At 35.5% G+C, this 115343-nt stretch carries 110 protein-coding genes, 3 tRNA genes and 1 riboswitch (2 of these 114 cut by a window edge); of the genes, 61 read left to right on the plus strand and 52 right to left on the minus strand.

The genetic code is table 11. The features are described from left to right. Positions 1-214, plus strand: partial view of a gliding motility-associated ABC transporter ATP-binding subunit GldA gene (gldA, locus tag ES676_RS01925; RefSeq protein WP_148368356.1) — the end only. The gene continues 680 nt to the left of window position 1, outside the view; the window shows 214 of its 894 coding nt (coding positions 681-894); the start codon falls outside the window, past its left edge; it ends in the stop codon at positions 212-214. 15 nt (positions 215-229) lie between these two features. Here the strand turns inward: gldA and ES676_RS01930 are convergent, their stop codons facing one another. The 3 genes from ES676_RS01930 to ES676_RS01940 form a co-directional block, all read right to left on the minus strand. After that, the gene (locus ES676_RS01930) at positions 230-973 is read right to left on the minus strand and encodes a head GIN domain-containing protein (RefSeq protein WP_148368357.1); all 744 of its coding nucleotides are present in this window, start codon (positions 971-973) and stop codon (positions 230-232) included. A 5-nt stretch (positions 974-978) separates the two neighbouring features. Further along, the gene (locus ES676_RS01935; RefSeq protein WP_148368358.1) at positions 979-2073 is read right to left on the minus strand and encodes an acyloxyacyl hydrolase; all 1095 of its coding nucleotides are present in this window, start codon (positions 2071-2073) and stop codon (positions 979-981) included. Between the two features lie 237 nt (positions 2074-2310). Continuing rightward, positions 2311-4890 carry a phosphoenolpyruvate carboxylase gene (locus tag ES676_RS01940; protein ID WP_148368359.1) on the minus strand — a complete coding sequence of 860 codons (2580 nt, stop codon included), beginning with the start codon at positions 4888-4890 and terminating at the stop codon, positions 2311-2313. A gap of 332 nt (positions 4891-5222) precedes the next feature. On the opposite strand from ES676_RS01940, the gene metK reads away from it, so the two are divergent. Then, positions 5223-6512 (plus strand): methionine adenosyltransferase, encoded by a 1290-nt coding sequence (gene metK / locus ES676_RS01945; RefSeq protein WP_148368360.1) that lies wholly within the window; start codon positions 5223-5225, stop codon positions 6510-6512. Positions 6513-6690: 178 nt separating this feature from the next. On the opposite strand, the gene ES676_RS01950 is transcribed toward metK, so the two are convergent. The 5 genes from ES676_RS01950 to ES676_RS01970 all read right to left on the minus strand — a co-directional run bounded on the left by ES676_RS01950 (position 6691) and on the right by ES676_RS01970 (position 12577). Then, a complete protein-coding gene (locus tag ES676_RS01950) occupies positions 6691-7353 on the minus strand; it encodes a hypothetical protein (protein WP_148368361.1) in 663 nt (220 codons plus the stop codon). Between the two features lie 394 nt (positions 7354-7747). Continuing rightward, positions 7748-7829: transfer RNA gene (locus ES676_RS01955), tRNA-Tyr, on the minus strand. A gap of 125 nt (positions 7830-7954) precedes the next feature. Beyond that, positions 7955-8692: a hypothetical protein gene (locus ES676_RS01960; protein WP_148368362.1), complete on the minus strand. Its 738-nt coding sequence runs from the start codon at positions 8690-8692 to the stop codon at positions 7955-7957. Between the two features lie 232 nt (positions 8693-8924). Then, the gene (locus tag ES676_RS01965; protein WP_148368363.1) at positions 8925-11636 is read right to left on the minus strand and encodes a carboxypeptidase regulatory-like domain-containing protein; all 2712 of its coding nucleotides are present in this window, start codon (positions 11634-11636) and stop codon (positions 8925-8927) included. A 26-nt stretch (positions 11637-11662) separates the two neighbouring features. Further along, positions 11663-12577 carry a GLPGLI family protein gene (locus ES676_RS01970; protein ID WP_148368364.1) on the minus strand — a complete coding sequence of 305 codons (915 nt, stop codon included), beginning with the start codon at positions 12575-12577 and terminating at the stop codon, positions 11663-11665. A 174-nt stretch (positions 12578-12751) separates the two neighbouring features. Here ES676_RS01970 and ES676_RS01975 point away from each other — a divergent pair, with 174 nt between their 5' ends. From ES676_RS01975 to moeB, 11 genes are all read left to right on the plus strand, one after another. Next, entirely contained in the window at positions 12752-13531 is a 780-nt protein-coding gene (locus tag ES676_RS01975) for a hypothetical protein (protein WP_148368365.1), read from the plus strand. A 1-nt stretch (position 13532) separates the two neighbouring features. After that, the gene (locus ES676_RS01980) at positions 13533-14147 is read left to right on the plus strand and encodes a deoxynucleoside kinase (protein ID WP_148368366.1); all 615 of its coding nucleotides are present in this window, start codon (positions 13533-13535) and stop codon (positions 14145-14147) included. Positions 14148-14215: 68 nt separating this feature from the next. Beyond that, the gene (gene ppk1 / locus ES676_RS01985; protein ID WP_148368367.1) at positions 14216-16243 is read left to right on the plus strand and encodes a polyphosphate kinase 1; all 2028 of its coding nucleotides are present in this window, start codon (positions 14216-14218) and stop codon (positions 16241-16243) included. Positions 16244-16310: 67 nt separating this feature from the next. Then, a riboswitch (TPP riboswitch) is annotated at positions 16311-16403 on the plus strand. Between the two features lie 97 nt (positions 16404-16500). Next, positions 16501-16704: a sulfur carrier protein ThiS gene (gene thiS / locus ES676_RS01990; RefSeq protein ID WP_148368368.1), complete on the plus strand. Its 204-nt coding sequence runs from the start codon at positions 16501-16503 to the stop codon at positions 16702-16704. Between the two features lie 49 nt (positions 16705-16753). Then, a complete protein-coding gene (gene thiC / locus ES676_RS01995; RefSeq protein ID WP_148368369.1) occupies positions 16754-18613 on the plus strand; it encodes a phosphomethylpyrimidine synthase ThiC in 1860 nt (619 codons plus the stop codon). Between the two features lie 143 nt (positions 18614-18756). Continuing rightward, positions 18757-19365 (plus strand): thiamine phosphate synthase, encoded by a 609-nt coding sequence (locus tag ES676_RS02000; protein WP_148368370.1) that lies wholly within the window; start codon positions 18757-18759, stop codon positions 19363-19365. Further along, positions 19365-20129 carry a hydroxymethylpyrimidine/phosphomethylpyrimidine kinase gene (locus ES676_RS02005; protein WP_148368371.1) on the plus strand — a complete coding sequence of 255 codons (765 nt, stop codon included), beginning with the start codon at positions 19365-19367 and terminating at the stop codon, positions 20127-20129. The genes ES676_RS02000 and ES676_RS02005 overlap by 1 nt, the downstream gene beginning before the upstream one ends. Then, positions 20122-20781, plus strand: a complete 660-nt coding sequence (gene thiE, locus ES676_RS02010; RefSeq protein WP_148368372.1) for a thiamine phosphate synthase — start codon at positions 20122-20124, stop codon at positions 20779-20781. The genes ES676_RS02005 and thiE overlap by 8 nt, the downstream gene beginning before the upstream one ends. Continuing rightward, positions 20771-21544, plus strand: coding sequence for a thiazole synthase (locus tag ES676_RS02015; RefSeq protein ID WP_148368373.1), 774 nt, complete (start codon positions 20771-20773; stop codon positions 21542-21544). The genes thiE and ES676_RS02015 overlap by 11 nt, the downstream gene beginning before the upstream one ends. After that, positions 21537-22667 carry a 2-iminoacetate synthase ThiH gene (gene thiH, locus ES676_RS02020; protein ID WP_148368374.1) on the plus strand — a complete coding sequence of 377 codons (1131 nt, stop codon included), beginning with the start codon at positions 21537-21539 and terminating at the stop codon, positions 22665-22667. Before ES676_RS02015 ends, thiH begins: the two co-directional genes overlap by 8 nt. A 17-nt stretch (positions 22668-22684) precedes the next feature. After that, positions 22685-23746, plus strand: a complete 1062-nt coding sequence (moeB, locus tag ES676_RS02025) for a molybdopterin-synthase adenylyltransferase MoeB (RefSeq protein WP_148368375.1) — start codon at positions 22685-22687, stop codon at positions 23744-23746. A 7-nt stretch (positions 23747-23753) separates the two neighbouring features. Here moeB and ES676_RS02030 read toward each other — a convergent pair whose 3' ends face one another. From ES676_RS02030 to ES676_RS02055, 6 genes are all read right to left on the minus strand, one after another. After that, positions 23754-24752, minus strand: coding sequence for an App1 family protein (locus tag ES676_RS02030; RefSeq protein ID WP_170234403.1), 999 nt, complete (start codon positions 24750-24752; stop codon positions 23754-23756). A gap of 93 nt (positions 24753-24845) precedes the next feature. Beyond that, positions 24846-27344 (minus strand): sodium-translocating pyrophosphatase, encoded by a 2499-nt coding sequence (locus ES676_RS02035; RefSeq protein ID WP_148368376.1) that lies wholly within the window; start codon positions 27342-27344, stop codon positions 24846-24848. Between the two features lie 159 nt (positions 27345-27503). Continuing rightward, a complete protein-coding gene (locus tag ES676_RS02040) occupies positions 27504-29810 on the minus strand; it encodes a M1 family metallopeptidase (protein WP_148368377.1) in 2307 nt (768 codons plus the stop codon). 66 nt (positions 29811-29876) lie between these two features. Next, positions 29877-30377, minus strand: coding sequence for a DUF6702 family protein (locus ES676_RS02045; RefSeq protein WP_148368378.1), 501 nt, complete (start codon positions 30375-30377; stop codon positions 29877-29879). A 60-nt stretch (positions 30378-30437) separates the two neighbouring features. Continuing rightward, positions 30438-31151, minus strand: coding sequence for a hypothetical protein (locus ES676_RS02050; protein WP_170234404.1), 714 nt, complete (start codon positions 31149-31151; stop codon positions 30438-30440). 69 nt (positions 31152-31220) lie between these two features. After that, on the minus strand, positions 31221-32051 hold the full coding sequence (locus tag ES676_RS02055; protein ID WP_148368380.1) for a carboxypeptidase-like regulatory domain-containing protein: 831 nt from the start codon (positions 32049-32051) through the stop codon (positions 31221-31223). A gap of 107 nt (positions 32052-32158) precedes the next feature. On the opposite strand from ES676_RS02055, the gene pepE reads away from it, so the two are divergent. Then, positions 32159-32866 (plus strand): dipeptidase PepE, encoded by a 708-nt coding sequence (pepE, locus tag ES676_RS02060; protein WP_148368381.1) that lies wholly within the window; start codon positions 32159-32161, stop codon positions 32864-32866. A gap of 29 nt (positions 32867-32895) precedes the next feature. On the opposite strand, the gene ES676_RS02065 is transcribed toward pepE, so the two are convergent. Together ES676_RS02065 and ES676_RS02070 are read right to left on the minus strand one after the other, a co-directional pair. After that, positions 32896-32968, minus strand: a tRNA-Gly gene (locus tag ES676_RS02065). A gap of 50 nt (positions 32969-33018) precedes the next feature. Next, on the minus strand, positions 33019-33444 hold the full coding sequence (locus tag ES676_RS02070) for a GNAT family N-acetyltransferase (protein WP_148368382.1): 426 nt from the start codon (positions 33442-33444) through the stop codon (positions 33019-33021). Positions 33445-33573: 129 nt separating this feature from the next. Between ES676_RS02070 and ES676_RS02075 the strand changes: the two genes are divergently transcribed. Both ES676_RS02075 and ES676_RS02080 read left to right on the plus strand, forming a co-directional pair. Next, entirely contained in the window at positions 33574-34296 is a 723-nt protein-coding gene (locus tag ES676_RS02075; RefSeq protein WP_148368383.1) for a M15 family metallopeptidase, read from the plus strand. 27 nt (positions 34297-34323) lie between these two features. Continuing rightward, a complete protein-coding gene (locus tag ES676_RS02080; protein WP_148368384.1) occupies positions 34324-35097 on the plus strand; it encodes a M48 family metalloprotease in 774 nt (257 codons plus the stop codon). Between the two features lie 127 nt (positions 35098-35224). Here ES676_RS02080 and ES676_RS15225 read toward each other — a convergent pair whose 3' ends face one another. Next, complete coding sequence (locus ES676_RS15225; protein ID WP_170234405.1) at positions 35225-35440, minus strand: ankyrin repeat domain-containing protein; 216 nt, start codon at positions 35438-35440, stop codon at positions 35225-35227. Between ES676_RS15225 and ES676_RS14610 the strand changes: the two genes are divergently transcribed. From ES676_RS14610 to ES676_RS02095, 3 genes are all read left to right on the plus strand, one after another. After that, entirely contained in the window at positions 35424-35573 is a 150-nt protein-coding gene (locus tag ES676_RS14610) for a hypothetical protein (RefSeq protein WP_170234406.1), read from the plus strand. The genes ES676_RS15225 and ES676_RS14610 overlap by 17 nt on opposite strands. Positions 35574-35783: 210 nt before the next feature. Continuing rightward, entirely contained in the window at positions 35784-37301 is a 1518-nt protein-coding gene (gpmI, locus tag ES676_RS02090) for a 2,3-bisphosphoglycerate-independent phosphoglycerate mutase (protein WP_148368385.1), read from the plus strand. Between the two features lie 31 nt (positions 37302-37332). Next, positions 37333-37737 carry a BT0820 family HAD-type phosphatase gene (locus ES676_RS02095; protein ID WP_148368544.1) on the plus strand — a complete coding sequence of 135 codons (405 nt, stop codon included), beginning with the start codon at positions 37333-37335 and terminating at the stop codon, positions 37735-37737. Here ES676_RS02095 and ES676_RS02100 read toward each other — a convergent pair whose 3' ends face one another. After that, a complete protein-coding gene (locus ES676_RS02100; protein WP_148368386.1) occupies positions 37738-39009 on the minus strand; it encodes an acetyl-CoA hydrolase/transferase family protein in 1272 nt (423 codons plus the stop codon). A gap of 124 nt (positions 39010-39133) precedes the next feature. On the opposite strand from ES676_RS02100, the gene map reads away from it, so the two are divergent. Genes map through ES676_RS02115 form a run of 3 tightly spaced genes read left to right on the plus strand, consistent with a single transcriptional unit; the run spans position 39134 to position 41542 of the window. Continuing rightward, complete coding sequence (map, locus tag ES676_RS02105) at positions 39134-39952, plus strand: type I methionyl aminopeptidase (protein ID WP_148368545.1); 819 nt, start codon at positions 39134-39136, stop codon at positions 39950-39952. A gap of 13 nt (positions 39953-39965) precedes the next feature. Next, positions 39966-40754, plus strand: coding sequence for a DUF3050 domain-containing protein (locus tag ES676_RS02110; protein ID WP_148368387.1), 789 nt, complete (start codon positions 39966-39968; stop codon positions 40752-40754). Positions 40755-40765: 11 nt separating this feature from the next. Further along, positions 40766-41542 (plus strand): class I SAM-dependent methyltransferase, encoded by a 777-nt coding sequence (locus ES676_RS02115; RefSeq protein ID WP_148368388.1) that lies wholly within the window; start codon positions 40766-40768, stop codon positions 41540-41542. 259 nt (positions 41543-41801) lie between these two features. On the opposite strand, the gene ES676_RS02120 is transcribed toward ES676_RS02115, so the two are convergent. The 8 genes from ES676_RS02120 to ES676_RS02155 all read right to left on the minus strand — a co-directional run bounded on the left by ES676_RS02120 (position 41802) and on the right by ES676_RS02155 (position 49484). After that, the gene (locus ES676_RS02120; RefSeq protein WP_148368389.1) at positions 41802-42785 is read right to left on the minus strand and encodes an FAD:protein FMN transferase; all 984 of its coding nucleotides are present in this window, start codon (positions 42783-42785) and stop codon (positions 41802-41804) included. Positions 42786-42834: 49 nt separating this feature from the next. Beyond that, entirely contained in the window at positions 42835-43212 is a 378-nt protein-coding gene (locus ES676_RS02125; RefSeq protein ID WP_148368390.1) for a Na(+)-translocating NADH-quinone reductase subunit F, read from the minus strand. A gap of 119 nt (positions 43213-43331) precedes the next feature. Continuing rightward, positions 43332-44639, minus strand: a complete 1308-nt coding sequence (gene nqrF / locus ES676_RS02130) for an NADH:ubiquinone reductase (Na(+)-transporting) subunit F (protein WP_148368391.1) — start codon at positions 44637-44639, stop codon at positions 43332-43334. Positions 44640-44641: 2 nt separating this feature from the next. Next, positions 44642-45370: an NADH:ubiquinone reductase (Na(+)-transporting) subunit E gene (nqrE, locus tag ES676_RS02135; RefSeq protein WP_148368392.1), complete on the minus strand. Its 729-nt coding sequence runs from the start codon at positions 45368-45370 to the stop codon at positions 44642-44644. A 62-nt stretch (positions 45371-45432) separates the two neighbouring features. Continuing rightward, positions 45433-46077, minus strand: a complete 645-nt coding sequence (locus ES676_RS02140; protein ID WP_148368393.1) for an NADH:ubiquinone reductase (Na(+)-transporting) subunit D — start codon at positions 46075-46077, stop codon at positions 45433-45435. Between the two features lies 1 nt (position 46078). After that, positions 46079-46876, minus strand: a complete 798-nt coding sequence (locus ES676_RS02145) for a Na(+)-translocating NADH-quinone reductase subunit C (protein WP_148368394.1) — start codon at positions 46874-46876, stop codon at positions 46079-46081. A 2-nt stretch (positions 46877-46878) separates the two neighbouring features. Continuing rightward, positions 46879-48090 carry an NADH:ubiquinone reductase (Na(+)-transporting) subunit B gene (locus tag ES676_RS02150; RefSeq protein WP_148368395.1) on the minus strand — a complete coding sequence of 404 codons (1212 nt, stop codon included), beginning with the start codon at positions 48088-48090 and terminating at the stop codon, positions 46879-46881. A 38-nt stretch (positions 48091-48128) separates the two neighbouring features. Continuing rightward, the gene (locus ES676_RS02155) at positions 48129-49484 is read right to left on the minus strand and encodes a Na(+)-translocating NADH-quinone reductase subunit A (RefSeq protein ID WP_148368396.1); all 1356 of its coding nucleotides are present in this window, start codon (positions 49482-49484) and stop codon (positions 48129-48131) included. Positions 49485-49672: 188 nt separating this feature from the next. Between ES676_RS02155 and ES676_RS02160 the strand changes: the two genes are divergently transcribed. From ES676_RS02160 to ES676_RS02190, 7 genes are all read left to right on the plus strand, one after another. Then, positions 49673-50920, plus strand: coding sequence for a type IX secretion system plug protein (locus ES676_RS02160; protein WP_148368397.1), 1248 nt, complete (start codon positions 49673-49675; stop codon positions 50918-50920). A gap of 101 nt (positions 50921-51021) precedes the next feature. Further along, positions 51022-51408, plus strand: a complete 387-nt coding sequence (gene apaG, locus ES676_RS02165) for a Co2+/Mg2+ efflux protein ApaG (protein WP_148368398.1) — start codon at positions 51022-51024, stop codon at positions 51406-51408. 336 nt (positions 51409-51744) lie between these two features. Further along, on the plus strand, positions 51745-52251 hold the full coding sequence (locus ES676_RS02170) for a hypothetical protein (protein WP_215731627.1): 507 nt from the start codon (positions 51745-51747) through the stop codon (positions 52249-52251). A gap of 75 nt (positions 52252-52326) precedes the next feature. Continuing rightward, entirely contained in the window at positions 52327-52812 is a 486-nt protein-coding gene (locus ES676_RS02175; protein ID WP_148368400.1) for a hypothetical protein, read from the plus strand. Between the two features lie 26 nt (positions 52813-52838). Next, positions 52839-53048, plus strand: coding sequence for a hypothetical protein (locus tag ES676_RS02180; protein WP_148368401.1), 210 nt, complete (start codon positions 52839-52841; stop codon positions 53046-53048). Between the two features lie 15 nt (positions 53049-53063). Next, positions 53064-53594 (plus strand): DUF6252 family protein, encoded by a 531-nt coding sequence (locus ES676_RS02185; RefSeq protein WP_148368402.1) that lies wholly within the window; start codon positions 53064-53066, stop codon positions 53592-53594. Positions 53595-53848: 254 nt separating this feature from the next. Then, positions 53849-54382, plus strand: coding sequence for a hypothetical protein (locus ES676_RS02190; protein WP_148368403.1), 534 nt, complete (start codon positions 53849-53851; stop codon positions 54380-54382). A gap of 107 nt (positions 54383-54489) precedes the next feature. On the opposite strand, the gene ES676_RS02195 is transcribed toward ES676_RS02190, so the two are convergent. Next, on the minus strand, positions 54490-55191 hold the full coding sequence (locus tag ES676_RS02195; protein WP_148368404.1) for an NRDE family protein: 702 nt from the start codon (positions 55189-55191) through the stop codon (positions 54490-54492). Positions 55192-55338: 147 nt separating this feature from the next. Between ES676_RS02195 and pruA the strand changes: the two genes are divergently transcribed. Beyond that, the gene (pruA, locus tag ES676_RS02200; protein ID WP_148368405.1) at positions 55339-56967 is read left to right on the plus strand and encodes an L-glutamate gamma-semialdehyde dehydrogenase; all 1629 of its coding nucleotides are present in this window, start codon (positions 55339-55341) and stop codon (positions 56965-56967) included. A 94-nt stretch (positions 56968-57061) separates the two neighbouring features. On the opposite strand, the gene rsmG is transcribed toward pruA, so the two are convergent. Continuing rightward, positions 57062-57691 (minus strand): 16S rRNA (guanine(527)-N(7))-methyltransferase RsmG, encoded by a 630-nt coding sequence (gene rsmG / locus ES676_RS02205; RefSeq protein ID WP_148368406.1) that lies wholly within the window; start codon positions 57689-57691, stop codon positions 57062-57064. A gap of 144 nt (positions 57692-57835) precedes the next feature. On the opposite strand from rsmG, the gene ES676_RS02210 reads away from it, so the two are divergent. Together ES676_RS02210 and ES676_RS02215 are read left to right on the plus strand one after the other, a co-directional pair. Continuing rightward, positions 57836-58936: a fatty acid desaturase family protein gene (locus ES676_RS02210; protein WP_148368407.1), complete on the plus strand. Its 1101-nt coding sequence runs from the start codon at positions 57836-57838 to the stop codon at positions 58934-58936. Between the two features lie 12 nt (positions 58937-58948). Continuing rightward, positions 58949-60139 carry a pyridoxal phosphate-dependent aminotransferase gene (locus ES676_RS02215; RefSeq protein WP_148368408.1) on the plus strand — a complete coding sequence of 397 codons (1191 nt, stop codon included), beginning with the start codon at positions 58949-58951 and terminating at the stop codon, positions 60137-60139. A 176-nt stretch (positions 60140-60315) separates the two neighbouring features. Here ES676_RS02215 and ES676_RS02220 read toward each other — a convergent pair whose 3' ends face one another. After that, positions 60316-61821 carry a TrkH family potassium uptake protein gene (locus tag ES676_RS02220; protein WP_148368409.1) on the minus strand — a complete coding sequence of 502 codons (1506 nt, stop codon included), beginning with the start codon at positions 61819-61821 and terminating at the stop codon, positions 60316-60318. Between the two features lie 4 nt (positions 61822-61825). Then, positions 61826-63175, minus strand: a complete 1350-nt coding sequence (gene trkA, locus ES676_RS02225) for a Trk system potassium transporter TrkA (RefSeq protein ID WP_148368410.1) — start codon at positions 63173-63175, stop codon at positions 61826-61828. A 130-nt stretch (positions 63176-63305) separates the two neighbouring features. Here trkA and ubiE point away from each other — a divergent pair, with 130 nt between their 5' ends. Further along, positions 63306-64034 carry a bifunctional demethylmenaquinone methyltransferase/2-methoxy-6-polyprenyl-1,4-benzoquinol methylase UbiE gene (gene ubiE / locus ES676_RS02230; RefSeq protein ID WP_215731628.1) on the plus strand — a complete coding sequence of 243 codons (729 nt, stop codon included), beginning with the start codon at positions 63306-63308 and terminating at the stop codon, positions 64032-64034. Position 64035: 1 nt separating this feature from the next. After that, positions 64036-64761 (plus strand): type IX secretion/gliding motility protein PorT/SprT, encoded by a 726-nt coding sequence (porT, locus tag ES676_RS02235; RefSeq protein ID WP_148368412.1) that lies wholly within the window; start codon positions 64036-64038, stop codon positions 64759-64761. Between the two features lie 168 nt (positions 64762-64929). Here the strand turns inward: porT and ES676_RS02240 are convergent, their stop codons facing one another. Further along, positions 64930-65652 (minus strand): TrmH family RNA methyltransferase, encoded by a 723-nt coding sequence (locus tag ES676_RS02240; protein WP_148368413.1) that lies wholly within the window; start codon positions 65650-65652, stop codon positions 64930-64932. Positions 65653-65730: 78 nt separating this feature from the next. Between ES676_RS02240 and tamL the strand changes: the two genes are divergently transcribed. The 20 genes from tamL to ES676_RS14905 all read left to right on the plus strand — a co-directional run bounded on the left by tamL (position 65731) and on the right by ES676_RS14905 (position 84056). Next, positions 65731-68262 (plus strand): translocation and assembly module lipoprotein TamL, encoded by a 2532-nt coding sequence (gene tamL, locus ES676_RS02245; protein WP_148368414.1) that lies wholly within the window; start codon positions 65731-65733, stop codon positions 68260-68262. Between the two features lie 126 nt (positions 68263-68388). Next, complete coding sequence (gene fbaA / locus ES676_RS02250) at positions 68389-69456, plus strand: class II fructose-bisphosphate aldolase (RefSeq protein ID WP_148368415.1); 1068 nt, start codon at positions 68389-68391, stop codon at positions 69454-69456. A gap of 180 nt (positions 69457-69636) precedes the next feature. Continuing rightward, positions 69637-70494, plus strand: coding sequence for an acetyl-CoA carboxylase, carboxyltransferase subunit beta (gene accD / locus ES676_RS02255; protein ID WP_148368546.1), 858 nt, complete (start codon positions 69637-69639; stop codon positions 70492-70494). Between the two features lie 502 nt (positions 70495-70996). Then, positions 70997-71137, plus strand: a complete 141-nt coding sequence (locus ES676_RS14615) for a hypothetical protein (protein ID WP_170234408.1) — start codon at positions 70997-70999, stop codon at positions 71135-71137. An 80-nt stretch (positions 71138-71217) separates the two neighbouring features. Continuing rightward, positions 71218-71544 (plus strand): hypothetical protein, encoded by a 327-nt coding sequence (locus ES676_RS02260; protein ID WP_148368416.1) that lies wholly within the window; start codon positions 71218-71220, stop codon positions 71542-71544. A gap of 21 nt (positions 71545-71565) precedes the next feature. Further along, positions 71566-71856, plus strand: coding sequence for a carboxypeptidase-like regulatory domain-containing protein (locus tag ES676_RS02265; RefSeq protein ID WP_148368417.1), 291 nt, complete (start codon positions 71566-71568; stop codon positions 71854-71856). Between the two features lie 243 nt (positions 71857-72099). Then, a complete protein-coding gene (locus ES676_RS02270; protein ID WP_148368418.1) occupies positions 72100-73005 on the plus strand; it encodes a hypothetical protein in 906 nt (301 codons plus the stop codon). Positions 73006-73074: 69 nt separating this feature from the next. Next, positions 73075-73470, plus strand: coding sequence for a TonB-dependent receptor (locus ES676_RS02275; RefSeq protein ID WP_148368419.1), 396 nt, complete (start codon positions 73075-73077; stop codon positions 73468-73470). A 108-nt stretch (positions 73471-73578) separates the two neighbouring features. Continuing rightward, the gene (locus ES676_RS02280) at positions 73579-73872 is read left to right on the plus strand and encodes a hypothetical protein (RefSeq protein WP_148368420.1); all 294 of its coding nucleotides are present in this window, start codon (positions 73579-73581) and stop codon (positions 73870-73872) included. Positions 73873-74322: 450 nt separating this feature from the next. Next, positions 74323-74592 (plus strand): 30S ribosomal protein S15, encoded by a 270-nt coding sequence (gene rpsO, locus ES676_RS02285; RefSeq protein ID WP_148368421.1) that lies wholly within the window; start codon positions 74323-74325, stop codon positions 74590-74592. Between the two features lie 170 nt (positions 74593-74762). Beyond that, positions 74763-77012, plus strand: a complete 2250-nt coding sequence (locus ES676_RS02290; protein WP_148368422.1) for a polyribonucleotide nucleotidyltransferase — start codon at positions 74763-74765, stop codon at positions 77010-77012. 456 nt (positions 77013-77468) lie between these two features. Then, positions 77469-78275 (plus strand): pyrroline-5-carboxylate reductase, encoded by an 807-nt coding sequence (proC, locus tag ES676_RS02295; protein WP_148368423.1) that lies wholly within the window; start codon positions 77469-77471, stop codon positions 78273-78275. A 15-nt stretch (positions 78276-78290) separates the two neighbouring features. Continuing rightward, positions 78291-79061 carry a glutamate 5-kinase gene (gene proB, locus ES676_RS02300; protein WP_148368424.1) on the plus strand — a complete coding sequence of 257 codons (771 nt, stop codon included), beginning with the start codon at positions 78291-78293 and terminating at the stop codon, positions 79059-79061. 12 nt (positions 79062-79073) lie between these two features. Beyond that, complete coding sequence (locus tag ES676_RS02305) at positions 79074-80273, plus strand: glutamate-5-semialdehyde dehydrogenase (RefSeq protein WP_148368425.1); 1200 nt, start codon at positions 79074-79076, stop codon at positions 80271-80273. A gap of 151 nt (positions 80274-80424) precedes the next feature. Further along, positions 80425-81288, plus strand: coding sequence for a sigma-70 family RNA polymerase sigma factor (locus ES676_RS02310; RefSeq protein ID WP_055435630.1), 864 nt, complete (start codon positions 80425-80427; stop codon positions 81286-81288). Between the two features lie 250 nt (positions 81289-81538). Beyond that, entirely contained in the window at positions 81539-81958 is a 420-nt protein-coding gene (locus tag ES676_RS02315) for a BLUF domain-containing protein (RefSeq protein ID WP_148368426.1), read from the plus strand. 29 nt (positions 81959-81987) lie between these two features. Then, positions 81988-82650, plus strand: a complete 663-nt coding sequence (rpe, locus tag ES676_RS02320) for a ribulose-phosphate 3-epimerase (protein ID WP_148368427.1) — start codon at positions 81988-81990, stop codon at positions 82648-82650. A gap of 108 nt (positions 82651-82758) precedes the next feature. Then, positions 82759-82932 (plus strand): helix-turn-helix domain-containing protein, encoded by a 174-nt coding sequence (locus ES676_RS14895; protein WP_215731629.1) that lies wholly within the window; start codon positions 82759-82761, stop codon positions 82930-82932. Positions 82933-82968: 36 nt separating this feature from the next. Beyond that, a complete protein-coding gene (locus ES676_RS14900; RefSeq protein WP_215731630.1) occupies positions 82969-83193 on the plus strand; it encodes a hypothetical protein in 225 nt (74 codons plus the stop codon). Between the two features lie 431 nt (positions 83194-83624). Next, positions 83625-84056 carry an integrase core domain-containing protein gene (locus ES676_RS14905; RefSeq protein ID WP_215731631.1) on the plus strand — a complete coding sequence of 144 codons (432 nt, stop codon included), beginning with the start codon at positions 83625-83627 and terminating at the stop codon, positions 84054-84056. Between the two features lie 122 nt (positions 84057-84178). Here ES676_RS14905 and ES676_RS02330 read toward each other — a convergent pair. The 15 genes from ES676_RS02330 to mraZ all read right to left on the minus strand — a co-directional run bounded on the left by ES676_RS02330 (position 84179) and on the right by mraZ (position 100655). Then, positions 84179-84252, minus strand: a tRNA-Arg gene (locus ES676_RS02330). Positions 84253-84272: 20 nt separating this feature from the next. Next, complete coding sequence (locus tag ES676_RS02335) at positions 84273-84722, minus strand: GatB/YqeY domain-containing protein (RefSeq protein ID WP_148368428.1); 450 nt, start codon at positions 84720-84722, stop codon at positions 84273-84275. 179 nt (positions 84723-84901) lie between these two features. Continuing rightward, on the minus strand, positions 84902-86965 hold the full coding sequence (gene ftsZ, locus ES676_RS02340) for a cell division protein FtsZ (RefSeq protein WP_148368429.1): 2064 nt from the start codon (positions 86963-86965) through the stop codon (positions 84902-84904). 72 nt (positions 86966-87037) lie between these two features. Beyond that, complete coding sequence (gene ftsA, locus ES676_RS02345) at positions 87038-88369, minus strand: cell division protein FtsA (RefSeq protein WP_148368430.1); 1332 nt, start codon at positions 88367-88369, stop codon at positions 87038-87040. A 3-nt stretch (positions 88370-88372) separates the two neighbouring features. Then, complete coding sequence (locus tag ES676_RS02350; protein WP_148368431.1) at positions 88373-89092, minus strand: cell division protein FtsQ/DivIB; 720 nt, start codon at positions 89090-89092, stop codon at positions 88373-88375. Further along, positions 89082-90434 (minus strand): UDP-N-acetylmuramate--L-alanine ligase, encoded by a 1353-nt coding sequence (murC, locus tag ES676_RS02355; RefSeq protein WP_148368432.1) that lies wholly within the window; start codon positions 90432-90434, stop codon positions 89082-89084. Before murC ends, ES676_RS02350 begins: the two co-directional genes overlap by 11 nt. 31 nt (positions 90435-90465) lie before the next feature. After that, positions 90466-91581 carry an undecaprenyldiphospho-muramoylpentapeptide beta-N-acetylglucosaminyltransferase gene (murG, locus tag ES676_RS02360; protein WP_148368433.1) on the minus strand — a complete coding sequence of 372 codons (1116 nt, stop codon included), beginning with the start codon at positions 91579-91581 and terminating at the stop codon, positions 90466-90468. A 27-nt stretch (positions 91582-91608) separates the two neighbouring features. Beyond that, a complete protein-coding gene (locus ES676_RS02365) occupies positions 91609-92829 on the minus strand; it encodes an FtsW/RodA/SpoVE family cell cycle protein (RefSeq protein WP_246124423.1) in 1221 nt (406 codons plus the stop codon). 19 nt (positions 92830-92848) lie between these two features. Beyond that, positions 92849-94189, minus strand: a complete 1341-nt coding sequence (gene murD, locus ES676_RS02370; protein ID WP_148368434.1) for a UDP-N-acetylmuramoyl-L-alanine--D-glutamate ligase — start codon at positions 94187-94189, stop codon at positions 92849-92851. A 23-nt stretch (positions 94190-94212) separates the two neighbouring features. Next, entirely contained in the window at positions 94213-95451 is a 1239-nt protein-coding gene (mraY, locus tag ES676_RS02375) for a phospho-N-acetylmuramoyl-pentapeptide-transferase (protein ID WP_148368435.1), read from the minus strand. A gap of 1 nt (position 95452) precedes the next feature. After that, on the minus strand, positions 95453-96916 hold the full coding sequence (locus ES676_RS02380; protein ID WP_148368436.1) for a UDP-N-acetylmuramoyl-L-alanyl-D-glutamate--2,6-diaminopimelate ligase: 1464 nt from the start codon (positions 96914-96916) through the stop codon (positions 95453-95455). After that, the gene (locus ES676_RS02385) at positions 96916-98865 is read right to left on the minus strand and encodes a penicillin-binding protein (RefSeq protein WP_148368548.1); all 1950 of its coding nucleotides are present in this window, start codon (positions 98863-98865) and stop codon (positions 96916-96918) included. Before ES676_RS02385 ends, ES676_RS02380 begins: the two co-directional genes overlap by 1 nt. A 63-nt stretch (positions 98866-98928) precedes the next feature. After that, positions 98929-99246 (minus strand): FtsL-like putative cell division protein, encoded by a 318-nt coding sequence (locus ES676_RS02390; protein WP_148368437.1) that lies wholly within the window; start codon positions 99244-99246, stop codon positions 98929-98931. 49 nt (positions 99247-99295) lie between these two features. Beyond that, complete coding sequence (gene rsmH / locus ES676_RS02395; RefSeq protein WP_148368438.1) at positions 99296-100198, minus strand: 16S rRNA (cytosine(1402)-N(4))-methyltransferase RsmH; 903 nt, start codon at positions 100196-100198, stop codon at positions 99296-99298. Next, on the minus strand, positions 100185-100655 hold the full coding sequence (gene mraZ / locus ES676_RS02400; protein ID WP_148368439.1) for a division/cell wall cluster transcriptional repressor MraZ: 471 nt from the start codon (positions 100653-100655) through the stop codon (positions 100185-100187). Before mraZ ends, rsmH begins: the two co-directional genes overlap by 14 nt. A 295-nt stretch (positions 100656-100950) precedes the next feature. Here mraZ and ES676_RS02405 point away from each other — a divergent pair, with 295 nt between their 5' ends. Both ES676_RS02405 and yihA read left to right on the plus strand, forming a co-directional pair. After that, the gene (locus ES676_RS02405) at positions 100951-101715 is read left to right on the plus strand and encodes an alpha/beta fold hydrolase (protein WP_148368440.1); all 765 of its coding nucleotides are present in this window, start codon (positions 100951-100953) and stop codon (positions 101713-101715) included. Between the two features lie 83 nt (positions 101716-101798). Then, positions 101799-102410: a ribosome biogenesis GTP-binding protein YihA/YsxC gene (gene yihA, locus ES676_RS02410; RefSeq protein ID WP_148368441.1), complete on the plus strand. Its 612-nt coding sequence runs from the start codon at positions 101799-101801 to the stop codon at positions 102408-102410. A 13-nt stretch (positions 102411-102423) separates the two neighbouring features. On the opposite strand, the gene ES676_RS02415 is transcribed toward yihA, so the two are convergent. Further along, positions 102424-103512: an ABC transporter permease gene (locus ES676_RS02415; protein WP_148368442.1), complete on the minus strand. Its 1089-nt coding sequence runs from the start codon at positions 103510-103512 to the stop codon at positions 102424-102426. 7 nt (positions 103513-103519) lie between these two features. Continuing rightward, on the minus strand, positions 103520-105661 hold the full coding sequence (locus tag ES676_RS02420; RefSeq protein ID WP_148368443.1) for a carboxy terminal-processing peptidase: 2142 nt from the start codon (positions 105659-105661) through the stop codon (positions 103520-103522). A 215-nt stretch (positions 105662-105876) separates the two neighbouring features. Between ES676_RS02420 and surE the strand changes: the two genes are divergently transcribed. The 5 genes from surE (at position 105877) to ES676_RS02445 (ending at position 110631) form a co-directional block, all read left to right on the plus strand. Next, positions 105877-106653 (plus strand): 5'/3'-nucleotidase SurE, encoded by a 777-nt coding sequence (gene surE / locus ES676_RS02425; protein WP_148368444.1) that lies wholly within the window; start codon positions 105877-105879, stop codon positions 106651-106653. Further along, the gene (locus ES676_RS02430; protein WP_148368445.1) at positions 106646-106933 is read left to right on the plus strand and encodes a hypothetical protein; all 288 of its coding nucleotides are present in this window, start codon (positions 106646-106648) and stop codon (positions 106931-106933) included. The genes surE and ES676_RS02430 overlap by 8 nt, the downstream gene beginning before the upstream one ends. 10 nt (positions 106934-106943) lie before the next feature. After that, positions 106944-108065 carry a lipid-A-disaccharide synthase gene (gene lpxB / locus ES676_RS02435; RefSeq protein ID WP_148368446.1) on the plus strand — a complete coding sequence of 374 codons (1122 nt, stop codon included), beginning with the start codon at positions 106944-106946 and terminating at the stop codon, positions 108063-108065. Further along, positions 108065-108589, plus strand: coding sequence for a C40 family peptidase (locus ES676_RS02440; protein WP_148368447.1), 525 nt, complete (start codon positions 108065-108067; stop codon positions 108587-108589). Before lpxB ends, ES676_RS02440 begins: the two co-directional genes overlap by 1 nt. Before the next feature lie 77 nt (positions 108590-108666). Further along, positions 108667-110631 carry a ComEC/Rec2 family competence protein gene (locus ES676_RS02445; RefSeq protein ID WP_246130277.1) on the plus strand — a complete coding sequence of 655 codons (1965 nt, stop codon included), beginning with the start codon at positions 108667-108669 and terminating at the stop codon, positions 110629-110631. Positions 110632-110635: 4 nt separating this feature from the next. On the opposite strand, the gene ES676_RS02450 is transcribed toward ES676_RS02445, so the two are convergent. From ES676_RS02450 to ES676_RS02465, 4 genes are all read right to left on the minus strand, one after another. Continuing rightward, positions 110636-111184: a thioredoxin family protein gene (locus ES676_RS02450; RefSeq protein WP_211357871.1), complete on the minus strand. Its 549-nt coding sequence runs from the start codon at positions 111182-111184 to the stop codon at positions 110636-110638. Between the two features lie 87 nt (positions 111185-111271). Next, positions 111272-113056 carry a peptide MFS transporter gene (locus tag ES676_RS02455; RefSeq protein WP_148368449.1) on the minus strand — a complete coding sequence of 595 codons (1785 nt, stop codon included), beginning with the start codon at positions 113054-113056 and terminating at the stop codon, positions 111272-111274. 15 nt (positions 113057-113071) lie between these two features. Continuing rightward, on the minus strand, positions 113072-114460 hold the full coding sequence (locus ES676_RS02460; protein WP_148368450.1) for a peptide MFS transporter: 1389 nt from the start codon (positions 114458-114460) through the stop codon (positions 113072-113074). 58 nt (positions 114461-114518) lie between these two features. Then, on the minus strand, positions 114519-115343 hold the 3' portion of the coding sequence (locus ES676_RS02465; protein WP_148368451.1) for a S9 family peptidase. Its footprint extends 1374 nt past the window's final position; the window shows 825 of its 2199 coding nt (coding positions 1375-2199); the start codon falls outside the window, past its right edge; the stop codon is at positions 114519-114521.

Below are 115343 nucleotides of genomic sequence, written 5' to 3' on the forward strand. Positions count from 1 at the left end.
TGATTACCGCATTGAAACGGCATTCTTACAGCGATTACCAAATGTAAAAACGGTGGTTAACACCTTCGATTTTATTTATGAAATCACCTTTTCGACCCCAGACGATATGCGCTCTCAGGTTTTTGATTTTGCACACGATAACGCCTTAAAAATACTTCAGTTAAATCAGAAAAACACCAGTCTGGAAACCTTATTCAGAGAATTGACAAGCTAAATCGTCTATTCTTTTTTACTCAAAAATAACGCGCCCAGTATATTGCTCATTAATATCGAGTGTAGTTGGCGTGTTTACAGAAATCACATCCCCCGTACTGACTAAATTAGCGGTAAGCGATTGCCGCGGATTCACTGTAATATCATTTGTACCGCGGTGGTAGATTGTTACATTTTCTGCGACTAGAAACCGCCCTTCAAATCGAGAATCTCCCGAAGCATAATTAATATTTAAACTAGTCGATGTGCCGCTTATAAAAGCACTAGACAACCCATTCATTGTAAGCGATAATTGTGTGGTATTTACTTCTAATTCAAAAATACCGCTAGTGTGGTATTCCTCTCTATAATTTTCAGAAATCAATTTTAAAGTATCGTAATTTAAAACGCCGTCACTGCGCACTGGTAACCCTGTACTGCTTCTTATTTCGGTAAGATTTGGTGCTGTAACGGTTATTTTTGTAATACCGTAATCGCGGGTTAAATTACAAGCGTTGTTATTTCTTAATAAGAGTCTTCCGTTTTCGACTTTCACCTCGATATCACTCATTAAATACTCACCCGTTTGCACAGTAACCGAATATTCTGGAGCCTCTTTTACAACCATTTCAATACGCTCAAAAACTGTTATTTCAGAAAAATCTTCAACGATAAAGGATTGTTCTATAAGGTCACCAGAATTCTGAAAACAGTCTGGCGCGTTGTCTCCATTACAACTCACCAAAAAAATTAACGATAGTATAACTGCTATTTTCCTCATTGCTTTTATAATCTTATTCCTATTCCAAATTCAACTCCTTCTGCTTTTGCTCCGTGAGATTTCAAAGTGATTGCGGCATACATTTTATCACCGAAATACCGCTTTAAACCTAATCTGTTATAGACACGCCCCTCAAAATCGTAAGGGTAATACACATAATAACCTAATTGTGTAATAACCGATAGTTTGTTAATAAAGAGCTCGTGTCCTACAAAAACACCCACACGTTTATAATCTTCATCGCCAGAAACATTATCTTCTGGAAATGCGATTGCGTAATAAGTGATTAATTCTTTTAGGAAGGTAGAAAAGAAAATATCGGTTCCGGCGTGAAATGCCGATTTTCGATTAATACGTTTATCGGCATACGCAGAGACTACATAAAAAGGGTACTGCCCCATATTATTGACATCACTCTCATTAATTCCCGCTCTAAAAGCTATGTTATACCGTATTTTCTCCGTGAATTTCTTGTCTTCGGTAGAGGCGATATATTCCGGCTGCTTATCGTAACCAATCATATAATTTGCTCCCACCGTAAACACAAACGAATTGGTAGAATTATTGGGTGCTTTAAAATTTGCATTCGAATAATGAATAATAGAAATACCGGCTTGCACCCCTAATCCGTTAAAAATATTTTGTTTATCGTAATTGAGCATAATATACGTCGAACTCAATAAATCGGAGCCATACGCACTGTTGCGATAGTTCGTTTCTTTGTCGTAAGGATTGGTGGCATACGCCACACCTTGAGCTATTCTAAACTTTAAATTACGTTTTAAAAAGTAAAAATTAAAATGTGCATACAATCCATAAGCCGCACCTAAAAACTCATTCTTTAAATCTTGATACGCTAAAGACACCCCATAATCTGGATAATTATAACGGCTTTCCCAGGCATTTTGCCCAAATGTTTTCTGGTTATAACTTAAAATTAGTCCCGTAGGATGATCGGTGATTAAATGAGCAATGTCTGAATTATGTTCTAAAATAGTACCATAAAACGCGTTCGCATCTATAGTAAACGGGTTTTTATCTACTTGAGAAAAACCATAAAAACAATGCAGTACTAAAAAAACACTTATAAAATACCTCATCTTTTATTTCAATTAGCCTGCAAAAGTAATCGATTTATTAAAATAGTTGAGAAGCATTCGCTATTATATTATCACTCTTCCCCAAAAAGCAATAATAATGCACCGGAATACCCACCACATTTACACAAAAAACGCATTTTTTGTGAAGAAATATTTAGTTGTTTAAGAATATTGAATTTTAACTATTTTTTATTCGTTTACAAGTTTAATTAGTGTTTTCTATCCGCTTTGCTGTTTTTAAGCTGAATTTCGACTTGCATTAATATTTCCGAAGAGCGATCGCATCACAATTTTTTCAAAAACTTGAATTTGGTCTTCATCTCTAACCTCCGCTTTTTCCAATTCTTGAATCTTTTTTAAAGCGTATTGCTGAATGGTTAATAGCGGCAACACAATAGATTCACGAATATTTATTGACGCTTTTCCAATGGGTTCTTCTTGCATCAACTCTGTGAAGTCGGTAAGTTTTAAAATTAGTGCTTTTGATATTTTATATTCTTCATAAATAATGGACCAAAAAGGACCGTAATCTGGGTCTTCAGACATATATTTAGTTAAATCGAAAAATGATTTTGACAACGACATCATACTATTTTCTATCAGCGTTCTAAAGAAATTAGAGGTTTTATATAATTGTTTTACCTTCTCAAATTCTCCGGCATCAACATAACATTTTAAAGCGGTGCCGACACCAAAAAAGCCAGGCACATTTTGCTTTAATTGACTCCAAGACCCCACAAAAGGGATCGCTCTTAAATCCTCAAAAATTAAACGTTCACTCTTTCCGCGTTTCGATGGCCGGCTTCCAATATTTGTTTTAGCATAATATTTTAAAGTGCTCATATGCTCTAAATAAGGAATGAATTTAGGATGATTCTTAAAATTTACATAGGCTTCATAACTCAGTTTTGATAATTTATCCATAACGGCAATATTATCTTGCGTCATACTTAAATCAGTATCACTTAACCTGTTGTAAACCCCAGAACTTATTAGCTGTTCTAAGTTGTATTGCGAAGAATCTAACGTTCCAAAGTTCGAGCTTATCGTTTGTCCTTGAATGGTTAATTGCACTTCTTTATCTTCGATCTTGGGGCCTAAAGAAGCATAAAAATTATGTGTTTTCCCACCGCCACGCGCTGGTGGTCCGCCACGACCATCAAAAAATATAACAGTAATATTGTGTGCTCGAGAAATTGCTGTTAAACGTTCTTTAGCTTTATAAATCGCCCAATTTGCCATTAAATAACCACCATCTTTTGTGCCGTCGCTAAAGCCCAACATAATGGTTTGTTTATTGTCGCGCTGCTCTAAATGCGCACGGTATTCTGGATTTATATATAACTCTTCCATAACTAAATGCGCCTTTTCTAAATCGGTAATGGTTTCGAAAAGCGGCCCAATATCTACCGTTAACGACTCTTGAAACGCCACTAATTTTAGCATTGCAAACACTTGCATAACGTTTAAAGCCGTTTGATTATTACTAATGATATAACGATTTGCAGCACGTTCCCCGTTATTATCTTGAATCGTTTTTATAACTTGAATGGTACGTAACGTTTTTAACGTGTCTTCATCTTTAATAAGCGATACCTCTATTTTACCTTTAACTTTCGATAAGATATTGACTTGCTCTTTCTCTGATAATGACAAGTAATTCTTAGGAAAAATAGAACTTCCACTTTCTATTAATACTGTTACCATTTCGGTAAATACGTTATCGTGAGCGCGACTGTCCTGACGGATATCTAAACTCGAAAAATGAAATCCGAAAAGATGAATTTTATTTAATAAGCTGGTAATGTCAGACACATACAAGCCTTGATGCGTCTCTTCGACACTATATTTAATAGCTCGCAATTCTGACACAAAATACGCTAACGTAAACGCCGATGGTTCATTTAAAATCATACCATACAATTCTGATTCTAAGTTTTGAATACGTTCTTCGACGCCATCAAAAGTTAGTTTCCGCTTTAAAGCACGAACGTCTTTATAATAGTTTCTAATAATAGTTTCTTTAAGTCGGGTAGCTACTTTTAAAGTAATTTCTGGGGTAACAAACGGATTTCCGTCGCGGTCACCTCCCGGCCAGAATCCTATATTTAAAATGTCATTATTAATGTGTTTGCCATCAAAAATATTTTGCTGAATATAATCGTAAATCGATCCGAAGGAATAATAAAACACATTCTCGAGGTACCAAATTAAACTCACGGCCTCATCGTAAGGCGACGGTTTTTCGTGTTTAAAAAAGGGTGTTTTACCCAATTGCGCTAATAATTCTTGAATACGCAACAAGTTATTCTCTTTTATCGCAGCCGTTAAATCGGTAATAATTCCTAAAACCGCCCCCGGATAAAATTGCGTGGGGTGTGCGGTAAGTACTATTCGCACTTTAAAATCCTCCAAATACGCCTGTAGTTTGTCTAATTTCTTTTCTGCAGCAGCCGTTTCTTTCAAACTGCGAAGCGTTCCAATGCCATCCATATTATTAACTACCGGAAACGCGGCATCTTCAATCGCATCAAACAACACCACCTGACGTTCTATATATTGAATAAAACGAAATAACAAATTCACCTGACTTGTGGTATTGCGTTTTCCTTGATAGTTTGAAAAGAAGGTTTCCACAATCGTTGTAGGATTATCGCCTTTTTCAAAACCCCTTTTACACGTATCATAAAACAACGGCAATAAAACACCCGTTTTAGTCACCGCATCAAAAGGTAAGGTCATAAATATGCTATTATAAATTTGATATTTAGAAAGTACATTTTGATTGAATCGCGTTAATTTAGGCTGAACAGACATCGATAGATTTTTTTAAAGAGTTTATTTAAAGTTAGTGAATAAGCACCTAAAAACGCGGTAATACTTTGCAATTCACAAAAATATAATTATGATAGTAATTGAACTACTGAACACCTAATCTGAAATAAAACGCTGTATTCTACACCCATTTAAAGTGTTAACGACTTTTTAACGCCAAGTTTAGACTTGAATTATTTAAATTTTGTACTTTTGAGGTGTTAAATGAAACGAGGAAGGATTTGACTGATTGCAACCTCTTAAAAAAATGCTAAAGGCAGTGTAAGCTTCCTTAGACGTTTTCGTCAAATCTTCTGACAAAAAATAATAGAAAAATGGCATATTTATTTACTTCGGAAAGTGTTTCTGAAGGACACCCAGACAAAGTAGCAGATCAAATTAGTGATGCATTAATAGATAATTTTTTGGCTTTCGACAAGAATTCTAAGGTGGCTTGCGAAACGCTAGTTACGACAGGTCAAGTTGTTTTAGCGGGAGAGGTGAAATCGAACACCTACCTCGATGTACAAAAAATAGCAAGAGATACCATAAATAAAATAGGCTACACGAAAGGTGCTTATATGTTCGACGGTAGTTCTTGTGGTGTATTATCTGCAATACACGAGCAAAGTGAAGATATTAATCGTGGCGTAGATAAAGAAAACAAAGAAGAACAGGGTGCTGGAGACCAAGGAATGATGTTTGGTTACGCAACTACGGAGACCGAAAACTATATGCCTTTGGCTTTAGATTTGTCTCACAAAATACTAATTGAGCTTGCGGCTTTACGTCGTGAAGAAAAGGATATTACGTATTTAAGACCCGATTCTAAAAGTCAAGTAACTATTGAATATAGCGACGATAATATACCACAACGTATTGATTCGATTGTAATTTCTACGCAGCACGACGATTTTGTTAAACCGGCTTCAAAAGCTAAAGAAGATGTTGATGCTGCAGATAATGAAATGCTGGCTAAAATTAGAAAAGATCTTGTTGCTATTTTAATCCCTCGAGTAATTGCGAAATTACCAGAAAATTTAAAACCGTTATTCAACGATACCATTACCTACCACATTAATCCAACAGGGAAATTTGTTATTGGTGGGCCCCATGGCGATACCGGATTAACAGGTCGTAAAATTATTGTGGATACTTACGGTGGAAAAGGGGCTCACGGTGGCGGCGCTTTTTCAGGAAAAGACCCTAGTAAAGTAGATAGAAGTGGCGCTTATGCAACACGACACATTGCTAAAAATTTAGTAGCGGCAGGCGTTTGCGATGAAGTATTAGTGCAAGTATCCTACGCGATTGGGGTTGTAGAACCAATGGGTATTTTTGTAGACACTTACGGTACGTGTCCGTTTAATATGACTGACGGGGAGATCGCTAAGAAAGTAGCTGCTATTTTTGATATGAGACCTTCTGAAATAGAAAAACGCTTAAAACTTCGCAATCCTATATACAGCGAAACAGCCGCTTATGGACATATGGGACGTAAAAATGAAACAATTACAAAAACGTTTGAAGATATTTACGGAAAAGAAATAAAACTAGAAGTAGAATTATTTACGTGGGAAAAATTAGACTATGTAGATACAGTAAAAGCTGCATTCGGTTTATAAAAACCAGTTAGAAAAATTTAAAACCTCCATATTAATTAGTATGGAGGTTTTTTGTTACCGTATCTTAAAGTTTATTCTTGATTAATACAGTTGTTATTTTTAAACTCTATAAGTACAACCAAGACTCTATAAGATGCGTTATATTTTCTAATAATTATTTGCTCTAAAAACTTATAGCTTATTGCACAGACAATGCTTCAATAAACTCTCCAACCATCTCACTAGTGTCTTCTAAACCAAAAGGATATTTAACAAGTTTATATTTGTTGTACACAAAATAGTCATCGTTTGTACTAGGCTCATCATTAGGATAGCAATCTACAGTAGGCTCTATAGAATAAGTGGAGTATATAACATTATTAAAAGGACACATAAATGTAACTGTATAGGTATTACAACCTTGGTTTACATAGTCTTGATATTGAAATTTTTTCTCTAAATATTCCTGGTAATATAGGTCCAAACATGCTTGTTGGATTTCCCATCCTGTAGGGATTTCTGGACCGTAAATATGATATTTCCAACCAATGTGACCTTGTAAAGAAATACCTTGAGGTCCAGGAGGAGTATCACCATCTACATCGGCATTTGCTTCAGTCATTTTATCAATAAAGGCAATCATTTCATCTTTAGTCCCCACAATTACCCCTTTGGTTACTTGAGCTTCAGGATTTCTGGCAGATTCTACAGAGACAATGGGTCCCGTGTGCATTGCAAATAGCTCCTTAATTTCTTCTTGTTTAATGGGCTCCGAATCTTTACTCTTTGGTTCGCAAGAAGTCAATGCTGTAAAAGCAAATAATACGCTTAAAACCCCAAGTGTTTTCATAAATGTTTTCATAATTTTTAAAATTAAAAGTTAAACAATATTTAGTATTTGAGTTTAGATACCACCCTATGCAAAATTGTTACCCTATAAAAATCATTTTTTGTGATTATTTTTCAAAATCGATATATAATACACTCTACATCGGTAATTTAAAAGCGTAACAAATATTTGTATTTGGAGAATTAAATAGTTGCGACCAAACGAAACTTATTTAGTGTAGATATGTATAACGAGGCATTACAAAGCTTTTTAGGTTGTAGTAGTTTACCTTTATTAAGGTAAACCAACACTTAGGGCTTAATACAAAAAATTGTAGTACAAAAATTAATATATTTCTATACGCTATTAAAAGCCAAATTTAGCGCATAAAAAAAGTCTGTAATTGCTTACAGACTTTTAATTAATGTGGGGAGAGCAGGATTCGAACCTGCGAAGACGTAGTCAGCAGATTTACAGTCTGCCCTCGTTGGCCGCTTGAGTATCTCCCCAAAACCGATGGCAAATATATTTAAGTTTTACGTATACTCAAAGACTTTTCGTGTTTTTTTTACGTGAAATAAAATAAAAAACCCTCCAATACTATTGAAGGGTTTAAAACCAGAAGTTTAGATTTTTATAATTTATCTGCTTTTTTAATAATTTTAGGAAGTCTTTTGTCTAAATCCTTCATTAATCGCTCTAAAGCACTTTCGCACATTGGTAATATCTTTGTTGTTTTCATTACCGGAATACCGCCTACCATTACCGAAGTCTTTTTCGACTGTGCAGATTCGTTAATAACGAATACTTTTTTTCCTGTTTTATCGTAAAGAGAAATTCTGGTGAATGCTTTCATTTTTACAGTTGCTGTAGAGCCAATTCCGAAACCTTTAGTTAAATCGAAATGCACTTCTACAAATAGCACACCATCGGCGATATCGCTAAACATTTTCGCTACAGCTTCTTCATTTACTTTACCTAATGCTCCTTCGTAAATATGCTTGTAACCGTCTATAAAAACATAACGTTTTAAAGCTTCGTCGTCCAGTTCGTATTTTGGTACGAATGCTTGGTATACTTCGTTTGCTAACACTTCCTTTTCTGGAACTAAATCGAATGGAAAGTCCTTAGCGTAGTCATTAAAAAACGCATCGTGGTAATTATTTAGCATTGGCGTTAAATCGAAATCTGGATTATCCCTTAACTTAAGCACTTCGGTTAATAATGCTTCTCCCACGCCATTTAATTCTGAAAAGCCAATTATTTTATCTGAGTAAAACCCAACTACGGCTACCTTTTTTTTCTGTGCGTTAAGATTTACTGCACAAAACAGCGTTATAAATGCTGCTACTATGTAATTTTTTAAATTCATTATATTGATTTTTAATTGTTTAACAAGTGTGCGAAGCTACTCTTTTTTTCATTTTATTGATCATTTATTTTTTACTTGGAAAATACATTGGAAAATACAATTAGCACTTGTATTCTATTGTGTATCCCTTTCTACTGTGTTAGCGGTTGAGCGGTCTGTTTGAACTCCTTTTTACTTTTTTGTAAAAAGAGTGAGTAGCGAAAACGCGACCCTTTAGGGTAACACCCAAAAACTACAGACTATAAATAACTCTAAAAGTTACAAATCGCGGTTGTATAAAATACTCTGTTGTACTCACCGAAAAGGCGCTGGTACTCGTGTTATTTTGTGATTTCGTATCTAAAATATTAGTGGCTTTCACTTCGTATTCGAATTTACTATCCTTTGTTTTTCGATACGATAACGAGGCGTTCCAAAACTCGTAATTATTGATAGATTCTTCCTGATTTCTAAAATCGTTGAACGTGTAATCTGTTCTAAACGTGAAGCGTTTTAAAATTAGCGCATCAAAATCTATAGAGGGCGCGTGGGTGTAAAACTTAGAGCGCGTAGCGCCTTGATCGTTATCTTGAAGTGTTAAGCGGTAGCCGATATCGAAATTTGGTGCCGTGCGGTAATTACTGCTAAACCCTACACTGTACGTTTGTGTGTAATTTTCGTTTGTAGATACTTTGCTATTTATAAACTGATTGAATTTTGCGTAATTAAAATTACCGCTTACCGTGGCTTTTAATTTACCAAAAGACCGCTGAAAACGTCCCGTTATAGTAATGCTTTCATCGGCGAAATCGGAGTTAAAAGGGGAGCTCACACTAATAACACTGCCGGGTGCAAAATTAGAAGCACTACGAATACGGTCTATATTTTTTGTGTAGCCTACGTTGGCGAACACATTGGTATAATTAAACATATTGAAGCTGAAATACGTTAAATTAACAGCGTGCGCCAACGCACTTTCTAACTCTGGGTTACCAATACTTAAGGCATTATAATTGTTTAAGACCACACCGCGAGCCAAATCTGTAACGTCTGTAAATTCGGTTTGCATACTATAATTTAAAACTAACTGTTCGCTCTTTTTTAATTGTATTCGCATATTGAAATCGGGCAAAACGCGTGTAAATGTGTTTTTATAATCGGCACCAAATTGTGCGTTTTCAGAACTGTAGGCGTGCGCTGAAAGCCCCGGAGTAAACGTAAATTTACCTGTAATGAATCTATAATGCGCACCTAAGTACACATCGTTAAAGGTGTATTTTGTATCGTTTTCATCGCGCCCGTCGTTTAGTGTTGGCGTCGGGTTAAAGGCGCTACCGTCGTCTAGAAATTGAAACAGATTAGAATTAAAATCTTGCTGACTGTAAATGGTTCCTAACGTAAAATTGATGTTACTTTTTGTATTGAGGACATTCCAATAATCTAATTTCACATCTAACTGATTCGATTTTACGCGCTTTTCTTGAGCAATATCGTAACCCACTTGCATATTATCTAAGCCCAACCCGTTTGCCGTGTCGTTATAATTGGTTTTATCTTCTAAAAAAGCGTTGTAAAAAGGATCTTCGTCTTGCAGTAAATGCTGACCCGAAAAAGCGAAAATATTGTTCTCGTTTGCTGTATAATAGTAGTTTATATTTTGATTGATGCTATACGGTTTCGTGTTTTCCACTTGGTTTATATTACCAATTTCTGAAGACAAGAAATTCTGATTTTGTGTTTCTTTAGACACGCGTCCCAGAATATCGTAATCCAATTGATTATTAGCATTTGGCTTATATTTAGCACTTAATTTCAACATTCCTAAATCGCTACTTTGCTTGGTTGTACTTGCTGTGCTTTCGTTTGGAATATTAAAATCTTCATCTGTATATTGCACAAAATTATTTTCCTGCAACTGTACTCTGGAGTTTGAAAAAATAGCAAAACCGCTAAGATCAAGTGCTTTATTAGGAGACATACTAAAATTAGCGGCCCCAAACTTGGTGTTTATATCTTTGGCTTTATTATTTTGAAGTGCTAAAAACCCAAGGTTATTATTTCCTAAATTAAGGTTGGTACCACTACTTTGACTTGGCATTTTAAAACCACCGGTAAAATTAAAATAATCTCTACGTGAGAATGCCACCTCGCCAATATTATTTAAATCGCCAATAAGATTGATACTATATTCTGGACTGTAGAAAAACAGTTTAGGTTGCAATAAGTACAAACTATTATTTTCTGAATCCCCACCGCCAGCAGTTACAGTACCAAACCAAAAAGCGCCTTTACCTTCTTTTAGCTTTATATTAATAGCAATATTATCTTGATTATTGGTCACGCCGCTTAGCTGCCCAACGCTAGAATAGTTTTTTAAAACCTGTACTTTATCTACGGCATTAGACGGAATATTTTTTGTCGCCAGCTTAGAATCGCCATCGAAAAAATCTTTTCCTTCTACCATTACTTTAGTGACCTTCTTACCTTCTACTTCTATTTCACCATCGGCATTAACTTCAACACCGGGTAATTTTTTAAGAATGTCTTCTAGCTTTCTTTCGGTACCGTTTTTAAAAGAATCGGCATTATAAATAATAGTATCTCCTTTTACAGTGACTGGCATTTCATATACAATTTCAACCTCATCTAACGAAGTATCGGTTTGCAGAATATAATCGAGCTGTATATTATCTTCTTTTACTGCAATTACACGCAGTTCGGTTTTAAAACCGATATAGCTAATTTGAATGCTATAGGTTGTGTTTTTTTCTAAGGATAATTTATATTTTCCGTCGGCATTGGTAATGCCGTAAGCATCCATAATTTTTGTGGTTTGGTTTATAGCCACCACATTGGCTAATTCTAAAGGCGTACCAATACTATCTTTTACGGTACCCTCAAATTTTACTTGTGCAAAAGTTACACTTGTTACCAATAAAAGTAACAGAATTAGGTTTCTTTTCATCGTTTTGTTGCTGTTGTTAGCTCCTATTAGTTTCTGCGTTGTCCACGATTTCTACCACCATACATCTCGCGCATTTCTTCTACCTTTTGCTTTACAATGTCGGTATATTCTTGTTTTGTGACTTCTTTACCTTTAGTCGGTTTTTTAATCTCTTCTTTTTCGCCGGGGTTTAAAACAATTTTAGAACATAAAACAGTTGTACGTCCAGAACTTGCTTCTAAAATTAATCCTGGTAATCCCCAGAATTCTCCCGGACCTTGATTTACTGGTATCTGCATTGTGTACCACACAACAACTTCAATGTCTTCAGGGATTTCGATCTCGTCCATCATATCTTTAGGCGCGTCGTTGCTAGCGGTTTCGGACGAATCTTTTACTTTTTCATCTTGCTCCTCTTTGTCTTCTTTATCTCTATTCTTACGTCTCATATTAGAGAAATCCATTTCATCTACCTTTTTAATAGCCGTCGCTTTCATACACATATACTGACCAATTTGCTTAGTCTCACCCGTCATTTTCCACTCTAATTTTTCGAGTTTGTCTTTTATTAAAAACTGTTTTCCAAAAAACTCTTGATCTTGCAAGAACTCGCCATCCTTTACATTTTTGTATTGTATGCCCGGTGTAAAACTGCCCATCATTCCACCAAAACCCCCACCACTACCAGGAGCTCCTAGCTTCTCTTCTTCTTTATAAGTGGATTCTGTTCTATTAAAAGTTAAAATAAAAGTCTTTTCGAACATACTTTTCATACGCTCCATAATCATCTTTTTACGTTCCGGACTCATTTTCTCTCCTCCCCATTTATCTAGATCTATAGTGGTTTTAGATTGATACGTTGCAACACCCTGAAAGTCTTGTTGCGCCAGCGTTACTGTCGAAGCAAAAATAGCAAGCCAGCAAGCGGTTGTTTTAAATAGTTTTGAGCGTAAGTTGTTCATTTTAAAGTTGATTTAATAGGTTTCTATTCTAAAGTAAGACGACTATAATGCACAAATGTTAAATTTATTTATGTTAAATAAATCTTAAAATTTAGAAATCGCTTTTGGCTTCAATGCGAGACCACTTAAATAAATAATAAATTACAGTTTAGTTTTTGTACTTTTCAAACCGATATGAAACACGCTGTATACATTCTATTTTTGCTTTCCGCGACTTGCTTTGGCCAAGTAACGCTGAGTACTTCATTTGTAAAAAAATCTAAAATTAACGCCGATTATCTGATAGGAATAGATGCTTTTAATGCCTTATATTATACCAAGAATAATGTTTTTATTAAAAATGATGGCGATAAAGAAACCACTTACAGCAACATTCAATTAGGCAATATCACTTCGGCTAACACCTTTAATCCTTTAAAAATAAATTTGTTTTACCAGGCTTTTAATACGGTTATTATATTAGACAATAGATTGGCCGAAGTTTACAAAATTGATTTTAACAGCAATAAAAATTATAAAAACGTCACCCATATTTCGACGGGAAGTGACACGACCATTTGGATTTTCAATCAAGATTTGCAACAGCTAGAAGTATACGATTATAAAACCAACAATACACGCGCCACCACCCAACCTGTGCAGAGCGCTGTCTTAGATTTTACCAGTAATTATAACGCGTGCTGGTTACTTACTGAAAACTTTTTATACAAATACAGCTATTTTGGTAGCTTGATCTACAAAATAAAAAATGAAGGGTTTTTATCTATTTCAGAAAGCGACGAAAATATTATTATAGAAAAAGTCGATAAACTGTTATATTTAACTCAAAAACCTGAAAACAGAGAAGAAATACAGATCCCAAATTTGTTAATAAAACAGTTTTTTCTAACCAACGGAATCCTCTATATTTACGACGGTAAATTTCTTTACCAGTACCAACTAAAAATAAAATAATATGCACGTTGCAATTGCCGGAAATATTGGCGCAGGAAAAACGACGCTCACAACTTTACTAGCAAAACATTACAAATGGGAAGCTCAATTAGAAGACGTTGTAGATAACCCTTATTTGGATGATTTCTATAATCAAATGGAACGCTGGAGTTTTAATTTGCAAGTGTATTTTTTAAATAGCCGTTTCCGACAAATCGCACAAATTAGAGAAAGCGGTAAAGACATTATTCAAGACAGAACCATTTACGAAGACGCACATATTTTCGCTCCCAACTTACACGCTATGGGCCTAATGACAAATCGTGATTTCGAAAATTACAGGTCGCTCTTTAATCTTATGGAAAGCTTTGTTCAGGGTCCAGACTTATTAATCTATTTACGCAGTTCGATTTCTAACTTAGTCTCACAGATCCACAAACGTGGTCGCGATTATGAAAATTCAATTAGTATTGATTATTTAAGCAGACTTAACGAACGCTACGAAGCGTGGATTTCGGGTTACGATAAAGGGAATTTATTAATTATTGACGTTGACAATCTTGATTTTGTAGATAACCCTGAAGATTTAGGTCTTATCCTCAATAAGATTGATGCCCAAATAAACGGATTATTCTAAATAAGTTAACAAAATTCTTACATTATTTTATTTCTAATCTCTTAAATTGCTCATTATTCTATTCATTGATGAGCAAGCTTTACAATTCCAAATATTACCATAGAGATCTGTCGTGGCTAAGATTTAACCACCGCGTTTTACAAGAAATTAGAGATAAAAACAATCCGCTTTACGAGCGCATTAAGTTTTTAGCCATTTTCTCGTCTAATTTAGACGAGTTTTTTAAGGTGCGTGTCTCTGATATTAGACAAGTAAAAGATCTAGAAAAACCGCTCCGTAAAAAACTGGTTACCCAACCTAATAAGGTTTTAGAGGAAATTAAAAAGCAAGTTAACAGTCAACAAAAAGAATTTGGTGATGCTTTTTACAATGAAATTATTCCCGATTTAAAAGCCGAAAACATTCATTTAATAGATTATAACGCGTTTTCTTCCGAACAAAAGAAACAAGCCGAAGACTATTACCAAACCGTTTTAAAAGATAACATTGACACGCAAACGGGAGAAGCAACGCTAAAGGATTCTATATTTGCAAAAAATGAAGCTTCTTATCTCGCGTGTTTAAAAGACGATTCTTTAATTGAAATGGTAGAAATCCCCAGTAAAGAATCTCGTTTTTACGTATTTCCTTCAGATAACGACACCTTTTATATTACGTTTATAGACGATATTTTAAAACACAATCTATTCAAAGAAAATAGCAATATCTATTACGCCTTGAAGTTGTCCCGTGATGCCGAGTTATACATTGAAGACGAATTCTCAGGTAATTTAATGCAGAAAATTAAAGACGCACTTCCTAAAAGAGAAACAGGTCAAGCAACACGTGTACTCATTGACTCTAATGCCCCAAAGAATTTATTGGCGGTATTAAAAAAGACGCTAGACATCTATAATACCGATATTATTCTTGGTGGTGTTTATCATAACTTTAAGGATTTTTTCCGTTTTCCTAACCCTACGAACAAGCAACTATCTAACACGGTTTTAGAACCGTTACCACATAAATTACTTAGCGAATACGACTCGGTATTTAAAGCTATTGATGCTAAAGATCAACTTATACACTATCCATATCAATCGTTCGAACCGGTTATAAAATTATTGGAAGAAGCCGCAGACGATCCAAAAGTAAAAACCATTAAAATGACACTGTATCGCTTAGCCAAAACCTCGCGATTAAATACCGCCATTGCAAAAGCCGCGAAAAACGGTAAAAAGGTTGTCGTTTTTATTGAAGCTAAAGCACGTTTCGATGAAGACAATAATTTAAAATGGGGCAAGATATTTTCAGAAAACGGAGCAAAAGTCATTTATAGCTACCCTGGAATTAAAGTACATTCAAAAATTTTATATATAGAGCGAGAAGTCGAGGGCGAACTTAAAGCTTACAGCTATATTGCCACAGGAAATTTCAACGAAAAAACAGCAAAACTATACACAGATTTCGGGTTGATGACTCAAAATAAAAAAATGTGTAAAGAGCTTAACCGTGTATTCTTAGTGCTCGAAGGTGTTTTAATTGTACCAAAAGCTAAAAGATTATTAATCTCTCCATTTACATCGCGACATATGTTTTCGCGATTAGTAGAAAATGAAATTGCTTTAGTTCATGCAGGAAAAGAGGGGGCTATAATTTTAAAAATGAACAGCCTTCAAGATAAAAAAATGATTCAGCTGCTTTATAAAGCGAGCAATGCTGGTGTAAAAATCCGATTATTAATTCGCGGCATTTGCAGCCTAGTGCCGGGAATAAAAGATCAAAGTGACAATATTACAATCACGAGTATTTTAGACCGCTTTTTAGAGCACGGTCGCGTATATTTATTCGGAAACGATGGTGACGCCAAATTATATATCGGTTCTGCCGATTGGATGACCCGTAACTTATCGCATCGTATAGAAGTTATCGCTCCTGTTTTAGACCCTGATAATTATAGAATTGTAAAAGACGTATTAGATATTCAATTGGCCGACAATGTTAAAGCTAGAATTATAGATCCCGAACAAAAGAATGACTACGTTACAAACAACAACCCATTAGTGCAGTCACAACTAGCCACTTACGCCTATTTCAAAAAAATTAGCGACAATTAAAACTATCAATTCTGCTAGAGTTTACATTTTATAACGCTTTATCAGAGTTAATTTATTACATTTACCACATAGACTTTAGGAGTAACTAGAAATAGTTTGAGAAATAACCTTAGAACCTGATTTGGCTCATACCAACGTAGGGAAAAGTTGATTTAATATGTTCATTTTCTGTGAACGTATTTCACTTTTTGCAATTTTCTTGTGTACTACTATCATACAACTTAGTCTATTCTTTTAACTTAAAGAATTAAGAAACTATGGTAACTATTACAGTAAACGAAAAAAAACATTCCTTTCCACAATCCATCACTTTATTCGAGGTGTTAACCCAACTTGAAATTTCTCAAAACGGAATTGCTATTGCAATAAACAATAACATCATTCAAAAAAGTAAGTGGCCTAAAACAACACTCGCAAATACAGATGCCCTTTTAATCATAAAGGCAACACAAGGCGGTTAATTCCTAAAGCTATTTTTAAAATTTAAAAATCGTAACCTCTTACATCATTATGAAAAAAAAAGACACCGCACCCAAACAAAACGGTATTACAAGACACCCCTTTCCTAGCTCAAAAAAAGTGTATATTGCCGGTAAATTATTTCCTGAAATTAAAGTGGCAATGCGAGAAATTGCACTAAGTGATACGGTAGATTCACTAACAAAAAAACACATTCCAAACGAACCTGTAACTATTTACGATACTTCCGGTCCCTACACAGATCCCAATAAGGACGTTAATGTACATAACGGAATAGAACGTATCCGTGAACAATGGATTTTAGACCGCGGTAACGTTGAGCAATTAAACAGTTTTTCGTCTCAATACTGCAACGAGCGCTTAAACGATAAGAGCTTAGACCACTTGCGTTTCGGACAATTAAAAAATCCAATGCGTGCGAAAAAAGGCGAAAATGTATCGCAAATGCATTATGCAAAAAAAGGGATTATTACTCCAGAAATGGAATATGTTGCCATTCGCGAAAACCAACGTATAGAAGAAATCACACGCTTATCTGTCCAACATCCAGGTCAAGATTTTGGAGCCAGTATTCCTGCGAAAATCACACCAGAATTTGTTAGAGACGAGATCGCTCGCGGCCGCGCAGTTTTACCAAGTAATATAAACCACCCCGAAGCCGAACCTATGATTCTAGGTCGTAACTTCTTAGTTAAAATAAACGCCAATATTGGTAATTCGGCCACAACCTCATCTATTGAAGAAGAGGTAGAAAAAGCCGTTTGGGCATGCCGTTGGGGAGCAGATAATATTATGGATTTGTCTACCGGGCAAAATATTCACGAAACCCGCGAGTGGATTGTGCGCAACTCACCAGTACCCATTGGCACCGTACCTATTTACCAAGCTTTAGAAAAGGTAAATGGCGCTGCCGAAGATTTAACCTGGGAGATTTTCCGCGATACCCTAATTGAGCAAGCAGAGCAAGGCGTCGATTATTTCACCATTCACGCGGGCGTGCGTTTGCGTTACGTACCAATGACAGTAAAACGTATTACCGGTATCGTATCTCGTGGTGGTTCTATTATGGCAAAATGGTGCTTAGCACATCATAAAGAGAGCTTTTTATACACGCATTTTGAAGAGATTTGTGAGATTATGAAAGCCTACGATGTTGCCTTTTCTTTAGGAGACGGTTTACGTCCGGGTTGTATTGCAGACGCTAATGACGAAGCACAGTTTGCCGAGTTAGAAACCTTAGGAGAGCTTACAAAAATTGCCTGGAAACACGATGTGCAAACTTTTATAGAAGGTCCCGGACACGTGCCAATGCATATGATAAAAGCCAATATGGACAAACAATTGGAGGTTTGCGACGAAGCTCCTTTTTACACATTGGGTCCACTAACCACAGATATTGCACCGGGTTACGACCACATTACCTCTGGTATTGGTGCGGCTATGATAGGCTGGTTTGGTTGCGCAATGTTGTGCTACGTCACACCAAAAGAACACTTGGGCTTACCTAACAAAAACGATGTACGCACAGGAGTTGTCACTTATAAATTAGCGGCCCATGCCGCCGATCTTGCAAAAGGACATCCAAGTGCGCAACATAGAGACGATGCACTGAGCAAAGCGCGATTTGAGTTTCGTTGGGAAGACCAATTTAATTTGGCTTTAGACCCCGAATTGGCCCGAGAGTATCACGATGAAACCTTGCCTGCCGATGGGGCAAAAATAGCCCATTTCTGCTCTATGTGCGGACCAAAATTCTGTTCGATGAAAATTTCTCAGGAAGTACGCGATTTTGCTGCCGTTAACGAAATAAGAGGAGACGAAGTGTTTGCCAAAGGAATGGACGAAAAATCTCAAGAATTTAAAGATAACGGATCCAAAGTTTACTTATAAAATAATATGGAAGTTCCTTCGCCTTTTTTAAGAAAAGGCGAAGGCGGGCTTTCCGTTATATCTTTTGCAGAAAAAAGCAAAAGGATGTCACTACAATCCCTAACTTATGCCAAATCTAAAACTATAAAATTTCAACTATAAAAATGATTGTACTTATAGCACCCGAAGAAGATATTACTAACGAAATAGACACGCTTCATCTGTTATTTAAGGCCGGTTTAGAGCATTATCATTTAAGAAAACCCTCTAAAAATATCGATGAACACATCACTTTCTTAAACCTAATAGAACCGCAATATCACAATCGTATTGTCATTCATTTTTTTCACGAGTTAGTAAACACCTTCAATTTAAAAGGTATTCACTTTCAAGAACAAAAAAGAATTGATGTTTTAGAAAATGGAAAAGGTTATTTTAACACCTTACAGATGGTCGGCAAAACAATGAGTAGCTCTTTTCACGATCCTAAGGACGTCGAAGACTGCGAATTTGAATTCGATTATCATTTACTAAGTCCGGTGTTTTCTTCAATCTCAAAAAAAGGATACGAAGGCAAGGGGTTTAATGTTACAGGAATAGATAAATTTATAATTGGTATGGGTGGTATTAATTCAGAAACTATAGAAAAAACGCTGCAGTTAGGTTATAAAGGTGTTGGTGTTTTAGGTGGTGTCTGGAATGCAGAACACCCCCTTGAGGCCTTTTTAGGAATTAAAAACACGCTAGAGCAGCTTCAAAAGCAACGCAAATAATGACTCAAAAACCATACATATTAAGTATTGCCGGTTTCGATCCTTCAAGCGGCGCCGGAATCACTTCAGATATAAAAACGTTTGAAGTCCATAATCTTTACGGTTTATCGGTGTGCACGGCAGTAACCATTCAAAACGATACGACTTTTAAAGATTGCATTTGGATGGATAGCGCGGTTATTATTTCACAAATTGAAATACTTTTCGAACGCTTTACTATTTCCGTAGTAAAAATAGGAATAGTTAAATCCTGGGAGGTTTTACACGACATTACTAAAACTTTAAAACGATTAAACCCAGAAATTAAAATTATTTTAGACCCTATTTTAAAAGCAAGTGCTGGTTATCATTTTCACGATTCATCAAACTTAGAGACCCTTTCAGAAATATTAAACAGCTGTTATTTTATCACACCAAATTACGAAGAAATACACGCTTTATTCCCAGACAAAACGATTGAAGATACTATTTCATACATTTCGGAAAAAACTAATATATATTTAAAAGGCGGTCACCGAAAAGACAAAATAGGTTGGGACGAAGTGTATTATAATAAAATTGTACAACTCAACATTCCGCCAACGGCAACGTCAATACATCAAAAACACGGCAGCGGTTGTGTTTTATCTGCGGCTTTAGCTTCAAATACTGTAAAAAACATGGTATTAGAAGATGCTTGCAAATTAGCAAAACTATACACCGAAGCCTTTTTAAACTCGAATACATCCCTTTTAGGAACCCATAATTACAACTTTAATGATTAGCAAATTACATTATATAACACAAGGAGACACTCCAGAAATTCATTTAGAAAACATACAAAAAGCCTGTTCATCTGGCGCCGATTGGATTCAGTTGCGCTTAAAAGACGTGAACGAAGAGACTTTACTAAAAACAGCATTAAAAGCAAGAGAATTAACGGCGCATTTCCAAACCCGTTTAATAATTAACGACCATTATAAAATTGCGAAGGAAGTAAGAGCAGACGGCGTACATTTAGGAACAAATGACGCTTGCCCAATTGAAGTTCGTGATTACTTAGGCAAATTTTATAGTATTGGCGGTACAGCCAACACGTTAGAAGATTGCGAAAACCTAATAAAAAAAGGAGTAGATTATATCGGTCTTGGGCCGTTTAAATTGACGTCTACAAAAACAAATTTAAGTCCGATTCTAGAAATAGAAGGCTACCAAAATATTTTAAAGACGTTAAAAACAGACACTCCAATTATTGCCATTGGTGGCATTACATTACAAAACGTGGCCGATATAGTAAACACGGGTGTTTATGGTATTGCTGTTTCAGGAGAAATTACCAGAGATTTCAATAACATTAACGCGTTAAATGAAATAATAAATGGCCCGACATTAGAGCAGCGCTACACATTTGACAAAAAGGAAAACGATGAACAATAGTTTAAAAATAGGAGATAAAACCTTTACCTCACGTTTGTTTACAGGCACAGGAAAATTTAGTTCTTCAACTGTAATGAAAGACGCGATAGTAGCCTCAGAAAGTGAGTTGGTTACCGTGGCTTTAAAACGTGTAGATATCGCTAATGAAGATGACGACATTTTATCACATTTAAATCATTCTAGAATTCATTTACTACCAAACACATCGGGTGTTCGCACAGCGAAAGAAGCTGTTTTTGCCGCTCAATTATCGCGTGAAGCTTTAGAAACCAATTGGGTGAAATTAGAAATTCATCCCGATCAAAAATATTTATTACCAGATCCCATAGAAACATTAAAAGCCGCAGAAGAATTGGTAAAGCAAGGTTTTGTAGTTATGCCATATATACACGCAGACCCTGTTTTATGTAAGCGATTAGAAGATGTTGGCGTACAGTGCGTAATGCCATTGGGCGCACCCATAGGCAGTAACAAAGGTTTGAAGACAGTGGATTTTTTAGAAATAATTATCGCTCAAAGTAACGTTCCTGTAATTGTAGATGCTGGTATTGGCGCTCCCTCTCACGCGGCATACGCAATGGAATTAGGCGCAGATGCTGTTTTAGTAAATACCGCAATTGCAGTCTCTAAAAACCCAATAGCTATGGCGAATGCTTTTAGACTTGCGGTAGAAGCTGGTCGTTTAGCATACACTGCCAAATTAGCACCAACAAAACATACCGCCGAAGCAAGTTCTCCTCTCACCTCTTTTTTGAATGCATAGCTTTACATCGCTTTTTAACCGTCAGGATTGGGACACTATAGTCGCCGATATTTACAGCAAAACTAGTGAAGATGTAGAAACGGCTTTACATAATAACAAGCGCACACTAGAAGATTTTAAAGCTTTAATTTCGCCAGCTGCGGCCCCCTATTTAGAGCAAATGGCGCAATTGAGTAGCGCATTAACTAAAAAACGCTTTGGGAATACAATGCAAATGTTTGCCCCAATGTATTTAAGTAACGAGTGCCAAAACATTTGTACCTATTGCGGTTTTAGTGTAACCAATAAAATACCTAGACGCACACTAACCGATGTCGAGATTTTAAAAGAAGCTAATTTCTTAAAAAATAAAGGCTACAATCACATTCTTTTGGTTACTGGAGAAGCTAACAAAACCGTTGGTGTCGATTACATAAATAAGGCGATTAAACTCCTTAATAAAGAGTTTGCAAACATTACCATAGAAGTACAACCATTAGACCAAAATGACTACGAACTATTGTCTAAAAACGGCCTATATGCAGTTTTAGTTTACCAAGAAACTTACCACAAAGAAGAGTATAAAAAACACCACCCTAAAGGCAAAAAATCTAATTTTTATTACCGCTTAGAAACCCCAGATCGCTTAGGAAAAGCAGGAGTTCATAAAATTGGTTTAGGCGCTTTATTTGGTTTAGAAGATTGGAGAGCAGACAGTTTTTACACCGCTTTACATTTACAGTATTTGCAAAAGACCTATTGGCAAACTAAATACTCTATTTCATTTCCTAGATTGCGACCGCACTCTGGAGGTTTGGAACCTAAAGTCATTATGGAAGATGCTGATTTAGCACAGCTAATTTGCGCCTATCGATTGTTAGATGAAGATGTAGAATTGTCGATTTCCACTAGAGAAAGCGAAAAGTTCAGAAATAACATTATCAATTTTGGTATCACTTCTATGAGTGCCGAATCTAAAACAAATCCTGGTGGTTATGTTGTAGAACCAGAATCTTTAGAACAGTTTGAGATCTCTGACGATCGTAGTACAGAAACCATAACTGCGATGTTAAAAGAAAAAGATTTTGAAGTCGTTTGGAAAGACTGGGAAACGTTTTCACTGGCACCAAATAAACATAATTAAGTTAAATTAAATAACAAATGACTTTACAGCACGGCGAAGAACAACAATATAATCGCCATCTTATTTTAGATGAAATAGGCCTTTCTGGTCAAGAAAAAATAAAACAATCTAGCGTTTTAGTCATTGGCGCTGGTGGTTTAGGCTGTCCTATTTTACAATATTTAACAGCCTCTGGCGTTGGAAAAATTGGAATAATAGACGACGATACGATTTCGCAAAGCAACTTACAACGTCAAGTGTTATACACACATAACGACATAGGCAAACACAAAGCTAAAGTAGCCGCAAATAGATTATCGGGATTAAATCCGTATGTGAATTTTGAAGTTTACACGGAAAGACTATCAACTAAAAATGCCTTAACTCTATTTAGTTTATACGATATTATTGTCGACGGAAGCGACAATTTTCCGACACGCTATTTAGTTAACGACGCGGCCGTACTTACTAATAAACCAGTTGTTTTTGGATCTATTTTTAAATTCGAAGGGCAGGTGTCTGTTTTCAATTATCAAAACGGCCCTACATATCGTTGTTTGTTTCCAACGCCTCCAGAACCTAATACAGTTCCAAACTGTTCTGAAATTGGCGTTTTAGGCATTTTACCAGGAATTATTGGCAGTTTACAAGCGAATGAAGTGATTAAAATAATTTGTGGTATTGGCACCGTTTTAACTGAAAAACTCCTCACTTTCAACACGCTTACGATGCAACAGGTTATTGTAAACTATAAAAAGGACAATTCTGTTACAATTAACCATTTACAAGACAATTATAACCTTTTTTGCGGAATAACAGCGAAACCGCTTACTGAAATTACGTTGAAGGAGTTGAATACATTAGAAGACCCCTTTATATTATTAGACGTACGTACGCCTTTAGAACGCGAACATTTTAATATTGGAGGTTTACATATTCCGTTACAGGAATTAGACCGACGATTTAAAGAATTACAGACTGAAAAAGATATTATAGTGTATTGTAAAGCCGGAATGAGAAGCGAAATGGCTATTCATATTTTAAGAGAAAAAGGACTAAAAAACACTCTCATAAATTTAAAAGGCGGCTTGTTTTATTAGCAGAAGCCTACTTAATAAACCCAATAGATCTAGCGTGTGCTATGGCTTGCTTACTAGATTCTACCAAAAGCACTGGTGTGGTTTTATAATTTTCTAAAAGACCTCTAACACGTTCCATTCGCTTATTATGATTTACACTTCTTAAATAAATTGCTTTAATTCTATCGGGATATAATTCTGCAATTTCAATGTAGATATCGGGGTCGTGCTCACCACTATCACCAATTAAAATAAAAGGCAAATTGGGATATGTTTCAAGTAAATTTACAATCTCCTTTTGCTTTTGAGGTTTTTCGTCAATAGTTTTCTTTTTAAATAAACTATCAAAATTCCGCAGTAAAATAGGGCCTTTCGGAAAATCGTTTTGTTTCAAAAAGAGTTTTAGGTATCGGTATAAATTCCACGGACTATGACTCACATAAAAAATAGGATTTGCTTCGTCACCTGAAATCCCACGATGTAGTAAATGATAAAACTCTGGAGCGCCTTCTAAAGGTATACGTGCGAGTGCCGACTTAAAAATACTATTAATTATTAGTCGCCATTTTAAAAAGGACACGACGCCAGTATGCAAAATAGTATCATCGATATCGCTGGCCACACCAAAGTTAGCTTGAGACGAGGGTATTAAAATTTCAGCCGGAAAACTATTCTTGTTTTGTATGTTACGTTTAATATTAACATCGCTATAGCTTACTTGACAAGGCAACCATCCCTCACTATTGGTTAGAGATTCTAAACCAACCAGTTCTGCTTTCACCTTAAAATACCCTTTATTATCGGTGGTTGTTTTTAAGATTTTTCCGTTTGGTAGTTTTATATCTAATGTGGTATTTCGAACCTCATCAACCTCTAAGCGTTTATAAGAATTTATAAGTAGATTAATCCACGTTTTATTTTCGAGGTTTATATTTTCGTCCTCGAGAGCTCTACCTTTTAAATAGAAGTGCGTATTTGTGCCATAACTTTGGAACGCTATAATTTGAAGAGGATCTTTTTTAAACATACTTATCGGTATCGATCGAAACAATGAAGATATCATTTTTCATAAAAAAACCACAGGATATCCTGTGGTTTTTTTCTAAATATTAAATCGTGGTTAGCGTTTGTCTTTTATTTTAATCTTAAAATCCTCTACCTTTTTTAACTGGTTTCTTACTTCATCCTCGGTGCCCGTAAATTCTTGAGTTTCAACTTGCGTTTCACCGTTAATATTACGTTCTATAGTTACAACAGCCTTAACCATATTGTTGGTCTCATTTTTTGTCATTTCTACAGACGTATACGTACTATTTGATGATACATTTCCTGCTGCTTCTTCTTTACTTATAAATTTCACAGTTTCTGTGCCGTCTAAAACGTGCTTTTCCCCATTTTCATCAATCCAGATATTAACTTCTTGTTGTTTTTCAACGGAAACAGAATCCGAATGATCTCCTAAAATAGGTGCAATTACCAATCCGATTAAACACGTTAGTTTAATTAAAATATTCATTGAAGGCCCAGACGTGTCTTTAAACGGATCACCGACAGTATCTCCAGTAACTGCGGCTTTATGAGCATCAGACCCTTTAAAAGTCATAACACCATTGATTTTTACCCCAGCCTCAAATGATTTTTTTGCATTATCCCAAGCACCGCCAGCATTATTTTGAAAAATTGCCCACAACACACCAGATACCGTAACACCTGCCATATACCCGCCAAGCATTTCGGCAATATCTAAAGAGTGCATACCGAACGCCATTGGTACAAACGCAATAACTAAAGGAAAACCAATGGTTAACAAGCCGGGTAACATCATTTCTCTTAAAGACGCTTTGGTAGAAATATCGACACATTTATCGTATTCTGGTTTCCCTGTACCTTCCATAATTCCCGGGATCTCTCTAAACTGTCTACGCACTTCTTGCACCATTTGCATTGCTGCTTTACCTACAGCATTCATTGCTAAAGCAGAAAACACAACCGGAACCATTCCACCTACAAATAGCATTGCTAACACTGGTGCTTTAAAAATATTAATACCGTCGATTCCTGTAAACGTTACGTAAGCCGCGAATAAAGCCAAAGAAGTTAGTGCTGCCGAAGCAATCGCAAATCCTTTTCCGGTAGCAGCTGTTGTATTCCCTACAGAATCTAATATATCTGTGCGTTGGCGAACGATGGGTTCTTGCTCGCTCATTTCGGCAATTCCACCGGCATTATCTGAGATTGGTCCGAAAGCATCTATCGCTAGTTGCATTGCTGTCGTTGCCATCATCGCCGAAGCCGCCAAAGCCACTCCATAAAACCCTGCAAAGGCATACGATGTCCAGATTGCCGCTGCAAATAACAATACTGAAGGAAACGTAGAAATCATACCCGTTGCTAAACCTGCAATAATATTTGTTCCTGCCCCCGTGCTTGATTGTTCAACAATTTTTAAGATTGGTTTTTTACCCAAACCGGTATAATACTCAGTTACTGAAGAAATAACAGCCCCCACAAATAAACCGACTAAAGTGGCATAAAACACCCGCATAGAAGAAATTTCCTTCAAACCTTCTCCAAAATAATTCATCATCATTTTTTCTGGAAGCATCCAATAACACAAACCAAAACAGGCGATCGCTACTAAAATAATCGAAGTCCAATTTCCAATATTTAGGGCACCCATAACCTCAGTTTCTTTAGCGTCATTATTTTTAATTTTCACGAGCATCGTCCCAATAATAGAAATAATAATTCCTACACCTGCAATCGCCATTGGTAGTAAAATAGGACCGATACCTCCAAAAGCATCGTCTATGTTTCCACCCATATCTTTAATTACATAATTCCCTAATACCATTGCGGCCAACACGGTCGCCACGTAAGACCCAAATAAATCGGCACCCATTCCGGCAACATCCCCCACATTATCCCCTACATTATCGGCAATAGTTGCAGGATTTCTAGGATCGTCTTCTGGGATTCCAGCCTCTATTTTACCCACTAAATCGGCACCAACATCGGCTGCTTTAGTATAAATTCCGCCTCCCACACGCGCAAATAAGGCTATGGATTCTGCGCCTAGAGAAAAACCTGCTAGGGTTTCTAAAACAATAGTCATTTTATCGGTTGAGATCCAAACGCCATCCATAAAAAAATAAAAGAAAAAGATAAAGAATGTCGTCAGCCCTAATACAGCTAAACCTGCAACACCAAGTCCCATTACGGTACCACCACCAAAAGATATTTTTAAGGCATTTGGCAAACTAGTTTTTGCGGCTTGCGTTGTTCTTACGTTTGTTTTTGTAGCGATTTTCATTCCCATATTACCAGCGAAAGCCGAAAATATAGCACCAAAGATAAAGGCGACAACTATTAACCAATGTGTCGTATCGACCACTTGAGAAACGATAAATAATAGCACACTAACTATAATTACAAAAACGGTTAGGAGCCTATATTCTGCGCCCAAAAAAGCGAGGGCTCCTTTATAAATGTGATCTGAAATCTCTTTCATTTTACCATCTCCAGCATCTTGTTTTAAAACCCACGTTCGCTTTATCCACATATAAATTAAACCCAAGAATGCCATAGCAATTGGCATATAAATCATCATTGACTCCATATTTTTAGTTGTTTGATTAGTTAATAACCTCACTAATGTAGGAAAATAATGTGATAGTAAAACCAAATAATTAACTAACAATTAAATAACTAAAGAATTTTGCGCATTAAAAAACCCACTCGAAATGAGTGGGTTTTGAAAAACTAAGGACTGTACTATTTAATCTTTTGTCTTGTCTTTAAAAGCATCAAATTCGCTTTGTTGCACTTCTCTTGGCCACGAATTATTTGCTGTATCAACATCTGCAGTTTCTAACTTAGGATCTACAGTTATTTTTACAATTTCTTTTCCTGAAGCAATTACTTTACTCACTTCTTTATCGTTGAGTCTCCATATTTGCGCCGGATATTTTTCAGTTTTACTTGTACCATCGGCATAAGTAAATTCTACAATTACAGGCATTACTAATCCGCCTGGTTTATTAAAGGTAACCTCGTAGAAGTATTTAGGCTGCTCCATTTTAGCTCTTTCTTGTGGCGTGAAGTTATCCATTAAATACTCTTTTAACGATGAGATGTCGTTTTCTAAGTCTCTATTGTTTTTCAAATCATCAGAAAATTCTTCCGTACCTTCTTCAATATAATACACTAAACTTTTAGAATCTATATTATAACGGTCTGCAATTTCAGCACCTTCTTTATTAGGTGTTGCAGACACGTGGAATTTCTTCACTGATTTAATTCCGATATCGACGTAATCTGTCGAGTAAAACCAACCTCTCCAATACCAATCTAAATCGAATGCCGAAGCATCTTCCATTGTACGGAAAAAGTCTTCAGGTGTTGGGTGTTTAAACATCCAACGGTTGGCATACTCTCTAAAAGCATAGTCAAATAACTCTTCACCCATAACAGTTTCTCTAAGAATATTTAAGGCTGTTCCTGGTTTTCCGTAGGCGTTATTACCAAATTGGTATGTATTTAAACCTTTGGTCATAATTGGTGCGATATAATTTTGATCACCACCCATGTAATCTACAATTTTTGCTGCTGGTCCACGACGTGAAGGATACGATGTTTGCCCTTCAGACAGTGCTGTAGGATGCCATTTTCCAAAATCTTGTTCTGCTACATATTGTACGAATGTATTTAAACCCTCGTCCATCCAAGTCCATTGGCGCTCGTCACTGTTAACAATCATTGGGAAAAAGTTATGTCCTACTTCATGAATAATAACACTCATCATCCCAAATTTAGTTCTATCACTATAGTTACCGTCCTTATCTGGACGACCATAATTCCAGCAAATCATTGGGTATTCCATACCTTGTTGTTTTGCGTGTACTGAAATAGCCTTGTGGTAAGGATAATCGAAAGTCATTCTAGAATACGTTTTTAAGGTACTAGCTACTGCTTTTGTAGACCAATCTTCCCATAACGGATTTCCTTCTTTAGCATACAATGACACCGCCATAACGTCTCTATCTCCTAATTTAACGGCCATCATATCCCAGATGTATTTTCTTGATGACGCAAAACCAAAGTCACGCACATTTTCTGCGTATAGTTTCCACGTTTTTGTTTTACTCGATTTACTTTTTTCAGCGCGTTCAGCTTCCGATTGCGTTACAATTACAACAGGCTCGTCGTAAGACTTTTTTGCTTTCTCGTAACGTTTCATCATTTCTTTCGAAAATACTTCTTTTCTATTGGTAAGCTTTCCGGTTCCATCTAAGATATGATCTGCAGGCACTGTAATGTTAACTTCAAAATTCCCAAATGGTAAAGCGAATTCATCACGCCCCCAGAATTGAGAGTTTTGCCATCCTTCGACATCATTATAAACAGCCATTCTTGGATAAAACTGCGCAATTACGTAGGTTCTATTACCATCTTCCGGAAAATACTCGAACCCAGAACGTCCTCCATCTTTAACGTGGTCGTTAATAGTGTACCACCATTTAATATTAAAAGAGAACTTTTCACCTGTCTTTAGAGATTTCGGCACTTCAACACGCATCATTGTTCTATTAATCATGTGCGTTAAAGGTTTCCCGTTAGTATCGGTAACCGATTCAATGTTAAAACCACCGTCGAACGTTTCTGCCAAATGATTTTTAGCAAAACTTGCAGCTTGTTGTACTGGCGCAACCTTACTTGATTCAATTAAAGGCGACTTAGAATCTTTAGCTCTTACGTTTTGATCTAATTGCACCCAAAGATAATTTAAAGTCTCTGGAGAATTATTGGTATAAGTAATCGTTTCTTGACCACTAAGTATTGCTTTGTCATCGTCTAAAACAATGTCCATTTTATAATCGGCTTGCTGCTGATAATAAGCAGGGCCTGGTGCGCCAGAAGCCGCTCTAAACATATTCGGAGTAGAAAACTCCTCGTAGAGTTGTTTAAATTTATTGCTGTTTGTATGCCCCTCTTGAGGTACACGTTGGTCTTGCTGCTCTTGTTGAGCAAAAACACCGATAGTCACAAACATAAATGACAAGAAATAATACTTAATATTACGCATAGTTTGATTTTTTTTTCAAAATAGAATTTGAAATTAACATTTTAAATTATCAAGGCTTAAGGTTTGTTAAAACTTTAACAAACCTTTATCCTTTTGGGGAATGAGAATAAAGGATTTATTTTTTGAATTGATATGTGTTCGTACAATATTTTTTTGATCTGGAAAAATATCAAACAACACCTCGTTTTTAATTTCGAAACTTTTAATATTCTTGACATTACTAATTTCTAAATAACAGTTTACAATATCATCGGTATATTTTTTTCCCAGATATTTAATAGTGACTGGAGAATTGTTAATACTAATTTGAATACGGGACAACACATATTTTTCGATATAATTATCCATTAGCGCATTGTCTATATTATCGTTCAAAACCAATGATGCATCGTAACGTTGGCGTAAAACATTCTCAAAATCATCGATAAAGATTCGCGTAATAATTTGTACCGATTCTTGCTCTTCGAGATAATCGATTTGGGTAACGCTAACGTAATATTTGTGTGCAGCCGTAAACGCCAGTAAAGGTAAAATTAAGAGTAGTGCTATTTTTTTTAGAGTATTCATAGTTAAAAAATTTCAATTACAAATTTAACCATTAGTTTCAAAACGTATTCCCAAAGTCTGTTATTCTTTAAGATTAAGATTTTTTTGATACTCTTTATATTTTTCAATCACAAAATCGAACATTTCAATATTGCCTCCGCCGATATGGTTATTAAAATTTTCATCTTCAGCACAGAAATAGAAAAAATCCATTCTACGTGAAGTCTCTAACGGGTAATCATTAAAGAAAGCGGCTCCCAATTTAGCTATTAATTTTTGCATAGCTTCTGTATTTGCCTCTAGTGCGACTCGTTGTTTAAGCCTTTTTGTTCTTCCAGATAACCCATTTAGTATTGGGTTTATTGGTACAGAAAGCACAAGAATCCCGATAAGCATACCTGGTTTAAAATCTCCAGCTTCCTGCAGTAGTCGTTCGCTCTTTGTTTTTCTTTTTCCTTTATAACCTGGAATACCGACATCGTAAAAATCTATAGGTTTTTTAGCTTTCGAGTTCGCAATATCATCGTATAAGTTGCCAGATAATGTATTTCCTAATTTTACTTCAGCTAATGCATTGACTTCGATTTCTAAATAGAGTACAATACGTTTGTTTTTAAGATGTGTTTCTGTAATTACTAAGGTTACTTTTTTATATTGAATAGAACTGATTTCCAATTGGTCATTTACAGCAACTTCAATGGTAAATTTCCCATTAGCGTCTGTAGTCGTGTTTTGATTTTGTGTGGTATTTATAACGTGAAGACCTTCAATAGCATCACTATCTTCTGAAAACACTTCGCCATCAATAACTAGTTTTTGCCCTTGAGCGTAAATAGTATAAGAATGGAAAACAAGTATGTAACTTTATTCACCTGTCGCTTTTAAAAATAATTCGCTTTGTTTGTGTAAATAAGCGACCCGTTGAAATTCGTTACTATCCGTTAGTAATATTTCAGGGCCATCTTGAGATTCTAAAAAAGAAATGAAATCGGAGACCCTATGTACAGGAATATTATAATTTTCTATATAATAGCTTTTTGGAAAGGCATCTGCCCATTTAGAAATAGGGGTTTCTAGCCTGGGGTCTTTAAAATTACTTGTATCGTGTTTCTTGTTTTTAAATAACAACCCCACTAAAGCTCCCAAAATAGCGATAGCATCAGCTTGGTAGCGTATTTGACCTTGATTTATGGCACTATTTTCAACGGCCGAATACTTATCATCTGGCATATCGAAATTTTCAAAACTACCAAAACTAAATACAATTGGAGTCACTAATTTAACATTAGCTACATCGGTTTCTAAATTACCGGTTAAATCATAGGGTAATAAAATCACCTCCGCTAAACTATTTATTTGTTCCACTAAATATATTTTCAGGCTTTTTGACGCGATGACCGCCGCGGTTATTTTAGTTTTAAACGGTTTTAATTGCAGGGCAGAGACTTGAATTTCGTCGTTTAAACCCACACTAATTTTAAATTCACCATCGGCATTGGTAATAACCCCTGTATTCGTCGACGCGTTAAAAATAGTAACATTTTCTAAATCATCGACATCGACATATATATTACCCAAAACCTGGACACGTTCTGGTTCTTGCGCATAAAAGGTAGTAACACAACATAAAAATGCTGTAAAAAGTAAAAAGCGCTTCATTTGGAATGGTTTAGTAACGTAAATAAAGGTTTTCATATCTAAATATAAATTTAAAACACTTTTAAACTTTTGTTAAATATATGCTTTGCCTAAATTTACAATAATTTCTTAATACAAATCAATCTTTAACGCTATTAACATCTATGAAACATTTAATTATTGCGAGTACGTCTACCGTGTTTGGTGGCGCACCTTTAGATTACATTTTAGACGCCCTCACAGAGTTATATAAAAATACAGATACTATATTATTTATTCCGTATGCAAGGCCTGGCGGCATATCTCACGAAGAATACACTAATAACATACAACTAGTATTCAATAAAATAAACAAAAAAGTAGTTGGCATTCACGAATTTGAATCGCCAACAGAAGCGCTTCAAGAAGCAAAAGGCATTTACGTTGGTGGAGGAAACACCTTTGTTTTAGTTAGTCAATTATATAAAAGCAACTGTATAAACACCCTAAAGGAGGTCGTTTTAAAGGGAACGCCGTATTTAGGCACAAGTGCGGGAAGCAATATTTGCGGTTTAACAATGAGCACGACAAACGATATGCCTATTGTGTACCCGCCAAGTTTTAAAACATTGGGTTTTGTGCCCTTCAATATAAATCCGCATTATTTAGACCCTATCGGCGGCAATACACATATGGGTGAAACCCGCGAAACGCGAATTAAAGAATTTCATCATTACAATACGCCCCCTGTTGTGGGATTAAGAGAAGGAAGTTGGATTGAAATAAAAGGAGACACTATGCTTTTAAAAGGCCCCTTAAAAGCGATTATTTTTGAATACAAAAAAACTCCGTTTGAAATTGAAACCGGAACATCTTTAAAAGACATAAAATAAAAAAGCCTCATCGTGAGATGAGGCTTTAGAGCGAGAGACCGGGTTCGAACCGGCGACATTCAGCTTGGAAGGCTGACGCTCTACCAACTGAGCTACTCTCGCGTTTCCGAGTGCAAAGATACTTAAACATTTCAGTTATTAACAAGTAATTTTTAAAATTTCTTTAAAAAATGATATCCGAGTATTTCATAGCCTTGATTGTAGTAAAATTTGTGCGATGGGTAATTTTGAACGTAAGTATTTAGCTCTGAAGCTTTGCACCCTTTAGATTGCGCATAATTATCGACCCATTTCATTACTATTTTACCTATACCTTGACCCTGAAATTTTTCACAAATATAAATGTGGTCTATCTCAACAGATTTCCCTACATAATGACGCGTCATAAACCATAAACCACAGATTCCTATTAGTTTATCGTCTTTATAAACACCCAAACACTCGTAATTCTGAGTTACCATTTCTAAAAGTCGCTCTTGTAAAACAGCCTCAGAATTTGCATTATTAGACAATTTCTGCAGAAAAGGGATGATTATAAAAATATCGTTGGCGGGTATTATTTTAAATGAAATAGACATAGTCACGTTTTTTCCTCAAAAGTAATTAATTTTGAATTGTAGACATATTTTTTACGCTGAAGTCTAACTAGACTATTTTAAGCGTAAGTATTGACATAAAATCACTTCTTAAATTGATATTTTTAAACAATGAAAAAACTAAAACATCTCTTATGCATTCTTTTATTAATAATGGCATTTACTCCTAAAGAAAGTAACGGCCAACACACTATTTCAGATGAAGAGTTAATAGGAAAAGGAACTCCTACCCTATTTGGAAACGGTTATTCTATTAGAGAAGAAGCATACCAAGCCTTTTTAAAACTTAAAGCGGAAGCTTTAAAAGAAGGCATTACAATTTCGGCTGTTTCTAGCTACCGCAATTTTAATCATCAAAAACGTATTTGGAATAGAAAATATAACACCTTTATTTCTCAAGGACTTTCACCTAAAGAAAGTATTGCTAAAATTATCGAATACTCAACTATTCCAGGCACTTCGCGACACCATTGGGGTACCGATATCGATATTTACGATACCAGCGTAGCAAGACCTGCGCGCATTTTGCAACCCAAAAATTATCACGGCAATGGGGTTTACTGCAAACTTAAAGACTGGATGGATAGCAACGCTGAACGCTATGGCTTTTATTTAGTTTACACCGACCTCTACCAACGAAAAGGCTTTAAATACGAGCCATGGCATTATAGCTACAAACCCCTTTCTAAACCTTATTTAGAGGCCTATGGTAAGCTTGATATTTCAAAATTATTAAAATCTGAAGGGCTTTTAGGAAGCGATTATTTTGATGAACCCTTTATAAAAAAGTACCTCTCGGAAAATATTTTAGATATAAATCCAGAACTTTTGTAAATTTAAACGTCAAAAAAGTAATGTATTATGAGAAGAGGCGGATTAAAAGGTAGAATAATAATTGGAGTCGTAATTGCTGCTTTTGCGTTGTTCCAATATTTGAGCAGACAAGAAACAAATCCTTATACAGGAAAAAAACAAGCAATTTCTATGACGGTAGATCAAGAAATAGCAATGGGTTTGGCGAGTCGCGAACAAATGGCGCAACAGTACGGTGGTCTATACCCAAACGAAGAAATGCAAGCACTGGTAGATGAAGTAGGCAGGAAATTAGTGAATAACAGTATTGCGCAAGAAACACCTTACCAGTACGAATTTCATTTACTCGCCGATAATTCTACGATTAATGCTTTTGCTTTACCGGGCGGTCAAATTTTTATTACCTACGCTTTATATTCACAATTAGAAACCGAAGACCAATTGGCAGGGGTTTTAGGTCACGAAATTGGTCACGTGTTAGGGAAACACTCTGCAGAACGCATTGCAAACTCAGACCTTTGGCAAGGCCTATCGTCGGCCGGGAGTTCTGTTGGCAATGAAATTGGCGGACTAATCGCTCAAGGTGGAAACGGCATATTACTTAAAAACGGACGTGGCGACGAATTAGAAAGTGACGATTTAGGGGTGCGTTTTATGATGAAAGCGGGTTATAACCCGGAGGAAATGATTAAAGTTATGGCCATTTTAAAAGCGGCTGGAGGTTCAAATAGGGTTCCTGAGTTTCAAAGTTCGCACCCAGATCCAGATAACCGCGTCGAAAATATTAGAGCATCGATAGAAAAATATAGGAATAATAATTAATTTCTTAGTAACTTTCTACTACCAAATGGTAAGATAACTGCATAAAAAAAACTAAAATAATTATTGTTAATTATAATCGTTTAACGCGTCGTTAAGCACCGTTTTCACGGCATCTGCTCCGTGCATATTAGCATACTCTCGCCGTATACCCCTTGCTTGATTCTGTATTTAACGCCGCTCCTTTTTCAATAAAACGTTTTGAAATTTCAACTCTATTGTATTTAGCAGCGTACATTACCGGCGTCATTCCATCCCCTTTTTTGATTGATATATTCCCTCTAACTAATAATTTAACAACTGTTTCTACGTCGCCTTTTACAATAAATATGCAAAAAGAATTCACGTTAAAAACAGTTTCTATGTTGTTATTATTTACAACAAGTGCGATGGATTTTGCAGTAACGGTAACGAAAGAGAAAACGAATACAATTGCGGAAATGAGGATTGATATTTTTATAATAAATGATTTTGATTGATGATTAATGTATTTATTGATATATTATAAAGTCAACACTCTTGTAAATCTGTTACAGTAAGCATAAATCTCTTTTTTAGCAGTCAATAGTCAGCTAAGCACAACCCCAAACTGTTTTTAAAACACAGTATAACGCTAGTTTTTAAAGGAGTATTCTACATTGTTTTAACAAACTTCAGTACCTTTGCGAACAGCTAAATTTTTGAAAATAATGAACAAAAAAGTTATTTTAATGATTCTTGACGGGTGGGGTAAATCTCCAGACCCAAAAGTATCTGCTATAGACCACGCTAACACTCCTTTTATAGACAGCTTATACTCCAAATATCCGCATGCACAACTTCGCACGGACGGTTTACATGTGGGTTTACCAGAAGGTCAAATGGGAAATAGCGAAGTAGGCCATATGAATTTAGGAGCGGGCCGCATTGTGTATCAAGATTTAGCAAAAATAAATGTAGCTGTAGAGAAGCAAACATTGGCTTTAGAGCCGGTTTTACTTAATGCGTTTCAGTATGCTAAAGAAAACAACAAAGCAGTTCATTTTTTAGGACTCGTTAGCGATGGCGGTGTGCACTCACATATTAATCACTTAAAAGGATTGCTGGAGGTTGCCGAAAATTCAGGTCTTAAAAACACCTTTATTCACGCGTTTACCGATGGTAGAGATGTCGACCCAAAATCGGGAAAACATTTTATTGAAGATTTGCAAAATTACACCACTAACAAACACGCTAAAATAGCAACTATAATTGGTCGCTATTATGCTATGGATAGAGACCACCGCTGGGAACGCGTAAAATTAGCTTACGACGCTTTGGTAAATGCAGACGGCGAACATTCTATAAACGCTGTAAAAAGCATTCAAAAGAGTTACAACAACGGTATTACAGACGAGTTTATAAAACCCATTGTAATGGTAGATGAAAACAATACACCGTTAGCAACTATTGCAGATGAAGATGTGGTTATCTTTTTTAATTTTAGAACCGATCGCGGTCGCCAACTTACAGATGCTTTATCACAACGCGATTTTCCTGAATTCGATATGCATAAATTAAATTTACATTATGTTACGTTAACGAACTACGACCAGAATTTTAAAAATTTACACGTTGTTTTTAATAAAGATAATATTACTGAAACTTTAGGAGAGGTTTTAGAGAAAGAGAATAAAAAGCAAATTAGAATTGCTGAGACTGAAAAATATCCTCACGTTACTTTTTTCTTTTCCGGCGGGAGGGAAACACCATTCCTAGGAGAAACGCGTATATTAAAACACTCTCCAAAAGTAGCCACTTACGATTTAAAACCAGAAATGAGCGCTTTCGAATTAACCGAAGCTTTAGTACCAGAATTAGAAAAACAAGCGCCAGATTTCGTATGCTTAAATTTCGCTAATGGTGATATGGTGGGCCATACCGGCGTAATGGACGCTGCAATAAAAGCGTGCGAGGCTGTAGATACTTGTGTAGAAAAAGTAATTACCACGGCTTTAACAAATGGCTACACAACGCTTTTAATTGCCGATCATGGTAATTGTGAAACGATGATAAACCCAGACGGATCGCCAAATACAGCGCATACTACAAACCCGGTTCCGGTACTTCTAATAGACAATGAATTAACCACAATTAAAGACGGTATTTTAGGAGATATCGCACCAACTATTTTAAAATTGATGGGCATAGAACAACCAAAAGCGATGACCCAACATTCTTTAATTTAACCCCGATTTAGAGTAAAACTGTATTGTTATGATGAAAAAAGGATTGATAATAGCCGTAGATTTTGATGGAACTATTGTAGAAGATGGCTATCCGGGTATTGGAACGCCAAGATTATTTGTTTTTGAAACTCTAAAACGACTTCAAAAAGACGGACACCGTTTAATTTTATGGACCTACAGATCTAGTAAAAAATTAGAGGAAGCCGTTGCCTTTTGTAGCGACAACGGTGTTACCTTTTATGCCGTTAATAATAGCTATCCGGAAGAAGAGTACACGGCTTCAGTAAGTCGGAAAATTCATGCAGATTTATTTATTGACGATCGTAATATTGGTGGTGTTTTAGGCTGGGGTGAAGTCTATCAGATGCTCACTAACGACGCTCCACAACTTCCACAACCTAAAAAGAAGGGGTTATTTTCATTTCTGAAAAAATAATTACCCTCTCGACAACTCAAAATACTGCTTATCTATGATTTCTTTATGGTCTGGATGTGCAATATTAACTAACGCTTTTACACGCTCTTGAATGGTTTTACCATATAAATTTGCTATACCATATTCGGTAACCACATAATGCACGTGTGCTCTTGTCGTCACGACTCCCGCACCAGGCTTTAAACTTGGCACAATACGACTGATACCCGATTTTGTAGTTGAAGGCAAGGCTATTATGGCTTTCCCTCCGTCACTTAAGGAAGCCCCTCGAATAAAATCCATTTGCCCGCCTACGCCAGAATACATTTTAGAACCGATAGAATCGGCGCAGACTTGCCCTGTTAAATCGACTTCAATAGCAGAGTTTATGGCTACCATTTTAGGATTTTGCCTAATAATAGACACGTCGTTTGTATAGTTAGAGGCGCGCATTTCTATAAACGGATTATCGTCTACATAATCGTAAAGTCGCTTAGAGCCAATTAAAAAAGTAGCCAAGGCTCGCCCTCTATTCACGCCTTTATAGTTGCAGTTAATAACGTTTTTTAAAATCAAATCAATCACACCGTCCGAGAACATTTCGGTATGTAATCCTAAATCTTTATGGTTAATTAATCGCGATAACACCGCATTAGGAATATTTCCAATCCCCATTTGCAGAGTACTTCTGTCTTCAATTAAACTCGCCACGTGGTTTCCTATTTGGTTTTCAATAATCGTAGGCTCTACAATAGTATGTACTGGCAGTGGTATGTCGCATTCTACAAACGCATTAATTTCTGCGATATGGATAATCCCTGCGCCGTGGGTTCTAGGCATTTGCTTATTCACTTGCGCAATTACGTAATCGGCATTATCAATAGCTGCCAACGTAGCTTCCACTGAAACGCCTAGCGAGCAATACCCGTGTTGATCGGGCACCGAAACGTGAATTAAAGCAACTTGTAAATCAATTATATTCCGTTTAAATAATAGAGGTACTTCACTTAAAAATACAGGAGTATATGATCCATTTCCTGCTTTTAGTGTATGGCGCACATTTTTGCCTATGAAAAAAGAATTAACGTGAAAACTATCTCGTAATTCTGGGTTTGCATACGGTGCCTCTCCTTCTGTATGTAATTGACATATTTGTACATTTCTTAATTCTTCGTGTCTATTGGTTAACGCCTGAATTAAAAGTTGAGGTGCAGCTGCCGCGGCTTGGATATAAATTTTATTATTAGACTTTACAATTTTTACTGCTTCTTCTGCCGATACTGATGTATACATAATGGAAATTTTAGTTCTACAAATATCGCAAAATTTAAGCATTTAAAAACTGCCAAAAGTCATATTCCATAAACATTATATAGCGCTTTAAATTTATTATATTTGCATATAATTTTTTATGCACATGATAATAGTTAAAACAAGAGAAGAAATCGAATTACTGCGAGAAAGCGCATTAATTGTCTCTAAAACTTTGGGAGAAGTCGCCAAAGCTGTAAAGCCTGGAGTAACCACTTTAGAATTAGATAAAATTGCCGAAGAATGCATTAGAGATCAAGGTGCAATACCTGGGTTTTTAGGGCTGTACGATTTCCCAAATACCTTGTGTATGAGTCCGAACTCGCAAGTCGTACATGGTATTCCGAATAACACACCGTTAGCAGAAGGAGATATTATTTCTATAGATTGTGGTGCAGTAAAAAACGGTTTTTATGGCGATCATGCTTACACCTTTGCTATTGGAGAGATTGCGCCAGAAATCGAAAAACTGTTACAAGTTACCAAAGAATCGTTATACCTTGGTATTAGGGAGTTAAAAAGAGGAAATCGCGTTGGTGATGTTGGTTATGCTATTCAAAAGTATTGCGAAGATCACGGTTACGGTGTCGTGCGCGAACTCGTAGGACACGGGTTAGGCAGAAAAATGCATGAAGATCCTGAAATGCCTAACTACGGAAAACGTGGTCGTGGTAAAAAGTTTGTAGATGGAATGGTCGTAGCCATAGAACCAATGATTAACTTAGGTACGCAAAGCATAAAACAACATAACGACGGTTGGACTATTACTACCTTAGACGGTAAAGCAAGCGCTCACTTTGAACACGATGTCGCAATTGTAGACGGCAAACCAGAATTGCTTTCGACTTTCGCCTATGTTTATGACGCCTTAGGCATCACATCTACGGAAGAAGACGAATTTAGACAAATTCCCTTCGTACTATAATTATTATTTTAGAATGAATACTATTGCTCGCATTGAAACCGAATTAGCGCCTCTTAAAAAAGAGCTAAAGGAGCATAAACTTTATAAAAACCTGAGCTCCATTGAAGACGTAAAAATCTTTATGGAGCAGCACGTTTATGCAGTTTGGGATTTTATGTCTCTGTTAAAAGCGCTTCAAATACAGTTAACAACGGTAACTTTACCTTGGATTCCTGTAAGCAATCCTACAATTTCTCAGTTTATAAACGAAATTGTTTTAGGAGAAGAGAGTGATGTTAACGAGTATAATGAGCCACAAAGTCATTTTGAAATATATCTCGATGCGATGCAGCAAATTAAGGCAAACACACTACCTATTGATGCTTTAATTGCCCATTTAAAAAATGGCGCCTCGGTTGAAGACGCTTTAAATAGCATTGATATACATACCGACACGAAAGCTTTTGTAACCCATACTTTTGAAGTAATAAGCACTAATGAAGCACATAAAATTGCCGCAGCTTTTACTTTTGGTCGCGAAGATTTAATACCTGATATGTTTTTGCAAATTATAGCGCAATCTGAAAAAGAGAATAACGCTAATCCGTATAGTAAACTCAGTTATTATTTACACCGACATATAGAAGTTGATGGCGATAATCACGGCCCGTTATCTTTAAAAATGATAACCGAATTGTGTGGTGAAGACTCTAAAAAATGGGATGACGTTTTAGCGGTGGCTAAAGCCGCGTTAAGATCTAGAATACAATTATGGGATACCATAAACAGCCTTATAATTTCTCGTCACGACAAAACAGCATAGCCTTTTTTACATTGAAAAACCTATTCAAATTCTTTTTAAACTTTCTACCGCGACCTTTTTTAATTAGGTTAAGTTATACTGTTCGTCCGTTTTTAGCTTTCTTTCTAAAAGGAGATTCTTTTTTCGACCCTATAGATGGTGAAGGATTTAGAACCTTTTTACCTTATGGCTATGGTAACCAAAGAAACAATGTGTTATCACCTTCAACGTTAAGTTTAGAGCGCCACCGACTTCTATGGCTCTATTTAAAAGAAGAAACCGATTTTTTCTCAGCACACAAAAGCGTTCTTCATTTTGCTCCAGAACAGTGTTTTTTTAAACGTTTTCGCGCCTTAAAAAACTTAAACTATACCACCACCGATTTAGAATCCCCTATCGCCGATGTAAAAGCAGACATCTGTAATTTACCCTTTGAAAATAATAGCTATGATATTGTTTTATGCAATCATGTGTTAGAACATATTCCCAACGATACTAAAGCAATGCAAGAATTATATCGCGTGATGAAACCTGGCGGTTATGGTGTTTTTCAAATCCCTCAAGAATTACATCGCGAAACGACTTTTGAAGACGACACGATAACAGATAAAGCCGAACGCGCTAGACTATTTGGGCAATATGACCACGTACGCGTGTACGGTCGCGATTATTTTAATAAACTACGACGCATAGGTTTTACTGTTGAAGAGGTAGATTATACTGCAATGCTATCGCCAGAGGATATAACCAAATATTGCTTAGCAAAAGGCGAAATTATTCCTGTAGTTTATAAACCAGAGGCTAAATAATGAAGTACGCTTAGTTACTTGATGTAAAAGACATATCATTAACAGCCCTTACAAGTCTGTTTAACGTTAAACGACTCTAGAATGATACTATTTTGCTTGCCTACGAATTAACGGGCCGCTAAAAAGCTCAATCAAACTATAATTTCCAAAGCCGAGATAGAACCATAAAACGGAGTAAAACAGACCATCGCTAAAGGTTTTACCGCCATAAAGATTCGAATACGTCATCGTATTATTCCTTTTTCTTAGCTAATAACTCTTACTCGGGAAAATTATTAAATCCTAAAGATTCGTATTCCTTATTTTCATTTTCGAAGATGATATATCCTTTTAACTCTTTATGTCGTGCCATAAATTGTTTCACGCCCTCAACTCCCATCGCTTGTAACGCTGTTGCGTAACCATCGGCTAACATACAGTTTTTAGTAATCACTGAAGCACTAAGAATCTTCGTTTTTGTGGGATACCCCGTTTTAGTATTAATAATATGGGCGTATTTGTTTCCGTTTTCGTCTGTTTTAAACTTTCTATAAGTTCCAGAAGTCGCCATTGCTTCATCTTTCAATACAAAGACTTTATCGAACGTTTGAGAACCATCGTAATTAGGATTTTCGATACCCACGGTCCATCCTTTTTTACTTTCAACATTACTTCCTCGCGCTACTAATTCACCCCCAATATTAACCATAAAATTTTGAATGTTTTTACTAACTAAAAAATCTCCAATAACATCTACAGCATAGCCTTTAGCAATTGCATTAAAATCGATATAAGGGCGTGGGTAACTCTCTCTAATGGTATTGCCACTTAATAACAATCTATTAAAACCAACGTACTGCATTAAACTATCTACTTTAACGCTATCTAATGGCTTCAAATTCTTTTCAGAACCAAAATTCCAAGCATTGACGAGTATACCAATAGTAGGGTCGAAAACGCCCTTAGTATCTTTAAAAATCTGTTTCGCACCCACAAACACGTTTACAAAATGATCATCTACTACATCAATTTCGTGACGGTTTAATTTTGAAATATCGGAATCCGGTTGATAATTAGACATTGATCTATTAATGACAGCAAAAAGACTATCAAATTGCGTATTGTATTTTTCGTTGCCTTCAGAATGATACGTTACTTCATAAAATGTACCGAATACTCCGCCACTTATTTTTGTGTTAACCGGTTCTTTTGTACACGCCGAAAGCACAATTAAAAAGACTATAAGTACGACTGATTTTTTCATTTTAAAATTTATTTAAAGTCAATGAAAGGTGAGTTTTACTGCGCGATATTTAATTTAAATGTGTGTCTATAAACTGAATACCATTGTATTCAATTAAATAATCTTCATTTAAATAGACAGGTAAGTCGTCCCCCTTAGGATTGGCTAGCCCTACACCTGCATATAAAACTTTGGCCTCCTTTTCACTAGCGTGTTTCTTAAAGGATTCCATCCAGATCACATCGTAATTATTAGGATTCTCTGGTAAAATTACCGCTTTAACTATCACAAAAAAGTATTGGCTATTAGCGTCTATACAGACAAACTGCGGATGCTTTTTTAATTTGCTATTTATGGCTATAAATTCGAACCCTCGTTTCTCTAAATCCTTTCCTACGTGGTTCATTGCAAGATTATGCAATTCTTGTTTTGTAAGTGCTTTACTCATTTATAACAGGGCTTTTAAATGTAAATTATTGAACAACAAAAATACAAAAATCTAAATCATTTGTATAAAAAAACCCAACACGATCGTGTTGGGTTTTTCTGTATTGCATTTTAAAAGGATTATCCTCCAAAATCATCAAATCTTATATTCTCGTCTGGCATACCGAAATCTTCACCCATTTTCTGAACGGCTTTGTTCATTAATGGCGGTCCACAGAAGTAAAGCTCTATATCTTCAGGTGTTTCATGGTGGTTTAAATAATTGTCTATTACACAATTGTGAATAAATCCTACGAAACCATCCCCTGGAGCATCAATGTTTTCTTTTACTTTCCAGTTATCTTCTTCGGCCGGCTCAGAAAGCGCCAGATAGAATTTAAAGTTTGGAAAATCTCTTTCTAATTCTTTAAAGTGTTCCATATAGAATAATTCTCTTTTAGAACGTCCTCCATACCAGTACGTTACTTTACGACCTGTTTTTAAGGTTTTGAACAAGTGGTATAAGTGAGAACGCATAGGCGCCATTCCTGCACCACCACCAACATAAAGCATTTCTGATTCGCTTTCGTTAATAAAGAATTCACCGTAAGGTCCAGAGATAGTTACTTTATCCCCTTTCTTTTGGTTAAAGATGTAAGACGATGCCACACCTGGATTAATATCGGCCCAACCTCCTTTAACTCTATCGAAAGGCGGTGTTGCTATACGCACATTAAGCATAACCTCACGTCCTTCTGCAGGATACGAGGCCATTGAATAGGCGCGTTCTACAGTCTCAGTGTTTTTCATTACTAGAGGCCATAATTTAAACTTCTCCCATTCTGCTTGGAATTTGTCTGGCGTATCGTGTTCTTCAGGGTGTGCCGTAATATCCATTTCTGAGAAATTTACCTCACACGGCGGAATTTCAATTTGAATATATCCTCCCGCTTTATACCCCATATCTTCAGGTATTTGTACCACGAATTCTTTAATAAAGGAAGCAACATTATAGTTACGTACTACGGTAGCTTCCCATTTTTTAATTCCAAAAACTTCTTCTGGAATGGTAATCTCCATATCTTGTTTCACTTTTACCTGACAAGATAAACGAGCACCATCTTTTAATTCTTTTCTTGAAAAGTGCGGTGTTTCTGTTGGCAGCGCTTCACCACCACCAGACATTACATGACATTCACATTGAATACACGTTCCACCACCACCACAAGCCGATGGTAAGAATATTTTCTGCGCACTTAATGTAGATAGCAATGTACCACCCGACGCCACTTCAATTTCTTTTTCACCGTTTATCTTAATGGTTACTGGACCAGAAGGTGATAATTTTTGTTTTACGAATAATAATAAACTAACTAGTATTAGGGTAATTAATAAAAACGCTGCTACGGTAGCTATTATTGTTCCTGTTGTTCCTGCTGCTAAAATCATAATTATTCTATTATCTTAGTGTTATTGGCTAATTCTACTGATTTTTCAGTTTCAATTTGTTCTACCTGAGAGGTTGGTTCTGGTTCTGTTGATGGTTCTCCTTCTTCATCACCTCCTGTTAACATTCCACCAAAACTTAAGAAACCAATACCCATTAATCCCGTTATAATAAAAGTAATTCCTAAACCTCTTAATGGTGCAGGCACATTACTATATCTAATTTTCTCACGGATGGCTGCAATAGCAAGAATGGCCAAAAACCAACCAATTCCAGAAGACACTCCGTAATTAAGTGCTAACCCTAGCGTTTCTATTTCACGAGCTTGCATAAACAAAGACCCCCCTAAGATGGCACAGTTAACGGCAATAAGTGGTAAGAAAATACCTAATGAGTTATATAACGATGGTGAAAATTTCTCTACTACAATCTCTACTAATTGCACCATTGTTGCAATGGTTGCAATAAACATTATGAAAGATAAGAAGCTTAAATCGAAATCTGCATATTCTGGACCTAGCCATTTTAAAGCGCCAGGTTGTAATAAATACTGATCTAATAACCAGTTTAAGGGTACTGTAATAGCCAATACGAATATTACCGCAGCTCCTAAACCAACTGCTGTTGCAACCTTTTTAGATACTGCTAAATATGAGCACATACCTAAGAATACCGCAAACACCATATTGTCAATAAAAATTGACTTAAAAAATAATTCTATGTGTTCTATCATTGTCTTTTATTTTTTAGTTTTTGTTGTTGTTATTTCTAACACGAACTCAAACTGTGTTTTGATTAGTCTTCGATTAATGCCTTGTTTCTACTACGTTGTACCCAAATAAGAAGTCCTACGATAATTAAAGCCATTGGAGGCATTAACATAAACCCGTTATTTTCGTATCCAATAGAGTACACTCCTGTTTTTTCAATAGCATCCCCTAAAACTGGAATACCAAATAAGGTTCCAGATCCTAAAAGCTCTCTAAAGAATCCTACTATAACAAGAATAACAGCATAACCTAACGCGTTACCAATACCATCTAAGAACGATCTCCAAGGTCCGTTTCCTAAAGCAAACGCTTCAAAACGTCCCATAATAATACAGTTGGTAATAATTAAACCAATAAATACCGAAAGGGTTTTACTTAACTCGTAAGCATAAGCTTTTAGTACTTGATCTACAATAATTACTAATGTCGCTACAACAATAAGTTGTACAATAATTCTAATTTTTGAAGGAATAATGTTACGCAATAACGAAATGACAACATTTCCAACTCCTAATACGAATAACACTGCAATTCCCATTACAAGTGATGCCTTTAGCTCGGCAGTAATAGCTAATGCCGAACAAATACCTAATACTTGAATAGTAATTGGGTTGTTATCTGCTAATGGATCGGTGATTAACTTACCGTCTTTTTTTGAAAGTAGTCCCATATTAGTTAGATTGTGTTTTTAAGTTTTCGAAGAATGGTAAATACAATTTTAAATCTTTCTTCATCATTGCAGCTACACCGTCTCCTGTAATTGTTGCTCCCGCTAAGGCATCAACTTTATAATCTTCTTTTCTTTCGTTTAGTGGGTCGTTATTTCCTTTTGCTACTTCAATCCCTTTAAAGGCACCGGTATCGCTAAGTAAATGTTCCCCTTCGAAATCATCCATAAAATAACGTTGCTTAATATTAGCTCCTAAACCGGGCGTTTCACCTGCGTGATCAAAGAACACACCTTGAACAACCATATCCTTATCTAAAGCAACAAAGCCCCAAATAGCATCCCATAACCCTTTACCTCTAATGGGTGCAACGTAAACAGTTTCGCCGTCTTTCTCACCAATAAATAAAGGTAAGAATCTAGATTTACCTTCTTTAGCTCTAGCTTGTTGTTTCTTAACGTCTATTAAGTAAGGCTCTTGATCGTTATGAGTGTCCATATATTCTTGGCGCGTCATTTCTTTCAAGATCTTTCCGTCTTTTGCTTCTAGAACGAGTTGTTGGGAAATGTTAGTAGAAAATAATTCGCCTACTTTTTCTGTCCCTACAAAAACAATATCGTTATCTCCATTCTCATTTATACCGATAGTATAAAGAATGTTTTGTTGTTTTTCCATACGTTCGTTTTCCTCAATTGCAGGTCTTAACGTAGACGCTGTAAAGGCTAACAAAGAACCTACAATAACTACCATTGCAATTGCAAAGAGTATTGTGTATGAATTTTTATCTGTATTAACTGCCATAATTATGCTGTTTTTAGTTTTAAACGTTTCATTCTACGCTTAACATTACCTTGAACCACATAGTGATCGATGGTTGGCGCAAATACGTTCATTAATAAAATCGCTAACATTACACCTTCTGGGTATGCTGGGTTGAATACACGAATCATAATAGAAAGAAATCCGATTAAGAAACCATATATCCATTTTCCTTTATTGGTCTGTGAAGCGGTAACAGGATCGGTTGCCATATACACGGTACCGAAAGCAAACCCTCCAATTAATAAATGCATCCAGAAATCGGTGCTCATTAATCCGTAAAATTTACTTGACTCTGTTATCCATCCGGCGTTAACAACACCGTTAAAGACTAATCCCATAACGATAGCTCCCACTACAGAAGATAACATAATTCTCCAGCTTCCAATTTTCGAGAAGATTAAGAATAAGCCTCCTAAAAGAATTAAAACTGTTGAGGTCTCCCCTACCGAACCCGGAATAAATCCGAAGAACATATCCATCCAATCATAACTTACAACGTTATTTTGAGCGAGACTACCTAAAATTGTTTCTCCTGAAATAGCGTCTGGCTGACCTTCCATTGCTTTTGCTCCGTGCACCCATACTTTATCTCCCGACATCCATGTAGGATAGGCGAAGAATAAAAAGGCACGAATAGTAAGCGCAGGGTTAAGAATATTCATTCCTGTTCCTCCAAACACTTCTTTTCCGATAACAACTCCAAAAATAACCGCTACTGAAAGCATCCATAATGGCGTGTCGATTGGTACGATAAGTGGCACTAACATTCCTGTTACCAGGTACCCTTCTTCTACTTCATGTCCTTTAATTACGGCGAATACAAATTCTACTGCTAGCCCAACTCCATAAGACACTATTACTAATGGTAAAACTGTCCAAGCCCCCATTACAAAGTTATCCCACGTAATAAAATTAGCCCATAAAGACACTTCGGTAGTAATACCGTTAACGGCATCGATTGCTGCGTAATGTTGGTAACCGGCATTAAAAATTCCAAAAATTAAACAAGGAACCAATGCCATAATAACAGTGTTCATTGTTCTTTTTAAATCGTCGGCTACCTTAATATGAGTTCCATTGTGAGTGGTCTCATTCGGTAAGTATAGAAACGTATGTATTGCGTTAAACGCCGGCGCCATCTTGGTACCCTTATACTTTTCTTTTAAATTATGTAAATTACTTTTTAAACCCATCTTGTGTATTTTTCATTTTGCTTTGTGCAATGAATAAGTTATCCAATTTCTTTAAGCATTAAGTCTAAACCTGTTCTAATAATTTCTTGATGTGGTTGCTTAGACACACATACGAATTCTGTTAAAGCGAAATCTTCTGGCGCTACTTCGTACATTCCTAAAGCTTCCATTTCATCTAAATCCTGATACATACACGCCTTTAGAATTTGCATTGGGTAAATATCTAAAGGAAAAACCTGTTCGTACGTTCCCGTGGTTACAAAATTTCTATGCTCTCCGTTTGTATTGGTATTTAAGTCGTATTTTTTGTTAGGTGTTAACCATGAAAAGGTTAATGCTCTAGACGTCGATACTTTATTAAACACGGGCTTATTCCAACCAAAAAGCTCGTAATCGTCGCCTTCTGGGATTACCGTTATTATATTGCTATAATAATCTAAATACCCATCTGCTTTTACTTGCTTACCCGATAAAACATTTCCAGAGATAATACGATCGTTACCGTTTTTATCTACACCGTTATCAAAAACCATAGTGGCTACTTCACTACCAATAGTCGTTTTGAAGTATCTGGGTTTTTTAACTGAAGATCCTGCTAAAGCAATAGTACGCTTCGCATTAAATTTACCAGTTAATAATAACTCCCCTATAATAACAAGATCTTGTGCATTTACTGTCCACACTGTTTCACCTTTATTAACCGGATCGATTTTGTTTATTTGAGTTCCCACATTACCTGATGGATGTGGTCCAGACACTTTGTGAAGTGTAATACCCGACAAGCCTGATAGTGGTGAATTCCCGTTTTTATCTACACTAACGTGAACTTTCCCGCTTGTTAATTTACCTAATGCCGTTACAGCCGCTTGAAGCTCTGCTTCTTTGCCTTGTAACACATAGTCTAAATCGGTCGCTAATGGCGCACTTGCGTAAGCAGATACAAAAATGGCTTTTGGAGTGGCATCAGATTTTGCAATAACGTCGTACGGACGTTGTTTTACAAAAGCCCAACAACCAGACTCCAGCAATCTTGACTTTACAGCTTCAGCAGTAACGCTCTCCACATTTAAAGTCCCAAAATCTTTGAAGGTTTGTTCTTTGTCAGCTTGTATTTTAACTGAAAGAAGCTTTCTTTTCTCTCCTCTTGGAATGTCAACAATCTCACCAGAAACAGGAGATACGAATTTTACGTCTTCGTTAGCTTTATTATAAAAGAGCACATCGCCTGCTTTTACTTTTGCGCCAACTTTAACTACCAATTTAGGAATTATACTGTGGAAGTCGTCTGGCACAACGCTATAAAAGTTACTAATAATGGCGTTTTCAGTCACCTTTTCAGCAGCTCCTTGTAGCTTTATATCTAGACCCTTCTTAATCTTAATGTCATTTGACATATTAAAAATCTATTTGTTAATAGTTTATTGATATGATTTTTAAGATCAATAAAAATCGAGGCAAATTTACGAATAATAACCTAATTACGCCTTCAAAAGAAAGTATCTTATTTATTTATAACTATTCTAAATAACCAAAAACCATTAGGCATAGAATTTGCTTATATTTACACTTAAAAACAATTAGAATGTCGTTATCTTATAAACTATTACTACTCACCTTTTTTACGCTTGCAACGGTGTGTTCTCAAGTGGAAGAAATAGCCCCTCAAGACTATATAAAAACCATCAGTTTTAGTAAAGCACCAGAGAGCGCACTTCCTATTTTTAGATTGGGTGAAACTATTACTTTAGAGTTTGATGTGCTTAACGGTAACGAAGACGATTTCTACTACGAAATAAAACATTATAATAAAGATTGGACCCCGTCTGTACTTATAGAGTCTGAGTATTTAGAAGGCTTTAACGAACAACGCATTCGCGATTACCGAAACTCATTTAATACCTACCAAATTTTTTCGCATTACACACTCACTATTCCTAACGAGCAAACACGCGGACTTAAAAAATCGGGGAATTATAGTCTCATTATTTACAACGATTATAATGAGATCGAGTTTACTAGAAAATTTATGGTTTATGAAGACGTTGTTAATGTGGGGGTAGATATTAAACGTTCTCGCGATGTTTCAGCCATTAAGGAAAAGCAAACCGTAGATATTGTTGTCAATGCTAATAACTTCATATTTAACAACCCAAAGCAATCGGTTAAGGCCGTTATTATTCAGAATAGCAATCTAAAAACAGCTATTACCAATTTAAAACCACAATATATTTTAGGCGAACAATTAAGCTATCGCTATACTAAAGAAAGTAGTTTTTACGGGGGTAACGAGTACTTGTATTTTGAAAACAAAAATTTAAGAGGCGCGAATAATGGCGTTCAGTTTATAAAGTTAAAAGAGCTTTACAACACGTATCTATACCGTAACACCCCTAGGTTTGATGCTCCATATACCTACAACCCCGATATTAACGGTAATTTTTTAATCACGGCGCTAGATACCGATACGCCCAAAACGAATGCCGATTATGCGCAGGTACATTTTAGCTTACAACTAGAGCAACTCCCTAATAATAAGACCGTACATGTCTATGGGTACTTTAATAATTATGTGGTAGACGAAAGCAACCAGATGATCTATTATAATGACTCCGGAAGTTACGAACTGCCCTTGCGTTTAAAACAAGGTTTTTACAATTACAAATACGTTGTTAAAGACAACAATGGAACTATCGATGAGAATGCAATAAGTGGCAACTTTTACCAAACCGAAAACGATTACAAAGTCCTTATTTATTACCGCGATTTGGGTGCGCGTTACGATCGTATTATAGGCGTTGGCGAAGGCAACTCGGTTAATATTACCAATTAAAACAACGTTTCATCGAATAATTATAATAGTTACACCTATTATTATGATTTTACACGTAATACTCTTACATTAATAACGACTTAATACTAAAACAGTCTGCTATGGTGCAACAAGTAACACAAGGAATTAAAATTTCTGTACATACACATTTTGAAGGCACGTTTTATAAAGACTATAAAATCCACTATGCCTTTGGTTATAAAATTACCATAGAAAACCAAAGCAAAAAAGAGGTACAGTTATTAGCGAGACACTGGAATATTTTCGATGCACTTAACACGCCTGAAATTATTACCGGAGAAGGCGTTGTTGGCAAAACACCTGTATTAAAACCTGGCGAATCGCACACCTATTCTTCAGGATGTTTATTAAGCGCTCCTTTTGGCGCGATGAACGGTCATTATAAAATGTTAGATTTCACTACCAACAGGTATTTTAATGTAGAAATTCCTACCTTTAAATTAAGTGCACCTTTTGCGCTAAACTAATACTATTCTTTTTTCTTCTGATTTTTTAGCGCTGCCGTTTTAATTTGAATTGTTCTTCATTTAAATTAGGCTTCGGAAAGACCATCGCTTTTTTTGAAACCCGCTCTATTATTATACGTTTTTTTTTACGCTCTGCGAACTGAATACTTTAGTTTATTCTATCTCATTTATTTTATAAAAATTTTAAACACAGCGCAACGCAATACCCACAGCTTTTCTCACAGATTTACGACCAACAAAAAATAACCATTACGGTTTTTACCGTAATGATAGTATTGAAATTAGCCCTACATTTAAACCAAAAAAACGATGAAAAATCTACTTTTAGCATTCGCAATGCTTCTTATAGTAAGCAATTGCAACAAAAACGACGACGACCAACCTACAAACCCAATAGACCAATTACCACCTGCAACTCAAACAGGAGCAGGTACATTTGGGTGCTTATTAGATGGAGAACCTTTTTTGCCAGGTAATAGCCAAAACCCTTTAGATTGTGTCTATCAATTTGTTAATGGAGGTTATTACTTTTCTCTTCAAGCTAATAAAAGAGATGATTTAAATAATAGAATAACTCTCTCTCTCTCTACAAAGTCTCTAGAGATTGAAGAAAATGAAGTATTTAACTTACTAGAAAATATTGATGGGAATGCTTATGGAAGATACTCTTATGCAACTCTTGAAACATATACTTCGCAAGATTACACAGGCGAATTAACTATCACAAAACTTGACTTTACTAATAACATAGTATCAGGAACTTTCTGGTATGATATAGAAGATTACAATGGAGTTGTTCATCAAATACGTGAAGGACGCTTTGATATGCAATTTACGCAATGAAATAAAACTCGTTTTGCTGGAACAAATCACAAAAATTATATCTAACAAAAATCGAGTACATAATATAACAAAACGATGAAAAATCTACTTTTAGCATTCGCAATGCTTCTTATAGTAAGCAATTGCAACAAAAATGACGACGACCAACCAACAAACCCAATAGACCAATTACCACCTGCAACGCAAACTGGAGCTAATACCTTTGGTTTTTTAGTTAATGGCGAACCAATAAATGTTACTAACACTTCACAGCAAACGGCAATTTATCAAGGTGGGTTATTACAGTTTGGAGCTGGAGGAATTTTTATGCTTGTTCAAGAGCCTTTTACGATTAATACTCAAAATGATTTAACTGGAAAAGCAAGATATTTAATTGATCCAAATCCTCAATTAGGCTGCCACTATGAACTTGAAGACTCTTACGAGGGTTCTGTTGTGTTTTCTAAAATAGATACTGATAACTTTATTATTTCTGGTACATTCCAGTTTTCATCTGTAAATAATGACTGTGAGAATGTAGATATTACCAGTGGTCGTTTTGACTTACAATATATACCATAAATATTAACCAATAAAAAACAGATATTATGAAAAAATTTTTACTACTGCTATTTTGCTTTGTAACATTCTACAATGTTCAAGCTCAAAACTCATCTTATGCCAATAGAATGCAACACGTATTTGGTAATATAGATAAGGCTAAAGTTACCACAAGCTATCTTAAAGAATTTGGTGTCCGTTTTGCAAATATAGAAGCTTGTAATGGCAACCTATCTTCTGCTAATTTTGTAACTTAAACAAAAAATAAAACTATGAAAAAGCTATTTTTACTATTAACAATTATAACAACATTTAGTTGTTGTAACAAAAATGACGACGACCAACCAACAAACCCAATAGACCAATTACCACCTGCAACGCAAACAGGAGCTAATACGTTTGGTTGTTTAATTAACGGCGATGCTTTTATTGTAAGTAATACTTCAAATCAGGTTGCAATTTATCAAGGCGGTGGACTTTTAATTGGAGGTCAGAAAGATATAAACAATTTATTATCACAAATTAATATGTTTATAAGCGAATCAATTATTGGTGAAATTATATCAGAAAATAACACATATATTTTAAATACAAATTCAGTACCCAAAGGAGAATATTATACAGAAAGTCAAAACTGTTTCTATTTCACATCTAACGATTATACAGGTGGTTTATCAATTACTAGATTTGACAATACAAATTTCATAGTCTCTGGAACTTTTGAGTTTAAATCTAAATCTGATAACTGTGAAGGTATAATAAATATTACAAATGGTCGGTTCGACTTACAATATATCCCATAAACATTAACCAATAAAAAATGTATATTATGAAAAAACTTTTACTACTGCTATTTTGCTTTGTAACATTCTACAATGTTCAAGCTCACAAAATATTAATACCTCTTTAGCATCAGTTATAATAAATTGGCAACAAGGATGACTCACTCTAACGGTTTAAAATGTATGAAACACAGAAACAAAAATTATTACAAATTAATAGCCCTCCACTTGTTACTTTAACATGTAATTACAAACAACTTAAAAATTTAAACAATATGAAAACATTAAAATTATTTCTATTACTAGTTTTTATTTATACAAATACTAATGCACAATTAGATAAAGGAAATTGGCTTGTTGGAGGTAATGGTAGTTATACTAGTCAAACCACTACTTTTGATAGTGGAAGTAAAGAAAAACAAGATTTAATATCAATTAAACCTAATATTGGTTATTTTTTAAAAGATAAGTTCGTTATAGGTGCATCTTTACGATATGAAAAGTCAAACAGTTTTGATATATATGGAGGTGGTTTATTTTCTAGATATTATTTTTTAGAAGCAGATAAAGCTTTTAATCTATTCGCCCAAATTCATTATGATTATATGAATGCTGTTTCTCCTGTGGACAGAGGGGATTATAGTACTGCATCAAACTACTATGGAATTAGTATAGGGCAGGTAGTATTTTTTAATAGCGTTGTAGGTTTAGAGTTTGCTTTAGAATATGAACGAGGAAATTCGGTATTTGCTAAAATTAACAATATAAATGCTGTAATCGGTTTTCAAATACATTTAGAAAAAAAATAATACTAACTAAAACAAGTAAAAGCATCACTTAAAAACAATCTCAAAAAAAAGAAAGGCTACAATTAGATAGCAATTTTTCAAAAACATAAATTAAACAAACCTCTCCACTAAAGTTCTTTTTCTATCACCTCCCCAGAATCCAAACTTTCAAAACGCATTGCTATCTTCTTTTTATTTTTTATAACTTGAGTAATACTTGTGGTTTTCACGAAACCGCGATCCATAATCACTCCAAAATCTGGGTGTTCGTTTCCAGCGGTGTGGTGAAATTTTAGTAACGATTGCGCGTTTAATTCTGTTTTAGATTTAAACGCTTCAAACCAATCTTTTCTCAGGTCCTTTTGCTGTTGCGTATATAAGGTAGTAGAAGACCATATTCGGGGTTCGGGTGGCAATAGAATGAGCTGTTTTGCTAGTCCGTCCCAAATAAATTCATAATAGTTTAGTGTCGTGTTCCAATCGGCAATTACTAAAGTAAAAGGCTCTATATCGCTAAGGTTATAAGCTTCAATTGTTTCTAAAAGCATATCAGCTGTTAAAAAATCGCGGACAACTTCGCCTCTACTTTTTCTGTAATGTGCTTTACTTGTGTGTGGAATACTTCCGCCATTGAGCAAACACAACACTCTTTTTTTAGAACTTGCGCCTATCCAGCTTCCACCAGAAATTTCATCTTTAGGCATTAGCACTTCCGCAGAACCCATTGTATATATTCGTGGAGCCAATGCACGACGACTCGGAGATTCGTCACGGTTGGACGTTAAAATAAAATCCGTAGAATTTATAGGATATAAAGTGACAGTACACATAGAATTTTAATCTTAAAAAGCGAGTGAATAGTTTTCAAAAATAACATAAAACTAAAGAAATGTTAAGACTTAAGAGAACAAAAATAAATCAATAAAAATGTGTAACTTCGTGTTTCGAAAATTTATACTAAAAAACATAATAATATCATGGGAAAAGGATTTTTCAATGTGCCAATAGCTATTAACGAGCCCGTTAAAAGCTACACACCAGGGTCTCCAGAAAGAGAAGCCGTTTTAAAAGAATACAAAAAAATGTATAACGAGAAAGTTAACGTGCCTTTGTATATAAACGGTAAACATATTGAAACTGGAAACACTAGAACAATGTCTCCACCTCACGATCACCAGCATATTTTAGGCGAATACCACTTAGCTGAAAAATCTCACGTTGAAGAGGCGATCTCTACGGCTTTAGAAGCACGAAAAGAATGGTCGCAAATGCCTTGGGAACAACGCGCAGGTATCTTTTTAAAAGCTGCTGAATTAATTGCTGGGCCTTACAGAGACAAAATAAACGCAGCGACAATGCTAGGTCAGTCTAAAAATATTTACCAAGCAGAAATTGATGCTGCTTGCGAGTTAATAGACTTTTTACGATATAATGTTCAGTATATGTCTGACATTTATCAAGAACAACCAGAAAGCACAAGTGACGCTTGGAACAGAGTTGAATACAGACCAATAGAAGGATTTACCTACGCAGTAACCCCTTTTAACTTTACAGCTATTGCCGGAAATTTACCATCTTGTATGGCGATGATGGGGAATGTTGTAATTTGGAAACCAAGTAACAACCAAATATTCTCTGCAAAAGTAATTATGGATGTATTTGAAGAAGCTGGTGTTCCTGCAGGTGTTATAAACGTTGTGTTTGGCAACCCAGGAATGATTACAGATACTGTTATGGCGAGCCCAGATTTCTCTGGTTTACACTACACAGGTTCTACTCCAGTATTCCAAGATTTATGGAAACAAATAGGAAACAACATTACAAATTATAAAACTTACCCTAGAATCGTTGGTGAAACTGGTGGTAAGGATTTTATTGTTGCACATAAAACAGCAGATGCTAAGCAAGTAGCAACAGCTATTTCTAGAGGTGCTTTCGAATTCCAAGGTCAGAAATGTAGTGCGGCATCTCGTGCTTACATTCCTAGCAATATTTGGGAAGACGTTAAAAAATACGTTATAGAAGATGTGAAATCTTTTAAAATGGGTTCTCCAGAAAATATGGATAACTTTATTACTGCGGTAATTAACGAAGGATCTTTCGATAAATTAGCGAAGTATATTGATACCGCTAAAACCGATAAAGATGCTGAAATAGTTGTGGGAGGAAACTACGATAAATCTAAAGGGTACTTTATTGAGCCTACAGTTATATTAACTACAAATCCAAAATACACTACTATGGTAGATGAGTTATTTGGACCCGTAATTACTATTTACGTATACGACCAAGATAAATTTTCTGAAACTTTAAAATTAGTTGACGAAACTAGCCCATACGCATTAACTGGTGCTATTTTATCTAAATGTAGATACGCGATTGTTGAAGCAACTACAGCATTACAAAACAGTGCGGGTAACTTTTATATTAACGACAAGCCAACAGGTGCTGTGGTAGGCCAACAACCATTTGGAGGTGCTAGAGCATCTGGAACAAATGATAAAGCGGGTTCTGCACAAAACTTAATGCGTTGGATTTCTCCACGATTAATTAAAGAAACGTTTGTAACCCCAGTAGATTACAGATATCCTTTCTTAGGTGAATAATTAGCCTATTATAACCTACTGAAAAAGCCTTACTAATTAATTAGTAAGGCTTTTTTTATAGTTGATTGTATTCTGAATTGCGATTTCTAAGCGATTAACCTCTCCATTTTATAGGTAGGTGCACTAACTTTTTAGTTTCGTAAAATTCTTCAGTAAAATAATCTGAGACCTTATAAACAGCCGCTGTTTGGTAGTTTTTTAATTCCTCCTCTAAATCGCCACCTTTTAAATAAATCACCCCATTTTTAAGCGTATTATTTTGTTCTTTTGCCACTCTTCCTTTTATCCAATGCACGAAAGTAGGCATTACAGCAACGGCGCGACTCACGATAAAATCGTAAGTATCTTTTATTTCTTCAACTCTGGAGTGGGTTGTTTTAACATTTTCTAGACCTAAACCGTCTACAACTTCCCTTACGACTTTTAGTTTTTTCGCGATGCTATCGACTAAATGAAAAGAGCATTCGGGAAATAAAATAGCTAAAGGAATTCCAGGAAAACCGCCTCCGGTACCTACATCCATAATTTTTGAACCGTCTTTAAATTGAATCAATTTTGCTATGGCCAAAGAGTGTAAAACATGGCGTAAATACAACTCGTCGATATCTTTACGAGAGACTACGTTTATTTTTAAATTCCAATCTTTGTAAAGCACTTCAAGCTTTGTAAATTTATGAATTTGATCCTGAGTTAGGTCAGGGAAATATTTTAAAATGAGCTCCATTACTATATTTTATTGCAAAAATATGCATTTAAAACACATCTTTTTATGATTTTCTATAATAGTTAACCGCCATTATTAATTATCTTTGAGGTGAAAATAGGATTGGCACGTTTTGTGCCCTATCTTATTAAACGCAATTAAATTATGACACAGCAATCACTTTCTTTCTCAAGAACGGATCCCGCGAAGTTCTTCCGTACGCTTAACAAAAGAGTTAACTCGTACTTTAATGACAATAATATAAAACGTACTGGTAACTGGAAACTATGGGTGAAAACGATTATAATGTTTTCCATATTTTTGGTGCCTTATTTCTTAATCTTAACCTTAAACCTTCCAGGTTGGGGACAGTTGTTACTTACCATTGTAATGGGTATTGGTATGGCCGGAGTGGGTATGAATGTAATGCACGACGGTAACCATGGCTCGTTTTCTAAAAAAGAATGGGTAAATCGCCTTATGGGAAGTAGTATTTATATTCTTGCCGGAAATGTTTATAACTGGCAAGTACAACACAACGTTTTACACCACACTTACACTAATATTCACGGTCACGATGAAGATTTAGAGGCAGGACGTATTTTACGTTTTTCAGAACATTCAGAATGGAGAAAGCACCATAAATTCCAACATTATTACTCCGTATTATTATATGGTTTATTAACTATTAATTGGGCAATTACTACCGATATTCAACAAATGAGACGCTATATGAAACGTAAATTATCGTATGGTGAATTCCCAAATCCAGTGTGGAATTGGAGTAAATTAGTGATTTCTAAAATTATTTATGCAAGTCTGTGGATTGTTTTACCAATGCTTATTTTAGATGCTGCATGGTGGACAGTTTTAATCGGTTTCTTCGTAATGCATTACACCGCGGGTTTAATTTTAAGTGTCGTATTTCAATTAGCGCACGTTATGGAAGAAGCAGAAATGCCACTGCCTGCTAAAGACGGAACCATGAAAAATACGTGGGCAATTCACCAACTTAAAACAACAGTTAATTTTGGCGCAAAAAGTAAAATTATAAATTGGTTTACTGGGGGATTAAATCACCAAGTAGAGCACCATATTTTTCCAAATATTAGTCATATCCATTATAGTGATATTGCCAAAATTGTAAAGGAAACAGCACAAGAATTTAATTTACCATATAACGAATATAAAACCACACGTCAAGCAATCGTTGCGCATTTCAGATATCTAAAAGAAATGGGAGCAAATCCTGCTTTACAAGCTTAATTTTTTATTGCAATGAGTACACAACTTTCAGAACGCATAGTAAACATGGCCACTTCTGCAACCTTAGCTATGGCGGCAAAGACCAGAGAACTAAGAGCAGAAGGCAAAGATATTATAGGATTAAGTCTTGGGGAACCAGATTTTAACACGCCAGACTTTATTAAGGATGCTGCCATACAAGCTATAAACGATAACTATAATTCGTATACTCCAGTAGATGGTTATGTCGCGTTAAAAGAGGCGGTTATAACCAAATTTAAAAGAGACAATAATTTAACGTACACTTTGCCACAAATCGTGGTATCTACAGGCGCTAAACAATCGCTAGCAAATATTGCAATGGTACTGTTAGACGACGGTGACGAGGTGATTTTACCTTGCCCTTACTGGGTAAGTTACGGTGACATCGTTAAATTGGCAGAAGGAACTCCTGTAGAAGTTAAAACCTCTATAGATAACGATTTTAAAATGACAGCCGCACAATTAGAAGCGGCCATTACACCACAAACTAAAATGATTTGGTTTAGCTCACCGTGCAACCCAAGTGGTTCGCTGTATAGCAAAAAAGAGTTAGAAGCACTTGCTGAAGTGGTTTTAAAATACCCGAATATTTATGTGGTTTCAGACGAGATTTACGAGCATATAAACTACACAGGAAAAGCACACGCAAGTATGGCGGCTATTCCAGGAATGTTCGACCGTACTATTACTGTAAACGGCGTTTCTAAAGCCTTTGCAATGACTGGTTGGAGAATTGGATATATTGGCGCTCCAGATTGGATTGCCCGTGCGTGTAACAAAATGCAAGGCCAGATTACTAGTGGGGCAAATTGTATAGCACAACGCGCCGTAATTACAGCTTTAAACGCAGAACCATCGTCGGTTAAATATATGATTGATGAGTTTAAAATCCGTCGTGATTTAGTACTAGACTTATTAAACGGTATTGAAGGTTTTAAAACAAATATTCCAGAAGGCGCCTTTTATGTATTCCCTAATGTCTCTGCTTTCTTCGGAAAAACGTTTCGAGGAAAAACAATAAACAACGCAACGGATTTCTCTTTATACTTATTAGAAGAAGCATTGGTAGCTACCGTTACTGGTGATGCTTTTGGAAACCCTGACTGTATTAGAATTAGTTATGCAGCGTCTCAAGAACAAATTATTGAAGCGATAAAAAGAATAAAAGAAGTTTTGGCGTAATATCCTTTCCTTTCTATAAATAAAAAAGCCACTACATATTGTAAGTGGCTTTTTTGTTTCTTAACGTGTCGTAGAGACTAAATATTATATGTATTTACTTCGGAAGGCATTTCTGTTTCCTATTGAAATCAATGGTTTATCTACTTCCAGGCACTTTCATTTTATTAGTTATATTCCTACCTATTTCTCCAAAAGAACGGCGTTAATAATACGAGAACAGTAAAGAGCTCTAATCGCCCGATAAGCATTAAAAATGACGCCCACCATTTACCAACATCTGGCAAGGTATCATAATTGTTTACTGGTCCGAAATCACCTAATGCGGGCCCTACATTTCCTAAACTAGAAGCGGCTAACCCTACCGATTCACTAAACCCTAAATTCATCATCGAGAAGCCTAAAGCACCCACAATAAAAGATAACATATAGAGAATAAAGAATCCTAAAATATTATAGACGATGACACCCGGTACCGACCGTTGATTGTAACGCACAGGTAAAATAGCATTGGGGTGTAATGCTCTCTTAAACTCTAAGAATCCGTTTTTAATTGTAATAAGATGCCGCATCACTTTTATACCTCCCGATGTACTTCCGGCTGAACCTCCTAAAAACATTAACCCGAAGAAAAGCACCATCAAAAAGGGAGTCCACATTGTAAAATCGGCGGTAACGAAACCGGTCGTGGTTATCACAGAAATCACTTGAAACAAAGCGTGTCTAAACGCACTTTCGGCGCGACCTAAAACCATTGGGTGTTCAATTGACGACAGACTTAAATCGGCCTGAAAATAAATAATTAAAGAGGCGACCGCCGTAAAAATAACAATGAATTTAAAATACAATTTAAGTTCATCATCGCCAATAATCTTACTCACCTTTCCTTTAAAGGCATAATAACTGAGTACAAAGTTTGTACCCGCTAAAAACATAAAAAAGATAATAATATATTGTATCACTGGTGTATCATTCCAATACGCGATACTCGCGTTTTTAGTTGAAAACCCTCCTGTAGACAAGGTACACATTGAGTGATTAATAGCATCAAAAAAGGACATCCCTGCCACTTTTAATAAAATAGTTTCAGCCGCAGTATACCCAAAATAAATAAGCCATAAGCGCTTTGCTGTATCTGTAATTCGTGGGTGTAATTTATCGCCACTAGGCCCGGGTGCTTCCGCAGCAAACAACTGCATCCCTCCTATTCCTAATAAGGGTAAAATAGCAACGGCGAGCACGATAATTCCCATTCCACCAATCCAATGCGTTAAACTCCTCCAAAACAAGATACCTTCGGGCACCACCTCTATATCATTTAGAATGGTAGCTCCTGTGGTGGTAAAACCCGACATGGTTTCGAAAAAAGCATTGGTAAAACTTGGTATTGTTTCGGTAAATAGATACGGCATAGTACCAAATAACGCCATGACGATCCAGCCAAAAGAAACGACAATATAGCCTTCTCTTTTCTTGATTTCCTTTTTATGATCTCGCGTAACAAACATTGCGATGGCTCCAATAATTAACGTTATAACCCCTGAAAAAAGTAATTTTAAGGTAATACCATCATCATAAATCCAACTCACCAAGGTCGCTAACAAGACGAAACAGCCGTTAAATAAAATAAGCAGTCCAAAAAAATGAAAAATGATTTTAAAATTGAGTTTTAAATACTTCGCCATAATATTATAAGAACAGTTTTTCAACTTGTTTAATAGAGCGCGGTAAACAGCACACTACAACATAGTCGTTGGCTTGAATTTTAAAATCACCAAGTGCAATAATACCTTTTCCATCTCTAATAACACCACCTATAATTGCCGATCGCGGAAACGCGACATCCTTAATTTGTTTATTACAAATTTGTGAAACCGGTTTTACTCTAAACTCAAGGAGCTCGGCATTCATATTATTAAGTTTAGTCATTGCAACAACCTCCCCTTTTCTTATGTATCGAAAAATGTTATTGGCTGCTAAAAGTTTTTTATTAATTAGTGTATCGATTCCAATGGATTGCGACAATTCGAAATAATCCATATTTTCTACCAATGCGATAGTTTTCGGCACGCCTTTGGATTTGGCTACTAGACAAGACATAATATTGGTTTCAGAATTTCCTGTAACCGCAATAAACGCGTCCATGTCTTCAATATTCTCTTCTTCTAGCAATTCTACGTTTCTTCCGTCGCCATTAATCACTAAAACATTAGGTAATTGATCGGCTAAATCGAAAGCGACTTCACGATTTTTTTCGACAAGCTTCACATTAAAATTATGTTCACTTAAATCGCGAGACGTTTTATACCCAATTTTACTTCCGCCTAAAATCATTACATCTTTAATAGGTGTATTGGCTTTTCCCGTCATTCTACACAACTCTTCTCCACCATTGCTGGAGGTAATAAAAACGACAGTATCTTTTTCCTTAAACTGAGTGTCGCCACGAGGGATGATAGTAAACTGGGTTCCAAAACGCTGAATAGCTATTGGTACAAAATGAATTTTCGAAAATAACTCGGCCGCCTCTTTCACCGATTTCCCAACAAAAAGCGCAGTACGCGTTAGTTTTAAACTCACCATCGTTAACGCACCATCTTCAAACTGATACGTTTCTTTAAACGCCGATTGCTTCAATAGCAACGCGATTTCCTTCGCTGCTAAAGCTTCAGGTGAAATTAATTCATCAATACCGAAGCCTGTAAAATCGACCTCATCTTTGTGAGTTATAAATTCTGTATTCGATATTCTAGCAATATTTTTCTTACTTCCTAATTGCTTTGCTAACACACAAACGGTAATATTGGTGGTTTCGGAGGCGGTTACCGCAATCACTAAATCGCTAGTAGCTACCCGTGCTTCTTTTAAAACAGCAATAGAGGTCGCATCACCCTTAATCACTCTAATATCTAAGTGGTTATCGGCATAAGACAAACTGTCTTTGCTAATGTCTATTAATGTTATTTCTTGAGATTCGTAGGACAACAGCTTTGCTAGATGAAATCCTACTTCACCAGCACCAGCAATAATTATTTTCATTTCTTGTAATGTATCTAAAAAAGAGACTACAAAGATAAATAAAATTAATAACTGCCTTGTCTATTAATTATTTGTTTTCAAGTTTCTTAAGGACTGTATATGTATTATCTTTGTTAAAAAAATTGAGATTTTGGCAAAAGTAAATCCTTATAAAGACAGCGACCTTAGCAAAAAAGAACAGGTTACAAAAATGTTTGACACCATTTCTGGAGATTACGATGGTCTTAACCGAGTAATTTCTTTTGGAATAGATATTAAATGGCGAAAAAAAGTAGTGCAAATAGTTAAAGATAGCACGCCCAAAACCATTCTTGATATCGCGACGGGTACTGGAGATTTAGCTATAAATTTAGCAGAAATAAACGCTGATAAAATTGTAGGACTCGATATTAGTCGCGGAATGCTAGACGTTGGCATTGAAAAAATTAAAAAGAAAAACTTAGAGACTAAAATTGAAATGATTTTAGGAGACTCAGAAAATATGCCGTTTGCCGATAATACTTTTGATGCGATTACGGTTGCTTTTGGTGTTCGTAATTTTGAAAACCTAGAAAATGGTTTAAAAGAAATACTTCGCGTTTTAAAGCCTGGCGGAACATTCGTGATTTTAGAAACGTCTATGCCAACCAAAGCACCTTATAAGCAAGGCTATAATTTCTATTCAAAAAATATATTACCTCTTATTGGAAAAACCTTTTCTAAAGATAAAAGTGCTTATAAATATCTTAGCGATTCGGCCTCTCAATTTCCTTTTGGAGAAGTGTTAAACAATATTTTAAGAAGTATTGGGTTTATAAATGTTAAAGATCTCCCACAAACTTTTGGAGTAGCCACAATTTATAAAGCCTCAAAACAGTAATATGAAAAAAATAATTTCCCTAATTACCTTATTCTTTATTTATCAAGCGAGTACTGCGCAACTTTTTACCAGAGAAAAAGTACAGAACAACCAAAGTATGGATAAGCAGACTTTAAGTTGGGGTTATTATTTAGGAACAAACAGTTTAGATTACAAGTTTGATTATAATTCTGATGTCGAAAATATTCAAACTGAAAAGACCTTTAGTTTTAACGTTGGGTTAGTGGGTGATGTGCGTATTAACGACTACATTAACATTCGTTTAGAGCCGGGCTTAGTAATTAGTGCTAGAAATTTAATGTATCCTGTAAGTTATTTTAACGGTATAATTCCACCTGAAGAACTCAACGATTCCGATTTACTTCGCGAGGTACGATCTACCTATGTTTATATTCCGCTTTTATTACGTTTTTCGACGCAACGAATTAACAACTTTAAACCGTTTGTTACTTTTGGTTTAGCAACCTCCTTAAACTTATCGAGTAACGAAAAAAATCCTGAAGATAATAGTGGTGGCGAATTTAGAACGACCAAAAACACGCTCTTTTACGATATTGGTTTTGGTATCGATTTTTACTTATATTGGTTTAAATTCACGCCATCTATTCGCGGTGTGTTTGCTTTAAGCGATGAAATAATTAAAGATGCAGACCCCAATAGCCCGTGGACCGGAAATATTTCGTCTATGAAAACAAGAGGGATCTTTATTAATTTTACGTTTAGATAGACTAAAAAATCACGTAAAACGAAGTCATCAAGATCGCAGCAGTTAAGACCGCAACGTTATTAGAACCAAACTATCTTGACGCCTATTGGCACTTAAAATTTGCGCCATAGTATTCGCTCTAACTAAAGACGACATCTATTTTATTTCTATAGATTTAAACCTCTATAATTACCCTTTACGTTTAAACTCACTCAATAAAATTGCTGTTGCGGTGGCAACATTCAAACTTTCGGCGGCTTGCAGTGCTCCAAAACGCGGTATTGTAATGCGGTTTGTTACTAAGCCTTCAATCTCTGGAGAAATACCGTTGGCTTCGTTTCCTAAAACTAAAGTGCCTATGGTAGGTAAATCGGTTTTATAAACAATATCACCATCCATAAAAGCGCCAAAAACAGGACTTCTTGTTTCCTTTAAATACCGCTCTAAATCTAAATAACTAACATTTACACGCGTAATAGAGCCCATTGTCGCTTGTATTACTTTTGGGTTATAACAGTCTACCGTTCCTGTAGTACAGATTAATTCTTTAACCCCAAACCAATCGCACAATCTAATAATTGTTCCTAAATTCCCTGGATCACGCACAGAATCTAAAGCCACAACAAACTGATCTGAATCAATTGTTTTAGACGCCGGTATTTTAAAAAGTGCCAAGGCTTTATTAGGCGTAGTTAAAAAGCTGATTTTTTTTAATTCTGCTTCCGTAATACGCTGTTCTCTGTCTAAATTACCATCAAAACTAACAGTTGTATATAATTGATGCAATTCTAAATTAGAATCTAAAAGCTCTTTAATTACTTTTAATCCTTCAGCTACAAACAAACCATCTTGTACTCTATATTTTTTTTGCTTTAAACGCGTTATTACTTTTATTTGGCTTTTTGATAGCATTTAAAAAATGTATTTTTGACTGTTTATAATTTGCAATTTAATTAAAGCTCGCTAGTAACTAATAATAATTTTCTGTTTTTGAAAAATACGCGCTCAAAAGTACTACTTATAATTTTAACCCTAGGGTTTTTAACGGCATGTAATACGGTAAAACGCGTTGCCGAGGATGCCCATTTACTAACAGAAGCAACATTAATTGTTAACGATAAAAAAGAAAAGAAAGAAGCCGTTAGAAATTTAATTTATCAAAAACCGAATAGTAAATTACCACTTATAGACACCCCATTACGTCTGCATATTTATAATTTAGCGCGACCAAATATAGATTCTATTATTACTGCTAAATTTTTAAAACACCCTAAGCGAAAAAATCGGTGGGAACGCTTTTTATCTACGAAACAATTAAACCGCTACTACCAATCGCGTATTAATTTTAATAAATGGATTAAAAGAACAGGTGAGGCTCCTGTAATTATTAATGATACTTTAAACAAAAAATCGATAAAACGTTTAGAAAGTTATTACTGGAATAACGGATGGTTTGATGTTGCAGCCAATTATATCACAAAAAAAAATGACAACAAACGTGCCCAAGTAACGTACACTATAGAAACCGGAAAACCGTATTACATAGACTCGCTATCTACAAAAATTATGTCGCCGGTTATAGACTCCCTTTACGAACTCACCAAAGATAAATCGTTAATACAACCCAATACACAATATAAAACAGCAACTATTTTAAAGGAAAAAGACCGGGTAACTGAGGTTATGAGGAATAACGGTGTGTTTCATTTCTCGCAAGATTACTTTTATTTTGAAATGGATTCCATCGGGAAAACTAAAAAAGTCAATGTCGATCTTCAAATTAGTAATCGCGAAACAACTCAAGGCGATTCATCGTCCTTTAAGCCTTTCAATATTTATAAAGTAAAAGACGTTAATATCTATACCAATAGCACCTTCGAAAACAAAAATAAAACCATTACAGACACCACAACTTATAATGGCTTTAAAATTTATAGTATCGATGAATTACGCTATAACCCAAAAACGCTAACCGACGCCGTTTTTATTACACCAAACTCTGTCTTTAAAGACAAAAATAGGCCGTACACTTCGCGTATTATTTCGAATTTAAACACGTTTAAATACCCAAGAATTGATTACATAGAAAATCCAGATACCACGTTAACAGCAAATATCTATTTAACACCCATAAAAAAATTCGGTTTAGACCTCAGCGGGGAAGTCTCACAAAGCAACATACAAAGTGTGGGCTTTTCTTTTAGTCCGAGTTTACTCTTTAGAAATGTTTTTAGAGGTGCCGAAACGCTTGAGATTAGTGGAATCGCCTCCATTGGCGCCTCTAAAGATGGCGCTAACGATCGCGATAAATTATTCGATATTAACGAAATTGGTGCCGATTTAAGATTGCGTATTCCAAGGCTGTTCTCACCTTTTAACACCGCGAAAATAATACCGAAATCTATGTTCCCTACAACCTTACTCAGTTTGGCCTTTACAAGTCAGACTAACGTAGGGCTTGACAAACAAACATTTACAGGGCGAATTAATTACAAGTGGTTTCCAAACGAAAAAGTGACGAATAGATTAGATATTTTTAATATTCAGTTTGTTAAAAATCTAAATATTGGTAATTACTTTGGCGTGTATAAAAACACGTATAACACCTTAAACGATATCGCAACAAGTGCAGGATACATTTCGGAGAATAACAATTTAGAATATCCCAACCAAACGAATGCATTTATTAACGATGTGGTTAATGGTAATTTGTCTGGTCCCATTTCTAATACCGATATTCTTACCGTAAAAGCGATTAACGAACGTAAAAATAGACTAACGGAAGACAACCTTATTTTCGCTTCCAACTTTAGTTATGTAAAAGACAAACGCGATAATTTATTTGATAACGATTTCTCCATCTTGCGTTTGCGCTTTGAGTTGGCGGGTAACGTATTGGCAAACGCTTCAAAAATACTGGGAATTAAAAAAAATAAAAACGACCGTTACGAAGTCTTTAACGTGGCCTTTTCTCAATACATAAAATCGGAAATCGATTATGTAAAATATTGGGATTTGGGTAATAAAAACGTGTTGGCTATGCGTTCCTTTTTAGGTATTGCTATTCCGTATGGCAACTCGTCTAACATTCCGTTTTCGAAAAGTTTCTTTGCTGGTGGTGCTAACGACAATCGCGCATGGTCGCCTTACGATTTAGGTCCGGGAAGTTTACAAAGTACCAACGAGTTTAACGAAGCCAATTTAAAAGTAGCCTATAGTATAGAACAACGGTTTAATATCTCAGGCCCCGTAAACGGTGCTTTATTTATCGATGCAGGAAATATTTGGAATGTTCTCGACGATGTAAAAGACGATAGAGCCACTTTTAATTCCTTTGCTTCTTTAAAAGATATCGCCATTGGTTCTGGGTTTGGCTTGCGATACGATTTCACGTTTTTTATACTAAGAGGAGATATCGGGTTTAAAACTTACGATCCCTCATACCCAGAAAACAACCGTTGGTTTACCAACTACAATTTTGCCAATGCAGTATATAATATAGGTATAAACTATCCGTTTTAAGGGGGTGTTTAGTCGCTTTAGAAACTTTAAAAGAAACGGCCACTCCAATTACCTAACAACTCTTAGAGAATTAATCAAAATTCATTACTTTTGACGTTCAAATTTTCAATAAAAAAACCATAACAAATGGCACACCAAATAAAACCCGGAGTAGCAACTGGAAAAGAAGTTCAAGCAATTTTTAAATTGGCGAAAGAAAAAGGCTTTGCACTTCCAGCAGTAAACGTTGTAGGATCAAGCAGTATTAACGGCGTACTGGAAACAGCGGCCGCTTTAAATGCGCCAGTCATTATACAATTTTCTAATGGTGGTGGTGTGTTTAACGCCGGTAAAGGACTAAGTAACGACAACCATCAAGCCGCCATTTTAGGAAGTATTGCCGGAGCAAAACACGTGCACTTATTAGCCGAAGCTTACGGTGTACCAGTAATTTTACATACAGACCATTGTGCGAAAAAATTATTACCTTGGATAGATGGTTTACTAGATGCCAGCGAAAAGCACTTTAAAGAAACAGGAAAACCATTATATAGCTCGCATATGATTGATTTAAGTGAAGAACCACTTGAAGAAAACATAGCCATTTGCAAACAGTATTTAGCACGAATGAGCAAAATGGGAATGACCCTAGAAATAGAATTAGGAATTACCGGCGGTGAAGAAGATGGTGTAGATAATAGCGATGTCGACGAATCTAAATTATACACCCAACCCGAAGAAGTAGCCTACGCTTACGAAGAGCTAAGTAAAGTAAGCGACCAGTTTACTATTGCAGCTGCCTTTGGAAATGTGCACGGGGTGTACAAACCAGGAAACGTAAAACTGACTCCAGAAATTCTTAAAAATTCACAAGAATACATTTCTAAAAAATTCAATGTAGAGCATAACCATATCGATTTCGTTTTTCACGGCGGTTCCGGGTCATCTCTAGAAAAAATTAGAGAAGCTATAGGTTACGGTGTTATTAAAATGAATATCGATACCGATATGCAATACGCGTTCACCACAGGAGTGCGCGATTATATGGCCGAAAAAACGGATTATTTACAGTCGCAAATTGGTAATCCAGAAGGAGGTGAAGTACCAAATAAAAAATATTACGATCCAAGAGTATGGCTTAGAAGGGGAGAGTTAGCTTTCGTAGATCGCCTTAAAAAAGCGTTCGAAGACCTTAATAATGTAAATACTTTATAAAATTTTAATGGCGTTACCACAAAATTAAAAACAAAACTTTAATTTTGTGGTCAGGCTTTCGCAACTCGCTTTTGTTTTTTTAAGTAAAAAAACAAAGAGCTCAAACACATTGCTTAATCCTTAACGCAGCGATTTAGATGACTATTCTATAATCGCAACAAACTAAAAATGGCAGATACAATGGCTTGGTTTAAAAGAAAAGGAAAAGGAATACATACAACCACCGAAGAGAAAAAAGACATTCCAAAAGGACTGTGGTATAAATCTCCAACCGGTAAGATAGTAGACTCTAAAGAATTGGAGAAGAACTTCTACGTAAGTCCAGAAGATGGCTACCACGTAAGAATAGGAAGTAAAGAGTATTTCGAAATTTTATTCGACGATAATAAATTTAAAGAATTCGATAAAGACTTGTCTTCTAAAGACCCTTTAAAATTCGAAGACACTAAAAAATATCCAGACCGTTTAAAAGCAGCACAAACAAAAACAAACTTAACCGATGCCGTACGTACAGCCGTAGGAAAATCTAAAGGAAAAGAAATGGTTATTGCTTGTATGGATTTCGCTTTTATTGGCGGTTCTATGGGAAGTGTTGTTGGAGAAAAAATTGCACGCGCTGGAGACTATGCTTTAAAACACAAGCTTCCTTTTATGATTATTTCAAAATCTGGAGGCGCAAGAATGATGGAAGCGGCATTATCGTTAATGCAATTAGCTAAAACATCTGTAAAATTAGCACAATTAGCAGACGCTGGAATTCCGTACATTTCATTATGTACAGACCCTACTACAGGAGGTACAACAGCATCTTTCGCTATGCTAGGCGATATTAATATTAGTGAGCCTGGTGCTTTAATTGGTTTTGCAGGACCGCGAATTGTTAGAGACACCACAGGTAAAGAATTACCAAAAGGATTTCAAACCGCCGAATTTTTATTAGAACACGGGTTCTTAGATTTCATTACACATAGAAAATTATTAAAAGATAAAGTAAACCAATACATAGATTTAATTACTAACCAGCCAATGCGCGATTAAATAATTAAATTACACCCCTCTAAATGGCATACGTTTTATTAAGCGTATGCCATTTTTTTTGTTTTTACGGTTTTTACCGTAATAGAAAACTACTTTAAATAGCACTAATCGATTAAATGCAAATAAACCTGCTAAAAAGTAACGGGCTTTGATTTATTATTTTTTATTTTCGAGTTGTCAGAAAATTCAATCAAATTATTTTGGAGTCATTTTTTTGAAGATTCTGATAAATAAAACGCCAAATTATGAGTATTCAATTTAAACTATTTGGTTTTTTAAACGACTTCTCAAATCTATTAAGCAACCAGTACTAAATTATTGGTTTAAAATTATTTATTATGAAAAAGTTATATCTTTAGGACTTTTGTTTTAGGTTTATCCCTAATGAGTGTTTCCGCTACTCCAATTGAAGAAACTCCAGTGTTAAAAAATATCCTTTGGTAACTGTTGTTTGTCCAGATGGATATGAATCAACTTATTATGATATAGTAGTGAAGACGGTATGACTATTCGCTCATATTTAGGACAACTAACCACACAGTATGGTAACCAAGTGTATAACAATGGAGAAAAAGATAGCATTTACTGGAATCAATGGATAGATTTTTATGTTCCAGAAAAAACACCAAAAATAAATTGGTAATTAAACAACAAGACCAAACAAATAGGAAAGTTTAAAGTACATCAAGCCGTAGCAAATTACAGAGGCCTTAGTTACACTGCTTGGTATGCTTTAGACATACACTCCCTTATGGCCCTTGGAAACTACGAGGTTTACCAGGTTTAATTTTAGAGGCTTATGATGCCGATAAAGAAATGTATTTTTATTTTAAAAGCATAGAATACCCAACCACTAATACCGCTATTATTACGCAACTAAAGCGACCAAAAGACCACCCAAACACTTGGCATTCGCTACAAGGCTTTAAAGATAGATTGGATGATATTTACGAGAAAATGAAAATAAACTCCATACTTATTGCAGAAAAATATAATGCAGAAGTTCCAGAACAAAAAATTAAAAGTGAAGCGTTTATTGAATCCTTTTAATTAGTCGGCTACACCCATTATATGAAACTAATTTTAGGAATTACTTTTTTTATTCTATCACCGTTTTTCGCATTAGCACAAACTAAAATTAGTGGCTTTGTACTAGACAGCGATAACAATGCCATAGAAAATGCAAGTGTTGTTGTTTACGATTCAGACAATAATACAGTGGCTTATGCCTTAAAAGAAACAAATGGTGCTTATGTTTTAGAAACACAGTTCAATTTTACAAACCATATTATAGTGTCTGCTCAAAGTTTTGGGTTTGAAAAAAAAACAGACACGCTTAAACTTACACCTAACGTAAAATAGCATACGTTTTCCTTTATTTTAAAAATTAAAGTAGAAGCCTTAAGTGAAGTGATTTTAAATCCTTCAGAAAAATAAAAAAAAGAAGGTAATACAACGACATACAAAGTAAAAGTATTTAATAGCGGAACAGAACAAACCATAGAAGATGTTTTAAAACGGTTACCTGGTATTGAAGTTTAAAAAAATGGAACTATTAAGGCACACGGTAAATTTATTGACAAACTACTAATTGAAGGTGAAGATATGTTTGATAAAAACTATACTATTCTTTCAAAAAAGCTGGATGCAAAGGTCTTAGATGCTGTAAAGATATTAGATGAATTTGAAGATAACCCTATTTTAGCAAAAGTGATTACTTCAGAAAGAGTGGCTTTAAATTTAGTTCTAAAAGAAGGCTATAAAAACATTTGGTTTGGTAATGCTTCTCTTGGTTTAGGTACTAAAGACAGAGTTAAATTAACTTCTAACGTAGGATTGATTCGTAAAAAAGTTAAATTTTTCAACTTCAATAATTACAATAATCTAGGTACAAAAGCTTCAGACCAATTAGAAGAAGCCTCTTCTTCTGCGGGTAACAACACCTCATTTAGAGAACAGAAAATAGAATCTAACGCCAATCCTATATATACAATAGCTAGTACGGAGAGTTCCGTTTTTAAAGAAGGGCAAAGCACATTTAATAACGCTTTTATTAATGCATTAAGTTTTGTTACTAGCGTAACACCAAACTTAAAACTTAGAGGAACAGCCTATTACTCTAACGATAATGAAGACCAGCTATTCTCATCTAAAACAACCTTTAACACGAATGAGCCGCCTATAGTTTATACGGAGAGTGTTAACACGAAACGCAACAATGAGGTTGCAGGAGTAGAAATAGAGTTAAAATATGCCGGCAGCGAAAAATCATATTTTAAAAATGTTTTAGTATATAACAACAAACCCGAAACAACCACTAAGCGTTTATTATTTAATGATAACGCGATTATTGAAAGCTTGGAAATGAAAAACCAGTCGGTTAATAATCATTTAAATCACAGTTATTTATTAGGTCATAAAAAAGCTCTGCACTCTTATTTCTATTTCGGACAGAATACAATTAAGCAACAAGCACATATTAAATCACCGGTACTGAACAACATATTCTAGCAACCAGACACCACAACTATTAGTAACATATCCAAAGATATAAACTCAATATTAGGCGGAAAATCTACTATGCTTATTCGCTTTGGTGACTTTGAAAGTCATTTGGAAGTGGGTTATGAATCTGTAACCGAACAAAGAGAGAACCCGTTTCTTTTACAAGACTCAGAAAATTACACAGCAATTGACAGTTTACAGAATACTACTGATTTTAAACAAAACACCCTGAAGTTTAAATCCAATTTAAATTATGCCCTCTCAAAACATATAGAACTATCTGCTGGACTTTCGTTAGATTATATTGATGTCAATGCGGGTTATGTTAAAAACAACGACTGGATTTTAAGTCCCAAAGGAAGATTAGGTTTAAAAAACTTAAAAATAGGAGCCCTTAGTTTTAGTTATTCTAAAAGTTATAGTACACCCCAAGCCAATATACTATTACCAAATTATCAACTCAGTAGTTAAAATACCTTTATAAGAGGAACACAAAACATAGAATTCCCAAGAAGGAATAGCTTTACTTTTAATTATCGCTTAAAAAATAATAAGCAAACCAAAACAGTTTCTATAAGAATGCAATATGTTAATTCTAATGGGAAATATTCTACAGAAAACAGAATAGATCAAGATTTGCTGTTTTCGAGTTCCAAATTTGTAAATAGCGAGGATGTATTGTCTTCAAACATTGACTTTACCTCCTACTTTAAAAAACTAAACCTCTCAACTAATTTAGGGACCTCTCAAACTTGGACCAATAGTTTAGTTCAAGTAAACACTTCGGGATTTCAAGATTTAGATTCTTACACCTCTTCTTATTTCTTATCTGGCACCACTTATTTTAAACTTCCTATAAATTTAAACTTCTAATTTATTTTAAATACGGCTAAGTCTATCTTTAATTCTATTGCATCAAAAACAAATTGGAAAACTATAAATTTAAATTTCACTTATAAACTTTCTAAAGCCTGGATAGCGACACTACAGAATAAATTTTATCGTACTACTGATGGTAATTATTCATTTATAGATATTAATTTAGATTATACTCCTAAAAAATCAAGATTCTCATACCAGCTAGTTTTTAACAACTTACACAATGAAAACGTGTTTACTATTAATAATATAAACGAGTTTACAGCCTATAAATCGTCAACACAATTGCTACCAAGATATGTTTTTGGCCTAGTAAAGTATCGCTTTTAAAAAACCTACACGTTTTTTTATTTGTATGTATTTGCATCTCAATAAAAATAAGTATATTTGCAAATCGAAAGATACTCTTTCGTTTACATAACAATCATTTACAACAATATTAGCATGTATTTAGATCAAAAAGAAAAAGAAGAAATCTTCACAAAACACGGTAACGGAGTTAAAGATACCGGTTCAGCAGAAGGACAAATTGCTTTATTCACATACAGAATTAGCCATTTAACTGGACACTTAAAAAACAATCGTAAAGATTATAATACTGAGCGTTCACTAGTAAAATTAGTAGGTAAAAGAAGAGCTTTACTTGACTATTTAACTAAAAAAGATGTCTTAAGATATCGTGCAATTATTAAAGAATTAGGATTAAGAAAATAATATATCTCTAAAACCACGCCCACAAGCGTGGTTTTTTACTATATAATCCTACTCAAACGCAAGAGTCTAAAATACGTATTGAAGAAGCTAATTACAGTTTTTCATTGGTCACACAACTACTACTACAACTACAACACAACGACCATTGTTTAATTAGAATTGAAAAAAATATGATTCCAAAAGTTTTTAGAGAGGTCATAGACCTTGGTGATGGAAGAGAAATTTCTATCGAAACCGGAAAATTAGCAAAACAGGCGCATGGGTCTGTTGTTGTTCAGTCAGGAAAATGTATGTTATTATGTACAGTAGTTTCCAATTACGAGCAAAAAGATCTTAATTTTTTACCTTTAACGGTAGATTACAGAGAGAAATTTGCTGCCGCAGGACGTTACCCAGGTGGCTTCTTTAAAAGAGAAGCAAGACCAAGTGATGGCGAAGTATTAACAATGCGTTTAGTAGACCGTGTTTTACGTCCATTATTTCCAAAAGATTACACCGCTGAAACGCAGGTAATGATTCAATTAATGTCTCATGACGATGACGTTATGCCAGATGCTATGGCAGGTTTAGCAGCTTCGGCAGCTATTCAGTTGTCAGATTTACCATTCGAATGTGCTATCTCTGAAGCTAGAGTTGGTCGCGTCAATGGCGAATTTGTAATAAACCCTACACGTGCTCAATTGTTAGAATCTGATTTAGATATGATGATTGGTGCTTCTGCCGATTCTGTAATGATGGTAGAAGGTGAAATGGATGAGATTTCTGAAGAAGAAATGGCTGAAGCCATTAAGTTTGCTCATGAAGCGATTAAAGTACAATGTGCTGCGCAATTAAGATTGGCAGAAGCATTTGGAAAGAAAGATGTTCGTGACTATGATGGTGAAAGAGTAGAAGACGATTTAGCGAAGAAAATTCATGATATGGCTTACGATAAAGTGTATGCTATAGCAAAAGCGGGATCTGCTAAACATGAAAGAAGTGCTGCTTTTCAAAAAATAAAAGAAGATATTAAAGCTACTTTTTCTGAAGAAGAATTAGAAGATTATGGTGGTTTAGTTTCAGATTATTATCGCAAAGCTGAAAAAGCGGCCATTCGCGATTTAACCTTAAATGAAGGATTGCGTTTAGATGGTCGTAAAACCGACGAGATTAGACCAATCTGGTGTGAGTTAGATTATTTACCATCTACTCACGGTTCTGCAATCTTTACACGTGGAGAAACTCAAGCATTAGCGACGGTTACTTTAGGTACTTCTAGAGATGCAAACCAAATAGATATGCCCTCTTTTGAAGGTGAAGAGCGTTTCTATTTACATTATAACTTCCCTCCTTTTTGTACAGGAGAAGCTAGACCAATTCGTGGTACCTCTCGTAGAGAAGTAGGACACGGTAATTTAGCACAACGTGCATTAAAAGGTATGATTCCTGAAGATTGCCCATATACTGTACGTGTTGTCTCTGAAGTTTTAGAATCTAACGGTTCGTCTTCTATGGCAACAGTTTGTGCTGGAACTATGGCACTTATGGATGCTGGTGTTCAAATGAAAAAGCCAGTTTCTGGTATCGCAATGGGATTAATCTCTGATGCTGATTCTGGAAAATACGCTGTATTGTCTGATATCTTAGGTGATGAAGATCATTTAGGGGATATGGACTTTAAAGTAACCGGTACTGCTGATGGTATTACAGCTTGCCAAATGGATATTAAAGTAAAAGGATTAAGCTACGAAATTTTAGTGAATGCACTAAAACAAGCACGCGATGGTCGTTTACATATCTTAGGTAAAATAACAGATACCATTCCTGCTCCGGCTGCAGATGTGAAGCCACATTCTCCAAAAATGATTACAAGACGTGTTCCTAATGAATTCATTGGTGCATTAATTGGTCCTGGAGGAAAAGTGATTCAAGAAATGCAAAAAGAAACTGGAACTACTATTGTAATTAGTGAAGACGCTATTACCGAAGAAGGTATCGTAGAAATTTTAGGCGTTGGTAATGAAGGTATTGATGCTGTTATGGCAAAAATAGATTCTATCTTGTTTAAACCTACTGTAGGTAGCGTTTATGAAGTAAAAGTTATCAAAATGCTTGATTTCGGTGCTGTCGTAGAGTATTTAGATGCACCAGGAAACGAAGTTCTATTACACGTAAGCGAATTGGCTTGGGAGCGCACTGAAAACGTGAGCGACGTTGTAAATATGGGCGATGTTTTTGATGTGAAATACTTTGGTTTAGATCCAAGAACACGAAAAGAAAAAGTATCTCGTAAAGCGATTTTACCAAAACCAGAAGGGTTTAAAGAAAGACCGCCAAGAGAAAACGATCGTAATAACGACCGTAATAAAGGTAGAGATAACCGTGGACGCGATAACCGCAGAGACGACAGAAAACCTAGAGAAGAAAAGAAAGAAGACTAAAACCTTCTTTTAAAATAACTCAAAGCCCTTCAATTTATTTTGAAGGGCTTTTTTATTGTGCTTTGTACATCTTAAAGAAGAGAAACATTAATTTGTAACCCGCACTATTGTAGTTATCTTTTTTTAAATTATAAAACCCTAAACTAGGCACTTCATGTTCAATAAATCACGATTATTTTTATAAAAAGAGTCAAAAAACTTCATTATATTTAAGATAAACAGCCTTTTAAAGACAATATGTCACCTTTTTAACTCAATATCAAAGTACAGGATTTACAATCTCATAACTATTTCATCAAATTCTTATCAACATCACAACTCTAAGCAGATATGTTCATAAATTGCATAACTATGTTAACATAATGCTTATTATTTAAAATAAAATACAGAAATAGCACTTCCGCACAGTATTTGCACACTATCTTGTATAATTAATTAAAATTAATAACATACAAAATGAAAGTATTAGTAATTGGAGCAGGAAATATGGGATTAACTTATTCTGAAGGTATGGCAACATCGCCTTTACTGAGTAAGCACAAATTAAGAATATACGATACTGATCCAAAAAAAATTGAGGTATTAAGTCAGCAACCAGAATTTAATGTTTTTGACAACCTCGAGGATTGTCTACCAAAAGCCGATGTTGTATTTATAGCAGTAAAACCTTTTCACTGCGAAGAATTATTTAAAAAAATGAAACCATTAATTAACAATGAGCAATTATTTGTATCGTTAATGGCGGGTGTAACTATCCAATTAATACAAGACCAATTAGACGTAAAAAAAGTAATTAGAACAATGCCTAATTTACCGGCACAAGTGGGTAAAGGTGTAACGTCTTACACAGAATCTAAAGAGGTGTCTAAAATAGAACTTATAATGGTTCGTAATTTATTAGACACAACAGGAACTTCTATTCATGTTGACACAGAAAACTTTATTGATGCCTCTACAGGAATTTCTGGTAGTGGTCCAGCTTACGTATTTTACTTTATGCAATCTATGCTTGAAGCCGCATTAAAAATGGGCTTTTCAGAATTCGATTCTAAAGTATTAGTAAGTAGTACGTTTGAAGGTGCTATCGAATTGTTTAACCAAAATGATATTTCACCAGAAAGCTGGATCGCTCGTGTAGCCTCTAAAGGAGGAACAACCCAGGCGGCTATAGATTCTATGGAAGATAATAATGTTAAGCAACTCATTCAAGATGCTGCTTACTCTGCTTTTAATAGAGCTATCGAATTGGGGAAAGAGTATTAATTAAAACACACAATTATGGATATTAAAAGAATAGTAGTAAAAGTTGGCACAAATGTAATAACGAATAAAGATAATCGCATATTACACCCTATTTTAAAAGAATTAGTACGCCAGATTTCGGTACTATATGAACGCGATATTATGGTAGTTTTAGTGTCTTCTGGTGCTGCAATCGCAGGAAGAGAAGTTATAGGCGATACTAATATAACCGATGCTTCAACAAGACGTCAAGTCTATTCATCGGTAGGACAACCCCGTATGATGCGCCATTACTATAGTTTATTTCACGACTATGGAATGCGTTGCGGTCAGGTTTTAGCCACTAAAAGGGATTTCGATATTGGTGTACACCGACAAAACATGATTAATTGTTATGAGGGTCTTTTATCGGAAGGTATTATTCCTATTGCCAATGAAGATGATGCCGTTTCATTAACGATGTCTATGTTTTCAGATAATGATGAACTCGCCAGTTTAGTTGCAGAATTAATCGATGCAGATCGATTGATTATACTTTCGGATACTGATGGATTGTATACTGGGGATCCAGACGACGAGGATTCAGAAAGAATTACAGAAGTGAGCTGCAACCAAGATGTGGAACAGTATGTTCAAGCCTCTATTAAAAAAGAAGGAGAAGGCCGTGGCGGTATGGCTTCAAAATTAAAGATCGCTAAAAGCACCGCTAGTAAAGAGATTCCAACCTATATCGCAAACGGAAAAAGACAAAATGTAATTGTAGATATTATCGATAATAAAGAGATTGGAACAAAATTTATACTTTAAAAAATAAATCAAATGAAATTACTACCAATAGATTTAAAAAATAAGGTTCTCGATGCAATGATGCGCATATTAGATAGAGATAGAGCCGCAATACTTACAGAAAACAAAAAGGATTTAGAAGCTTTTGATAAAGAAGATCGAGCACTTTACGACCGTTTAATTGTCAATGAGTCTAAAATTGACGAGATGATAAACGCTATTAAAAAAGTGAGACAGCAAGAAGATCCTGTAAATAGAGAAATTTCGAGCATTACTTTAGATAGCGGATTAGAAATAACGAATAGAACAGCACCTTTTGGTACTATTTTAATTATTTACGAATCTCGCCCAGATGTTACCATCGAAGCTGCAGTACTCGCTTTTAAAGCTAATAATAAGATTCTTTTAAAAGGAGGAAAAGAAGCGATACACAGTAATTTAATCCTTGAAAAATGTTGGCAAGAAGCATTAGAAGAAAATAATTTGTCTAAAGATTGGATTAGATTATTACACCTTAAACGTGAAGAAACGCAAGAATTTTTACGAAATCCTACCGAAAAATTAGACTTAGTAGTACCTAGAGGTGGAGAACGCTTAATAAAATTCGTTAAAGATAATGCCTCTTGTGCGGTACTTATTAGTGGTCGCGGAAATAACTTTCTATATGTTGCCGAAGACGCCGATTGGGACAAAACGGTAAAAGTAATCGTAAACGCTAAAACCGATAAAATTTCTGGATGTAACGCTCTAGATAAAGTACTTATCAATAAAAACATACCAAATTACGAGAATAAGGTAAAAGAATTACAACAAGTACTGAAGCAGTTAAACGTTGCTTTGGTCGTTGATAAAGCTATTGGAGCCATTCTACCCAACGAAGAACAGATTAAAGAGGAATCTATATGGTATCAAGAATTTTTAGCTATGAAGTTATTAATTGCTGAAGCTGAAGATTTAGACCAATCAATTTCTCTAATTAATAAATATTCTGGAGGGCATTCGGCAGTTATTTTAACCGAAAGCAAGAGCAAAGCAGCTACATTTATGGAACAAGTAGACAGCGCAGCCGTGTACCATAACGCCTCTACTCGATTTACCGATGGTGGCCAAATGGGTGTTGGCGCAGAACTCGCCATTAGTACCGATAAGTTACACCACCGTGGCCCCTTAGGATTAAAACAACTAGTAACCAATAAATACTACGTATTTGGCGACGGACATATAAGAGAGTAATTTTTAATAAAAATTACATTACAACTAATTAAATATCAAGGCTTTAAATAATTAATTTTATTTAAAGCCTTTTTTTTGTAACAAAATCAACTCTACTTACGTATAACTACCGATAGCAGATTATTCACGCCATAAAATCACTTTACTTTAGATGAGACAACTTAAAATTACCAAGCAGGTAACCAATAGGGAGACCGCTTCATTAGATAAATATCTTCAAGAAATTGGAAAAGTTGACTTAATTACCGCAGACGAAGAAGTAGAATTAGCGCAACGTATCAAGGCTGGTGACCAGATCGCACTTGAGAAGTTAACTAAGGCAAACTTACGTTTCGTTGTATCGGTAGCTAAGCAATACCAAAACCAAGGGTTAACTTTACCCGATTTAATTAATGAAGGTAATTTAGGTTTAATTAAAGCCGCACAGCGTTTCGATGAAACTCGTGGTTTTAAATTTATCTCTTATGCTGTTTGGTGGATTAGACAATCCATTTTACAAGCCTTAGCCGAACAATCTCGTATTGTGCGTTTACCGCTTAATAAAATTGGTTCTATTAACAAAATAAACAAAACTTTTGCATTTCTAGAGCAAGCACACGAGCGTCCGCCAAGTGCTGAAGAAATTGCAAAGGAGTTAGATATGACTATTAACGACGTTAAAGAATCTATGAAGAATTCTGGACGTCACGTCAGTATGGATGCCCCATTAGTTGAAGGTGAAGATTCTAACCTTTACGATGTATTAAACTCTGGAGAATCTCCAAATCCTGACCGCGAATTACTACACGAATCGTTGCGTACAGAGATTGAAAGAGCTCTTGAAACATTAACGCCTCGTGAAGCTGATGTTATTAGACTATACTTTGGTTTAGGTAACCAACACCCAATGACTCTTGAAGAAATAGGAGAAACATTCGACTTAACAAGAGAACGTGTAAGACAGATTAAAGAAAAAGCAATTCGTAGATTAAAACACACGTCTCGCAGTAAAATATTAAAAACGTACTTAGGATAACATCCGGGTAACTTTAACAAACAGTATATGCTCACTCCGGTGAGATATCCACTTTCGTGGGTACTAAAACTGTTCGTTTTTTGATTGATGAAAAAACCCACGGCTGATTACCGTGGGTTTGTTTGTTTAATAGAAATAAGCTCTATAACAATTAAAGAATAAGTTTAATAGTTATTAGCCAAGGAACATCATTTAACGGAATAATATTATTACATTTACCCTATGTTATAAAGAAAAAGGTATTGAAATAATGATTAAGACAATATGTTATAAAAGCCACCCTAAAAACCATAAATCAATCTTAGAGAATATGGTTTTAGTTGATGAGGTTAAAAAAAGAAATGATGACGATGGTATTGTAGGCCTTCTAGTCTTACACGAAAACACCTTTTTAGAGATTATAGAAGGAGAAGCTTCTAAAGTAGACGCTTTGTTTAGTAATATACTTAAAAATAATAGGCATAAAGACATTATAGTAATTTTAAACGAACCTATAAAAGAGTTAACCTTTAGTAGTTTTGAAGTCGATTACTCTGTATTACAAAATATGGACTCCCTATACGCTTTACAAGAATATGTTAATCATTTAGAAGTAAATAATAAAGAGTACAGCTATGTATTTTCAAATTTTTTAGCGAATCTACTTCAAGAACATCCAGAATTACCCTAATTTTGCGGTACAACAATACAACTTACATTATGTCTTCAAAATTAATTGCTCCCTCTGTATTAGCTGCAGACTTCGCGAACTTACAGCGTGATATAGAAATGATAAACGCTAGTGATGCCGATTGGTTTCATATTGATATTATGGATGGTGTCTTCGTACCCAATATCTCTTACGGAATGCCCGTATTAAAAGCGATTACTAAACACGCTACAAAAACAATCGATGTTCATTTAATGATTGTCGACCCAGATCGGTACATTAAAGATTTTGCAGACTTAGGTAGCGATATCTTGACAGTGCATTACGAGGCGTGCACACATTTGCACCGTACATTACAAGCTATAAAAGCTGAAGGAATGAAAGCAGGAGTAGCACTTAATCCGCATACCAATATTAATGTCTTAGAAGACACCATTAACGATATTGACTTAGTGTTGATAATGAGTGTAAACCCAGGTTTTGGTGGACAAAGCTTTATTGAAAACACGTATAATAAAGTAAAAGCGTTAAAAGCGCTTATTAAAAGTAAAAACGCAACGACACTTATTGAAGTAGATGGCGGTGTTACTAATAAAAATACAAAACAATTAATAGATGCAGGAGCAGACGCTCTTGTTGCTGGTAGCTATGTTTTTAAAAGTGATAACCCAACAATAGCAATAAAAGACTTAAGAGTACTAGCGAATAGCTAACTTCTTAAGACTCGTGTTTAAAAAAAAAGAGACTGCAGTTAAATTGCAGTCTCTTTTTTTATGTTTTTGTCCCGTCCTGAAATAGCGATACACTAAAACAATAGTGTAATGAAACGCATAGAAAACACTGGGCACGTAAAGCGCTCCCAAAAAGATTACTCACTTTATTTTAAACTACAAATTGTTCAAGAAGTTGAACAAGGACTTCTTACAAAAAGTCAAGCACAGACCAAATATGGTATTCAAAGTGACTCCACTGTAACTAAATGGTTAAAAAAATAGGGTAATTTTGATTGGGAAAATCAAACACCCGTTACTATGTCTAAAACACCTGAACAAAGAATACTTGAGCTAGAGGTAAAAGTTAAGCTGTTAGAAAAACAAAAAGTTAGAGCGGAACATTTAGCAGAACGAGCAGACAAAAAGGTTATTATTTTTGATATGTTGGTTGATATGGCTAAAAGAGAGTATGATATTCAAATAAGAAAAAATTACACACCCAGGTTATCGATCAATACCGAGAGCAAACCAAAGAAACAATAGTTTCTACTTACGGATTACTTGGGGTAAATAGATAGGTATATTACCGAACTAAAAAATCAAAACTGCGCAAGCAAAGTTTAGCACAACAAGTCATCGATTTGGTTCGTGTATTAAGAATGAAGATGCCACGTTTAGGTACAAGAAAACTATATTATTTGTTAGAAGAGGATTTAAAAAAGATAAAAACAGGAAGAGATACGCTCTTTAGAATACTTAAAGCCATTTATTAATTATTCCAAGGAAATCATATCATATTACAACAGACTCACACCATAGATTTAGAAAGCATAAAAATAAAGTTTGTAACCTAAAGATTAATAAACCAGAACAAGTTTGGGGTAGTGATATTACTTATGTTGGAAGACGAGAAAACCCAAGTTATTTAGCGTTAATTACGGATGCTTATTCCAATAAAATTGTAGGGGTTTAACGTGTCCAATAGTTTATCTGTAGAAGGTTCATTACAAGCATTAGATATAGCTATAAAAAACAGATGCTATAAGAAAAAACCCTTAATTCATTATTCAGATAGAGGTTTACAATATTGCTCAAATGATTACCAAGAATTACTTGATCAAAATGGAATCAAAACAAGTATGACAGAAAAATATGATCCTTACGAAAATGCAGCAGCAGAAAGAATCAATGGAATTTTAAAGCAAGAATTTAATATCGCTAAATATGAGGTAAACCTAAAAATAAATAAACAAATCAATAATGAATCAATCAAAATTTATAACCAAGAAAGACCTCATTTATCAAATCATATGTTGACTCCAAATCAAATACACAAACAATGTAAAATAGAAATGAAAACTTATAAATCGAAAAAGCTGAACAATGGAGTCATTGTTCAGCTTTAAATATTAAATTTAATCCTTTATTACTCTGTAGCGATTATTCAGGACTAGACATTTTAGAAAAGTGTTTTCAATAAAAAACACCACTAAGCTATTAAAAAACAACTTATTAGTGGTGTTTTCAGTGACTCTGAAGGGATTCAAACCCCCAACCGCTGGAGCCGAAATCCAGTGCTCTATTCAATTGAGCTACAGAGCCTTTTATAATAAGTAGTTAACTTAAGATAATTTTTCTTTAACAATATTAGAAATCGTTTTACCGTCTGCCTTACCTGCTAATTGACCGCTAACCATTCCCATAACTTTACCCATATCTTTCATACCGTTTGCTCCTGTTTGGATAATAACGTCTTCTACCACTTTAGCAATAGCCTCTTCGCTAATTGCTTCTGGTAAAAATTGAGCTATAACTTCTGCTTCTGCTAATTCTGGCTCTGCTAAATCTTTACGATTCTGCTCTAAAAATATTGCAGCGCTATCCTTGCGTTGTTTTACTTGCTTCTGAAGGATCTTAAGCTCTTGCTCTTCTGTTAACTCTTCTTTATACCCTGTTTCTGTCTGCGCTAATAGTATTGCAGATTTCACCGCTCTTAATGCTGTTAAAGCCGTCTGATCTTTAGATCTCATAGCGTCTTTAAGCGCTGTCATTATATTAGTTGATAAACTCATTATTGTATCATTTATTGACTGCGAAGATAAAAATAAATTATAAGTAAATACGCATTCGCATTCTATTACTCTTCTATTTTTTATGTGTTCTGATAAAAAATAATAAACCCGAAAGCTTTAACTTTCGGGTTACAGGAATAAAGTGATTACATTCTTGCTACTAATCACAAAAACTTTGATTAATCTACGTTATCGTGTAGAAAAGAGTTATTGCTTCTTAATTGAATATCGTCGTTATCGTCGACACCTAAACTTGTTCTTGACACATTAGACTCTGAGGAGTGTTGCGCATCTTTTAAATCTAAACCTTGTCGCTTGTAAGCGGGAGTTTTTTCTATTTCATCAATCTTGGACGTATTAAACTTATGATTAAAGTTCTTCATTTTAAGTCTTCTCTCGTCTGCTCTTTCTTTTAAGATATCAGAAATAGAACTATTCATTGGGTCTAAATCGTCCGCTACCTCCTCAGGAACAATTTCTTTAACGACCTTTTTCTTGAACTCGATTTCAGCATCAAAATCTTTCTCAACTTCTGGTTGTTTCTTCTTTGAGGCATTCATTGAAGAATCGGCCAGGTCATAATCATCTAGAGCGTAACGTTTTTCGCCAGCACTTGTTGAAGTGCTTACCTGAATAATTTCAACAGGATCTTTAACTTCAAAATCTTTTATTTCACTTTCTAAATCGTAAACTATTGGCGTAACGGGTTGTGTTCTACTTTCTGGCGTAGGCGCTGGGTTTGTTTTAGCTTCTGGCTGGCCATAGCTTGCCTGCGGTGCGTGCTGAGCTGTATCTTCAATAGATTCTTCTGTTAAAGGCATATCGAAGCTTAACGTAATTTGCTGTTTGTTATAAACAGGTTCTTCGTTTTCATCCTCCGTGTGTTCTTGCGATGGTGTGATAACGAAATCTTCTTCCGCTTCATTAACAGACGACACCTCTTTGCTAACCACATTTAGATTCTTAATGACATCGGTGGTAGGAATAATTCCTAAATCGGCCATTGTTAAAGGTCTCTTTTGTACTTCCTTCTTTTCTTTTATTTGCTTCGACGCATTTCCTTTTTCAAATTGTGCTAAAGGATCTACGTTTTCGTCTAAGTCTAAAGTATGTTTTACCACTGGAGCAGGTTCTGGTTTCTTTCGTACTGCAGCAATAGGACTTGGAGTTGTAAGCTCTATAGGCTTAATTGCTTTTTTTGGCTCCTCTTCTAAAGAATGTACAACGCGCTTAGTTTCTGTATTAGAAATTTCGTCTTGTTGTTCTACATTAAATCCTGTAGCAATAATAGTTACAGCGATAGACTCATCTAAGCTATCGTCTTCACCAACACCCATAATAATATTCGCACCGTGACCCGCTTCGGCTTGAATATGGTCGTTAATTTCACCGATTTCATCGATAGTAATTTCCTGATTTCCTGAAACGATAAGCAACAATACATTTTTGGCTCCAGTAATTTTATTATCGTTTAATAATGGCGAATCTAAAGCTTTACGGATAGCATCTTGAGCGCGATTTTGTCCGGAAGCAGTAGCAGATCCCATAATTGCTGTACCACTATTACTTAGTACTGTTTTAGCATCACGTAAATCAATATTTTGAGTATAGTGATGCGTTATTACTTCGGCGATACCTCTAGAGGCCGTCGCTAACACTTCGTCGGCTTTCGAGAAACCTGCTTTAAAACCAAGGTTTCCGTATACTTCACGAAGTTTATTATTATTAATAACAATTAAAGAATCGACTTGAGCTCTCAAGTTTTCGATTCCTTTTTGCGCTTGTTCGTTTCGCATTTTCCCTTCAAACTGGAAGGGCATTGTTACTATTCCTACGGTTAAAATATCTAAATCTTTAGCCATTTTAGCTATAACCGGCGCCGCACCAGTTCCGGTACCTCCGCCCATTCCTGCGGTTATAAAGACCATTTTAGTATTGGAACCAAACATGCGTTGAATTTCCTCCAAACTCTCTACTGCCGACTGTTCGCCCACTTCTGGGTTTGCTCCGGCACCTAAACCTTCGGTAAGATTTACGCCTAATTGTATTTTGTTGGGTACGCCACTATTTTGGAGTGCTTGTGCATCTGTATTACAAATTACAAAGTCTACTCCCTTAATACCTTGTAAGAACATGTGGTTAATAGCGTTACTACCGCCACCACCAACACCAATAACTTTTATAACATTTGATTGGTTTTTTGGCAAATCAAATGCGATGCTTTCGAATTCCTTGTTGCTCATAAATTCTATTTTACTGGATCAATTAATCTATTTATACACGCCATTTACGGCGTAATTGTATTATTATTATCTTTATTCTGCGTTGTCCAAAAAATCCTTCACTCTTTCTGTTAAGGCATCTAAAAACGAACGCTTTGGCTTTTTTGGCGGTTCTACTATTTCTTGTTCTGCCTCTTCTTTAGCCGCTTCTTCTTCTATTTTTTCTTCTATTTCTTCTTCAATTTTCGCTTCTACTTTTCTTCTTTCTTGACGTTTCAATCCATCCATTACTAATCCTACAGCAGTGGCAAATAAGGGACTTGTAATAGCCTCGTCGCTATCGCCGGCCAAATGCTCATTAGGATACCCAATACGCGTGTCCATACCTGTAATGTATTCTACTAACTGCTTTAAATGCTTAAGCTGACTGCCGCCACCTGTTAATACAATTCCAGCAATCAATTTCTTTTTTTGCTCTTCGTGTCCGTAGTTTTTAATTTCAACATAGACTTGTTCTACTATTTCAACCACGCGAGCGTGAATGATTTTAGATAAGTTTTTAAGTGTGATTTCTTTAGGCTCGCGACCTCTTAAACCAGGAATTGACACAATTTCGTTGTCTTTATTTTCGCCTGGCCACGCCGATCCAAATTTTATTTTCAGTAATTCAGCTTGCTTTTCAATAATCGAGCATCCCTCTTTTATATCTTCGGTAATTACCCCACCACCAAAAGGAATAACTGCGGTATGACGGATAATACCATCTTTAAATACCGCTAAATCTGTGGTACCGCCACCAATATCAAGTAACGCCACTCCCGCTTCTTTTTCTTCTTGGCTTAATACCGCATGCGCCGATGCTAAAGGCTCTAAGGTAATCCCTTCGAGCTCTAGCCCCGCACTCTTAATGCACCGCCCAACATTTCTAATAGATGAGACTTGGCCAACAACGACGTGAAAAGTGGCTTCTAAACGCCCACCATACATACCGATAGGTTCTTTTATTTCTGATTGCCCATCGATTTTAAATTCTTGTGGTAATACGTGAATAATTTCTTCTCCCGGAAGCATAACCAATTTGTGTACTTGGTTAATTAAACGGTCGATATCTTCTTCATCAATTACCGTCTCAGAATCTGGTCTAGTGATATAATCGCTATGCTGAAGACTACGAATATGTTGTCCTGCAATGCCCACTGTAACACTTTCAATTTTAACAGAGGCTGCTGCTTCTGCTTCTTGAATAGCCAATTGTATAGATTGAATGGTCTGGGTAATATTATTAACCACACCTCGGTGCACTCCTAAGCTTTTGGATTTTCCAATACCTAAAATTTCAACTTTTCCATACTCATTCTTACGACCTATCATCGCCACAATTTTTGTGGTTCCTATGTCTAATCCAACTGCTATATTATGATCCATAACTTATACTTTGGTACATACAACTTGGTTATCAAATTGCAAATTTACTTTGCTATATTTATTTACCGCTTTATCTTGTAATATTTTTTTATAAAACGCTCTTAAATTATTTATTTTCTTATCGAGATGCTCTAAACTTCCTAACTGCACTATGAAATTAGACTGTCTTAACTTTAAATCGATAGTCCTATCTTCATTTTGATGTATCTCCACAACGTTGGTTCTCAAAAAGGCATCATTATATACTGTATGCGCTATTATGAAAACATTTCCCATATCATCTTTATTTATTTGGCCAGTAACTAAAGGCACTCGCTCTGTATAATTATTAGACAGTGGCATTAGTCCGCCTTGACTATCAATATAGAAAGCATCTTTTGTACTTATTCTTGCAATAGGCTTCTTTTGTTTTATTTTTGCTGAAAAATCGCCATTCACACTAACATAAACTTTAGCCGAAGCAATCATAGGATTAGACAGTAAACTAATCTCCAACCTATTCAAATCTAAAGCTTCTTTCGTAATATCTAAACCACCTAATTGATTTAGTATTAACAATTTACTAACATCGTTATGTGTGATAAATAAATTTTGTTCTCCCACAAATTCAATGTCCGGTTCAGAAATTTTTCTATCCTTATTCCGAGCTGAAGAAAACGCATACAAAAACACTATTAGCACTAATAGAAACACCAACTTTATGTTATTCCAATTAATTTTCACCGCTCAATGCTTTTTTTATATTTGACACTTCCGCTCCAATATCTCCTGCACCAATGGTTAATACCACACGCGCTTTACTTTTTTTAATTTTTTCAATCAAGTCCTCTTTACTAACCAATTGCTTGTTATTATTCTTTATCATATTCAATAACCACTGCGACGTAACACCTTCAATTGGCAACTCGCGAGCTGGATAAACATCTAATAATAGCACCTCATCAAACTGCGCTAAACTGTCTGCAAACGCGTTTCCGAAATCTCGTGTTCTCGAAAATAAATGCGGCTGAAAAACGGCGAGCACTTTATCGTTAGGATACATTTCTCGTACTGCTTGATGCACGGCGTTAATTTCGGCAGGGTGGTGTGCGTAATCGTCTATAAAAACACAATCCTTAGTTTGTATTTGATAGGTAAATCGGCGTTTAACACCTTTATAAGTAGCTAATGCGCCAGTCAAATCTTGCACTGAAACACCATACTCGGTAGCCATTGCCAAAGCAATGACAGCATTCGATAAATTATGTCGCCCCGGTAAAGTAAATGCTACGTTTTTAACCACCGTTGTCGGCGTCTTAAAGTCGAAAACATACCCTCCATTTTTAATAGTAACATTTTGAGCTGAATAATCGGCGTCATCTTCAACACCGTATGTGATTCCGTTTAAGGGTAATCCGTTTTTTACAAACAGTTTCCCGTCGGGCTTTAATTTTCCAGCGAACGCTTCAAAAGATTTTATTAATTCCGAAGCATCGCCATAAACATCCAAATGATCGGCATCCATAGAGGTTATACAAGCAATGTCTGGCGATAAGGTTAAAAACGACCGATCAAACTCATCAGCTTCTACAACACTAACTTCGTTACCATTTTCTATTAAATTAGAATTGTAATTCTCACTAATTCCGCCTAAAAAAGCAGTTAATTTTACATCGTTTTGGTACAAAATATGTCCCAAAATACTTGTGGTTGTTGTTTTACCGTGTGTACCTGCAACAGCTAGACAAAAACTGTTTTTAGTAATTAAACCCAACACTTCCGAACGCTTTAAAATATCATATCGGTTATGGTTAAAATAGGCCAATTGTCTATGGTCTTTAGGCACAGCAGGCGTATAAACGACAAGGGTTGTAGAAGTGTTATAAAACGCAAAATCTACGTTAGAAATAGAATCTTCATAATGCACTTCAATACCCGAGTCTATCAAAGACTTAGTGATGTCTGTTTCGGTTTTATCATATCCCGCCACGTTTTTGCCACTACTTTTAAAATAGCGCGCCAAAGCACTCATACCAATACCACCGATACCTATAAAATAAACGTTATGTATTCTTTCTAAATTCATTGCTTTACCCTAAACAGGGGGCTTTAATTTTTTATTTCTTTTTCTGTTCTAATAATTTCTCCACTTCGTCTACAATTTCTTTTGTAGCGTTAACGAGTGCTAATTTTTTAATATTATCACTCAATTGCTGTTGTCTTTCTGGCGATGCTATTAACTGCGAAAACTTATTTTTAAAATCAACTTCTAAATCTTCTTGAGCAATTAACAGCGCCGCATTCTCTTTTACTATAGCCATCGCGTTTTTGGTTTGATGGTCTTCGGCAACATATGGCGACGGCACAAACACCACCGGCTTACCTACTATACACAACTCTGAAACCGAGCCCGCACCAGATCTTGAGATAATAAAATCTGCCGCCGCATAAGCATAATCCATACGATTTATGTACGCGTGCACTTGGACATTTTTTGTATGTCCGTTAATTTTATAACTCTCGTAATATAACTTTCCGCATTGCCATATTATTTGAAGGTTCTGCGTTTGTAAAAAATCTAATTCTTTTTTTAGCAATTCGTTTATTGCTTTAGCCCCTAAACTTCCACCTAGAACTAACAAGGTTTTTTTATCGCCAACTAAATCGAAATAGCGCATTGCCTCTTCTTTTTTCGTACCGATATTTAGCAAATCTTGTCGTACTGGATTACCCGTTTTTATTATTTTATCTTTCGGAAAAAAACGCTCTAATCCGTCGTAAGCCACACAGATCTTTTGCACTTTTTTGGCCAATAATTTATTGGTGATCCCTGGATATGAGTTCTGCTCTTGAATAATACTTGGGATGCCTTTAGACGCCGCAACTTGCAATAGCGGCCCACTAGCAAACCCACCGGTTCCAATAGCAATATCCGGCTTAAACTGATTAACTATTTTCCTAGCATTATATAAACTGTTAATAAGCTTAAACGGAAACATCATATTTTTTAACGATACTTTTCGCTCAATCCCTGTTATCCATAACCCCTTTATAGCGTACCCTGCGTTAGGCACTTTCTCCATCTCCATTCTATCTTTTGCACCTACAAATAAAAATTGCGCTTCAGGATAACGGAATTTTAATTCGTTGGCAATAGCAATTGCAGGGTAAATGTGCCCTCCAGTACCACCGCCAGATAATATAATTTTATATGTGTTTGTTTTACGATTCACTTTATTACGATAACGTATTGTTTATAGTTATATAGCTTCCGAAAGAATTTCTAACGGACTCTCTTCTTTATTTTCTTGCTCTAAAATCTCCTCTCTTTTGGCACTTACACTTAAAATAATTCCTATTGCTAAACAGGTCATCCAAATAGAAGTACCTCCACTACTTATTAGTGGCAGCGTTTGCCCTGTTACAGGGAATAACTCTACGGCAACCGCCATATTAATCATCGCTTGGAATACAATGGGCAAGCCCACGCCAAGCACTAACAATTTTCCAAAAATGGTATCGGCTTTTTGAGCCACTATAACAATTCTAAATAATAACCACATATATAGAATTATGAGGGAGATACCCCCTATTAACCCGTATTCTTCAACAATTATTGCAAAAATAAAATCGGAAGATGACTGCGGTAAAAAGTTTTTTTGCATACTTTTCCCTGGCCCTAAACCTTTAATACCTCCTGATGCAATGGCTATTTTTGCTTTCTCAATCTGGTAATCGGCTTCTGTATCTTCTCCATTCGAGAAATTCTCCACACGACTCATCCACGTATCTACACGATTAGGCATCGCTTCGGGGAATGCTTTAGCCGCCAAAACAAACAGTACCAATCCTAAAACCCCAAAGGCCAACATCACTATTAGATAACGAATAGGATAACCGCCTAAAAACACCAACATTGCTACCATAACAAATAGAATAGCGGTCGTCGAAAAATTGGAAGGCAAAATTAAGGCTAATAGTAGAAATACCGGCAACCAAAGTGGTAAAATTGATTCTTTAAATGAAATTACTTTATCTTTCATTTTAGACATATATCGCGCAACATATACCATTAGTACCACTGAGGCTAATGTGGAAGTTTGAAACGACATATTTACAAACGGAATACGAATCCATCTGCTTGCATTAGCGCCTTCAATAGTTGTGCCTTGCATTATTGTAACCACCAGAAGCACAAAAGCTAAAGGCATCATAATCATAGAAAGTCCGCGAAAATAACGATAAGGAATTTTATGTATTCCGTACATTATAGAAAACCCTAGAAACAAATGCATAAAGTGTTTTACTAAAAAACCAAATGTATTGGTATTTCCTCCCACATATGCTAAATTACTAGAAGCACTATAGACCGGAAGAAATGAAAATATAGCCAATAGTGCCGCTATCGCCCATATTAATCGATCTCCCTTAAGGTTTGCAAAAACCTTTTTTAAGTTTATATTTTTAGCATTTTCTTTCACAGAATTCCTAATGTCTATATTATAAGTTTCTTACGGCATCTTTAAACTGACGCCCTCTGTCTTCGTAACTTTCGAATAAATCGAAGCTCGCACACGCTGGAGATAACAATACACTATCGCCAGACTCTGCTAATTTGTAAGCCATTTTTACAGCTTCACTCATAGATTGCGTTTCGGTAATAATATCTACCATACCTCCAAAGTTCTCCATTAACTTGGTATTATCGACCCCTAAGCAAATTATTGCTTTTACTTTTTCGTTTATAAATTGAAACAATTCTTTGTATTGGTTTCCTTTATCGGTTCCGCCAACAATCCAAACCGTGGGTGTTTCCATACTTTCTAAAGCATAATACGTAGCGTTAACGTTGGTGGCCTTAGAATCATTTATATATTGTACTTTATTTATTTTAAGTACAAATTCTAGACGGTGCTCTACGCCTTGAAAATTCTCTAAACTTTCGCGAATAGTTTGTTTTCTAATTTTTAATAAATGTGCTACAGTAGAAGCTGCCATTGCATTTTTTACGTTATGTTTTCCTTCTAATGTTAAGTTATTTGATGGCATAATTATTTTATCGTTATCTATTGTTATTACTATATTATCTTTATCCAAATACGCACCGTTTTCTTGTTTCTTAGTTAATGAAAAAGGCACTAATTGTGATTCTATTGTATTATTTTTTAACCAGTTTACGATCACCTCATCATCGGCATCGTAAATTAAATAGTCGTCTTTTGTTTGATTTAGCGCTATTCTAAACTTAGATTCTATGTACTTTTCAAACTGATACTCATAGCGATCTAAATGATCTGGTGTTATATTTGTTAAAACAGCTATTTCAGGTTTAAAACCTACAATGCCATCCAACTGAAAACTACTAATTTCTAACACGTAGTTCTCAAAATCGTGTTCTAAAATTTGCTTAGCAAAACTGTCTCCAATATTACCCGCTAAACCCACATTTAATTCCTGTTTTAAAATATGATGCGTTAAAGCGGCTGTTGTTGTTTTCCCATTACTTCCCGTAATTCCCACAATAGTTGCTTTTGTAAACTGAGCGGCAAATTCAATTTCTGAAATAACAGGCACATTTTGCATTTTAAGCACTTTTACCAGCGGAATACTATCGGGTATTCCGGGGCTTTTCATAACAACATCGGCGCTTAAAATTTTAGCTGCCGTGTGCGCTTCTTCTTCCCAATCGATACTATTATTTATAAGAACGTTTTTATACTTTTCTTTTATTTTTCCTTTATCTGAAACAAAAACTGTATAGCCTTTGGCTTTAGCTAGCAATGCTGTACCAACACCACTTTCTCCTGCTCCTAATATGGCTATGTTCAATTTTTTCTTCATTGTTTTCAGTGATAATATGGTACTTATCTTAATTTTAGTGTTACTATAGAGAGAATGGCGAGAAAAATTCCAACAATCCAAAAACGGGTTACAATTTTACTTTCATGATATCCTTTCTTCTGATAGTGATGATGTATCGGCGACATTAAAAATATGCGTCGGCCTTCACCATATTTTTTCTTTGTGTATTTAAACCAAGCCACCTGAAGTATTACAGATAGAGACTCGGCAAAAAAGATTCCGCATAACACCGGAATTAACAACTCTTTTCTCACGGCGATTGCAATGACAGCAATAACACCACCTATAGTTAAACTCCCTGTATCACCCATAAATACTTGGGCTGGATACGTGTTGTACCATAAAAACCCGATTAGCGCACCAATAAACGCGGCGATAAAAACTACGAGCTCACCAAGTCGTGGAATAAACATGACGTTTAAGTAATCTGAAAACACAATGTTACCCGAAATAAAAGCAAAGACTGCCAAGGCGAAGACTATAATAGCCGAGCTTCCTGCGGCGAGCCCATCGATTCCATCGGTTAAATTAGCTCCGTTTGAGACTGCTGTTACTATAAAAATAACAATAGGTATAAAAATTAACCACGCATATTTGGCATAATCATCACCAAAGAATCGCATAATTTCAGCATAATCGAACTCGTTATTTTTTACAAAGGGAATGGTTGTTTTTATAGACCCTGTTTCCTCTTTAAATTCACTTTTTATCGTGGTCGAAACGACTTCAGTCTGTACTTGTATTTCTGTTACGGGATTTTTTTCTTTAATGGTAACTCCAGGATGAAAATACATTACCGATCCCACAAAAATCCCCAATCCTACTTGACCAAGGACTTTAAACTTGCCACTAAGTCCCGCTTTGTCTTTTTTAAATACTTTTATATAATCGTCTGTAAACCCCACTAACCCCATCCAAACGGTGGTTATAATAAGCATTATTACATAAATATTATTTAATTTGGCAAATAACAACACAGGGATTAACGTGGCCATAATTATTATTAAACCTCCCATTGTTGGCGTTCCTGCTTTTTCTACTTGCCCGTCTAATCCTAAATCGCGAACCGACTCACCAACTTGCATTCTCTGTAAAATCCCTATGATTTTTTTTCCGAAAATTGTAGAAATCAACAAGGATACTATAATAGCTAAAGCCGCTCTAAACGTGATGTACTGAAACACGCCAAGCCCTGGGATATCATAATGTTTTTCTAAAAAATCGAATAGGTAATACAACATATTATTTCTGTAATTGCTTTAATATTTTTTCTACTGTCTTATAATCGTCAAAATCGAAACGCATACCATTAATATCTTGATACGTTTCGTGTCCTTTTCCTGCGATAAGGATAATATCTCCAGAATTAGCCAATTGGCAGGCGGTTTTAATAGCTTGTTCTCTATCGGTAATCGATAGGGTTTTCTTAAAATTCTGTGGCTCGACTCCGTTTTCTATGTCTTTAATAATAGCTTCCGGCACCTCACTTCTTGGGTTATCACTTGTAAACACCACTTTTGTGCTTAAGGCCGAAGCAATATGCCCCATTTTAGGTCTTTTGGTGGCATCGCGATCACCACCACAGCCAACAACCGTAATGAGTTCCTCGTTTTTTGTACGGATACTATTTATGGTTTCCAATACATTTTTTAAGGCATCAGGCGTGTGTGCATAATCTACAATAGCAGTTATTTTATTATCTGAAATGAAATACTGAAACCGTCCACTTACACTTTTCAACTCACTAATTAACCGCAGCACTTCTACTTTTTCAAGTCCTAGTAATTCTGCAGTAGCGAAAATCGCCAGTACATTATAAGCGTTAAAATCACCTACCAATCGTGTCCAAACCTCACTTCCATCAATTTTAAGAAGCAATCCGTTAAAGGAATTCTCTAAAATTTGCGCCGTGTAATCCGCGTAACTTTTAAGAGCATACGTGTATTTCTTAGCCGCTGTATTTTGAAGCATAACCGCTCCATTTTTATCATCGGTATTTACTAAAGCAAACGCTTGCTTCGGCAACTGATCGAAAAAACGTTTTTTAACATCGCGATACGCTGCAAACGTGTCGTGATAATCTAAATGATCGTGCGACAGGTTAGTAAAAACACCACCTTCAAACTGCAATCCTTCTGTTCTATTTTGATGAATACCGTGCGAACTCACTTCCATAAAGCAAAACGCAACCCCTTCATTATTCATTTCTTTTAAATACCTGTTAATCGATAAAGAATCAGGTGTTGTGTGTGTTGCTTTAAAATCTTTGTTATCCACTTTTACGACTACCGTAGACAACAATCCTACTTTATACCCCGCCTTTTTAAACAATTGGTATAATAAAGTCGCTATCGTGGTTTTTCCGTTAGTCCCCGTTACACCAACTAATTTTAAGTTTTGCGACGGATTGCCGTAAAAATTAGAAGCCATAATAGCCAAAGCCCTACTCGAACTCGCCACCTCAATATAGGTTACCGCCGTTTCAATTTGTTCTGGCAACACCTCGCAAACCACAACGATTGCTCCTTTTTCAATCGCACTTTTTATATATGTATGCCCGTTGGTCGTGCTTCCTTTTATAGCGACAAATACATCATTCTCAACAATCTTCTGAGAATTAAAATGGATGGCCTCTACAGAAACCTCCGTACTTCCCACAACCGATTGGATTGCAACCTTAAATAATATGTCTTTTAATAATTTCACTATACTTCTAAAACTATGATTTGATTTTTCTTTACTTTTTGTCCCTTCGGAATCGATTGCGTTTTTACAACACCTACGCCTTCCATTTTTACTTTTAGCCCTAAATTCTCACAAAGCGCCAGAGCATCCATAATTGGTAATCCAATAACATTTGGCATTATGGTTTTATAGGTATTTGCCACTTTATAATAATTCTGAAACTCATCGTCGACGGAAGCATTAACTACTTCCAGAGTTTCTATTTCGTCTATAATTGGTGTATCGGTAAAAATTTTTCTTGCAATTTTTTTAAAAACTGGCCCCGAAACATCGGCACCGTAATACCCTTTTTTAGTACTTGGTTTGTGTATTACCACAATGCATGAATACTTAGGATTGTCAGCAGGGAAATAACCAGCAAAAGACGATACGTATCTTGGATTTTCTTTCCAGTCTTTCATCCAGTACTCTGTTTGAGCGGTCCCCGTTTTTCCAGCCATCGAGAAATGTTTAGAATATAAATTTCTACCCGTTCCGTTTTTAACTGCCTTTTTAAGCATCGCTTGCATAGCACCTAAAGTAGCATCAGAGCAAATTTTTTCGCGACGCACTTCTTTTTCAAATACTTTTATTTCTTTATCTAATTCTTTTACCTCTTTAATAAAATGTGGTTTTACCATTTCACCATCATTTGCAATGGCATTGTAAAACGTTAGCATTTGCAGTGGTGTCAACCTTAAGTTATAACCGTAAGCCATAGACGGTAATGCGTTACGACTCCATTCTTTATCACCAGGTTCGTAAATTACTGGCGCGCCTTCACCATTTATAGCGACATCCAATTTTGTATTTAATCCCCAATCTTTAAGATGGTTAATAAATTGCATCGGGTTTTCTGCATAGGCATCGTCTAAAATCGATGCGATTGCTATGTTTGAAGACACCTCGAACGCACGCCCTACCGATATTTTACCATAACCTCCGTGACGCGAATCTCGCACACGTTTACCATAAAATGTTTTAACACCGTTTCCAGTATCTATAACGGTAGAAGTATCTACTACTTTATCTTCTAAAGCCGCCATATATGACGCCACCTTAAAAGTGGACCCCGGCTCATGAGACTCCCAAACCGCATAATTTCTTTTTTCGTAATACTTTCCCGATCGACTTTTAGCTAAATTAGAAATCGCTCTAATTTCTCCTGTTTTCACTTCCATCACCACCACACAACCGTGCTCCGCTTTGTATAATTCTAACTGTTCTAAAAGTGCGTGATGCGCAACATCTTGCACGTTAACATCGATAGTCGTATAAACATCGTACCCATCTTTTGGCTCGACTTGATTATAATCGACAATTGGTTTCCATCGTCCTTTTCCTATGTTTTGTTTTAATCTGTGCCCGTCTACTCCGCGTAAATATAATTCACCAAAAGCCCCGTCTATTCCTGCACGCGTAATATTACCGTCATCGTCCTTGCGCTCATAACCGATAGTCCGCATCGAGATTTCACCCATTGGATGTTCTCTTTTTGTATTTTGCTCAACGATTAATCCGCCTTTATAAGCGCCAAGATTTAACATCGGGAAGTTTCGCAATCTTATATAGTCTGCATATCCAATATCTCGCGCTAGTAAATAATATCTATTTTTATTCGCTCGGGCTTTTTTAATTTCTTTTTGGTAGTAGCTAGAATTTCGACCAGTGTAAGCAGACAACGAGTCGCTTAAGGGTTTTAAATATTTCTGAAAAGTTTTAGTTGAAGGCGTTATCGCATCAATACGAATGTCGTACTTAGGAATAGAAGTCGCTAATAAGTTTCCTTTTACCGAATACACATTACCTCTATTAGCAGGAATAATAACATCTTTAACCGTTCGTTCTTCTGCTAACGCTCGGTATTTATCACCGACAACAAACTGAATAGTAAGCAATTTAAAAACCACAGCAAGCCCAAAGATGAACATACATCCAGCTATAAAATACAATCGGTTTAATATGTTCTTTTCGTTTACTGCCACGACTGAACTTTAGATTTGTGGTTTTACTTTTATTTTTTGAGGCGGTACCTCGGAGGTTTTTAACCCTTTTTCTCGCATTTTAATCTCAATAGACGATTCTTTTTTCAATTCCATTAAGCGCCCTCTTCCATCTATAAATGCCGATCGCAACTCTTTAGCTTCATTTTTTAGTCGTGCTATTTTGTATACTTTTTTATCGGCACTGTGCGAACTGGCAATCATTACAATGGCTAACACCGAAATAAACAGAATCATTTTCCAGTTTTTAAAAGAGTCGTCGCTGACTAGGAACCGTCCTCTTAATACACTATGAATACTTTTTCTCATTACAGATAATTCGTCTTATTCAGTTTTTCTATTCACATCTATTATTTTACTAAGACTTAAATTTCTCAGCAATTCGAAGCTTAGCACTACGTGATCTGCTGTTCCTTTTCACTTCTTCTTTTGAAGGCACAATTAAACCCCCTACTTTTTTTAGAGGCACTTCGTAATTTCCAAACATATCGCGTTCTGGCTCACCTTCAAACATTCCGTTTTTTATGAATCGTTTTACCAACCTGTCCTCCAATGAGTGATACGATATAAAACATAAGCGTCCGTTAGGTTTTAAAATACCTGGCGTTTGCATTAAGAATTCTTTTAAAGCTTCAATTTCTTGATTCACCTCAATTCTAATGGCTTGATATATTTGTGCTAACACCTTATTCTCGTGTCGTGGTGGTAAAAACTTTTTTAACACCTCTTTTAATTGCTCACTAGTTTTAATAGGCTGCTCTTCTCTGTGCTCAACAATTAAACTTGCCATTGCTGGAGCTGCTCGTAATTCGCCATATTGCGCTAAAACTCTACGCAAATCTTCTTCTTGATAATCATTAACCACATGATACGCAGACAACTCACTTTTCTGATTCATTCGCATATCTAGATCCGCGTCAAAACGTGTTGAAAATCCGCGTTCTGCGACATCAAACTGATGTGAAGACACACCGAAATCGGCTAAAACTCCATCGACCTCTTTCGCTCCATAAAACCTTAAAAACCGTTTTACGAATCTAAAATTCTCATGAATAAGCGTAAACCTTGGGTCGTCTATTTTATTCTCCAGCGCATCGGCATCCTGATCGAAAGCAAACAATTTTCCGTTAGGCCCTAAGCGTCTTAATATTTCTTTACTGTGGCCACCACCACCAAAAGTAACATCGACATAAACACCATCTTCCTTGATATTTAAGCCGTCGACGGTTTCTTTTAATAATACTGGATTATGATATTCCATCTGTCTCATCGTCTTGTCCCATAACGTCTTCAGCTAAATCTGCAAAATCTAAAGCAGCATCGTCTATGGCTTGTTCATATTTATCTTTGTCCCATATTTCAACAATATTAATTGCTGAAGAGACTACAATGTTTTTCGATATTCCTGCGAAACCTATAAGATCTTTCGGTATTAATAATCTTCCGTTAGTATCTACCTCTACAATTTTCACACCCGCAGTAAAACGTCGAATAAAATCGTTATTCTTTTTTTTAAATCGATTTAAACCATTCATTTTTTGCATTAATAGCTCCCATTCTGCCATAGGATACAACTCTAAACACGCCTGAAAAACGCTACGTTTTAATACAAACCCATTTTGCAACACCGGAGACAACTGCTTTTTAAGCGCAGAAGGAAGCATAACACGTCCTTTTGTGTCTGCTTTACATTCGTATGTTCCTATTAATGAGTTCAAAGCGTTTTAAAAAATGAAATTGGTTTACAATTCAAATATATTGAAAAATATACCACTTTTTACCACAATTTACCACTTTGTTAATAAGTAATTGTTGAAAACCACATTTTAAACACCGTAATATAGAGACACATACGGTTCAGTAACTGTTTTTCAACTCTTTAAAAATGATTAAAACGAGACTTAAAGTTTTGTTAACATCTGTTTTTAAAAGCTTTACTTAACAATCGCAATATTATATTATTTTTTTTGATTGAAATAACTATATTTGCTTTAACAGATTTGATGACACTTAATGACTCATACTATAAAAGAAGAAGGAAAATATACTTATATCGAAGCAGGTAAAGGGACTCCATTAATTGTGCTACACGGGCTTATGGGAGGCTTAAGTAACTTTACAGGAGTACTTAATCACTTCAGCAAAAAAGGCTATCAGGTTATTATTCCTGAGTTACCTATTTACAGTAGAACACTATTAAAAACCAACGTTAAATCCTTCGCAAAGTTTGTTCACGAATTTATCGAGTACAAAGGTTTTGATGAGGTTATTTTATTGGGAAATTCTTTAGGTGGACACATCGGTTTATACCATACTAAATTGCATCCTGAACATGTAAAAGCACTAATTATTACAGGTAGTTCGGGTTTGTACGAAAGCGCAATGGGCGGTGGGTACACCAAACGTAGCGATTACGAAGTCATGAAGAAAAAGGCACAGGAAGTCTTTTACGATCCTGCCGTTGCCACTAAAGAAATTGTTGATGAGGTTTACGAAACTGTTAACGACCGTAATAAACTAATTAAAACGTTAGCAATTGCGAAGAGTGCTATTAGGCATAATATGGCTAAAGATTTACCAAAAATGACGACACCAACGTGCATTATTTGGGGAAAAAATGACACCGTAACACCTCCAAATGTTGGCGTTGAATTTAATGAGTTATTACCAGACTCCGATTTATTTTGGATTGATAAATGTGGCCATGCTGCTATGATGGAACATCCTGAAGAATTCAATACCATTCTTGACGAGTGGTTACAAAAAAGAGGCTTTTAATTATACCTACTCCGTTTTTACTTTAAACCCGATTATCACTGAAAGTCTTTTAAAACATAAGATTTCTACAAAAATTAAATACAATGAAAATTAAATCTGCAGAATTTGTAATGAGTAATTCTGACGTGGCTAAATGCCCTAAGAATTTAATGCCAGAATACGCATTTATAGGCAGAAGTAACGTTGGAAAATCTTCGCTTATTAATATGCTTACCCACAGAAAAAGTTTAGCAAAAACTTCGGGAAGACCAGGGAAAACGCAATTAATAAATCATTTTTTAATTAATAACGAATGGTTTCTCGTTGATTTACCAGGGTACGGTTACGCCAAAGTATCAAAAACAACCAAGAAAGTATTTCAGAAATTTATTACGCAGTATTTTGATCTTCGTGAGCAGTTAGTGTGTGCTTTTGTTTTAGTAGATATTAGACACGATCCGCAGCCTATCGATTTAGAGTTTATGCAATATCTCGGAGAGAAAGCAGTGCCGTTTTGTATCATTTTTACAAAAGCCGATAAATTAAAACCCAATGCGGCAGACCGGCACGTGGAGGCTTACCGAAAAGTGATGCTAGAAACCTGGGAAGAGATGCCCAAACATTTTGTTACATCAGCCTCTAAAGATATTGGAAAAGAAGACGTTTTAGAATACATCGATAGCCTAAACCAAAACATGGTGACGTCACCAAAATAAGCTATTGATTTCTTTAATTTTTAACATCTAAGGCATCGCGTAAGGCATTACCAATTAACATAAATGCCATTACCAAAAACATAATACATAGTCCTGGAATAATTGCCAAATACGGTTTCCCTAGAATAATATAATTATAATGATCTTTAATCATAGCACCCCAACTTGCCATTGGTGGCTGCGCCCCTATTCCTAAAAAGCTTAAACCACTTTCTACCAATATTGCCGCCGCAAAATTAGCGGCACAGATAACAATTACTGGCGCCATTATATTAGGCAATATATGCTTTGTAATTATTCTATAATTATTAAACCCTAAAGCTTTTGCCGCCGTAACATACTGGTTTTCCTTAACGCTTATAATTTGACCACGTACCACACGAGCCACTTCTACCCACATTGTTAGCCCTACCGCTATAAATACTTGCCAAAACCCTTTCCCTAAGGCTAAAGTGATTGCAATCACTAACAGTAATGTAGGAATAGACCATGTCACATTAATAACCCACATGATAAGGGCATCCACTCTACCGCCAAAGTAACCGGCAATACTACCCATAAACACACCAATAACTAATGAAATAAAGACCGCTACAAAGCCTATAAAAAAGGAAATTCTAGCGCCAACTAATATGCGACTTAATAAATCGCGACCGTATTTATCTGTTCCCAATAAAAAGCGTTGTTCTCGAATTAAAGAATCTGGAGCAATAGCCAAATCAACGGTAACCTCTTTTTCTAGTCCTATTAACCCATCGGTAGCAAACTCTGTGTAATATATTGTGTTTCGTGAAATATTATAATCTGAAACAGGAATCTCTGTCGTTGTATTTATTTTCCCAAAAAACAGGGTGTCAAAAAAACTTTGACCGTGTTCCAATTGAGATGGCAACACCAGCATCGTTACCGAAAACCTAGGCGATTTCGAAGCTATAGATACGTGCATTTGGTTTGCATTTTGAGAATTATCTGGTGCAAACGCATACGCAAACACCGCTATAATGCCAATTCCTATAATAAAACACAAACTAAAAACGCCCCAAAAGTTCTTTTTAAACTTTTGGAGCGCTAATTGACTCAATGAGTGCGATGGTATACTCATTTTTAGATTACTCTTTTATATTGGCTACTTTATTAATTTCGTAGGACATTTTAAGATCATTAAGCACATTCAGCGCTTCTTCTACATAAACATCCTTACTTAAATTAGTGTGCCAGCGGTCTCTTTTCTCTTTTAAAATAGTGTCTTTAGAAAACAACTTCGTTTCGTAAGGCAACGACCCAAAAGTTAAGTTCGTTTCGTATTTTGAAATAGCATCAAATTCTTTTGATACTTTTTCGTTACTTTTTAATTCCATCTTATAGTCGTCATAATTTAAAGAGAAGTTATTTTTATCCATTTGTGTTTTAATCCACTGTGCATTCTCCTCGATAAGCTTTAACTGATTATTATTTGCCATTCTAATCTTACTATTCGAAATTGTCGCGTCATAATCGTAATAACCATTCCACTTGTCGAAGTTTACAGCACTAATCTTATCCCAAGCTAATGGGTGGTCTTGATCGCGTTCTCCAATATCCACATAACTGTAGCGGTCTGGAATAACCACATCACTCCTAACGCCTTCTAGTTGCGTAGACCCTCCATTTACACGATAGAATTTTTGACGTGTAATTTTGATAGCACCAAGATCACCGTGTGAATTTTGTCTCACCATTCGGTTTAAATCTATAATATTTTGAACCGTGCCCTTACCATAGGTTTGTTTACTCCCTATAATAATTGCGCGTTTATAATCTTGCATTGCAGCTGCTAAAATCTCAGATGCCGATGCCGACAACTCGTTTACCATAATTACTAATGGACCATCCCAGACAATAGCCTGATCTGTATCTTCTAACACCTCTTTTGGTGCGTTTGTAGATTTAACTTGCACTATTGGTCCGTCTTTTATAAATAAACCAGCAATATCTACAACAGTTTTAAGCGATCCCCCTCCATTGTTTCTTAAATCAAGAATAAGACCTTCAATATTTTCTTCCTTGAGTCTTTCAATTTCTTGCCTCACATCAGACGCCGCATTTCTTTCGCTATAATCTTCAAAATCTATATAAAATTTAGGCAAATTAATAATCCCGAATTTCTTATCGTCCTTAATAACTGTAGACGATTTTGCATACGTTTCTTCAAGCTCTATTAAATCTCGCGTTAACTCAACATCTTTAAACGTACCGTCGACCTTTTTCATTGTTAAAATTACTTGAGATCCTTTGGGGCCTTTTATTAATTTTATGGCATCGTCAATACGCATTCCAACAATACTCACGGATTCTCTCTCTCCTTTTTGACGTACTTTTACAATAAGATCTCCCACTTCAATTTCTTGACCTCTCCAAGCTGGTCCGCCAGAGATAAGCTCGACCACTTTTATATGATCCATTTTTTTCTGTAGTCGCGCTCCAATACCTTCTAATTTTCCAGACATTTGCTGGTCGAATCTATCTTTATCTTTCGGCGCAAAATAAGTTGTGTGTGGATCGAACCCTTCCACTATAGTATTAATATACATCGAGAACCAATCTTTACGTTGCATATCGTCGATAAAATCGGTGTAATAGGCATCCAAATTTTTCAACGTTTCTTCGCGTGCTTCTGCTTCAATTTTTTTAAGTGATTTTATTTCTTTCTTCTCTCCTTCAACAGAAACAATAGTGTCATTTTTTTGTGCCGTTACTAAATCGTCGTAGCCAGAAATCGTGCTAAATTTTAAAATTTGTCTCCAACGTTCATTCAACTCCTTTTTATTTTTAACGTAACCATGATTTTCATAATCGGTATTAAACACTTCACTCTCATTAAAATCGAAAGGCTTAGATAATACTTTTTTATAAACATCTTTGGATTCTTGCATTCGTTGCACCAAACGCTCGTTGGTTAAATTAAAAAAGGCGATTTCATAATTTTTAAGCTCGTCATCTATTTCATTTTCAAATTTTGAAAACTCATCAATATCTGACTGTAAGAAGAACCTTTTTAAAGGATCTATCCGGTTTAGGTACGTTTTATAAACATCTTGCGAAAAATTATCATTCAATTCTTTAGGCTGAAAATGCAACTGCTCTAAAGCTAGAGTTACAATTTGAATTAACAGTTTATCTTTATCTGGATCGTTATCTACTTTCGCTGTAAAGCTACAAGAGCCAAAGGCCAATAGCAATACGAGCATTAAAATATTATATCTACTTTTCATATTGAGCTCTCTTTATTTTGCGCGTTCAAATAATAATCTAATTACCTGTCTAATATTAAAAACGCTTATTTTTTTCACAGTAAGGGATTGATTCCACTAAAGTAAAGAAAAAACTGTGCCAACAATTTCATTTGACACTAATTTTTTGTTAAAGCCCTCAAATTACTAATTTCCTTGAGAATTTATGTATTTTAGCCTACAAAAACGACTATACTATGGCCGATAGACCCCTCATTTTAGTCACAAATGATGATGGCATAACTGCACCTGGCGTTATTGCTTTGGTGAATATAATGAAAACACTGGGAGACGTAGTTGTGGTTGCACCCGATAGTCCGCAAAGCGGTATGGGACACGCCATAACTTTGAACTCCACGTTACATCTTGAAAAAATTAAAGTTAAAGCGGAAGATTATGAAGCGTATAGTTGCTCTGGTACGCCGGCCGATTGTGTGAAAATCGCGGTTAATGAAATTTTACCCCGAAGACCCGATTTATGTGTTTCGGGTATTAATCACGGGTCGAACTCTTCAATTAACGTTATTTATTCGGGCACTATGAGTGCTGCCATTGAGGCTGGAATTGAAGGGATTCCTGCTATTGGTTTTTCGTTACTTGACCACAGTTGGAATGCTAATTTTAAAGCTTCGAAACATTATATTAAAGCGATTGCTAAAAATGTGCTCGACTATGGCTTAACAGAAGGTGTTGTGCTTAATGTAAACATTCCTAAAATTGATAAAAAAGAGATTAAAGGCGTAAAAATATGCCGCCAAGCGAAAGCGAATTGGAAAGAGGAATTTGACAAAAGACAAACGCCGCAAGGCAAAGATTATTATTGGCTAACCGGAACGTTTGTTAATTATGATAAAGGTGAAGATACCGATGAATGGGCCTTAAAAAACAATTATATTTCTTTGGTCCCAGTTCATTTTGATTTGACTGCGCACCATAGCATTCAAAAATTAAATACGTGGAGTTTTAATGAATAAAAAAGAAATTTTATTAGGTTTTGTAATAGGACTAGTAACCACCACTATTGGCGTGATTATTTATACCATTTTTATAGGTATGCAAGTGGGACTCAACAGTGATCAAATTATAGATAAAATAACATCGACCACCGTTTTAGGCAAACGTGCAAGTATTGGTGTTTTATTAAATTTACCCGTTTTCTATTTATTCTTAAATAGAAAAAAAGAAGATATTGCAAAAGGTGTTTTAGCTGCTATTGTTGTTGTGGCTTTAATTTTTATTTTAAATAAATTTTAAGATTTATAGAATGAAATACTACATTATTTCTGGTGAAGCATCTGGCGATTTACACGGCGCCAACCTTATGAAGGCGCTATTAGTTCAAGATGTAAATGCCGAATTTAGGTTTTGGGGAGGCGATCTTATGCAAAAGGTAGGTGGCACGCTCGTAAAGCATTACAAAGAATTGGCGTTTATGGGTTTTGTAGAAGTTTTACAAAACTTAAGAACGATTACTAGAAACTTATCATATTGTAAAAAGGATATCGCAGCTTACGCTCCCGATGTTATTATTTACATCGATTACCCTGGTTTTAATTTACGAATTGCAAAATGGGCGCGACAAGAAGGTTTCAAAAATCATTACTATATCTCACCGCAAATCTGGGCGTGGAAAGAAAACAGAATAAAATCTATAAAACGCGATATCGATGCGATGTACGTTATCCTTCCGTTTGAAAAAGAATTTTATGAGAAAAAACATCAGTTTCCGGTGCATTTTGTTGGGCACCCGCTAATTGACGAAATTTCAGATAGACTTCAAGTTACCGAATACCAATTCAGAACCGATAATGGACTGAGCGATAAACCAATTATAGCTTTACTACCCGGAAGTCGCAAGCAAGAAATAACAAAAATGTTGTCTGTAATGCTAAGTGTAGTAGACCATTATAAGAAGTATCAATTTGTAATTGCTGGTGCTCCCGGACAAGATTATGCCTTCTACTCGCAATTCATTAAGAAATCTAACGTTCACTTTCTATCTAACAAAACGTACGATTTATTAAGCGTTTCCAATGCGGCGTTAGTGACCTCTGGCACAGCAACTTTAGAAACTGCTTTGTTTAAAGTCCCGCAAGTGGTAGCTTATAAAGGAAGCTGGATATCGTACCAAATTGGTAAGCGCGTAGTTAATTTGAAATATATTTCGCTGGTGAATCTAATATTGGACAAAGAAGCCGTTACCGAATTGATCCAAGGAGATTTTAACACGATGCGTTTAAGAAAAGAACTGGATCTTATTTTAGACACTAAAGAACGTGCTAAGTTTTTTATGAATTATTACGAATTAGAAAAAAAATTAGGCGGCAAAGGTGCTAGTGAAGCTACGGCCCATTTAATTTTCAACTCAATAAACACTCTGAAATAATGCGAAAAATCATTTTAATTTTATGTTTACTCGTATCTATTTCTGCTTGTAAATCGACAAATACCGGCAAAGTAGTGACTAAAAAGTCTAGAACGACTAAAACTGCTGACCGTAATCCTCGTGCTGAAAAAGAAATAAATGAGGTTACTGAAGCCATTGTGAAAAATGCTAAAAGGTATAAAGGCACGCGTTACAAGTACGGTGGAACGACAAAAAGAGGAATGGATTGTTCTGGACTTATTTACACCGCATTTAAAGAAGAAGACATTGCGATGCCAAGAACAACGGGTACTTTATCGACGCACGGAAATTGGGTAGATTTAAAAAAAGTTCAAGAAGGCGATCTTTTATTTTTTGCAACTTCTAAAAATAGTCGAACAGTAAACCACGTAGGAATTGTTACCACGTCTCGGTTAGGTAAAGTAGAATTTATTCACTCCTCTTCAAGTCGCGGTGTAATGATTTCTGATCTCGCTGAAAAATATTGGTATTTTGCTTTTGTACAAGCGCGTCGCGTATTGTAATAAATTTGCTATATTTAGGAGTGAGACTCCTGAATTTCAATATCATAAAGCTAACATTATATTTCATAATTGGAATAGTGTTGGCTTTTTATTATTTTATTCCTAACGCATTATCCCTATTTTTTGCTAGCAGCTCTATTGTTCTGTTAGGTATCGTTCACTTTATAGAACGTAAGAGACATAAAAAGTCGTTTACCTTCGGGTTAATCGTTTGTTTAACGACGATCTCTTTCGGTAGTTTATTCACCAATTTACATAATGAAAAGCGTCACGACACTCATTACTTAAAACTCGCTACTACAGAACAACCAATTACTTTTAGAATTAAAAGTCTGTTAAAACCCTCTCTTTACAGTGAAAAATATATTATAGATATTTTAAACATTGGCGATCGCACTGCTTATGGAAAAGCGTTGTTGAATGTTGCCAAAAGTGATAGCACTTCCCGTTTGGATGTAGACAACATTTACACTACCAAAACGGCATTAAACCCCATACAAAATCCGTTAAACCCGAATCAATTTGATTATAAAGCTTATTTAGAGAAGCAATATATTTACAAACAACTCTCCACGACGACACCGCAATTATTCTTGATCAGCACTGAAAAACACACCATATACGGTTATGCTGATGCCATTAGAAAACATATTAACAGTTCACTTAATACCTATCATTTTTCAGCAGATGAATTATCTATTATTAACGCGTTAATTTTAGGTCAGCGGCAAGATATTAGTAAAGACATCACCACACATTATATAAATGCCGGAGCGATTCATATTCTTGCGGTTTCTGGACTTCACGTTGGTCTAATATTATACCTCCTCACTTTCCTGTTTAAACCCCTACATCGCTTTAAAAACGGCAAATTGATCGCGGGTATAATTATCATTATACTTTTATGGTGTTTTGCTATTATCGCAGGACTCTCCAGTTCGGTTACACGCGCAGTGACGATGTTTAGCATCGTCGCTTTTGCGATGCATTCAAAACGGCCTACAAATATTTATAACACTTTAGCATTCTCGATACTAATCTTGGTTCTATGTAAACCTTTAATCCTCTTCGACGTCGGTTTCCAATTGAGTTATTTGGCAGTAATCGCTATTGTGAGTATCCAACCGTTGTTGGCTAATTTATGGACGCCTAAATATTATATCCCTAAAAAATTATGGGATGTTTTTACAGTAACCCTTGCTGCACAGTTTGGGGTCCTGCCCATAAGTTTGTTTTACTTTCATCAAATTCCTGGTTTATTTTTTATTGCTAACCTCCTTATCATTCCGTTTTTAGGTGTAATTCTAGGTTTGGGTATTCTGGTTATCGCTTTAGCTTCAGTGGCACTGTTACCCCAATTTCTAGCGGATTTTTATGGTGGCATTATTGGTTTAATGAATACCTTAATGGCTTGGATATCTCAGCACGACGCCTTTTTATTAAAAGGAATTTCTTTCAGTTTACTTCAAGTTTTATCAGGGTATCTAATTATTGTATTTTTAATCGGCTATTTTAAAAATAGCACTTATAAATGGTTGCGATTAACGTTCATTTCTATTGTCGTCTTCTATGGTGTTTTAATCTATTCCGAATTTGAATCTTCAGACTCTAGTTTTACTGTTTTTCATAAATCACGATATACTATACTTGGCAAAAAAGAGAATAAAGCGTTGAACATTGCTTCAAATTTAGACAGTATCGATCACTTTAGAAGTTTAGAATCTTATGTGACGGAACAGCGTATTGGTTCAACTCGTTTCGACACTTTACAATCGCTTTATCGTTATAATGATCGCTATGTTTTACTCATTGATAGTTTAGGCGTGTACAACTTAACAAATTTAAATCCGGACTATATTATTTTAATAAATTCTCCGAAAATAAATTTAAACCGACTTTTAAAGACGCTACAACCCAAAGCCATTATTGCAGATGGGAGTAATTACAAGTCTTATGTTGCCCGCTGGAAAACCACTTGCTTAAAAACAAGAATCCCTTTTCATAGTACTTACGAAAAGGGTGCTTTTATAATGGAATACTAAAAGTCTAGTTTGTAAACTCGGGCTTAAACGCTTTAAAATAAACATTAAAAGCATCTTGAGATGACATTTCCGTATGCTTATTATTCTTAAACATTTTAAGATAAAGTTCTAAATCTTGAGGCGTTTTGTAGCCAATAATTGGCGCCAGAAAATCGGCCTTTTCATCTAAAAACAATATGGTCGGGTACGACCGAACTTTAAAATAACTCGCTAACTGGTGTGCAGAATTTCGCGATTTTGCGCGCGCAGGGTTGTAATTAGGGTTCGTAAATGTTTTTCCTTTAAAAGGGACAACATCGTTACCCTCGGCATTAAATTTTACAGCGTAATAATGTCTATTTACATACTCTATAACATCAGGGTTAGAGAAGGTATTACGATCTAACATTTTACAAGGACCGCACCACGCTGTGTACATGTCCATTATAATTTTTTTGGGTGTTTTCTGTTGCAGCTCCACTGCTTTATCTAAAGTTACCCAGTTTATCTCTTGGGCAGAAACAACTATGGTTGTTAAAAGTGCAACCGCTAAAAGTAGTATGTGTTTTTTCATAATTCTATCTCTTCAAAAGGTATTCCAAAGTTACAAAAAAATAAAAACGCCTCAAACGAGACGTTTTTATTGTATTATTTACTGATGTTATCTTACATCGTGCATTAAACGTTTTAATATTGGATTTAAGACCACCGAAATTAAACCAATAGCAATTGGTACTAATGTAAATATTAAGAAGAAGGTACTTAACGAATATTCTTCGGTAATTTTATCGATCATTCCTCCCATTGTACCCGCTGCTTTTTGCCCGATAGCGATAGCTAAATACCAGATACCAAACATGAAGCCAATCATTCTAGCCGGGACTAATTTACTTAAATAAGATAATCCTACTGGAGAAATACATAATTCTCCCATAGTATGTAATAAGTAAGCAAAAATTAAAAATATCATACTTACAGACGCTGTTTTAGCCCCTTGCTCGATACCTAATGTACCAATTACTAACACTCCAAAACCTAAACCTAAAAGCACTAAACCGAGGCCGTATTTCATTGCCGCACTTGGGTTATACTTACTCTCCCACCATTTAGAAAATACTGGTGCTAACGAAATAATAAAGAAAGAGTTCAAGATACCAAACCAAGTTGCCGGTACTTCGGTAGATTCTTTGCTAAACTCGTTACTTACTTTGTAATATACAATACCCCATAACACCACAAAAGAGAGCGCTAAGACAATGTTTGAAATTGGAATTTTTTTGAATGTTTTTTTGAATAACAAAAACAAAACCCAAGTAATAATAGCTAAAGGACCCACTGTTAAAATTAAATCGACTATTTTAAATAGTATCGCAGATGTTCCTGTTAGCGATCGCATTGTATAATCTTGAGCAAAAAGCGTCATAGAGCCTAAAGATTGCTCGAATGCAGCGAAAAAGAATACCGTAAAAACGCCAAATATAGATACCGCAATAATTTTATCTCTAACTATTTTCGTGTATCTAGAAATTCTTGTAATAATTAAGTATAGAAATAAGACTAAGGCTGTTAAAATAGTGACGTTAGAACCGTCCATTCCTCCTATTTGAAAGTCTAAGAAATTAATATCACCAATTTTAGACATCGGGTCGTTAAATAAATAGAGTAAACCTCCTAATGAAGACAATACGATTAATACTAAATCGACCGTTGTAAACGGGTTTTGTTTTTCTTGAGCTAATTTAGCTTCATCGACGTGCACATTATCTTCAGACATGTTTAAAGCAATATCCACTTTAACTTCTTTTGAAGGTCTTTCGCCAATATCTCCAAAGAAATCTTTAGCCAACCAAAATTGAATCAAACCTAAAAGCATAAAAATTCCAGCTAACCCAAAACCGTAATGCCACCCAAGGTTTTCCGCTAAATATCCACAAAGCATCATTCCGAAGAATGCACCAGCATTTACACCCATATAGTAAATGGTGTAAGCGCCATCTTTTTTAGACTCCTTACCCTCGTACATCGCTGAAATCATCGATGTCATATTCGGTTTAAAGAAACCGGTACCTACAATTAATAATCCTAATCCTAAGTATAATGCCCAAGGTGAATCGATCACCATTGAGGCATGACCTAGCATCATTAAAAAACAACCAATAATTACGGCCCATTTGTACCCTGTATATTTATCTGCTAGCCAACCTCCTAAGATTGGTGTTAAATATAATAGCGAACCATAAGTTCCAATTAACGCTAAAGCGTGCTCTCTAGGCCAATCCCAACCTGGGTTATCACTAATTATTGGAGCCGTTAAAAATAATATTAAAAGAATACGCATTCCGTAAAAGGAAAAACGTTCCCACATTTCAGTAAAAAAGATAATAAACAAGCCCGCAGGATGACCAATCACCTTGTCTTTAAAAAGATTTTCAATATCAGTGTTCATATATAAATTATTAATTTATTGTTTAGCTACTTCATAACCTTCATTTTCATCTTCTATTTCACGTTCATTATCTTCGGCACCGTGCGTAAGCGTTTCTAATTTCTTTCTAAAAAGCATCACTATGAGTCCAAAAAGCACACAAAACAAAGCAATACCGGTAAAAATGGTGAATTCACCATATTCTGAAGCCGATTCACCTAACAAGCCGGCTAATTTATTACCTAAACCAGTCATTGCGAAAAACACACCCATCATTAACGACGCGTATTTTAAAGGGGCCAATTTAGTAATGTAAGATAAGGCAACTGGAGAAATACATAATTCTCCTACCGTATGAAATAAATAAGCTAATACTAACCAATACATAGCTGATGAGCCAGTACTCTCAAATTGCGCGGCAGCAGCCGACATAAAAAAGAATCCTGTTCCCATAATAATTAATCCTAAAATCATTTTAAAAAGTGATGAAGATAATTTTCCTTTTAGTTTTCTACGTGCCCAAAATGCAGCTACTGTAGTTCCTAAAAAGATAATGAACATAGCATTAAAAGACTGGAACCAAGACGCTGGTACTTCCCATCCTAAAAGCGCTCTATTGGTATTGTCCATAGCATAGATATTCATTAATCCACCTGCTTGCTCGAATGCTCCCCAAAAAACAATAACTAATAAGAAAGACATTAATAGTACAATTACACGATCTTTCTCTATTTTTGATAAAGGTCTCTTTAAAGCCGCCTTTTCTTCTTCATTTTCTGATGCGCCTGTAAAATTACCAACATGTTTCAAGTATTTTTGACCTGCGAGGTATTGAAGTAACCCTAAAGCCATTCCTATTGCAGCTAAACCGAAACCATAATGCCATCCGTGAACTTCACCTACATACCCCACAATTAAACTCGATAAAAAGGCGCCCACATTAATACCAATATAAAAAATTGTAAATCCTTTATCTCTTCTAATATCTCCTTGTTTGTAAAGCCCACCTACCATAGTTGAAATGTTTGGTTTAAGTAAACCCACTCCAAGAACAATTAAACCTAGACCTGCGTAAAATGCCCACATTTGTTCTATGGCCAAAACACTGTGTCCCAGAATCAATAAAACACCGCCATATAAAACGGCTTTTTTCTGACCTAGAAATTTATCAGCTAACCAACCTCCAGGAATAGAAGCTACATAAACTAACATCGTGTACCAACCATAAAGTGCTAACGCTTCACCATTAGTCCAACCTAAACCAACATTATCGCCTTGTGTTTCTGCTACAAGATATAATACTAAAATGGCACGCATTCCATAATACGAGAAACGTTCCCACATTTCGGTGAAAAATAGAATATAAAGACCTACTGGATGTCCAAAGAGTTCTTTGTGTTTTGCTATTGTAGCTGTATTCGCCATAATTTTATCAGTTAATTAATTGATCGTTAGTTTTTAATACTCAAGCCTAAGCCCATTATTATTCTGACTTCGCAATTTTATCTCCCAATGTACGGTCGATAAAATTAGTCATTTTTGTGTATAAATGTAACCGTGTATTACCTCCGTAAATACCGTGGTTTTTATCTGGATAAATCATCCATTCAAATTGTTTATTAGCTTGTACTAAAGCTTCAACCATTCGCATCGTATTTTGCACGTGTACATTATCATCAGCAGTACCGTGAATTAAAAGAAAATCTCCTTTTAATTTATCGACGTGATTTATTGGTGAGTTCATATCGTAACCACTCGCATTCTCTTGTGGTGTTGTCATATAACGCTCTGTATAAATAGAGTCGTAAAACCTCCAGCTTGTAACGGGTGCCACAGCAATCGCCATTTTAAAGACGTCGTTTCCTTTAAATAGAGCATTACTACTCATAAAACCACCATAGCTCCAGCCCCATATTCCTATACGGCTATCATCTATATACTTTAAATCCCCTAATTGTTTAGCGGCTTCAATCTGGTCTTCAACTTCAAATTTTCCTAATTCATTTTGTGTCACTTTTTTAAAGTCAGCGCCTTTAAAACCTGTACCTCTTCCATCTACACAAGCAACAATATATCCTTTTTGCGCAAGTAATTGGTACCAATAATCGTTTGCACTATGCCATTTATTAGCAACCTGCTGAGAACCAGGGCCAGAATATTGAAACATAAATAACGGGTAGCTTTTAGACGCATCAAAATCTTTAGGTTTAATGGTCCACATATTCAAATCGTTACCATTTACCGCAATCGTGCTAAATTCTTTTGGCGACATTTTATACGCCGCTAATGCTTCTACTAATTCTGTATT

The organism is Bizionia saleffrena (genome assembly GCF_008086175.1).
Taxonomy (GTDB): Bacteria; Bacteroidota; Bacteroidia; order Flavobacteriales; family Flavobacteriaceae; genus Bizionia; species Bizionia saleffrena.

Excerpts from the sequence above, each read along its gene's own strand:
- ES676_RS02290 (WP_148368422.1), top strand. The coding sequence starts at position 74,763 with ATGATTCCAAAAGTTTTTAGAGAGGTCATAGACCTTGGTGATGGAAGA.
- accD (WP_148368546.1), top strand. The coding sequence starts at position 69,637 with ATGGCTTGGTTTAAAAGAAAAGGAAAAGGAATACATACAACCACCGAA.
- thiS (WP_148368368.1), top strand. The coding sequence starts at position 16,501 with ATGGTAACTATTACAGTAAACGAAAAAAAACATTCCTTTCCACAATCC.
- ES676_RS02420 (WP_148368443.1), bottom strand. The coding sequence starts at position 105,661 with ATGAAAAGTAGATATAATATTTTAATGCTCGTATTGCTATTGGCCTTT.
- ES676_RS02040 (WP_148368377.1), bottom strand. The coding sequence starts at position 29,810 with ATGCGTAATATTAAGTATTATTTCTTGTCATTTATGTTTGTGACTATC.
- ES676_RS02440 (WP_148368447.1), top strand. The coding sequence starts at position 108,065 with ATGCGAAAAATCATTTTAATTTTATGTTTACTCGTATCTATTTCTGCT.
- ES676_RS14895 (WP_215731629.1), top strand. The coding sequence starts at position 82,759 with ATGAAACGCATAGAAAACACTGGGCACGTAAAGCGCTCCCAAAAAGAT.
- trkA (WP_148368410.1), bottom strand. The coding sequence starts at position 63,175 with ATGAAAATAATTATTGCTGGTGCTGGTGAAGTAGGATTTCATCTAGCA.
- ES676_RS02315 (WP_148368426.1), top strand. The coding sequence starts at position 81,539 with ATGATTAAGACAATATGTTATAAAAGCCACCCTAAAAACCATAAATCA.
- ES676_RS01970 (WP_148368364.1), bottom strand. The coding sequence starts at position 12,577 with ATGAACAACTTACGCTCAAAACTATTTAAAACAACCGCTTGCTGGCTT.
- ES676_RS02015 (WP_148368373.1), top strand. The coding sequence starts at position 20,771 with ATGAACAATAGTTTAAAAATAGGAGATAAAACCTTTACCTCACGTTTG.
- ES676_RS01965 (WP_148368363.1), bottom strand. The coding sequence starts at position 11,636 with ATGAAAAGAAACCTAATTCTGTTACTTTTATTGGTAACAAGTGTAACT.
- ES676_RS02055 (WP_148368380.1), bottom strand. The coding sequence starts at position 32,051 with ATGAAAACCTTTATTTACGTTACTAAACCATTCCAAATGAAGCGCTTT.
- pepE (WP_148368381.1), top strand. The coding sequence starts at position 32,159 with ATGAAACATTTAATTATTGCGAGTACGTCTACCGTGTTTGGTGGCGCA.
- proC (WP_148368423.1), top strand. The coding sequence starts at position 77,469 with ATGAAAGTATTAGTAATTGGAGCAGGAAATATGGGATTAACTTATTCT.
- ES676_RS02175 (WP_148368400.1), top strand. The coding sequence starts at position 52,327 with ATGAAAAATCTACTTTTAGCATTCGCAATGCTTCTTATAGTAAGCAAT.
- ES676_RS02460 (WP_148368450.1), bottom strand. The coding sequence starts at position 114,460 with ATGGCGAATACAGCTACAATAGCAAAACACAAAGAACTCTTTGGACAT.
- nqrF (WP_148368391.1), bottom strand. The coding sequence starts at position 44,639 with ATGATTTTAGCAGCAGGAACAACAGGAACAATAATAGCTACCGTAGCA.
- ES676_RS01975 (WP_148368365.1), top strand. The coding sequence starts at position 12,752 with ATGAAACACGCTGTATACATTCTATTTTTGCTTTCCGCGACTTGCTTT.
- ES676_RS02030 (WP_170234403.1), bottom strand. The coding sequence starts at position 24,752 with ATGTTTAAAAAAGATCCTCTTCAAATTATAGCGTTCCAAAGTTATGGC.
- ES676_RS02415 (WP_148368442.1), bottom strand. The coding sequence starts at position 103,512 with ATGAGTATACCATCGCACTCATTGAGTCAATTAGCGCTCCAAAAGTTT.
- ES676_RS02145 (WP_148368394.1), bottom strand. The coding sequence starts at position 46,876 with ATGGCAGTTAATACAGATAAAAATTCATACACAATACTCTTTGCAATT.
- ES676_RS02240 (WP_148368413.1), bottom strand. The coding sequence starts at position 65,652 with ATGCTATCAAAAAGCCAAATAAAAGTAATAACGCGTTTAAAGCAAAAA.
- apaG (WP_148368398.1), top strand. The coding sequence starts at position 51,022 with ATGGTGCAACAAGTAACACAAGGAATTAAAATTTCTGTACATACACAT.
- moeB (WP_148368375.1), top strand. The coding sequence starts at position 22,685 with ATGACTTTACAGCACGGCGAAGAACAACAATATAATCGCCATCTTATT.
- ES676_RS02035 (WP_148368376.1), bottom strand. The coding sequence starts at position 27,344 with ATGGAGTCAATGATGATTTATATGCCAATTGCTATGGCATTCTTGGGT.
- ES676_RS02005 (WP_148368371.1), top strand. The coding sequence starts at position 19,365 with ATGACTCAAAAACCATACATATTAAGTATTGCCGGTTTCGATCCTTCA.
- ES676_RS01960 (WP_148368362.1), bottom strand. The coding sequence starts at position 8,692 with ATGAATTTAAAAAATTACATAGTAGCAGCATTTATAACGCTGTTTTGT.
- mraY (WP_148368435.1), bottom strand. The coding sequence starts at position 95,451 with ATGTTGTATTACCTATTCGATTTTTTAGAAAAACATTATGATATCCCA.
- ES676_RS02155 (WP_148368396.1), bottom strand. The coding sequence starts at position 49,484 with ATGTCAAATGACATTAAGATTAAGAAGGGTCTAGATATAAAGCTACAA.
- rsmH (WP_148368438.1), bottom strand. The coding sequence starts at position 100,198 with ATGGAATATCATAATCCAGTATTATTAAAAGAAACCGTCGACGGCTTA.
- murC (WP_148368432.1), bottom strand. The coding sequence starts at position 90,434 with ATGAATTTAGAAAGAATACATAACGTTTATTTTATAGGTATCGGTGGT.
- ES676_RS01980 (WP_148368366.1), top strand. The coding sequence starts at position 13,533 with ATGCACGTTGCAATTGCCGGAAATATTGGCGCAGGAAAAACGACGCTC.
- ES676_RS02215 (WP_148368408.1), top strand. The coding sequence starts at position 58,949 with ATGAGTACACAACTTTCAGAACGCATAGTAAACATGGCCACTTCTGCA.
- rpe (WP_148368427.1), top strand. The coding sequence starts at position 81,988 with ATGTCTTCAAAATTAATTGCTCCCTCTGTATTAGCTGCAGACTTCGCG.
- ES676_RS02220 (WP_148368409.1), bottom strand. The coding sequence starts at position 61,821 with ATGGCGAAGTATTTAAAACTCAATTTTAAAATCATTTTTCATTTTTTT.
- ES676_RS02390 (WP_148368437.1), bottom strand. The coding sequence starts at position 99,246 with ATGAGAAAAAGTATTCATAGTGTATTAAGAGGACGGTTCCTAGTCAGC.
- ES676_RS02120 (WP_148368389.1), bottom strand. The coding sequence starts at position 42,785 with ATGAAAAAATCAGTCGTACTTATAGTCTTTTTAATTGTGCTTTCGGCG.
- ES676_RS02125 (WP_148368390.1), bottom strand. The coding sequence starts at position 43,212 with ATGAGTAAAGCACTTACAAAACAAGAATTGCATAATCTTGCAATGAAC.
- ES676_RS02405 (WP_148368440.1), top strand. The coding sequence starts at position 100,951 with ATGACTCATACTATAAAAGAAGAAGGAAAATATACTTATATCGAAGCA.
- ES676_RS02180 (WP_148368401.1), top strand. The coding sequence starts at position 52,839 with ATGAAAAAATTTTTACTACTGCTATTTTGCTTTGTAACATTCTACAAT.
- ES676_RS02045 (WP_148368378.1), bottom strand. The coding sequence starts at position 30,377 with ATGAATACTCTAAAAAAAATAGCACTACTCTTAATTTTACCTTTACTG.
- ES676_RS02095 (WP_148368544.1), top strand. The coding sequence starts at position 37,333 with ATGAAAAAAGGATTGATAATAGCCGTAGATTTTGATGGAACTATTGTA.
- proB (WP_148368424.1), top strand. The coding sequence starts at position 78,291 with ATGGATATTAAAAGAATAGTAGTAAAAGTTGGCACAAATGTAATAACG.
- porT (WP_148368412.1), top strand. The coding sequence starts at position 64,036 with ATGAAAAAAATAATTTCCCTAATTACCTTATTCTTTATTTATCAAGCG.
- ES676_RS02305 (WP_148368425.1), top strand. The coding sequence starts at position 79,074 with ATGAAATTACTACCAATAGATTTAAAAAATAAGGTTCTCGATGCAATG.
- ES676_RS01940 (WP_148368359.1), bottom strand. The coding sequence starts at position 4,890 with ATGTCTGTTCAGCCTAAATTAACGCGATTCAATCAAAATGTACTTTCT.
- ES676_RS02270 (WP_148368418.1), top strand. The coding sequence starts at position 72,100 with ATGTTTGATAAAAACTATACTATTCTTTCAAAAAAGCTGGATGCAAAG.
- ES676_RS01935 (WP_148368358.1), bottom strand. The coding sequence starts at position 2,073 with ATGAGGTATTTTATAAGTGTTTTTTTAGTACTGCATTGTTTTTATGGT.
- ES676_RS02310 (WP_055435630.1), top strand. The coding sequence starts at position 80,425 with ATGAGACAACTTAAAATTACCAAGCAGGTAACCAATAGGGAGACCGCT.
- ES676_RS01930 (WP_148368357.1), bottom strand. The coding sequence starts at position 973 with ATGAGGAAAATAGCAGTTATACTATCGTTAATTTTTTTGGTGAGTTGT.
- ppk1 (WP_148368367.1), top strand. The coding sequence starts at position 14,216 with ATGAGCAAGCTTTACAATTCCAAATATTACCATAGAGATCTGTCGTGG.
- ES676_RS02075 (WP_148368383.1), top strand. The coding sequence starts at position 33,574 with ATGAAAAAACTAAAACATCTCTTATGCATTCTTTTATTAATAATGGCA.
- ES676_RS02280 (WP_148368420.1), top strand. The coding sequence starts at position 73,579 with ATGCAATATGTTAATTCTAATGGGAAATATTCTACAGAAAACAGAATA.
- pruA (WP_148368405.1), top strand. The coding sequence starts at position 55,339 with ATGGGAAAAGGATTTTTCAATGTGCCAATAGCTATTAACGAGCCCGTT.
- map (WP_148368545.1), top strand. The coding sequence starts at position 39,134 with ATGATAATAGTTAAAACAAGAGAAGAAATCGAATTACTGCGAGAAAGC.
- ES676_RS02450 (WP_211357871.1), bottom strand. The coding sequence starts at position 111,184 with ATGAAAAAACACATACTACTTTTAGCGGTTGCACTTTTAACAACCATA.
- ES676_RS01950 (WP_148368361.1), bottom strand. The coding sequence starts at position 7,353 with ATGAAAACATTTATGAAAACACTTGGGGTTTTAAGCGTATTATTTGCT.
- ES676_RS02385 (WP_148368548.1), bottom strand. The coding sequence starts at position 98,865 with ATGTTCATCTTTGGGCTTGCTGTGGTTTTTAAATTGCTTACTATTCAG.
- surE (WP_148368444.1), top strand. The coding sequence starts at position 105,877 with ATGGCCGATAGACCCCTCATTTTAGTCACAAATGATGATGGCATAACT.
- ES676_RS02190 (WP_148368403.1), top strand. The coding sequence starts at position 53,849 with ATGAAAACATTAAAATTATTTCTATTACTAGTTTTTATTTATACAAAT.
- metK (WP_148368360.1), top strand. The coding sequence starts at position 5,223 with ATGGCATATTTATTTACTTCGGAAAGTGTTTCTGAAGGACACCCAGAC.
- ES676_RS02275 (WP_148368419.1), top strand. The coding sequence starts at position 73,075 with ATGCTTATTCGCTTTGGTGACTTTGAAAGTCATTTGGAAGTGGGTTAT.
- ES676_RS02150 (WP_148368395.1), bottom strand. The coding sequence starts at position 48,090 with ATGGGTTTAAAAAGTAATTTACATAATTTAAAAGAAAAGTATAAGGGT.
- ES676_RS02210 (WP_148368407.1), top strand. The coding sequence starts at position 57,836 with ATGACACAGCAATCACTTTCTTTCTCAAGAACGGATCCCGCGAAGTTC.
- ES676_RS02140 (WP_148368393.1), bottom strand. The coding sequence starts at position 46,077 with ATGGGACTACTTTCAAAAAAAGACGGTAAGTTAATCACCGATCCATTA.
- ftsA (WP_148368430.1), bottom strand. The coding sequence starts at position 88,369 with ATGGATCATAATATAGCAGTTGGATTAGACATAGGAACCACAAAAATT.
- ES676_RS02160 (WP_148368397.1), top strand. The coding sequence starts at position 49,673 with ATGTCGTTATCTTATAAACTATTACTACTCACCTTTTTTACGCTTGCA.
- ES676_RS02170 (WP_215731627.1), top strand. The coding sequence starts at position 51,745 with ATGCTTCTTATAGTAAGCAATTGCAACAAAAACGACGACGACCAACCT.
- ES676_RS02195 (WP_148368404.1), bottom strand. The coding sequence starts at position 55,191 with ATGTGTACTGTCACTTTATATCCTATAAATTCTACGGATTTTATTTTA.
- ES676_RS02335 (WP_148368428.1), bottom strand. The coding sequence starts at position 84,722 with ATGAGTTTATCAACTAATATAATGACAGCGCTTAAAGACGCTATGAGA.
- ES676_RS02455 (WP_148368449.1), bottom strand. The coding sequence starts at position 113,056 with ATGAACACTGATATTGAAAATCTTTTTAAAGACAAGGTGATTGGTCAT.
- ES676_RS14610 (WP_170234406.1), top strand. The coding sequence starts at position 35,424 with ATGCAAAAAGAATTCACGTTAAAAACAGTTTCTATGTTGTTATTATTT.
- rsmG (WP_148368406.1), bottom strand. The coding sequence starts at position 57,691 with ATGGAGCTCATTTTAAAATATTTCCCTGACCTAACTCAGGATCAAATT.
- ES676_RS02070 (WP_148368382.1), bottom strand. The coding sequence starts at position 33,444 with ATGTCTATTTCATTTAAAATAATACCCGCCAACGATATTTTTATAATC.
- yihA (WP_148368441.1), top strand. The coding sequence starts at position 101,799 with ATGAAAATTAAATCTGCAGAATTTGTAATGAGTAATTCTGACGTGGCT.
- thiC (WP_148368369.1), top strand. The coding sequence starts at position 16,754 with ATGAAAAAAAAAGACACCGCACCCAAACAAAACGGTATTACAAGACAC.
- ES676_RS14615 (WP_170234408.1), top strand. The coding sequence starts at position 70,997 with ATGACTATTCGCTCATATTTAGGACAACTAACCACACAGTATGGTAAC.
- thiE (WP_148368372.1), top strand. The coding sequence starts at position 20,122 with ATGATTAGCAAATTACATTATATAACACAAGGAGACACTCCAGAAATT.
- ES676_RS02100 (WP_148368386.1), bottom strand. The coding sequence starts at position 39,009 with ATGTATACATCAGTATCGGCAGAAGAAGCAGTAAAAATTGTAAAGTCT.
- ES676_RS14900 (WP_215731630.1), top strand. The coding sequence starts at position 82,969 with ATGTCTAAAACACCTGAACAAAGAATACTTGAGCTAGAGGTAAAAGTT.
- fbaA (WP_148368415.1), top strand. The coding sequence starts at position 68,389 with ATGGCACACCAAATAAAACCCGGAGTAGCAACTGGAAAAGAAGTTCAA.
- nqrE (WP_148368392.1), bottom strand. The coding sequence starts at position 45,370 with ATGATAGAACACATAGAATTATTTTTTAAGTCAATTTTTATTGACAAT.
- ES676_RS02080 (WP_148368384.1), top strand. The coding sequence starts at position 34,324 with ATGAGAAGAGGCGGATTAAAAGGTAGAATAATAATTGGAGTCGTAATT.
- ES676_RS02430 (WP_148368445.1), top strand. The coding sequence starts at position 106,646 with ATGAATAAAAAAGAAATTTTATTAGGTTTTGTAATAGGACTAGTAACC.
- ES676_RS02185 (WP_148368402.1), top strand. The coding sequence starts at position 53,064 with ATGAAAAAGCTATTTTTACTATTAACAATTATAACAACATTTAGTTGT.
- thiH (WP_148368374.1), top strand. The coding sequence starts at position 21,537 with ATGCATAGCTTTACATCGCTTTTTAACCGTCAGGATTGGGACACTATA.
- ftsZ (WP_148368429.1), bottom strand. The coding sequence starts at position 86,965 with ATGAGCAACAAGGAATTCGAAAGCATCGCATTTGATTTGCCAAAAAAC.
- gpmI (WP_148368385.1), top strand. The coding sequence starts at position 35,784 with ATGAACAAAAAAGTTATTTTAATGATTCTTGACGGGTGGGGTAAATCT.
- ES676_RS02110 (WP_148368387.1), top strand. The coding sequence starts at position 39,966 with ATGAATACTATTGCTCGCATTGAAACCGAATTAGCGCCTCTTAAAAAA.
- murD (WP_148368434.1), bottom strand. The coding sequence starts at position 94,189 with ATGAAGAAAAAATTGAACATAGCCATATTAGGAGCAGGAGAAAGTGGT.
- ES676_RS02000 (WP_148368370.1), top strand. The coding sequence starts at position 18,757 with ATGATTGTACTTATAGCACCCGAAGAAGATATTACTAACGAAATAGAC.
- lpxB (WP_148368446.1), top strand. The coding sequence starts at position 106,944 with ATGAAATACTACATTATTTCTGGTGAAGCATCTGGCGATTTACACGGC.
- rpsO (WP_148368421.1), top strand. The coding sequence starts at position 74,323 with ATGTATTTAGATCAAAAAGAAAAAGAAGAAATCTTCACAAAACACGGT.
- ES676_RS02265 (WP_148368417.1), top strand. The coding sequence starts at position 71,566 with ATGAAACTAATTTTAGGAATTACTTTTTTTATTCTATCACCGTTTTTC.